At 66.4% G+C, this 101,858-nt stretch carries 93 protein-coding genes, 5 tRNA genes and 1 other RNA gene (1 of these 99 only partly in view); 53 read left to right on the top strand and 46 right to left on the bottom strand.

The features are described 5' to 3' along the window. Positions 1–224 precede the first annotated feature (224 nt). Positions 225–1,373 (bottom strand): acyl-CoA dehydrogenase family protein, encoded by a 1,149-nt coding sequence (locus tag IB227_RS16005; protein ID WP_132864274.1) that lies wholly within the window; start codon positions 1,371–1,373, stop codon positions 225–227. A gap of 127 nt (positions 1,374–1,500) precedes the next feature. Between IB227_RS16005 and IB227_RS16000 the strand changes: the two genes are divergently transcribed. The 7 genes from IB227_RS16000 to IB227_RS15970 all read left to right on the top strand — a co-directional run bounded on the left by IB227_RS16000 (position 1,501) and on the right by IB227_RS15970 (position 9,501). Continuing rightward, positions 1,501–2,430, top strand: coding sequence for an ArsR family transcriptional regulator (locus IB227_RS16000; RefSeq protein ID WP_132864275.1), 930 nt, complete (start codon positions 1,501–1,503; stop codon positions 2,428–2,430). Between the two features lie 22 nt (positions 2,431–2,452). Continuing rightward, on the top strand, positions 2,453–3,529 hold the full coding sequence (locus IB227_RS15995; protein ID WP_192288193.1) for a homocysteine S-methyltransferase family protein: 1,077 nt from the start codon (positions 2,453–2,455) through the stop codon (positions 3,527–3,529). 9 nt (positions 3,530–3,538) lie between these two features. Beyond that, positions 3,539–4,144: a short chain dehydrogenase gene (locus IB227_RS15990; RefSeq protein ID WP_192288192.1), complete on the top strand. Its 606-nt coding sequence runs from the start codon at positions 3,539–3,541 to the stop codon at positions 4,142–4,144. Then, complete coding sequence (gene metH, locus IB227_RS15985; protein ID WP_192288191.1) at positions 4,144–6,981, top strand: methionine synthase; 2,838 nt, start codon at positions 4,144–4,146, stop codon at positions 6,979–6,981. Before IB227_RS15990 ends, metH begins: the two co-directional genes overlap by 1 nt. A gap of 6 nt (positions 6,982–6,987) precedes the next feature. After that, the gene (locus tag IB227_RS15980) at positions 6,988–7,671 is read left to right on the top strand and encodes a hypothetical protein (protein WP_192288190.1); all 684 of its coding nucleotides are present in this window, start codon (positions 6,988–6,990) and stop codon (positions 7,669–7,671) included. A 4-nt stretch (positions 7,672–7,675) separates the two neighbouring features. Next, positions 7,676–8,863 carry an MFS transporter gene (locus IB227_RS15975; RefSeq protein ID WP_192288189.1) on the top strand — a complete coding sequence of 396 codons (1,188 nt, stop codon included), beginning with the start codon at positions 7,676–7,678 and terminating at the stop codon, positions 8,861–8,863. Positions 8,864–8,928: 65 nt separating this feature from the next. Next, positions 8,929–9,501: a hypothetical protein gene (locus IB227_RS15970; RefSeq protein WP_192288188.1), complete on the top strand. Its 573-nt coding sequence runs from the start codon at positions 8,929–8,931 to the stop codon at positions 9,499–9,501. 37 nt (positions 9,502–9,538) lie between these two features. On the opposite strand, the gene IB227_RS15965 is transcribed toward IB227_RS15970, so the two are convergent. The 5 genes from IB227_RS15965 to IB227_RS15945 all read right to left on the bottom strand — a co-directional run bounded on the left by IB227_RS15965 (position 9,539) and on the right by IB227_RS15945 (position 13,423). Continuing rightward, positions 9,539–10,192 carry a DUF2058 family protein gene (locus IB227_RS15965; RefSeq protein ID WP_132864282.1) on the bottom strand — a complete coding sequence of 218 codons (654 nt, stop codon included), beginning with the start codon at positions 10,190–10,192 and terminating at the stop codon, positions 9,539–9,541. An 18-nt stretch (positions 10,193–10,210) separates the two neighbouring features. Further along, the gene (locus tag IB227_RS15960) at positions 10,211–10,450 is read right to left on the bottom strand and encodes a SlyX family protein (RefSeq protein ID WP_132864283.1); all 240 of its coding nucleotides are present in this window, start codon (positions 10,448–10,450) and stop codon (positions 10,211–10,213) included. Beyond that, complete coding sequence (locus tag IB227_RS15955; RefSeq protein WP_192288187.1) at positions 10,443–11,792, bottom strand: UDP-glucose/GDP-mannose dehydrogenase family protein; 1,350 nt, start codon at positions 11,790–11,792, stop codon at positions 10,443–10,445. Before IB227_RS15955 ends, IB227_RS15960 begins: the two co-directional genes overlap by 8 nt. Positions 11,793–11,820: 28 nt before the next feature. Beyond that, on the bottom strand, positions 11,821–12,771 hold the full coding sequence (locus tag IB227_RS15950) for an FKBP-type peptidyl-prolyl cis-trans isomerase (protein ID WP_192288186.1): 951 nt from the start codon (positions 12,769–12,771) through the stop codon (positions 11,821–11,823). 85 nt (positions 12,772–12,856) lie between these two features. Next, complete coding sequence (locus IB227_RS15945) at positions 12,857–13,423, bottom strand: glutathione peroxidase (protein WP_132864286.1); 567 nt, start codon at positions 13,421–13,423, stop codon at positions 12,857–12,859. Positions 13,424–13,804: 381 nt separating this feature from the next. On the opposite strand from IB227_RS15945, the gene IB227_RS15940 reads away from it, so the two are divergent. The 6 genes from IB227_RS15940 to IB227_RS15915 all read left to right on the top strand — a co-directional run bounded on the left by IB227_RS15940 (position 13,805) and on the right by IB227_RS15915 (position 18,069). Further along, complete coding sequence (locus IB227_RS15940; RefSeq protein ID WP_132864288.1) at positions 13,805–14,167, top strand: GntR family transcriptional regulator; 363 nt, start codon at positions 13,805–13,807, stop codon at positions 14,165–14,167. After that, positions 14,164–15,036, top strand: coding sequence for an ABC transporter ATP-binding protein (locus IB227_RS15935; protein WP_132864289.1), 873 nt, complete (start codon positions 14,164–14,166; stop codon positions 15,034–15,036). The genes IB227_RS15940 and IB227_RS15935 overlap by 4 nt, the downstream gene beginning before the upstream one ends. After that, positions 15,033–16,049: a hypothetical protein gene (locus IB227_RS15930; protein WP_132864290.1), complete on the top strand. Its 1,017-nt coding sequence runs from the start codon at positions 15,033–15,035 to the stop codon at positions 16,047–16,049. The genes IB227_RS15935 and IB227_RS15930 overlap by 4 nt, the downstream gene beginning before the upstream one ends. Before the next feature lie 29 nt (positions 16,050–16,078). Continuing rightward, positions 16,079–16,909: a DUF4097 family beta strand repeat-containing protein gene (locus IB227_RS15925; RefSeq protein WP_192288185.1), complete on the top strand. Its 831-nt coding sequence runs from the start codon at positions 16,079–16,081 to the stop codon at positions 16,907–16,909. Between the two features lie 31 nt (positions 16,910–16,940). Beyond that, positions 16,941–17,525, top strand: coding sequence for a DUF2884 family protein (locus IB227_RS15920; protein WP_192288184.1), 585 nt, complete (start codon positions 16,941–16,943; stop codon positions 17,523–17,525). A 109-nt stretch (positions 17,526–17,634) separates the two neighbouring features. Then, a complete protein-coding gene (locus IB227_RS15915; RefSeq protein WP_192288183.1) occupies positions 17,635–18,069 on the top strand; it encodes a hypothetical protein in 435 nt (144 codons plus the stop codon). 150 nt (positions 18,070–18,219) lie between these two features. On the opposite strand, the gene IB227_RS15910 is transcribed toward IB227_RS15915, so the two are convergent. Further along, the gene (locus tag IB227_RS15910; RefSeq protein WP_192288182.1) at positions 18,220–19,617 is read right to left on the bottom strand and encodes a class II fumarate hydratase; all 1,398 of its coding nucleotides are present in this window, start codon (positions 19,615–19,617) and stop codon (positions 18,220–18,222) included. Between the two features lie 264 nt (positions 19,618–19,881). Between IB227_RS15910 and purB the strand changes: the two genes are divergently transcribed. The 8 genes from purB (at position 19,882) to IB227_RS15870 (ending at position 31,165) form a co-directional block, all read left to right on the top strand. Continuing rightward, a complete protein-coding gene (gene purB, locus IB227_RS15905) occupies positions 19,882–21,264 on the top strand; it encodes an adenylosuccinate lyase (RefSeq protein WP_192288181.1) in 1,383 nt (460 codons plus the stop codon). 150 nt (positions 21,265–21,414) lie between these two features. Beyond that, a complete protein-coding gene (locus tag IB227_RS15900; RefSeq protein WP_192288180.1) occupies positions 21,415–21,939 on the top strand; it encodes a DUF3060 domain-containing protein in 525 nt (174 codons plus the stop codon). A 206-nt stretch (positions 21,940–22,145) separates the two neighbouring features. After that, positions 22,146–23,621: a cupin domain-containing protein gene (locus IB227_RS15895; RefSeq protein ID WP_192288179.1), complete on the top strand. Its 1,476-nt coding sequence runs from the start codon at positions 22,146–22,148 to the stop codon at positions 23,619–23,621. Further along, positions 23,618–24,523 carry a GNAT family N-acetyltransferase gene (locus IB227_RS15890; RefSeq protein ID WP_192288178.1) on the top strand — a complete coding sequence of 302 codons (906 nt, stop codon included), beginning with the start codon at positions 23,618–23,620 and terminating at the stop codon, positions 24,521–24,523. Before IB227_RS15895 ends, IB227_RS15890 begins: the two co-directional genes overlap by 4 nt. Positions 24,524–24,702: 179 nt before the next feature. Then, positions 24,703–27,534 carry a 2-oxoglutarate dehydrogenase E1 component gene (locus IB227_RS15885; RefSeq protein WP_192288177.1) on the top strand — a complete coding sequence of 944 codons (2,832 nt, stop codon included), beginning with the start codon at positions 24,703–24,705 and terminating at the stop codon, positions 27,532–27,534. Positions 27,535–27,576: 42 nt separating this feature from the next. Further along, a complete protein-coding gene (gene sucB / locus IB227_RS15880) occupies positions 27,577–28,779 on the top strand; it encodes a dihydrolipoyllysine-residue succinyltransferase (protein WP_192288176.1) in 1,203 nt (400 codons plus the stop codon). 244 nt (positions 28,780–29,023) lie between these two features. Next, entirely contained in the window at positions 29,024–30,448 is a 1,425-nt protein-coding gene (lpdA, locus tag IB227_RS15875) for a dihydrolipoyl dehydrogenase (RefSeq protein ID WP_132864301.1), read from the top strand. Positions 30,449–30,571: 123 nt separating this feature from the next. Next, complete coding sequence (locus IB227_RS15870; RefSeq protein ID WP_192288175.1) at positions 30,572–31,165, top strand: TIGR00730 family Rossman fold protein; 594 nt, start codon at positions 30,572–30,574, stop codon at positions 31,163–31,165. Positions 31,166–31,292: 127 nt separating this feature from the next. On the opposite strand, the gene IB227_RS15865 is transcribed toward IB227_RS15870, so the two are convergent. Continuing rightward, complete coding sequence (locus IB227_RS15865; RefSeq protein WP_192288174.1) at positions 31,293–34,205, bottom strand: EAL domain-containing protein; 2,913 nt, start codon at positions 34,203–34,205, stop codon at positions 31,293–31,295. 169 nt (positions 34,206–34,374) lie between these two features. On the opposite strand from IB227_RS15865, the gene IB227_RS15860 reads away from it, so the two are divergent. The 5 genes from IB227_RS15860 to IB227_RS15840 all read left to right on the top strand — a co-directional run bounded on the left by IB227_RS15860 (position 34,375) and on the right by IB227_RS15840 (position 38,589). Further along, the gene (locus IB227_RS15860; RefSeq protein WP_192288173.1) at positions 34,375–34,932 is read left to right on the top strand and encodes an RNA polymerase sigma factor; all 558 of its coding nucleotides are present in this window, start codon (positions 34,375–34,377) and stop codon (positions 34,930–34,932) included. Then, entirely contained in the window at positions 34,929–35,894 is a 966-nt protein-coding gene (locus IB227_RS15855) for a hypothetical protein (protein ID WP_192288172.1), read from the top strand. Before IB227_RS15860 ends, IB227_RS15855 begins: the two co-directional genes overlap by 4 nt. Before the next feature lie 42 nt (positions 35,895–35,936). Next, positions 35,937–36,533, top strand: a complete 597-nt coding sequence (locus IB227_RS15850) for a YigZ family protein (protein WP_192288171.1) — start codon at positions 35,937–35,939, stop codon at positions 36,531–36,533. Then, on the top strand, positions 36,526–38,298 hold the full coding sequence (locus IB227_RS15845) for an ABC transporter transmembrane domain-containing protein (protein ID WP_132864307.1): 1,773 nt from the start codon (positions 36,526–36,528) through the stop codon (positions 38,296–38,298). The genes IB227_RS15850 and IB227_RS15845 overlap by 8 nt, the downstream gene beginning before the upstream one ends. A 90-nt stretch (positions 38,299–38,388) precedes the next feature. Beyond that, a complete protein-coding gene (locus IB227_RS15840; RefSeq protein ID WP_192288170.1) occupies positions 38,389–38,589 on the top strand; it encodes a hypothetical protein in 201 nt (66 codons plus the stop codon). 343 nt (positions 38,590–38,932) lie between these two features. Here IB227_RS15840 and IB227_RS15835 read toward each other — a convergent pair whose 3' ends face one another. The 5 genes from IB227_RS15835 to grpE form a co-directional block, all read right to left on the bottom strand. Continuing rightward, positions 38,933–40,039: a prephenate dehydrogenase gene (locus IB227_RS15835; RefSeq protein WP_192288209.1), complete on the bottom strand. Its 1,107-nt coding sequence runs from the start codon at positions 40,037–40,039 to the stop codon at positions 38,933–38,935. 17 nt (positions 40,040–40,056) lie between these two features. Continuing rightward, the gene (gene pdxY, locus IB227_RS15830) at positions 40,057–40,965 is read right to left on the bottom strand and encodes a pyridoxal kinase (RefSeq protein ID WP_192288169.1); all 909 of its coding nucleotides are present in this window, start codon (positions 40,963–40,965) and stop codon (positions 40,057–40,059) included. Positions 40,966–41,174: 209 nt separating this feature from the next. Then, the gene (dnaJ, locus tag IB227_RS15825; protein ID WP_192288168.1) at positions 41,175–42,299 is read right to left on the bottom strand and encodes a molecular chaperone DnaJ; all 1,125 of its coding nucleotides are present in this window, start codon (positions 42,297–42,299) and stop codon (positions 41,175–41,177) included. Positions 42,300–42,429: 130 nt separating this feature from the next. Beyond that, a complete protein-coding gene (gene dnaK / locus IB227_RS15820) occupies positions 42,430–44,352 on the bottom strand; it encodes a molecular chaperone DnaK (protein ID WP_192288167.1) in 1,923 nt (640 codons plus the stop codon). Positions 44,353–44,491: 139 nt separating this feature from the next. Beyond that, positions 44,492–45,001, bottom strand: a complete 510-nt coding sequence (gene grpE, locus IB227_RS15815; RefSeq protein WP_132864312.1) for a nucleotide exchange factor GrpE — start codon at positions 44,999–45,001, stop codon at positions 44,492–44,494. 182 nt (positions 45,002–45,183) lie between these two features. On the opposite strand from grpE, the gene recN reads away from it, so the two are divergent. Further along, positions 45,184–46,851, top strand: coding sequence for a DNA repair protein RecN (gene recN, locus IB227_RS15810; protein WP_192288166.1), 1,668 nt, complete (start codon positions 45,184–45,186; stop codon positions 46,849–46,851). Positions 46,852–46,995: 144 nt separating this feature from the next. Here recN and fur read toward each other — a convergent pair whose 3' ends face one another. Further along, positions 46,996–47,403, bottom strand: a complete 408-nt coding sequence (gene fur, locus IB227_RS15805; protein WP_165931239.1) for a ferric iron uptake transcriptional regulator — start codon at positions 47,401–47,403, stop codon at positions 46,996–46,998. Between the two features lie 104 nt (positions 47,404–47,507). On the opposite strand from fur, the gene bamE reads away from it, so the two are divergent. Continuing rightward, on the top strand, positions 47,508–47,897 hold the full coding sequence (gene bamE, locus IB227_RS15800) for an outer membrane protein assembly factor BamE (RefSeq protein ID WP_132864315.1): 390 nt from the start codon (positions 47,508–47,510) through the stop codon (positions 47,895–47,897). Positions 47,898–47,916: 19 nt separating this feature from the next. Here the strand turns inward: bamE and IB227_RS15795 are convergent, their stop codons facing one another. Together IB227_RS15795 and IB227_RS15790 are read right to left on the bottom strand one after the other, a co-directional pair. Continuing rightward, positions 47,917–48,174 carry an RnfH family protein gene (locus IB227_RS15795; protein WP_192288165.1) on the bottom strand — a complete coding sequence of 86 codons (258 nt, stop codon included), beginning with the start codon at positions 48,172–48,174 and terminating at the stop codon, positions 47,917–47,919. Between the two features lie 3 nt (positions 48,175–48,177). Further along, the gene (locus IB227_RS15790; RefSeq protein ID WP_192288164.1) at positions 48,178–48,606 is read right to left on the bottom strand and encodes a type II toxin-antitoxin system RatA family toxin; all 429 of its coding nucleotides are present in this window, start codon (positions 48,604–48,606) and stop codon (positions 48,178–48,180) included. Between the two features lie 51 nt (positions 48,607–48,657). Between IB227_RS15790 and smpB the strand changes: the two genes are divergently transcribed. Both smpB and IB227_RS15780 read left to right on the top strand, forming a co-directional pair. Continuing rightward, a complete protein-coding gene (gene smpB, locus IB227_RS15785) occupies positions 48,658–49,161 on the top strand; it encodes an SsrA-binding protein SmpB (protein WP_132864318.1) in 504 nt (167 codons plus the stop codon). Beyond that, on the top strand, positions 49,161–49,586 hold the full coding sequence (locus IB227_RS15780) for a GNAT family N-acetyltransferase (protein ID WP_192288163.1): 426 nt from the start codon (positions 49,161–49,163) through the stop codon (positions 49,584–49,586). The genes smpB and IB227_RS15780 overlap by 1 nt, the downstream gene beginning before the upstream one ends. Here the strand turns inward: IB227_RS15780 and IB227_RS15775 are convergent. Then, positions 49,559–50,164, bottom strand: a complete 606-nt coding sequence (locus IB227_RS15775) for a hypothetical protein (RefSeq protein WP_192288162.1) — start codon at positions 50,162–50,164, stop codon at positions 49,559–49,561. The two genes, IB227_RS15780 and IB227_RS15775, sit on opposite strands and share 28 nt — an antisense overlap. A 200-nt stretch (positions 50,165–50,364) precedes the next feature. Between IB227_RS15775 and ssrA the strand changes: the two genes are divergently transcribed. The 5 genes from ssrA (at position 50,365) to IB227_RS15750 (ending at position 53,835) form a co-directional block, all read left to right on the top strand. Beyond that, positions 50,365–50,718, top strand: a transfer-messenger RNA (tmRNA) gene (gene ssrA, locus IB227_RS15770). A 179-nt stretch (positions 50,719–50,897) separates the two neighbouring features. Further along, the gene (locus IB227_RS15765) at positions 50,898–52,166 is read left to right on the top strand and encodes an integrase arm-type DNA-binding domain-containing protein (protein ID WP_192288161.1); all 1,269 of its coding nucleotides are present in this window, start codon (positions 50,898–50,900) and stop codon (positions 52,164–52,166) included. Positions 52,167–52,257: 91 nt separating this feature from the next. Beyond that, positions 52,258–53,001: a hypothetical protein gene (locus IB227_RS15760; RefSeq protein ID WP_192288160.1), complete on the top strand. Its 744-nt coding sequence runs from the start codon at positions 52,258–52,260 to the stop codon at positions 52,999–53,001. A gap of 295 nt (positions 53,002–53,296) precedes the next feature. Then, a complete protein-coding gene (locus IB227_RS15755; protein ID WP_192288159.1) occupies positions 53,297–53,494 on the top strand; it encodes a helix-turn-helix domain-containing protein in 198 nt (65 codons plus the stop codon). Continuing rightward, a complete protein-coding gene (locus IB227_RS15750) occupies positions 53,494–53,835 on the top strand; it encodes a helix-turn-helix domain-containing protein (RefSeq protein WP_192288158.1) in 342 nt (113 codons plus the stop codon). The genes IB227_RS15755 and IB227_RS15750 overlap by 1 nt, the downstream gene beginning before the upstream one ends. 732 nt (positions 53,836–54,567) lie before the next feature. Here the strand turns inward: IB227_RS15750 and IB227_RS15745 are convergent. Beyond that, a complete protein-coding gene (locus IB227_RS15745; protein ID WP_192288157.1) occupies positions 54,568–55,404 on the bottom strand; it encodes a surface-adhesin E family protein in 837 nt (278 codons plus the stop codon). A gap of 78 nt (positions 55,405–55,482) precedes the next feature. Between IB227_RS15745 and IB227_RS15740 the strand changes: the two genes are divergently transcribed. The 7 genes from IB227_RS15740 (at position 55,483) to IB227_RS15710 (ending at position 66,514) form a co-directional block, all read left to right on the top strand. Further along, positions 55,483–55,737, top strand: coding sequence for a helix-turn-helix transcriptional regulator (locus tag IB227_RS15740; RefSeq protein ID WP_192288156.1), 255 nt, complete (start codon positions 55,483–55,485; stop codon positions 55,735–55,737). A 343-nt stretch (positions 55,738–56,080) separates the two neighbouring features. Continuing rightward, positions 56,081–58,498 (top strand): type I restriction-modification system subunit M, encoded by a 2,418-nt coding sequence (locus IB227_RS15735; protein WP_192288155.1) that lies wholly within the window; start codon positions 56,081–56,083, stop codon positions 58,496–58,498. Further along, positions 58,489–59,727, top strand: coding sequence for a restriction endonuclease subunit S (locus IB227_RS15730; protein ID WP_192288154.1), 1,239 nt, complete (start codon positions 58,489–58,491; stop codon positions 59,725–59,727). Before IB227_RS15735 ends, IB227_RS15730 begins: the two co-directional genes overlap by 10 nt. 26 nt (positions 59,728–59,753) lie before the next feature. Next, positions 59,754–61,631 (top strand): DUF262 domain-containing protein, encoded by a 1,878-nt coding sequence (locus IB227_RS15725; RefSeq protein ID WP_192288153.1) that lies wholly within the window; start codon positions 59,754–59,756, stop codon positions 61,629–61,631. Further along, on the top strand, positions 61,624–64,725 hold the full coding sequence (locus tag IB227_RS15720) for a type I restriction endonuclease subunit R (RefSeq protein WP_192288152.1): 3,102 nt from the start codon (positions 61,624–61,626) through the stop codon (positions 64,723–64,725). Before IB227_RS15725 ends, IB227_RS15720 begins: the two co-directional genes overlap by 8 nt. Continuing rightward, positions 64,725–65,423, top strand: coding sequence for a SprT family zinc-dependent metalloprotease (locus IB227_RS15715; RefSeq protein WP_225591899.1), 699 nt, complete (start codon positions 64,725–64,727; stop codon positions 65,421–65,423). Before IB227_RS15720 ends, IB227_RS15715 begins: the two co-directional genes overlap by 1 nt. 539 nt (positions 65,424–65,962) lie before the next feature. Next, positions 65,963–66,514, top strand: coding sequence for a hypothetical protein (locus IB227_RS15710; protein ID WP_192288151.1), 552 nt, complete (start codon positions 65,963–65,965; stop codon positions 66,512–66,514). Between the two features lie 446 nt (positions 66,515–66,960). On the opposite strand, the gene IB227_RS15705 is transcribed toward IB227_RS15710, so the two are convergent. The 4 genes from IB227_RS15705 to IB227_RS15690 form a co-directional block, all read right to left on the bottom strand. Then, positions 66,961–67,036 (bottom strand) — tRNA-Glu (locus IB227_RS15705). A gap of 50 nt (positions 67,037–67,086) precedes the next feature. Next, positions 67,087–67,162: transfer RNA gene (locus IB227_RS15700), tRNA-Ala, on the bottom strand. Between the two features lie 138 nt (positions 67,163–67,300). Beyond that, a tRNA-Glu gene (locus tag IB227_RS15695) sits at positions 67,301–67,376 on the bottom strand. 54 nt (positions 67,377–67,430) lie between these two features. Further along, positions 67,431–67,506 (bottom strand) — tRNA-Ala (locus IB227_RS15690). A 205-nt stretch (positions 67,507–67,711) separates the two neighbouring features. On the opposite strand from IB227_RS15690, the gene IB227_RS15685 reads away from it, so the two are divergent. After that, the gene (locus tag IB227_RS15685; RefSeq protein ID WP_192288150.1) at positions 67,712–68,107 is read left to right on the top strand and encodes a hypothetical protein; all 396 of its coding nucleotides are present in this window, start codon (positions 67,712–67,714) and stop codon (positions 68,105–68,107) included. A 63-nt stretch (positions 68,108–68,170) separates the two neighbouring features. Beyond that, positions 68,171–69,166, top strand: coding sequence for a C13 family peptidase (locus IB227_RS15680; protein ID WP_192288149.1), 996 nt, complete (start codon positions 68,171–68,173; stop codon positions 69,164–69,166). A 107-nt stretch (positions 69,167–69,273) separates the two neighbouring features. On the opposite strand, the gene IB227_RS15675 is transcribed toward IB227_RS15680, so the two are convergent. The 12 genes from IB227_RS15675 to hisS form a co-directional block, all read right to left on the bottom strand. Continuing rightward, the gene (locus IB227_RS15675; RefSeq protein ID WP_225591898.1) at positions 69,274–69,921 is read right to left on the bottom strand and encodes a hypothetical protein; all 648 of its coding nucleotides are present in this window, start codon (positions 69,919–69,921) and stop codon (positions 69,274–69,276) included. A gap of 185 nt (positions 69,922–70,106) precedes the next feature. Further along, positions 70,107–71,627, bottom strand: coding sequence for a calcineurin-like phosphoesterase C-terminal domain-containing protein (locus IB227_RS15670; RefSeq protein ID WP_192288148.1), 1,521 nt, complete (start codon positions 71,625–71,627; stop codon positions 70,107–70,109). Between the two features lie 210 nt (positions 71,628–71,837). Further along, entirely contained in the window at positions 71,838–72,476 is a 639-nt protein-coding gene (hisIE, locus tag IB227_RS15665) for a bifunctional phosphoribosyl-AMP cyclohydrolase/phosphoribosyl-ATP diphosphatase HisIE (protein ID WP_132862872.1), read from the bottom strand. Further along, positions 72,466–73,242, bottom strand: a complete 777-nt coding sequence (gene hisF / locus IB227_RS15660) for an imidazole glycerol phosphate synthase subunit HisF (RefSeq protein WP_132862871.1) — start codon at positions 73,240–73,242, stop codon at positions 72,466–72,468. Before hisF ends, hisIE begins: the two co-directional genes overlap by 11 nt. Next, positions 73,236–73,970, bottom strand: coding sequence for a 1-(5-phosphoribosyl)-5-[(5-phosphoribosylamino)methylideneamino]imidazole-4-carboxamide isomerase (gene hisA / locus IB227_RS15655; protein WP_192288147.1), 735 nt, complete (start codon positions 73,968–73,970; stop codon positions 73,236–73,238). The genes hisF and hisA overlap by 7 nt, the downstream gene beginning before the upstream one ends. Continuing rightward, entirely contained in the window at positions 73,967–74,569 is a 603-nt protein-coding gene (hisH, locus tag IB227_RS15650; protein WP_192288146.1) for an imidazole glycerol phosphate synthase subunit HisH, read from the bottom strand. Before hisH ends, hisA begins: the two co-directional genes overlap by 4 nt. After that, on the bottom strand, positions 74,566–75,639 hold the full coding sequence (gene hisB / locus IB227_RS15645; RefSeq protein WP_192288145.1) for a bifunctional histidinol-phosphatase/imidazoleglycerol-phosphate dehydratase HisB: 1,074 nt from the start codon (positions 75,637–75,639) through the stop codon (positions 74,566–74,568). Before hisB ends, hisH begins: the two co-directional genes overlap by 4 nt. After that, positions 75,636–76,718 carry a histidinol-phosphate transaminase gene (hisC, locus tag IB227_RS15640; RefSeq protein ID WP_318639556.1) on the bottom strand — a complete coding sequence of 361 codons (1,083 nt, stop codon included), beginning with the start codon at positions 76,716–76,718 and terminating at the stop codon, positions 75,636–75,638. The genes hisB and hisC overlap by 4 nt, the downstream gene beginning before the upstream one ends. Continuing rightward, a complete protein-coding gene (gene hisD / locus IB227_RS15635; RefSeq protein WP_192288143.1) occupies positions 76,715–78,010 on the bottom strand; it encodes a histidinol dehydrogenase in 1,296 nt (431 codons plus the stop codon). Before hisD ends, hisC begins: the two co-directional genes overlap by 4 nt. Then, positions 78,007–78,918 (bottom strand): ATP phosphoribosyltransferase, encoded by a 912-nt coding sequence (gene hisG / locus IB227_RS15630; RefSeq protein ID WP_192288142.1) that lies wholly within the window; start codon positions 78,916–78,918, stop codon positions 78,007–78,009. Before hisG ends, hisD begins: the two co-directional genes overlap by 4 nt. Before the next feature lie 9 nt (positions 78,919–78,927). Next, the gene (locus IB227_RS15625; protein ID WP_132862864.1) at positions 78,928–79,254 is read right to left on the bottom strand and encodes a YerC/YecD family TrpR-related protein; all 327 of its coding nucleotides are present in this window, start codon (positions 79,252–79,254) and stop codon (positions 78,928–78,930) included. Between the two features lie 138 nt (positions 79,255–79,392). Beyond that, on the bottom strand, positions 79,393–80,799 hold the full coding sequence (gene hisS, locus IB227_RS15620) for a histidine--tRNA ligase (RefSeq protein WP_192288141.1): 1,407 nt from the start codon (positions 80,797–80,799) through the stop codon (positions 79,393–79,395). 109 nt (positions 80,800–80,908) lie between these two features. Between hisS and IB227_RS15615 the strand changes: the two genes are divergently transcribed. Beyond that, positions 80,909–81,667, top strand: a complete 759-nt coding sequence (locus tag IB227_RS15615; protein WP_132862862.1) for a helix-turn-helix domain-containing protein — start codon at positions 80,909–80,911, stop codon at positions 81,665–81,667. A 55-nt stretch (positions 81,668–81,722) separates the two neighbouring features. Here IB227_RS15615 and thrC read toward each other — a convergent pair whose 3' ends face one another. The 6 genes from thrC to IB227_RS15585 form a co-directional block, all read right to left on the bottom strand. After that, positions 81,723–83,030, bottom strand: coding sequence for a threonine synthase (thrC, locus tag IB227_RS15610; protein ID WP_192288140.1), 1,308 nt, complete (start codon positions 83,028–83,030; stop codon positions 81,723–81,725). 35 nt (positions 83,031–83,065) lie between these two features. After that, entirely contained in the window at positions 83,066–84,010 is a 945-nt protein-coding gene (locus IB227_RS15605; RefSeq protein ID WP_192288139.1) for a homoserine kinase, read from the bottom strand. After that, positions 84,007–86,511, bottom strand: a complete 2,505-nt coding sequence (gene thrA / locus IB227_RS15600; protein ID WP_192288138.1) for a bifunctional aspartate kinase/homoserine dehydrogenase I — start codon at positions 86,509–86,511, stop codon at positions 84,007–84,009. The genes IB227_RS15605 and thrA overlap by 4 nt, the downstream gene beginning before the upstream one ends. Positions 86,512–87,002: 491 nt before the next feature. Next, complete coding sequence (locus IB227_RS15595; protein WP_192288137.1) at positions 87,003–87,947, bottom strand: DMT family transporter; 945 nt, start codon at positions 87,945–87,947, stop codon at positions 87,003–87,005. A gap of 44 nt (positions 87,948–87,991) precedes the next feature. Then, on the bottom strand, positions 87,992–88,717 hold the full coding sequence (locus IB227_RS15590; protein WP_192288136.1) for an AraC family transcriptional regulator: 726 nt from the start codon (positions 88,715–88,717) through the stop codon (positions 87,992–87,994). Positions 88,718–88,877: 160 nt separating this feature from the next. Further along, positions 88,878–88,954 (bottom strand) — tRNA-Arg (locus IB227_RS15585). A gap of 366 nt (positions 88,955–89,320) precedes the next feature. Between IB227_RS15585 and IB227_RS15580 the strand changes: the two genes are divergently transcribed. The 6 genes from IB227_RS15580 (at position 89,321) to IB227_RS15555 (ending at position 95,032) form a co-directional block, all read left to right on the top strand. Then, on the top strand, positions 89,321–90,853 hold the full coding sequence (locus IB227_RS15580) for an aldehyde dehydrogenase family protein (RefSeq protein WP_132862856.1): 1,533 nt from the start codon (positions 89,321–89,323) through the stop codon (positions 90,851–90,853). 87 nt (positions 90,854–90,940) lie between these two features. Next, positions 90,941–91,228, top strand: coding sequence for a DUF4190 domain-containing protein (locus IB227_RS15575; protein ID WP_132862855.1), 288 nt, complete (start codon positions 90,941–90,943; stop codon positions 91,226–91,228). Positions 91,229–91,235: 7 nt separating this feature from the next. Further along, positions 91,236–92,006 carry a class I SAM-dependent methyltransferase gene (locus IB227_RS15570; RefSeq protein ID WP_192288135.1) on the top strand — a complete coding sequence of 257 codons (771 nt, stop codon included), beginning with the start codon at positions 91,236–91,238 and terminating at the stop codon, positions 92,004–92,006. A gap of 4 nt (positions 92,007–92,010) precedes the next feature. Continuing rightward, entirely contained in the window at positions 92,011–93,066 is a 1,056-nt protein-coding gene (locus IB227_RS15565) for a quinone-dependent dihydroorotate dehydrogenase (RefSeq protein WP_132862853.1), read from the top strand. After that, a complete protein-coding gene (murB, locus tag IB227_RS15560; protein ID WP_192288134.1) occupies positions 93,063–94,109 on the top strand; it encodes a UDP-N-acetylmuramate dehydrogenase in 1,047 nt (348 codons plus the stop codon). Before IB227_RS15565 ends, murB begins: the two co-directional genes overlap by 4 nt. Before the next feature lie 53 nt (positions 94,110–94,162). Further along, the gene (locus IB227_RS15555) at positions 94,163–95,032 is read left to right on the top strand and encodes a DMT family transporter (RefSeq protein ID WP_192288206.1); all 870 of its coding nucleotides are present in this window, start codon (positions 94,163–94,165) and stop codon (positions 95,030–95,032) included. Between the two features lie 3 nt (positions 95,033–95,035). Here IB227_RS15555 and IB227_RS15550 read toward each other — a convergent pair whose 3' ends face one another. Then, positions 95,036–95,749, bottom strand: a complete 714-nt coding sequence (locus IB227_RS15550; RefSeq protein WP_192288133.1) for an LrgB family protein — start codon at positions 95,747–95,749, stop codon at positions 95,036–95,038. Further along, positions 95,739–96,158 carry a CidA/LrgA family protein gene (locus tag IB227_RS15545; protein ID WP_192288132.1) on the bottom strand — a complete coding sequence of 140 codons (420 nt, stop codon included), beginning with the start codon at positions 96,156–96,158 and terminating at the stop codon, positions 95,739–95,741. The genes IB227_RS15550 and IB227_RS15545 overlap by 11 nt, the downstream gene beginning before the upstream one ends. 70 nt (positions 96,159–96,228) lie before the next feature. On the opposite strand from IB227_RS15545, the gene IB227_RS15540 reads away from it, so the two are divergent. Further along, positions 96,229–97,122: a LysR substrate-binding domain-containing protein gene (locus IB227_RS15540; RefSeq protein WP_192288131.1), complete on the top strand. Its 894-nt coding sequence runs from the start codon at positions 96,229–96,231 to the stop codon at positions 97,120–97,122. 71 nt (positions 97,123–97,193) lie between these two features. On the opposite strand, the gene IB227_RS15535 is transcribed toward IB227_RS15540, so the two are convergent. Beyond that, a complete protein-coding gene (locus IB227_RS15535; RefSeq protein WP_192288130.1) occupies positions 97,194–98,363 on the bottom strand; it encodes an MFS transporter in 1,170 nt (389 codons plus the stop codon). After that, on the bottom strand, positions 98,360–99,487 hold the full coding sequence (locus tag IB227_RS15530; protein WP_318639555.1) for a serine hydrolase domain-containing protein: 1,128 nt from the start codon (positions 99,485–99,487) through the stop codon (positions 98,360–98,362). Before IB227_RS15530 ends, IB227_RS15535 begins: the two co-directional genes overlap by 4 nt. A 184-nt stretch (positions 99,488–99,671) precedes the next feature. On the opposite strand from IB227_RS15530, the gene IB227_RS15525 reads away from it, so the two are divergent. Then, positions 99,672–100,565 carry a LysR family transcriptional regulator gene (locus tag IB227_RS15525; protein ID WP_192288129.1) on the top strand — a complete coding sequence of 298 codons (894 nt, stop codon included), beginning with the start codon at positions 99,672–99,674 and terminating at the stop codon, positions 100,563–100,565. 81 nt (positions 100,566–100,646) lie between these two features. Here IB227_RS15525 and IB227_RS15520 read toward each other — a convergent pair whose 3' ends face one another. Both IB227_RS15520 and guaA read right to left on the bottom strand, forming a co-directional pair. Continuing rightward, the gene (locus tag IB227_RS15520) at positions 100,647–101,375 is read right to left on the bottom strand and encodes a hypothetical protein (protein ID WP_192288128.1); all 729 of its coding nucleotides are present in this window, start codon (positions 101,373–101,375) and stop codon (positions 100,647–100,649) included. A 171-nt stretch (positions 101,376–101,546) separates the two neighbouring features. Beyond that, positions 101,547–101,858: the 3' portion of a glutamine-hydrolyzing GMP synthase gene (gene guaA, locus IB227_RS15515; RefSeq protein ID WP_132862844.1), read on the bottom strand. Its footprint extends 1,254 nt past the window's final position; the window shows 312 of its 1,566 coding nt (coding positions 1,255–1,566); the start codon falls outside the window, past its right edge; its stop codon occupies positions 101,547–101,549.

Below are 101,858 nucleotides of genomic sequence, written 5' to 3'. Positions count from 1 at the left end.
AAACCCAAAAAGCTCGCAGTAACGGCATGCATGCGCAAATACCTCACCCGTCTTAATGCCATGCGCCGCGACAATGCCCCTTGGAAAGCCGCTTCAGAGCAGCATGGTAAAGACAGTTGACTCCTACAACGCGGTTGCCTCGCCTGCGCCGCACCAGACTCCGCACAAAAAAATCCGATGCCGGTTGCCCGGCATCGGATCTCTGGTTCACGCTTGGCTGCGACTCAACGCAATCCGGTCTCGTTGCGCGCAATCACCATGCGCTGGATCTCCGAAGTACCTTCATAGATCTCGGTGATCTTGGCATCGCGGAAGTAACGCTCCAGCGGCATTTCCTTCGAATAACCCATGCCACCATGGATCTGCACCGCCTGGTGGGCGATCCACATCGCTGCCTCCGACGCGGTCAGCTTGGCGACCGCCGCCTCGGTGGAGAACTTCCTGCCCTGCGACTTCAGCCAGGCTGCGCGCAAGGTCAGCAGCATCGCCGCATCCAGCTTGCACTTCATGTCAGCGACCTTGGCCTGGATCATCTGGAAGGTGCCGATCGGCGCGCCGAACGACTTGCGCTCCTTCACGTAGTCCACCGAAGCCTCGTAAGCGGCGCGGGCGATGCCCACCGCCTGCGACGCGATGCCGATGCGGCCCGAATCCAGCAGGCTCATCGCGATCTTGAAGCCCTGCCCTTCCTCACCGATCACATCCTCGGCACTGGCCACGTAGTCCTGGAACTCGATCTCGCAGGTCGCCGACGCACGCACGCCCAGCTTGGGCTCGGTCTTGCCGCGGCCAAAGCCGGGCTTGGTGGTGTCGATCATGAAGGCGGTGATGCCGCGCGCGCCCTTCTCCGGGTCGGTCATCGCGAACAGCACGATGTAGCGCGCCACCGGGCCGGAGGTGATCCAGCTCTTCTGGCCGTTGACCAGGAACGAACCATCGGCCTGCTTGACCGCGCGGCAGCGCATCGCCGTGGCATCGGAGCCGGACTGCGATTCGGTCAGCGCGAACGCACCGATCGCGCTGCCCTCGGCAATGGCGCGCACGTAGGTCTGCTTCTGTGCCTCGCTGCCGTAGCTCAGCAGCGCATTGCAGAACAGCGAATTGTTGACCGACATGATGGTCGCGTGCGCCGCGTCGGCGGCGGAGACCTCGACGATGGCCAGCACGCTGGAAACCGGGTCCATGCCCGAGCCGCCGTACTCGACCGGCACCTCGATGCCCATCAGGCCGTTCTCGCCCAGCAGGCGGATGTTGTCCAGCGGGTACTCACCGGTGGCGTCGAAGTGCTCGGCGCTCGGGGCGATCTTTTCCTTGGCGATACGACGGGCGACGTCCTGCAGCATCAGCTGCTCGTCGGAAAAACTGAAGTCCACAACACCCCTCCCAGGGCTGAATCAAGTTGCGATTGTAACCATCGCGACCGGGTTCAGCCTATGCCTCGCCTTGACCCGGCGTGGCGGCAGCGCGAAAATATCTCTATATCGCGATAGGTAGATATTTATGGATCTGGAAGACTGGTCAACCCGTCTGAAAGTGTTCGCCGATGCAACGCGGGTACGCCTGCTGACGCTGCTTGAACAGGAAGAACTCACCGTGGCCGAGTTGTCGGCCATCACCACGCTGGCCCAGCCGCGCGTGTCCACCCACCTGGCGCGCCTGAAGGAAGCCGGGCTGGTCCGCGACCGCCGTGCCGGCGTGTCCGCGTACTACCGTTTCGACGAGGCCTCGCTGGACCCGGCCCAGCGCGCATTGTGGCATGCCCTGAGCACCGGCAGCGACGATCCGCTGCTGCGCCAGGACGCCGAGCGCGTGCCGGCGGTGCTGGCGATGCGCGCCGCCGACCAGAACTGGGCCGACAGCGTGGCCGGCGACATGGAACGCCACTACTCCCCGGGCCGCACCTGGGAGGCGATGGCGCGCAGCGCGCTGCCGCTGCTGGAAACCGGCGACGTGCTCGACATCGCCTCCGGTGATGGCGTGCTGGCCGAACTGCTGGCCCCGCACGCACAGCGCTACGTCTGCATCGACACCAGCGCCCGCGTGGTGGCCGCCGCCAGCGAACGCCTGCGCAAGCTGCCCAACGTGGAGGTGCTGGAAGGCGACATGCACAAGCTGCCCTTCGCCGATGGCAGCTTCGACCTGGTGGTGCTGATGCACGCCCTGACCTACTCCAGCCACCCGGCCAAGGCCGTGGCCGAGTGCGCCCGGGTACTGCGGCCCGGCGGCCGGCTGATGCTGTGCAGCCTGGCCCGGCATGAGCACAAGGTGGCGGTCGAGGCCTACGGCCACGTCAACCTGGGCTTCACCGGCAAAGAACTGCGCAAGTTCGTCGAGAAGAGCGGGCTGGAAGTGTCCAGCCTGGAAACCGTGACCCGCGAGAAGCGCCCGCCGCATTTCGAAGTGATCGCGCTGATCGCCCATCGTCCCTGAAGCATCGAACCCGGCCCGCCCTATGCAAGCCCTCCCCTGGCTCCACCCCGAACGCGTCGCCAAGCTGCTGGCCGCGCTTGAACAACGCATCCTGATCATCGACGGCGCCATGGGCACGATGATCCAGCGCCATCGCCTGGAGGAAGGCGACTACCGGGGCGAGCGCTTCGTGGGCGGGTTCGACAGCCAGCACGTGCACGGACCCGGTTGCGAGCACGACCTCAAGGGCAACAACGACCTGCTGCTGCTGACCCGCCCGGACGTGATCGCCGGCATCCATACCGCCTACCTCGAGGCCGGTGCGGACCTGGTGGAGACCAACACCTTCAACGCGACCTCGATCAGCCAGGCCGATTACCACTTGGAACACCTGGTGTACGAGCTCAACAAGGCCGGTGCCCAGGTCGCCCGCCAGTGCTGTGACGCAGTGGAAGCCCGCACCCCGGACAAGCCGCGCTTCGTGATCGGCGTACTCGGCCCGACCAGCCGCACCGCCTCGATCAGCCCGGACGTCAACGACCCCGGCTTCCGCAACACCAGCTTCGACGCGCTGCGGCAAACCTACCGCGAGGCCATCGACGGGCTGATCGACGGCGGCGCCGACACGCTGATGGTGGAAACCATCTTCGACACGCTCAATGCCAAGGCGGCGTTGTTCGCCATCGAGGAAGTCTTCGACCAGCGCGGCGCGCGGCTGCCGGTGATGATCTCCGGCACCATCACCGATGCCTCCGGCCGTACCCTGTCCGGCCAGACCGCCGAGGCGTTCTATGCCTCGGTCGCGCATGGCAACCCGCTGTCGATAGGCTTCAACTGCGCGCTCGGCGCCACCGACATGCGCCCGCACGTGGAAACGCTGGCGCAGGTGTCCAGCGGCTACGTCAGCGCGCACCCCAACGCCGGCCTGCCCAATGCCTTCGGCGAGTACGACGAGACCCCCGAGGAAATGGCCGCCACCCTGAAGGAGTTCGCCGAATCCGGCCTGCTCAACCTGGTCGGCGGCTGCTGCGGCACCTCGCCCGACCATATCCGTGCCATCGCCGAAGCGGTCGCCGGGCTGCCACCGCGCGCCCTTGCCCCGCTCACCAAGGCTGCCTGAGGAAACGCCATGAAGAAGAAGATCCTGCTGGTGGGTGCCAGTGGCACCCTGGGCAAGGCCGTCGCCGCACACCTGCGCCAACGGCATGAGGTGATCACCGCCTCGCGTTCGGACGCCGCGCATCCGGTCGACCTCGGTGACGAGCAGAGCGTATCGGCGCTGTTGCAGGCGGTGGGTCCGTTGGATGCCATCGTCTCCACCACCGGCAACGTTCATTTCGGCCCGTTGACGCAGATGACCGCCGCCCAGTTCAACCAGGGACTGCAGGACAAGCTGCTGGGCCAGGTGCGACTGGCACTGCTCGGCCAGCATCACCTCAATGAGGGTGGCTCGATCACCCTGACCACCGGCATCCTCACCGAACAGCCGATCGCCCAGGGCGCCAATGCCACCGCGGTCAACGCAGCGGTGGAGGGCTTCGTCCGCGCCGCCGCGCTGGAGCTGCCGCGTGGCCTGCGCATCAACGTGGTCAGCCCCAGCGTGCTGGTCGAAGCGCTCGATGCCTATGGCGACTTCTTCCCGGGCTTCGAACCGGTCAGCGCCGCACGTGCCGCCCTGGCCTACCAGCGCAGCATCGACGGCATCGCCAACGGACAGGTTTTCAAGGTCTGGTAATGGGCAACGACTCCTCCCCCGCCGTGCACTACACCCGCCTGTCCGGCCTGGAACCGCTGGTCATCACCCCGGACCTGCTGTTCATCAACGTGGGCGAACGCACCAACGTCACCGGCAGCGCGCAGTTCCGCAAACTGGTCAAGGAAGAACGCTACGAGGAAGCCGTCGAGGTCGCCCGCCAACAGGTGGCCAACGGGGCGCAGATCCTTGACGTCAACATGGACGAAGGCCTGATCGATTCGGAGAAGGCGATGGTGCGCTTCCTCAACCTGATCATGTCCGAGCCGGACATCGCGCGCATCCCGGTGATGGTCGATTCCTCCAAGTGGAGCGTGATCGAGGCCGGGTTGAAGTGCCTGCAGGGCAAGAGCGTGGTCAACTCGATCTCGCTCAAGGAAGGCGAGGCCGCCTTCCTTGAACACGCGCGGCTGGTGCGCCGCTACGGCGCCGCCGCGGTGGTGATGGCCTTCGACGAAGTGGGCCAGGCCGACACCTGCGAACGCAAGGTGGAGATCTGCACGCGCGCCTACCGCATCCTCACCGAGCAGGTCGGTTTCCCGCCGGAAGACATCATCTTCGACCCGAACATCTTCGCCGTGGCCACCGGCATCGAGGAGCACGACAACTACGCGGTGGACTTCATCGAGGCCACCCGCATCATCAAGCGCACGCTGCCCGGCTGCCATGTCTCCGGCGGCGTATCGAACGTGTCGTTCTCGTTCCGCGGCAACGAGACCGTGCGCCAGGCGATCCACTCGGTGTTCCTGTACCACGCCATCCAGGCCGGCATGGACATGGGCATCGTCAACGCCGGCGCCATGCCCATCTATGACCAGCTCGACCCGGAACTGCGCGAAGCGGTCGAGGATGTGATCCTCAACCGCCGCCGCGACGGCACCGAACGCCTGCTCGACATCGCCGAGCGCTACAAGGGCAGGAAGGGCGAGAAGAAGACCGAGGACCTGGGCTGGCGCCAGCATCCGGTGCGCGCGCGCCTGGCCCATGCGCTGGTGCATGGCCTGGATGCCTGGGTCGAGGAGGACACCGAGGAGGCCCGCCAGCAGGCCAGCCGGCCGCTGGACGTGATCGAAGGCCCGTTGATGGACGGCATGAACGTGGTCGGCGACCTGTTCGGCGCCGGCAAGATGTTCCTGCCGCAGGTGGTCAAGTCCGCGCGCGTGATGAAGAAGGCCGTGGCCTACCTGCTGCCCTTCATCGAGGAGGAGAAGGCGCGCACCGGTGACGTGGGCAAGTCCAACGGCAAGATCATCATGGCCACGGTCAAGGGCGACGTGCACGACATCGGCAAGAACATCGTCGGCGTGGTCCTGGCCTGCAACAACTTCGAGGTCGTGGACCTGGGCGTGATGGTGCCGGCGCAGAAGATCCTGGACGCCGCCCGCGCCGAGAACGCCGACATCATCGGCCTGTCCGGGTTGATCACCCCGTCGCTGGAAGAGATGAGCCACGTCGCCAGGGAGATGCAGCGGCAGGGCTTCAGCATGCCGCTGATGATCGGCGGCGCCACCACCTCGCGCGCGCATACCGCGCTGAAGATCGACCCGTTCTACAGCGCGCCGACGGTGTGGGTGAAGGACGCCTCGCGTGCGGTCGGCGTGGCCCAGTCGCTGATTTCCAGCGACCTGCGCGACGCCTTCGTCGCCGCCAACGACGCCGACTACGCCGACATCCGCAACCGCCACAGGAACCGCGGTGATGCCAAGCGGCTGATATCGCTGGAGCATGCGCGCGGCCAGCGCTTCACCTGTGACTGGGCGCAGTACACCCCGCCGGCACCCGCCTCGCCCGGCCTGCACGTGTTCGACGACTATCCGCTGGAAGACCTGCTGCCGGTGATCGACTGGACGCCGTTCTTCCAGGCGTGGGAGCTGGCCGGCAAGTTCCCGGCGATCCTCACCGACGAGATCGTCGGCCCGCAGGCCAGTGACCTGTTCAAGGATGCGCAGGCGATGCTGAAGCGGATCGTTGATGAGAAATGGCTGACCGCCCGGGCCGTGTTCGGGATCTGGCCGGCGAACAGCAAGGGCGACGATGTGGTGGTGAACCTTGCAGGCGCAGCATTCACCTCCCTTCCCCCGTTCACGGGGGAAGGTGCCCGCAGGGCGGATGGGGGCGGGTCTGGCTCCATGGGCCTTAAGAGCGCCCTCACCCCAACCCCTCTCCCGCGCGCGGGAGAGGGGCTTGCTCAGCCTGATTCGCACCACACCCTGCACTTCCTGCGCCAGCAGGTCGACAAGCCGGCCGAGCGCCCGGATTTCTGCCTGGCCGACTTCATCGCCCCGGAAACCAGCGGCAAGCAGGACTGGATCGGTGCCTTCGCGGTCACCGCCGGCATCGGCATCGAGCCGCACGTGGCCCGCTTCGAAGCCGCCTACGACGACTACAACGCCATCCTGCTCAAGGCCCTGGCCGACCGCCTGGCCGAGGCCATGGCCGAGCGCCTGCACCAGCGCGTGCGCACCGAGTTCTGGGGCTACGCCGCCGACGAGCAACTCGACAACGAGGCGCTGATCGCCGAGAAGTACAGCGGCATCCGCCCGGCCCCCGGCTACCCGGCCTGCCCGGAGCACAGCGAGAAGCAGACCCTGTTCGCGATGCTGGGCGCCGGCGACATCGGTATGTCGTTGACCGAGAGCTTCGCGATGTTGCCGACCGCGGCGGTCTCGGGCTATTACTTCAGCCATCCGCAAAGCCAGTACTTCGTGGTGGGCCGGGTCTCGCGCGAACAGGTCAGCGACTACGCCCGCCGCAAGGGCGTGGAGCGCGCCCAGGTTGAACGCTGGCTGGCCTCCAACCTGGACTACGACCCCGAGTAAGCCGCCATGGAAAGCCGCAACGCCGAACTGATCCGCAAGTACGCCCGGCCGGGCTGCATCGGCCTGTGCGGCACCTCTGACTGGATCGGCAAGGCCATCCGCAAGGCCCAGGCGCCGCTCACCGAGGACGGGCACCGCAGCCTGTGGTCGCACGCCTTCCTGTTCAGCGAACAACGCCTGGACGGCCATTGGTGGGTGCTCGAATCGGACCTGGACCTGCGCAACCGCCAGTTGCGGCTCGGCGCGCAGGAGAACCGCGCTGACCGCTACTTCGACGATGCGGCCTTCCCCAACCTGGCCATCCTCGACTTCAACCTGGACGCCGCCCAGACCCGCAACGTCCAGGTCGCCGCGCTGGACCTGCTGGCCGGGCTGTCCAGCTACTCGCTGAGCGAGCTGGTGGGCACGCTGTTCGCGATGCACAGCACCCGCCTGCGGCGGCGCGGCAACCTGCTGTCCAGGGAAGGCGCGCTGTACTGCTCGGCGATGGTGCAGCATTGCTACACCGCCGCCGGCATCGACCTGATGCCGGGGGTGCACGGCAAGAACGTCGCCCCGCAGGACCTGTACGATTCGGACCTGCCCCATACCACCCACTCGCTCATCCGCGACCTCGGCATCTCCAGCCTGCGCCGGCTCAAGCACGGCACCGTGGAACTGTTGAACACCCCGGTCGAAGACCTGTTCTGACCCCATGACCGCCGCAAGCCCCCTCCCCGCAGCCGTGCCCACCGCGCGGCTGTCGAGCTTCTACTTCTTCTACTACGCCGCGCTCGGCGCGTTCACCCCGTACTGGAGCCTGTACCTGCAGTCGCGCGGCATGACCGTCACCGCGATCAGCGTGATGATGAGCCTGTGGTACGCCACCCGCGTGGTCGCACCCAGCACCTGGACGTCGCTCGCGGCGGTTTCGCCCAGGCCGATCCGCTGGCTGCGCATCGGCTGCGTGCTGACCCTGCTCAGCTTCTGCGGCTTCCTGCTGCCGGCGCCGCATTGGACGCTGTACGGGGTGATGATCGCCTTCTGCTTCTTCTACAACGCGGTGATGCCGCAGTTCGAGTCGATCACCCTCACCCACCTGGGCAGCGACAGCCACCGTTACGGGATGATCCGGGTGTGGGGCTCGTTCGGCTTCATCATCGTGGTCACCCTGTTCGGCTGGCTGATCGAGCACCACGGCGCCGGCAAGCTGCCGTGGCTGATGCTGCCGCTGTTCGTGCTGATGATCGGCTCGGCGTTCGCCAACCGCTACGCGCGCTGCATCGGCAGCCACAGCCACCACGACGGCGGCTTCTGGGCCATCGTCCGGCAGAAGCACGTCATCGCCTTCTTCATCGCCGCTTTCCTGGAGCAGTTGTCGTTCGGCCCGTACTACACGTTCTTCTCGCTCTACATGGACCAGCATGGCTACAGCACCTCGCTGCTGGGCGTGATGTGGACGGTGGGCGTGGTCTTCGAGGTCGCGGTGTTCTTCCTGATCGCCGGCTTCTTCAAGCGCTGGGATGCCAGCTGGCTGCTGATCATTTCCATGGCCAGCGCCGCACTGCGCTGGTGGGTGACCGCGCTGTACCCGGAGAACCTCCCGGTGATGCTGGTCGCGCAGACCACCCATTGCCTGGGCTTCGCGGCGTTCTTCGCGTCGGCCATGCAACTGCTGGCGCGCTACTTTCCCGGCAACCTCAACGGCCACGGCCAGGGCCTGTTCTACGGCTTCTCGTCCGGCCTGGGCGGCGTGCTCGGCGCACTGATCGCCGGCCAGCTGTGGCGGTTCGGCGACGGCAAGGTCGCCTTCCTGGTGGGCGGCGGCTTCGCCCTGCTCGGCGCGCTGATCGCCCTGTACTGGCTGCCGCCATCGCGCCAGGCCCGCCAAGCCGCAGGCTGAGCACACCCCTCCCCCGCCCGGTCCTGCTATAACGGCGCAGCGTTCACGACTCAGGGGGAGTTGTCATGAAACTGCACCATTGGCCCTGCATTGCAGTGGCTGCACTGCTGCTCGCCGCACCCGGGCTGGCCCGGGCCGAGGAAGACCAGACCTTCGGCGCCTTCGTCTCCTCCTGCTTCCAGTACCTGGGCGAACCGCAGAAGCTGACCGAGACACTGGACCGGGTGGCCCAGCGCCTGCAGGGCGAGACGGCGCACCAACACCTCAACGGAAGGGCCGGCAAGGCCTGGCTGATGACGGTCGAAGACAGTGTCTACGGCTTCGTACTGACCGACCAGGGCACCTGCACGATGACCGCCGCCAGCGGTGACCCGGAGACCATCGCCCAGGATTTCGTCCTTTTCAGCGAACTGGCCGAGAACAGCTACCGGATCGCCCAGGAGCCGGTCACCCGCGAAGACGGATGGGACTACCACGGCCTGACCGTGTTCGACCCGGGCAACCCCACCGACATCTATGTCCACATGGCCGTCAACACGGCACCAGTGGCCGATCGACGCGCCATCATCAGCGTTGCCCGGGTCCGCAGCACCGATCCCGATCGCCCTGCCCGCACAACAAAAAAGACAGGCCACTGACCTGTCTTTTCCGTGTCCATCGCGGTGAGCGGTGCACCTACCAGACCAGATCGTCCGGCACCTGGAACTTCGGGTCCGCGTAGGGGTCGTCCTCGATCGGCGCGTTCGGGTCGACCTTCAACGCCACGCTCGGCGCGAACACGGCTTCGGCCTCGGCCAGCAACGCCGCGGTGACCAGCAGGTAGCGGCCATTCTGCTGCAGCACGCCCAGCTCACCGGCGTTGAGCGCCTTGAGCTGCTCGGCGGTGACGTAGATGCGCTTGATCTTGCCGCCATAGGGGAAGTGGCGGGCGATGTCGGCATCGGGGACATTGAGCCCCTTGTCCTTGATCAGCTCGTCCAGCTTGGCGCGCGCTTCGCGGCGCAGACGGGCTTCTTCCTGCTTCAGCCGCTCGGCCTCGATGCGTTCGTCCTTCTCCCGCTGCGCACGGATCGCATAGGCCTTGGCCAGGTCGATGTCTTCCTGCGAACGCGGCTTGTGCGGGCCCTGCCGCTGCGGCTTGCCCTGCGCCGGCCTGGCCTGCCCCGGCTTGCCGGCGTGTGCCTGCGGCTTGCCACCACCGGGCTTGCCCGGCGGCTGGCCCTGGCGGTTCGGTGCACGCCCGTCACGGCGCGCTTCGGGTTTGCGCTCCGGCTTGGGCGCGGCCTTGAAACCCAGCCCGAGGAGCTGGTCGCGAAGAGTGTCACTCATGCTTGCAGTGCTTCTGTATCAGTAGTGCGGGGGCGGCGGCTCGGTGGCCGGGTCGGCGTACAGCGCCGTACGCACCTTGCCGAGGTCATCGAGCAGGTTGCGCAGCAGGTTGGTGTTGCGGGTGCCTTCCATCCGGGCTTCGGCCAGGGCCTCGCTCAGTTCGGCCAGGGCCTGTTCCTGGAAGGAAACACGCATCTCCAACTCGATCAGGCGTGATTCCAGCGCCTGTTCGCGCTCGCTGGGGATTGGGTCATGCATGCAGGGAGCGTCCCCGGCCAATGCCGTAATAGGCGAGGCCGGCGGCCTCGATCTCCTGGGGTTCATAGATGTTGCGGCCATCGAACACCACCGCATCACCCAGCGTCTGGCGCAGCCGCGCGAAATCCGGGCTGCGGAACTGCTTCCATTCGGTGATCACGGCCAGCGCATCGGCACCTTCCAGTGCTTCGTATGCGGTCTCGCAGAACACCAGGTCCGCCCGCTCGCCGAAGACCCGACGGGCTTCGTGCATGGCTTCCGGGTCGAACACCCGCACCGTGGCACCGGCCTCCCACAACTGCGCGAGCAGGCGCCGGCTCGGGGCCGCGCGCATGTCATCGGTGTTGGGCTTGAAGGCCAGGCCCCACACGGCGAAGGTCTTGCCGCGCACGCCCTCGTCCTCGCCACGGTCGTAGTGGCGCTGGATCAACTCGAACAGATGGCCCTTCTGGCCATCGTTGACCGCCTCCACCGCGTTGAGCAGCTGCGCCTGGTGGCCATGCTGGGCCGCGGTGCGTGCCAGCGCCTGCACGTCCTTGGGGAAGCAGGAGCCGCCATAGCCGGCGCCTGGATAGATGAAGTGCCAGCCGATGCGCGGGTCAGAGCCAATGCCCTGGCGCACCTGCTCGATGTCGGCCCCCACGCGCTCGGCGATGTTGGCGATCTCGTTCATGAAGCTGATCTTGGTCGCCAGCATCGCATTGGCGGCGTACTTGGTCAGCTCGGCCGAGCGCACGTCCATCTCGACGACGCGGTCGCGGTTGCGGTTGAACGGCGCATACAGGCGGCGCAGCACCGCCACCGCGTCCGGATTGTCGGCACCGATGACGATGCGGTCCGGGCGCATGCAGTCGGCCACCGCATCGCCTTCCTTGAGGAATTCGGGATTGGAGACCACGTCGAAGGCGATCTCCACGCCGCGCGCGGCCAGTTCCCCGGCAATCGCGGCACGGACCTTGTCGGCCGTGCCCACCGGCACGGTCGACTTGTTGACCACCACCGCCGGCTGCGCCAGATGGCGGCCGATGGTGCGGGCCACCGCCAGCACGTACTGCAGGTCGGCGCTGCCGTCTTCATCCGGCGGCGTGCCGACCGCGATGAAGACGACCTGGCCATGCGCGATCGCGCTGGCCGCCTCGGTGGTGAAGGCCAGCCGCCCTGCGGCGTGGTTGGCCTTCACCATCGGCTCCAGGCCGGGCTCGTAGATCGGGATGATTCCCTGCCCGAGGCCATCGACCTTTGCCTGGTCGATATCGACGCAGACCACGTCGTGGCCGACTTCGGCCAGGCAGGTCCCGGTGACGAGACCCACGTAACCGGTACCGAAAATCGCTACGCGCATGGCTGCGACGGCTCCGTTCTGATGCGGATTACTGCAGGACGCCCAGCAGCTCGACGTCGAAGGTCAGCGTGGACTCCGGGCCGATCGGGCCGCTGCCATTGCTGCCATAGGCCAGCTCGGCGGGGATCCAGAAGCGATACTTGGCGCCGACCGGCATCAGCGACACGCCCTCGGTCCAGCCCTTGATGACCTGGTTCAGGCCGAAATCGACCGGCTGGCCACGCTCGTAGCTGCTGTCGAACACGGTGCCGTCCAGCAGCTTGCCTTCGTAGTTGACGCGCACGCGGCTGGTGGCCATCGGACGCTCGCCGCTGCCGGCGCGCAGCACCTGGTACTGCAGGCCCGAGGCGGTGGTCACCACGCCCGGCTGGGTCTTGTTCTTGGCCAGGAACGCATTGCCCTGCTCACGGTTCTTGCCGGCGACGGCGGACTGCTTGGCGGTGCTGAATGCCTGCAGCGTGGCCTTGGCCTGCTCATGGGTCATCGTCGGGTTGCCCTTGGAGAACACGTCGTTGACCGCCTTGAACACCGAGTTCAGGTCGATGTCGTCCTTGATCGCGGCCAGCGACGGGCCCACGGCGTAGCTGCCGAGCATCAGGCCGACCTTCTTGCGGTCGACGGTCGGCTGGCTGCCCGGCGCCAGGCCCGGCACCTGCTGGCCGGCGCGGGCCATCATCACGGTGCGCAGCGCGGCGTCGGTCTGCTGGGCTTCTTCCTGCGAGAGCAGCGGCTGGCCGCCGGCGAACGCATTCTCGACGGCACGGCGCAGTTCGGCCACGTCCACTTCGCCAGCGATGGGCTCAAACGAGCTGGCGACATCAATACCGATGGCATAACTGATCGTTTCACGTTCCGAGGTCAAAACGGACTTCTCCTTGGTAGCCGCCGGAGCGGCAGGTTGTTGCGAAAACGCGACCCCGGGGGCCGCCATCGCCAGAATCAGAAGCGACGCAACTGCGCCACGCTTTCCCATCTTCATTCGCTGCTTTCCTGGAAGTGAACAAACGCCACCGGTGGCGCGAGGGGCGACATTGTCGCATGCGCACCGGATATGTCGAGGCAGGTCAACGCGCCGGAACCGGGGCCGCCAGCTCGCGATCGATCGCCGCGCGCAGCTCCGGGTCATCCGGGCGCACCCGACTCGGGAACTGCGCCACCACCCGCCCGTCGCGGGAGATCAGGTACTTGTGGAAGTTCCAGGCCGGTGCCACGCCGGTGGCACGCGTCAACTCGCGGTACAGCGGCGTGGTTTCCGGGCCGATCACATGCACTTTCTGGAACATCGGGAAGCGCACGCCATAGGTCAGCGTGCAGAACTCCTGGATCTGCTCCTCGCTGCCGGGTTCCTGGCCTTTGAAATCATTGGACGGAAAGCCCAATACGGCAAAACCACGCGCGGACAGTTGCTGTTGCAATGCCTCCAGCCCTTCGTACTGGGGCGTGAAGCCACATTTGGAGGCGGTGTTGACCACCAGCAACACCTTGCCGCCGTAAGTGCGGTTCAGGTTGATCTCCTCCTTGCCGGCCAACGAACGGTAGTTCTGGTCCAGCAAGGGGCCGGCCGACGCCCCGGCAATGGCGCCGAAGCCAACTCCAACCACCAATCCAATCAATGCGTTACGAAGCTTCATGAGCATTCTCCGGGTGGCCTGGGCCGCCATCGGGCGGCATAGGCCATCAGTTGGGCATGCAGGGAGTTGCATGCCGCCGTGTCGGTGTTATAGTTGCATACAACACCAGCCACCCTACACAGGGAGTCCGAGATGGCCAGCAAGCACAGCAGACACGTCCTACCGGCCCTGACCGTCAGCGGCGCACTGTTGCTGCTTGGCTGCTCGGCTGCGCTGCAGAGCGGTCAAACCGACCGCGGGAATTATGCAGCGCAGGCAGCTGGTGAACAGCAGGATGCTACCGCCCCAACCCATGCGAAACGACCGGCCCGACGGATGCGTACCAGTCTGTCACTGCCCTACTTCTCCTTCGCACAGTCGCTGAATCCGCGGAGCTGACCCATGACCGATATCCAGTGGAGCGATGGCGCTCCCATCTACCGCCAGCTGAAGGATCGCGTGATCGCGATGATGCTGGACGGTGTCCTCAAGCCGGGTGATGCCCTGCCCTCGGTGCGCCAGGTGGCGGCCGAGTACCAGCTCAATCCGATCACCGTCTCGCGGGCCTACCAGGAGTTGGCCGACGAGAACCTGGTCGAGAAGCGCCGTGGCCTTGGCATGTTCATGACCGAGGAAGCCGCGCTGAAACTGCGCGGCAACGAGCGCGACCGTTTTCTCAACGATGAATGGCCCAGCGTACTGGAGCGCATCCAGCGCCTGGGCCTGACCTTGAAAGATCTGCTGCCACCGGGGACCACTCTATGAACGCCGCCGTCGAAGCCGTCGTTTCCGCCAAGGGCCTGCGCAAGGCCTACAAGCAGAAGCCGGCGCTGGACAACACCAGCTTCACCATTGAACCGGGTCGCATCGTCGGCCTGATCGGCCCCAACGGCGCCGGCAAGACCACCGCGCTGAAGGCCCTGCTCGGCCTGACCGCGGTCGAGGGCGAGCTGCGGGTGCTGGGCATGGACCCGCGTACCCGTCGCAACGCGCTGATGAACGACGTGTGCTTCATCGCCGACGTGGCGGTGCTGCCGCGCTGGATCCGGGTCAAGGAGGCCATCGACTTCGTCGCCGGCGTCCACCCGCGCTTCGACCGCGCCCGCTGCGAGCGCTTCCTGGCCAATACCAAGCTCAACCCGAAGCAGCGCGTGCGCGAGCTGTCCAAGGGCATGGTGGTGCAGCTGCACCTGGCCCTGGTGATGGCCATCGACGCCAAGGTACTGGTGCTCGACGAGCCAACCCTGGGCCTGGACATCCTGTACCGCAAGGAGTTCTACCAGCGCCTGCTGGAAGACTACTTCGACGAGCAGAAGACCATCATCGTCACCACCCACCAGGTGGAGGAGATCGAGCACATCCTCACCGACGTGCTGTTCATCCGCGACGGCAGGATCGTCCTGTCCACCGACATGGAAACCCTGGCCGACCGCTACACCGAGTTGCTGGCCTCGGCGGACACGCTGGAAGCAGCACGCGCGCTGGGCCCGATCGACGAGCGCAGCCTGCCGTTCGGCAAGACCGTCCTGCTCTACGACGGCGTCGAGCGCAGCCGCATCGCCGCCCTCGGTGAAACCCGCAACCCCGGCCTGGCCGACCTGTTCGTGGCCACCATGAAGGGAACCTACGCATGAACGCCGCACACCACATCACCCCGCTGGGCAAGCTGAAGTGGCTGCTCAAGCGCGAATACTGGGAAAACAAGGGCGGTTTCTTCTGGGCACCGGTCGTGGCCGGCGGCGTGTCGCTGCTGCTGTCCTCGATGGCGATCATCGCCGGCCTGTGGGCAGCCAGCCGTGCGGCAAGCACCGGTGACCTCCATATCAATGGCGTGAACGTCAACGGCCTGGACCTGAGCCTGCTGACCAGCCAGATGTCGGCCGGTGATGCCCAGGACCTGGCCAACGGCATCAACTTCACCCTGCTGCTCAGCGCCGGCTGGCCGTTCATCGTGCTGATGTTCGTGGTGTTCTTCTACTTCCTGGGCGCGCTGTACGACGATCGCCGCGATCGCAGCATCCTGTTCTGGAAGTCGATGCCGCTGTCGGACACCCAGACCGTGCTGTCCAAGCTGATCGCCGGTGTCGTGCTGGCACCGCTGCTGGCCACCGTGGCCGCCATCGTCGCCATGTTCGGCTTCCTGGCCATCATCAGCCTGGTCGTGCTCGCCCATGGTGGCAGCCCGATGACGCTGATCTGGGGCCCCGCCGAGCCGCTGACGATCGCCGCATCGTTCCTGTGCCGCATCCCGGTCTACGCGCTGTGGGCGTTGCCGACCGCCGGCTGGCTGCTGATGTGCTCGGCCTGGGCCAAGAGCAAGCCGTTCCTGTGGGCGGTGATGCTGCCGGTGTTCTCCGGCGTGGTGGTGAGCTGGTTCGGCCTGATGCGCCTGTTCGGCAGCGACGGCAGCTGGTTCTGGGCGCACGTGGTTGGTCGCCTGCTGCTGGGCACCGTCCCCGGCGTGGACCTGGCCTACACCGCCGATGCCCGTGCCCCGCGTGAGTCGCTGCATTCGTTGCTGGATGGCTTCTCCCCGGCCACCCAGTTCGCCGCCCTGGCCACGCCGGAGTTGTGGATTGGCGCCGCGGTGGGCATCGTCTTCATCGCCGCCGCCATCTGGCTGCGCCAGCGCCGCGACGAAATCTGAGCCCTCATCCGCAATCGCAAGGAAAACAGATGAATATCAAGCCCTTCCTGTTCGCCCTCGCCCTGCTGCCGGCCGGCGCCTTCGCGGCCGAGGAACACTGCAAGTTCTCCGAGCCCAAGGCGCTGGAACTGGAACTCGGCGACGCCAAGGCCGTGGTGTTCGAGGTCAACAGCCACGACCTGCGCCTGGTCGCAAGCCCAGGTGCCAGGGCGGCGGTTTCCGGCCGCGCCTGCGCCTCCACCCAGGACCTGCTGCGCCAGTTGTCGGTCAGCCAGCAGAAGGTCGGCGACAAGCTGGTGGTCCGCCTGGAACGCCAGAGCCAGGGCCTGAACTTCAACTTCAGCGGCAGCACCTACGCTTACCTGGACCTGTCCGGCACCCTGCCGGACACGATCCTGGTGCAGCTGAAGGTCGGCTCGGGCGACGCCTCGCTGACCGGTGCGCATTCGATGAGCGCCGATGTCGGTTCCGGCGACGTGGTCGCCCGCGACATCAAGGGCCTGGCCACCGCCGCGGTGGGCTCCGGTGACATCGAGCTGAGCACCATCAGCGCACTCCACGTCGTCTCCATCGGCTCGGGCGACGTCAAGGTCGACGGCGTGCGTGGCGACGCCCGGGTCGGCAGCATCGGCTCCGGCGACCTGGAACTGCGCAACGTGCAGGGTGCGGTGAGCATCGACAGCGTCGGCTCCGGCGACGTCGACGTGCGCGACGTGCGCGGTGCCGTCAGCGTCGGTTCGCTCGGCTCGGGCGATGTCGAAGTCCGCAACGCCGCCAGCCTGCAGGTGCGTCGTACCGGCAGTGGCTCGGTCAACCACTCCGGCATCGCCGGCACGGTCGACCTGCCCAAGAAGCGCTGATCCCCATTCCCGTCCGCAACGGAAGCCCACCATGAAACTCGTCAATGCCCCCCTGCTCGCCCTGATGCTCGTCCTGCCGCTGGCCGCCTGTGGCGAGCGCCCGCAGGCCAATGCGCCGCAGACCGACACCACGCTCGGCCAGAAGGTCCGCGAAGCCACCAACGAGGCACGCAAGGAACTGGCCCAGGGCAACATCAGCATTGGCAGCGACGGCGCCAAGGTCGAGATCTCGCCCGCCGGCGACCTGCTGATCAACGGCACGGCCGTCGCGCTGAACGACAGCCAGCGCGCGCTGACCCTGCAGTATCGCGAACGGACCATCGCCATCGCCGAGGCTGGCATCGAGATCGGTGTGCAGGGCGCCAACCTGGGCGCGCGCGCGGCCGGCGAAGCCCTGAAGGGCATCTTCAGCGGTGACACCGACAAGATCGAGGAACGCGTCAACGCCGAAGCCGAGAAGCTCAAGGCCAATGCGGCGAAGATCTGCGACCAGATGCCGGCGTTGCTGGCCACGCAGCAGCAGCTGGCGGCAGCGGTGCCGGAGTTCCGGCCCTACGCCAAGATGGACCAGAGCGACATCGACGACTGTCGCGACGGGCACGTCGAACTGCCCTGATCCCGGTGCTGGACGTACCTGCGGGCCGCGCTCCAGGTCGCCACCGGGACAGCGCGGACGGCGGGAGCGGTAGAATGCCGCTTCCGCCGTTCACGTATCTGCTGCTGTCATGAAGAAACTGCTGCTGCTCGCCCTGGTCGCCTTCGCCGTGCTCGCCACCGGCTGCGACCGCGAAAAGTACGCTGCCCATCGGTCCGAGCGCAGCAAACCCAAGACCGAGGTCACCACCGACCGCATCGCGATCCGTCGCGCCCCGTTCCCGAACCTGGACATCCTTCCCGATGGCCAGCTGCGCGTGGACGACATCGAGATCCCGCTCAAGCCCGAGCAGCGCGAACTGCTGCAGACCAGCTTCGTGAAGCTGCAGATCCTGCGCCAGAACACCCTGACCGACGCCGCCAGCAACGGCGCCGCGCCCACTTCGCGCACGGTCCGGATCGATGTACCCGCCAACCAGACGGTGTTCCCGGCCGATCTCGCCGAGCGCGTTCCCGAGTTCAAGGGCTATGCCGAGGCCCTGGCCAACACCCAAGCGGTTCGCTGAGCCGATGCCCGCCGGCGCGCCTCCAGGCGCGAAGCCGGCAATCCTCCCGTCAGTGCCGGCAGCCGCAGCCACCGGCACCCTCGGCTTGGCGGCCGAGGCCGCTCCTACCCGGGTCCCAACGGGTAGAAGCGCCCCCGGAGCACGCCGACCTCAATGGTCGTGGATGCCACCCTGCGTCAGCGCCGCCGGGTCCAGCAGGCGCTTGAGCTCGGCCTCGGACAGGCCGCTGTCCTCCACCGCCACCTCCAGCACCGGCCGCTGTTCCTTGTAGGCGCGCTTGGCGATCGCCGCGGCCTTCTCGTAGCCGATGATCGGGTTCAGCGCGGTCACCAGGATCGGGTTGCGGGCCAGCGCCTCGCGCACCCGCTCCTGCTTGACCACCAACCCGGCGAACACCTTGTCGGCCAGCAGGTTCATCACGCTGGACAGCAACTGGATCGAATCGAGCAGGTTGGCCGCGATCAACGGCAGGGTCACGTTCAACTGGAAGTTGCCGGTCTGCCCGGCCACGGTGATCGCGGTGTGGTGGCCGATCACCTGCGCGGCGGCCATCACCGTCGCTTCCGGGATCACCGGATTGACCTTGCCCGGCATGATCGAACTGCCCGGCTGCAGCGCCGGCAGCTCCACCTCGCCCAGCCCGGCCAGCGGACCGGAGTTCATCCAGCGCAGGTCGTTGGCGATCTTGATCAGGGCCACGGCCAGCGCGTTGAACTGGCCGGACAGCTCGACCGCATCATCCTGGGCGGCCAGGCCTTCGAACTTGTTGTCCGCGCTGTCGAACTTCACCCCGGTGCCGGTACTCAGCACCTTGGCCACCTTGCCACCGAAGCGCGGGTCGGCATTGATGCCGGTGCCGATGGCGGTGCCGCCCAGCGGCAGCCGACGCAGCCGCTTCAGGGCGTCCTCGATGCGGCCCTGCGCCGACGTCAGCTGCGCCGACCAGGCGCCGAACTCCTGGGCGAAGGTCAACGGCATGGCGTCCATCAGGTGCGTGCGACCGGTCTTGACCACCTTGCCCAGCCCACGGCCGCGCTTGTCGATGGTCTTGCGCAGGTGCCGCAACGCCGGCAGCAGGGTCTCCACCGTGGCCAGCTGTGCCGAAACACGGATCGCGGTGGGAATCACGTCATTGGAGCTCTGCCCCAGGTTGACGTGGTCATTGGGGTGTACCGCGGTCTTGCCGGCCTTCCCGCCCTGGTTGGCCAGGGTGGCGATGACCTCGTTGGCGTTCATGTTCGACGAGGTTCCCGAGCCGGTCTGGTACACATCGATCGGGAAATGCGCGTCATGCGCGCCGGCGGCCACGTCCTGCGCGGCCGCCTGGATCGCCTTGCCCACGCCCTTGGGCAGCAGCCCCAGCCCGGTGTTGACCTCGGCCGCGGCCCCCTTGATCAGCCCCAGCGCGCGGATGAATTCACGCGGCATGCGCTGCCCGGACACCGGGAAATTCTGCACCGCCCGCTGCGTCTGGGCGCCCCACAAGGCCTCGGCGGGCACCTGCAGTTCACCCATGCTGTCGTGTTCAACCCTGAAACCCTTGCTCATCGTTCAACTCCGCGTTGCGTGTTCATGGAAGGAAGTCGCAGCTTGCTGATGGCGCGGCGCGCTTGGCTGGCAATGCCTCTACACGATACGCCGACGCGCTGGATACGGCATGCCTGCCCGCCCGCCGGTCGGCAGACCCTGTCCTGCCCGATCACGGCCTTCGGCCCGCGGCCGGGCCGCGTCACCGCGAACACCGGCCCCGCCGTGGCGCCCGCCAGACGGGTAGAATGTGCGCCCCCGCCACTGCCCCAACTGCCCGCCGACATGACGGATACGTCCCGCCCCGAAGCCGCCCTGCTCGCCCTGTCCCCGCTGGACGGCCGTTACGCCAGCAAGGTCGACGCCCTGCGTCCGATCTTCTCCGAGTACGGCCTGATCAAGGCCCGCGTGAAGGTGGAGATCGAATGGCTGCTGGCACTGGCCGCCGAGCCGGGCATCGGCGAACTGGCCGACTTCAGTGCCGCCGCCAAGACGCGCCTGCGCGCCCTGGCCGACGGCTTCTCGGTCGCCAACGCCGCCCGCGTCAAGGAGATCGAGCGCACCACCAACCATGACGTCAAGGCGGTGGAGTACTTCATCAAGGAGCAGCTCAAGGACGACGCCGAGCTGGCCCCGGCGCTGGAGTTCGTGCATTTCGCCTGCACCAGCGAGGACATCAACAACCTGTCCTACGGCGTGATGCTGGAAGAAGCCCGCCGCACCGTGCTGCTGCCGACCCTGACCGGGATCGCCGCCAGCCTGCGCACGCTGGCCCACGCGCAGGCCGGACAGCCGATGCTCTCGCGCACCCACGGCCAGACCGCCTCGCCGACCACGCTGGGCAAGGAAATCGCCAACGTCGTGGCCCGCCTGGAGCGCCAGATCCGCCAGATCGACGCGGTCGAGCTGACCGGCAAGATCAACGGCGCGGTCGGCAACTACAACGCCCACGTCGTGTCCTACCCGGCGGTGGACTGGCCGGCCTTCGCCGAGCGCTTCGTCACCTCGCTGGGCCTGGTGTTCAACCCGTACACCACCCAGATCGAGCCGCACGACAACGTGGCCGAGATCGGCGACGCCGCGCGCCGCGCCAACACCATCCTGATCGACCTGGCCCGCGACATCTGGGGCTACATCTCGCTGGGCTACTTCAAGCAGAAGCTCAAGGAAGGCGAAGTCGGCTCCTCGACCATGCCGCACAAGGTCAACCCGATCGACTTCGAGAACGCCGAAGGCAACTTCGGCATCGCCAACGCGCTGTTCGAGCACTTCAGCGCCAAGCTGCCGATCAGCCGCTGGCAGCGCGACCTCACCGACTCCACCGTGCTGCGCGCGCTGGGCACCGCCTTCGGCCACAGCCAGGTGGCACTGGAGTCGCTGGCCAAGGGCCTGGGCAAGCTGACCGTGAACCCGGAGCGCCTGGATGCCGACCTGGACGCGGCCTGGGAAGTGCTGGCCGAAGCCGTGCAGACGGTGATGCGCCGCCACGGCCTGCCCAACCCGTACGAGCAGCTCAAGGCCCTGACCCGCGGCCACGGCATCACCGCCGATTCGATGCGCGAGTTCATCGAAACGCTGGAACTGCCGGCCGATGCCAAGCAGCGCCTGCGCGAACTGACCCCGGGCGGCTATGTTGGCCTGGCGGCGGACCTGGCCAAGGCGATCTGATCGGCGACCCTGCACGCCCTTCATCCGGCCTGCGGCGACGGCGGAGCGAAAGCTCCGCCGTTTCCTTATGAACGGGCCACAGGCACCGCGTAATAAAATCTTCGCACGGCCTCTGCCAGCATCGGGCAACCCGATGACAGTGGAGTCCCCATGCGGATCAGCCCCTTCCTGCTCGCACCGACCCTGGCCGCGCTCAGCGCCTGCACCCCCGCCCCCCCGGAAGCCGGCACCGCCGCGCCGGCGGCAGCGGCACCATCGCCGACCCCTGCGACGGCCGTTTCCGACACCCTCAACGACCCGGGCAGCGGCGCCGACTGCGCCGGCAAGAACCTACGCATCAGCCGCGACAACACCACGCTGGTCATCAACGGCGAATGCGGCGAGGTCACCATCACCGCCTCCGGCGGCAGCCTCAACTTCGACAAGGCCCGGACCATCGTCCTCGAAGGCAGCCATTACACGGTGCTCAACACCGACGTGGACACGGTGCGGGTGGTGGGCAGCGACAACACGCTCAACCTGACCAATGCCCGCCGCATCAAGGTCAGTGGCAACAACAACATGATCCTGTCCCGCGAAACGGCCGAAGTCCAGTTCAGCGGCAATACCAACACGCTCAACACCGACGCCCAGCCTCAGGTGGACGACCGCGGCAGCGGCAACCGGGTCATCTGACCTGCCCCCGCCCCGTAGCGCGGCGCCATGCTCCGTCGGGGCCTTGCCGGCCACGCCGCCCAGCGTGGTCCAGCACCACTGTCATCCCCGTGGCGATTGATCCAGATCAGCCACCCATCGTGCGGTTTGCCGCCAACAAGGGGACAATAGCCGCGATACGCGCCGCAGGCGCCTGATTCCCGTTTTCCGCTGCAAGGATCTCCCCCATGGCTGCACGCAAGCAAAAGACCTATCCGATCGAAGTCCAGGCCAAGCCCGGCCTGCCGCTGGGCATGGCCCCGGCCACCTTCCTGCGCGACTACTGGCAGAAGCGTCCGCTGCTGATCCGCGCCGCGTTCCCCGACTTTGAAACCCCGGTGATGCCCGAAGACCTGGCCGGCCTGGCCTGCGAGGAAGGCGCGCTGGCCCGCATGATCAGCCACGACCGCGCCACCGACGGCTGGACCGTGCGCACCGGCCCGTTCCAGGAAGAAGATTTCCCCGGCATGCCCGACCACGACTGGACCCTGCTGGTGCAGGACGTGGACAAGTGGGACCCGGATGTCCGTGCCCTGATCGGCTACTTCGATTTCCTGCCGCGCTGGCGCATGGACGACGTGATGATCAGCTTCGCCGCCACCGGCGGCTCGGTCGGCGCCCACGTCGACCAGTACGACGTGTTCCTGCTGCAGGCCTACGGCCACCGCCGCTGGCAGATCGACGCCAGCGAGTCCACCAAGGGCAAGCGTCCGCCGCTGGACTTCCGCCCCGACGTGGAGCTGAAGCTGCTCAAGAAGTTCAAGAAGACCCACGACTGGGTGCTCGGCCCGGGCGACATGCTGTACCTGCCGCCGAACGTGCCGCACAACGGCGTGGCTGAAGACCCCTGCCTGACCTTCTCCTTCGGCATGCGTGCGCCGTCCTCGGCCGAACTCATCAGCGACTACCTGGACGACCTGGTCGCCGGCGCCGATGAGTCCATCCGCCTGCAGGACCCGGACCTGAAGCTGCCCGACGACCCGAACGAGATCGACGAGGCCGCCATGCGCCGCGTCGTCACCGCCCTCAATGCCCTGCGCATGAACGACCCGGACCGCCTGGGCAACTGGTTTGGCCGCTTCATCACCACCTACCGCTCGGCCGGCGACATCCTGCCCTCCCAGGCCCCCAGCTCGGCCGGGGAAGTGGACGCCGAACTCGCCAATGGCGGCGTGCTGGAGCGCCATCCCTGGGCCCGCACCGCGTGGCGACGCGCCACCAAGGGCGCCACCCTGTACATCTCCGGCCAGGCCTGCGCCCTGCCGGTCAAGGATGCCCAGGTGCTGGCCGGCACCGAGCGCCTGGATGCCACCGTCTGGCGCAAGCTGTCGGCCAAGGGCCGCACCACCGTGCTGGAACTGATCGCCGGCGGCTTCTTCCAGCTGCTCGATGCCCAGACCCTGGCCGCCGAGGCCGCGTGGGATGAGCAGGAAGAAGGCTTCGGGGATGAGGCCCTGGCCATCGCCGGGGAAGTGGACGAGGCGCTGGAACTGGACGAGGACGACGCCGATGGCGACGCCCCGGAAGTCGAGATCGAGGTGTTCGAGTACACCGAAGCAGGCGAAGGCGAGCCGGCCTCGGCCAACATCGGCACCGTCCAGGTCAACGACGAGGGGGTGGAGGTCGTGGTGATCTACGACGACGAGGACGCCCCACAGGCATGACCCCAGGCAGCGGCTTCAGCGTCCAGCCCGCCGACTACGCCGTGCAGCGCGACCAGCTGCACGGCGTCCGCCATGCCGTGTTCGTCAACGAACAGCGGGTACCGGCGGAACTGGAAGTCGATGCGCTTGACCCGCTCAGCCACCATGTGCTGGCACTGGATGCCGACGGCCGGGCCATTGGTGCCGGCCGCCTGACCCCGGAACGCCGCATCGGCCGCATGGCGGTCCTGCCCGGCTGGCGCAGCCAGGGCGTCGGTGACGCCCTGCTGGCCGCCTTGGTCGGCCAGGCCAGGGCGCTGGGCTGGGGCGAGGTCAGCCTGCACGCCCAGCTGCCGGCCCGCGATTTCTATGCCCGCAATGGCTTCCTGCCCGAAGGCCCGACCTTCCAGGAAGCCGGCATCGAACACCAGACCATGCGCCAGCGTCTGGACGGCGCCCTACGCGTGAGCGACCGTGAGCAAGCCCTCGCCGCCACCGCCACGGTGATCCACCGCGCCCGTCGCGGCCTGTACCTGCACCTGCGCTGTGCCGACGACCTGTTCGGCGAGCCGCTCGTGCTCGGTGCCCTGCGCCGCTTCGCCGCCGCCCGGCATGACAAGCAGATGCAGGTCCTGGCCGAGGAGGCCGACCTGGTCGCCCTGCCCGCCGCGGTGCTCGGCCTGTTCCAGCGCCTGCCCAGCGTGTTCGTCGTGCGTACCCCGGTGGACCCCACCGACGTCCAGGTGGCCAGCGGCCGTCTCGGCAACGACATCGGCGACTGCTACTTTCGTCCAATGGGCGTCCTTCTGGAGGGCGAACTCACGCTGGCGGCCCATCCCCGGATCCGCGCGCCGGACGAGCAGTTCCAGCGCATCTGGCAGCGTTCACGCGACTGCAACGCACTTCGCGTACTTGGGATTTGACGATATCCGCACAACGGGACAAGCACTGACCAGGTATTAATCCCCGGGACAGTGTGCATGCCCCTTCCTGTCCTGTGAGGGGTATAATTCAGCGGTTAGAACACGCCCGCGCGGAGCGCTGCAGCCAGGCTCCGCCGGTTTCCCCAGAATTACCCCACAAGCGAATCCGACCCTCCATCGTGGACAATCTACTGAAGCAGTTTGCGCAGTCATCGCAACTCGCCGGCGGCAACGCCTCCTATGTCGAGGACCTGTACGAGCAGTACCTCGTCTCCCCGGACAGTGTGGACCCCAAGTGGAAGTCCTACTTCGACGGCTTCAAGGGCCGCGAAGCTGGTGATGTCCCGCACTCTGCCGCCATCGCCCACATCACCGAAGCCGCCAAGAACGCGTTCAACGCAGGCTTCTCCGCTGGCGAAGGCGACGAGCGCGAGCGCAACGTCGGCCGCCTGATCACCGCCTACCGTTCGCGGGGCCACCTCGGCGCCAACCTTGATCCGCTGGGCCTGACCCCGCCGACCAACCCGCCGGACCTCAGCCTGCCGTTCCACAACCTCAGCGATGCCGACCTCAACGACGAGTTCAGCACCGGTGGCGTGGGCGGCCAGCCGCGCATGAAGCTGCGTGACCTGCTGGCACGCCTGAAGGCGACCTACACCGGCTCCATCGGCGCCGAGTTCATGTACATCGCCGAAGTCGAGCAGCGCCAGTGGCTGTACAAGCGCCTGGAGCAGGCCGGCGGCAACTACAACCTCGATGCCGACACCAAGCGCCGCACGCTCGAGCGCCTGACCGCCGCCGAGGGCCTGGAACGCTACCTGCACACCAAGTACGTCGGCCAGAAGCGCTTCTCGCTGGAAGGCGGCGACTCGCTGATCCCGATGATGGACACCATCATCCGCGACGCCGGCAAGGAAGGCGTCAAGGACGTGGTGATCGGCATGGCCCACCGCGGCCGCCTCAACGTGCTGGTCAACACCCTCGGCAAGAACCCGCGCAAGCTGTTCGACGAATTCGAAGGCAAGTTCGAGCACGACGATCGTGCCGTCGCCGGCGACGTGAAGTACCACATGGGCTTCTCGGCCGACGTCGCCAGCGATGGCGGCCCGGTCCACCTGGCCCTGGCCTTCAACCCGTCGCACCTGGAGATCGCCGACCCGGTGGTCGCCGGTTCGGTGCGTTCGCGCCAGGAACGCCGCAACGACACCGCGCGCAAGCAGGTGATGCCGATCCTGATCCACGGCGACGCCGCATTCGCCGGCCAGGGCGTGGTGATGGAGCTGTTCCAGATGTCGCAAGCCCGCGGTTTCACCGTCGGCGGCACCGTGCACATCGTCATCAACAACCAGGTGGGTTTCACCACCTCCAACCGCGACGACTCGCGCTCGACCCTGTACTGCACCGACATCGCCAAGATGGTCGCTGCCCCGGTCCTGCACGTGAACGGCGACGACCCGGAAGCGGTGGTGTTCGCCGCCAAGCTGGCCTATGACTTCCGCCAGCAGTTCCACAAGGACGTCGTGATCGACCTGGTCTGCTACCGCCGCTGGGGCCACAACGAGGCCGACGAGCCGGCGATCACCCAGCCGCTGATGTACCAGGTGATCCGCAAGCACAAGACCACCCGCGAGCTCTACGCCGAGCAGCTGGAAGCCGCCGGCGTGATCGCCGCCGGCGCCGGCAAGGAAATGGTCGACGCCTACCGCAACAAGCTGGATTCGGGCGAAGTCACCACCGAGCTGGCCGTGGTCGAGAAGACCCCGACCACCAGCAAGATGTACGTGGACTGGCCGCGCTACCTGTCCGGCAAGCTGTCCGACCCGGTCAGCACCCAGGTCGAGATGGGCAAGCTGACCCAGCTGGCCACGATGATCAACACCGTCCCGGACGGCGTGGAGCTGCACTCGCGCGTGGCCAAGGTGTACGACGACCGTCGCAAGATGGCCGCCGGCGAGATCCCGGGCGACTGGGGCTTTGCCGAGAACCTCGCCTACGCCACCCTGCTGGACGAAGGCAACAGCCTGCGCCTGGTCGGCCAGGACGTGGGCCGCGGCACCTTCACCCACCGCCACGCGATCCTGCACGACCAGAAGACCGACAACTACTACCTGCCGCTGCGCCAGCTGGTCCAGTCGCCGGAGCAGGCCACCATCATCGACTCGCTGCTCAGCGAAGAAGCCGTGATGGCATTCGAGTACGGCTTCTCCACCACCGATCCCAACACCCTGTGCATCTGGGAAGGCCAGTTCGGTGACTTCGCCAACGGTGCGCAGGTCGTGATCGACCAGTTCATCGCCTCCGGCGAAGCCAAGTGGGGCCGCATCTCCGGCCTGACCCTGCTGCTGCCGCACGGTTACGAAGGCCAGGGCCCGGAACACAGCTCGGCGCGCCTGGAGCGCTTCCTGCAGCTGTGCGCGCTGGAGAACATGCTGGTCTGCGTGCCGTCCACCCCGGCCCAGGCGTTCCACATGCTGCGTCGCCAGATGCGCATGGACACCCGCAAGCCGCTGATCGTCATGTCGCCCAAGTCGCTGCTGCGCCACAAGCTGGCCGTCTCGACCCTGGACGAACTGGCCAACGGCGAGTTCCAGCACCTGATCAGCGACACCACCGCCAAGGACATCAACAAGGTCAAGCGCGTGGTGCTGTGCTCGGGCAAGGTCTACTACGACCTGCTGGAGGACGTGACCAAGCGTGGTCAGGAAGACGTCGCCCTGGTCCGCGTGGAGCAGCTCTATCCGTTCCCGCGCCCGGCGCTGGTCGCCGAGCTGAAGAAGTACGGCAAGGCCGACGTGGTGTGGTGCCAGGAAGAGCCGATGAACCAGGGTGCCTGGTACCAGATCAAGCACCACCTGCAGGCATGCCTGGCCGATGGCCAGTCGCTGCATTACGCAGGCCGTCCGCGTTCGCCGTCGCCGGCTGTGGGCCACATGTCCGACCACCTGCGCGAACTGTCGCAGTTGCTGGCCGACGCACTGGTCAACACCTTCAACGACAACTACGCCGAATAAGCCCCTTTTTCCACAAGAAAACGAAACCAGGAAAACAGCCACATGGCCACCGAAGTCAAAGTACCGGTACTGCCCGAATCCGTCTCCGACGCCACCATCGCCAGCTGGCACAAGAAGGCGGGTGAAGCGGTCAAGCGTGATGAGAACCTGCTCGACCTGGAAACCGACAAGGTCGTGCTGGAAGTGCCGGCACCGGTTGATGGCGTGCTGAAGGAAATCAAGTTCAAGGAAGGCGACACCGTCACCTCGAACCAGATCCTGGCCATCATCGAGGAAGGCGCGGTTGCCGCCGCTGCTCCGGCTGCGGCCGAAGCACCGAAGGCTGCCGCTCCGGCTGCGGCGGCCGCTGCTCCGGCCGCAGCCGCCGCCACGGCACCGGCTGCCAAGTCGGCCGCCGACGGCCTGCCCCCGGGCGCCCGCTTCTCGGCCATCACCGAAGGCGTGAACCCGGCTGACGTGTCCGGCACCGGCCGCCACGGCGCCGTGACCAAGGAAGACATCGTCAACTTCGCCCGCAACGGCGGCGTCGGCAAGGCCGGCGGCGCACGTCCGGAAGAACGCGTGCCGATGACCCGCATGCGCAAGCGCATCGCCGAGCGCCTGATGCAGTCGAAGAACTCGACCGCCATGCTGACCACCTTCAACGAGGTCAACCTGTCCAAGGTGTCGGCCGCGCGCAAGGAACTGCAGGAAGAGTTCGTCAAGGCCCACGGCATCAAGCTGGGCTTCATGAGCTTCTTCGTGAAGGCCGCCGCCAACGCGCTGCAGCGCTTCCCGCTGGTCAATGCCTCCATCGATGGTGACGACATCATCTATCACGGCTACTCGGACATCTCCATCGCCGTGTCGACCGACAAGGGCCTGGTGACCCCGGTGCTGCGCAACGTCGAGCGCATGTCCTTCGCCGACATCGAGAAGGCGATCGCCGACTACGCCAAGAAGGCCCGCGACGGCAAGCTGTCGCTGGAAGAACTGCAGGGCGGCACCTTCACCGTCACCAACGGCGGCACCTTCGGCTCGCTGATGTCGACCCCGATCGTCAACCCGCCGCAGAGCGCCATCCTGGGCATGCACGCCATCAAGGACCGTCCGATCGCCGAGAACGGCCAGGTCGTGATCGCGCCGATGATGTACCTGGCCATGTCCTATGACCACCGCATCATCGACGGCAAGGACTCGGTGCAGTTCCTGGTGGACATCAAGAACCAGCTGGAAAACCCGGGCCGCATGCTGTTCGGCCTGTAACAGGCCTGTAGCCCCTCTCCCTCCGGGAGAGGGGTTGGGGGCGCCAAGCAGCCCGTCTGCGGCTCATTGAAGATCAACGAGCCGCCGCGAGCCGCCAAGGCAAACCACCCGCTGTTCACCTGCTCTACTCGCGGCGGCCCGTTTCGAATCACGACTCTTTGATTGAACGACTGCGGCACCCTCATCCGGCGCTTCGCGCCACCTTCTCCCGGCGGGAGAAGGGATAGGAAACAAGGAATCTCTAATGGCTGAACAATTCGACGTCGTCGTCATCGGTGCCGGCCCGGCCGGCTACCACGCCGCCATCCGCGCCGCACAGCTGGGCCTGAAGACCGCCTGCATCGACGCAGCGCTGGGCAAGGACGGCAAGCCGGCACTGGGCGGCACCTGCCTGCGCGTGGGCTGCATCCCGTCCAAGGCGCTGCTGGACTCCTCGCGCCAGTACTGGAACATGGGCCACATCTTCGACCAGCACGGCATCAGCTTCAACGACGCCAAGATCGACGTGAACAAGATGGTCGGCCGCAAGGACGCCATCGTGAAGCAGTTCACCGGCGGCATCGCGCAGCTGTTCAAGGCCAACAAGGTCGCCACCTACTACGGCTTCGGCCAGCTCAAGGCCGGCAACCTGGTCACCGTCAAGCAGCATGACGGCAGCGAAGTCGAGCTCAAGGGCACCAACGTCATCATCGCCGCCGGTTCGGATTCGATCGAACTGCCGTTCGCCAAGTTCGACGGCAAGCACATCGTCGACAACGTCGGCGCACTGGACTTCACCGAAGTGCCCAAGCGCCTGGCCGTGATCGGCGCCGGCGTGATCGGCCTGGAACTGGGCAGCGTGTGGAAGCGCCTGGGTTCGGAAGTGGTGATCCTGGAAGCACTGCCGGAGTTCCTGGCCGCCGCCGATGCCGAAGTGGCCAAGGTCGCCGCCAAGGAATTCAAGAAGCAGGGCCTGGACATCCGCCTCAACGCCAAGGTCTCCAAGACCGAGATCAAGGGCGAGGAAGTCATCGTCACCTACACCGACGCCGAAGGCGAGAAGACGCTGACCGTCGACAAGCTGCTGGTGGCCGTCGGCCGTCGCGCCGCCACCAAGGGCCTGCTGGCCGATGGCACCGGCGTGCAGGTCAACGAGCGCGGCCAGATCGTGGTCGACGACCACTGCCACACCGGCGTCGATGGCGTCTGGGCGGTGGGCGACTGCGTGCGCGGCCCGATGCTGGCGCACAAGGGCTTCGAGGAAGGCATCGCGGTTGCCGAACTGATCGCCGGCCTGCCGGGCCACGTCAACTTCGACACCATCCCGTGGGTCATCTACACCGAGCCGGAACTGGCATGGGTCGGCAAGACCGAAGCCCAGCTCAAGGCCGAGGGCATCCCGTACAAGGCCGGCAGCTTCCCGTTCGCCGCCAACGGCCGTGCGGTTGCGATGGTCGAGCCGGCCGGCTTCGTCAAGGTGCTGGCACACGCCGAGACCGACCGCGTGCTGGGCATGCACCTGGTGGGCGCCAACGTCTCCGAACTGGTCCACGAAGGCGTGCTGACCATGGAGTTCAGCGGCTCGTCCGACGACCTGGCCCGCATCTGCCACGCCCACCCGTCGCTGTCCGAGGCAGTGCACGACGCGGCGATGGCGGTCACCAAGCGCGCCATCCACAAGGCCAACTAAGCATCACTGGCCTGTGACAAGAAGGCTCCGCCCCGGCGGGGCCTTCTTGCTTTTGCATCTTCCGCGTCCTGCGCCTGTTCATCGGTGCCGGACGGAACACCTCTCGTTTCCCAGGAATCTTCCATGAAGTCCATCTGCGTCTATTGCGGCTCCAACCCCGGCGCCAAACCCGTCTACGTCGAACAGGCCACCGCGCTGGGCAAGCGCATCGCCGCCGAAGGACTGCGCCTGGTGTATGGCGGTGGCCGCACCGGCCTGATGGGCGCGGTGGCCGATGGCGTGCTGGCGCCCGGCGGAGAAGTCACCGGGGTGATCCCGCAGCACCTGGTGGACATGGAAGTGGCGCACAAGGGCGTGACCACGCTGGAGATCGTCGGCTCGATGCACGAGCGCAAGTCGCGCATGTTCGACCTGTCCGACGCCTTCGTCGCCCTGCCCGGCGGCTTCGGCACCGCCGAGGAAATCTTCGAGATGCTGACCTGGCGCCAGCTCGGCATCGGCAAGAAGCCCTGCGCGTTCCTCGACATCGACGGCTTCTACAAGCCGCTGATCCACATGATCGACACCATGGTCAGCGAGCGCTTCCTGCACCCGGAGCAGCGCGAGGACCTGTGGTACGGCGACGACGCCGTGCAGATGCTGGAATGGATGCGCGCGTATTCGCCGGCGCAGGCGGACAAGTGGTTCGATGAGAAGAAGCGCAGCGCCCTGCGCTGAAGCAGCGCCTGGAGGCACTCCTACCGCGCGCCTGCCGTAGGAGCGGCCTTGGCCGCGAAGCTGACATTCCACCCGGACCGCGAAGCCCTGGCACCAACGGCTTCGCGCCCGATCCGCCCCCTCTGCCCTAGCCCGCCGCAGCGCGCGGCAACACCGCTTCGCCCGGCGACGGATAGCCCAGCAGATACCCCTGTCCGAAGCTGCAGCCCAGCTCCAGCAGGGTCTGCAGCTGCCGGTCGTTCTCCACGCCTTCGCCGATGGTCTCGATGCCCAGCGTGCGGGCCAGCGACAGCACCCCCTCGACCAGCGCCATCGTGCTCTTGCCGGTCTCCGCATGCAGGCCGGCGACGAAACTGCGGTCCACCTTCAGCGCACTGATCGGGAACCGGTGCAGGTACGACAACGCCGAATACCCCGTGCCGAAGTCGTCCAGCTGCACCACCACGCCACGCTCGCGCAGCTGGTGCAGGGTCTGCAGGGTACGCGGCGCGTCGTCGAGCAGGGCCATCTCGGTGATCTCCACCCGCAGTCGCTCCGGGTCCGCACCCGCGGCATCCAGCAGGCCCAGCAGTCGCGAGGCGAACTCGACCGAACGGAAGTGCCGCGGCGACACGTTCACCGAGATATAGCCGGCCGCGCTGTTGGCCAGGTCGCCGATCACGTGCTCGTAGATCTGCCAGTCCACCTGCTCGATCAGCCCGCTCTCCTCCCCCAGCTCCAGGAAGTCCCCGGGCGTGAGCAGGCCACGGCGCTCGTGCCGCCATCGCAGCAGCGCCTCGAAACCCACCACCTGGCCGCTCTGCAGGGAGACGATCGGCTGGTAGTACGGGATGAAATGCTGGTTCTTGATCGCCCGCCGCAGGTCGGCTTCCAGCTCCAGGCTGCGCACCGCCTCCTCGTGCATGGCACCGTCGAACATCACGCAGCGGTCCTGGCCCCGCAGCTTGGCCCGGTACATCGCGGCATCAGCGTCACGCAGCAGGTCCGCACCCGAGGTATAGCGTGGGTTCCACAAAGCGATGCCGATGCTGCCGGACGGGAACAGCTCGCGCCCATCGACCCACATCGGCGCTTCCAGCGCCTTGAGCAGCCGGCGGCCCAACTGCATCGCCGCATCGGCGCCGCGCTCGCAGCTGACCAGCAACGCGAACTCGTCGCCTCCCAGCCGCGCCACCACGTCCTCGCCCCGTACCAATCCAACCAGCCGCCGCGCCACCTCGACCAGCATCTGGTCGCCGGCGGCATGCCCGATGCTGTCGTTCACCCACTTGAAACGGTCCAGGTCCAGGAACAACAACGCGAAATGCTGGGCGATGCCCAGCTCGGCATTCTCGATGGCGCGTTCCAGGCGGTCCTGCAGATGCAGGCGATTGGGCAGCCCGGTCAGCACGTCGTGCATGGCCAGGTGGGTCAAGCGCTGCTCGGCGCGCATGCGCTCGCCGATCTGGCCAAGCAACTTCTGGTTGACCTCCCCCAGTTCACGGGTGCGTTCCATCACCCGTCGTTCCAGGTCCGCATGCGCCTGCATCAGGCGCTGCTGGTCGCGCTGCCGCGTCAGGCCGGCACCGATGGTGCGCGCCACGAACACCAGCAGGCGCTGGTCATCCAGCGTGAACACCGTCTCCGGGTCATAGCTCTGCACGGCGATGACACCCACCGCCTCGTCGTCGCTGAACAAGGGAACCCCCAGCCAGCAGTACGACTTGGCACCGAATTCGCTTACCGCACCGGCGGCGAGCAACGCATCGATATCCGCACGCATGGCCAACACCGGCGCCCTTCGGCGCAGCGTGTACTCGGTCAGGCCGGCACTGAACGGCCGTGACGGGCGTTCGCGGTTGAAACGGTCGACCGAGTAGACGAACTCGATGCCGTCACCGCTGGCACTGACCATCGCCACGTAGAAATTGCTGGCGTCCAGCAGCCCGCTGATGATCGCGTGCACCTGCGCAAGGAACGCGTCCTGGCAAAGCCCGCCCATCGCCAGTTCGGAAATATTGAACAGCGCGGCCTGCAACTGCTCCGCGCGCCGGCGCTCGACGATCTCCTCCTGCAGGTGGACGTTGATGCGCTCCAGCTCCTGGGTGCGCTGCTGCACGCGCTCCTCCAGCTGCATGTGCGTCTGGTGGCGGTCCATCGTGGTCAGGATCTGCTTGGCCACGAAGTCCAGCAGCGCGCGTTCCTCCTCGCCGTAGCTGTCCTCGCCCACGTAGCTCTGCACCACGATCGCGCCGCAGACGCGGTTGTCGCGCCACATCGGCACGCCCAGCCAGTCCAGGCTCTCCGCGCCCTCGCTGGTATCCGGCGGATACTCCAGGAAGCGGTGCAGCTCCTGCGACGGCCCGCTCATCACCCGGCCATGGCGCAGCACCGCGAAGGTCAGGCTGCCGGGCATCTCGTCATGGTGGTAGCTGCGCCCCGCCTCGGGCACGAAGTCGTCCTGCGTATCGACGTAGAACAGGAACTTCAGGCTCTCCTGGCGCTCGTCGCACTCGACGATGTAGCAGTTCTCCGCGTACATCAGCGAACACAGGATGCGGTGGAAATAGCCCAGCATCTCCGACATCGCCAGGTCCGCGCCGGCCAGGTCGGCGATCTCGAACAGCGCCCGCTGCAACTGGCGCGCCCGCTGCAACTGCTTGATCTCCACGTGCTGGCGCATCGAATCGATGGCGCAGCCGATCAACACCCGCGCCGTACCCTGCCATGCCTGGCACTGGTGCGGCGCCAGGGCACCGGCCGCATCGATCACCGCCGCCAGCCGCACTCCGCTGGCATGCTCCCAGGCGAAGCAGCGCTGCGCGGGGCCATCGTCGCCGGCCTGCGCATCGGCAAGGGCACGCCGGGCCCGCTGCAGCGCCACCGTTGCATCCACGGGCAGCACGCAGCTCCCTTCGCCGAGCACGTCGTCGCGCCAGGCCACCGCAACGGCAGTCCCGGCAGGCAGCAGTCCCTGCAGCGTCGCCACGACCTTTTCCAGCGGCGTCTGGCTGGTGGCCTGTGTCGATTCGGTACGCGTTTCCAACTCGCTGTACGTCATGTATTCCGTCTCTCTGGGCCCCGGTTCCCCCGAAGCTCCCCCCATCAACCAGCATACCGTTCCGGCCGGGTTCAAACCTGCAAATATTTCGCTTCACAATCGTGAACAGGCCGCGATCCACCGACCTTGCCGACTAGGCATGCTCCACCGCAACACTTACGCTTCCCGCGTGGATACCGCCGTTCAATCCCCTTCCGACGAAACGCTGATGCTCGCCTACGCCGACGGCGACAGCGACGCATTCGCCGAACTGTATGCGCGCCACCGGGCGCGGCTGTTCCATTACCTGCTCGGACAGTTGCGCGACCGCTCGCTGGCCGAGGAGCTGTTCCAGGACGTGTGGCAGAAGATGATCCATGCCCGCAACGGCTGGCGGCCCGACGCGGCCTTCGCCACCTGGCTGTTCCGCATCGCGCACAACCGTTTGAACGACCACTGGCGCGCTGCACGCCACCGCCCGGTGGCCCCGGACGACGCCGATGAGCGCACCGCGCGCCTGGCCGACACCTGCACCCCTGAACTGCTGGCGGACGAACAGGCCCAGCGGCTCGAACTGCGCCAGGCCTTGGCCGAACTGCCACCGGAGCAACAGGAGGTCGTGATCCTGCGCCTGGAGCAGGAATTGAGCCTGGAGGAGATCGGGCAAATCACCGGCGTGGGCCGGGAAACCGTCAAGTCGCGGCTGCGCTATGCGATGGACAAGCTGCGCGCGAGGTTGAGCCAATGAACACGTCTGACCTGCTCAGCGCTGAAGAACGCGAACTGGCCCGGCTGCTCGGTCGTCCGGGCCCGGCCGCTGGCCCCGGCCCAGGCCTGGACGCCACCGTCCTGGCGATGGCGCGTACACCGGCAGCCCCGGCCGCGGAGACCCCGCTGGCGATGGCACCGGTCGCCGCCCCGCTGCCTGTCCGTCCCCGAACCACGGGCTGGGGACGACGTCGCCGCGTCGTGTCCTCGCTGGCGGCGGTCGCCTCGCTGGTCCTGGTGGTTGGCCTTGCCTGGCAGTTGCGCCCGCTTCCGCCCCAACCCGGCATGGCCCTGCCCTCCGCCACGGAATCCCAGGCGGCGCCGGCTGATGCCCCCGCCGCCGAGGCTCCCCCGCTGCAGCAGTCGGCCGATGCCGCCGCCAACCAGGCGACGCTGCCCGCCACAGGCATGGCCGAAACCGAGCCTGTGCCGGCGCCCCCGCCTGCCCGGGCCCGGGTCCAGGCTGCGCCTGCCGCGGCCGCTCCCGTCGCTGAGCCGGCCGCCGCGGAAGTCATCGCCCCACCGGCGGCCTACAGCACCGCCATCCTCCCGCCCGCTCCGCCAGCGCCTCCGGCGTCCGCGCCGGCAGCCATCAGCGCCCCGGTCGAACAGCAGGCCGATGCGTTCCCGGCCGCCGACGCGGGCGCTGACCGCGCGTCCGTCCCGCAACGGCCGCAAACACCACGTCCCGTCATGTCCGCCCCCATCCCGCATGCCGGTGCCAAGGCCACCGCCAAGGCAGTCGAAGCCCGCAGGGAACAGGCGCAGGTGGCCGACATCGGGGCTGACGGTGGCCTGTCGCGGCACCAGTGGCTCAAGCGCATCCGCGAACGCCGCGACAACGGTGACCTCGACGGCGCCCGCGCCAGCCTGCGCCAGTTCGTCCAGGACTACCCCGAGGCGCGCGTGCCGCGTGACCTGCGCCCGTTGCTGGAACCGTGAGCACAACGCACGGCTGCTGCGACAGCCACTAGAATGGCGGCGATGCTCGACACCCTTGCCGCACCGGCCAGCCACGCGCTGGAAATCAAGCACAGCCGCTTCCTCGCCCAGGCCTGCCCGATCAACAGCGCCGCCGAGGCGCTGGTGTTCTTCGATGCTGTTTCCACGCCGGATGCCACGCACAACTGCTGGGCCTACCGCTACGGCAACGAGTACCGCTCCAGTGACGATGGCGAACCCGCCGGCACCGCCGGGCGGCCGATCCTGGCCGCCATCGACGGCCAGGGCTACGACCGCGTCGCAGTGGTCGTCACCCGCTGGTACGGCGGCATCAAGCTGGGGGCTGGCGGGCTGGTGCGTGCGTACGGGGGCACCGCCGCCGAATGCCTGCGGCTGGCCACGCGCAGCCCGTTGGTGCCGATGACCGAGCGCATCCTGCAATGTGGCTTCGAGGACATGGGCATCGTGCACACCCTGCTGGGCAGCGCCGGTGCCGAGAAGCTGGACGAACAATTCCTGGCCGAGGGGCTGCGCCTGCACGTGCGCCTGCCGGCCGACCGCATCGATGCCCTGGCCATCCGCCTGCGCGATGCCACCCGTGATCGCCTGCGCCTGAGCGAGCCTGCACACCATGACTGAAGCCCCCCCGTCGCCGCGCGAGCCGCGCCTGAAGAAACTCGGCAGCCTGAAAACCCTGTGGCCATTCGTGCGTCGGCATGGCGCGCTGTTCAGCGCGTGGCTGCTGGCGCTGGCCGTCTCCTCTGCGGCCACGCTGAGCCTGCCGATGGCGGTCAAGCAGATGATCGACACCGGTTTCTCCGGCGGCGGCAGCGAGATCAACCGCGCCTTCGGCCTGCTCTTGATCGTGGCGATCGTGCTCGCCCTGGCCACCGCAGCGCGCTTCTTCTTCGTTTCCCTGCTGGGCGAGAAGGTGGTGGCCGACCTGCGTGGACAGCTGTACGCACACCTGATCGGGCTGGACGCCGGTTTCCATGACCGCACCCGCAGCGGCGAGCTGGTCTCGCGCCTGTCCGCCGACAGCGAGCTGCTGCGCAGCGTGATCGGCTCGACCATGTCGGTGGCGCTACGCAGCACCGTCACCGTGGTCGGCAGCATGGTCATGCTGTTCGTGACCAGCCCGCATTTGGCGCTGTACTCGCTGATCGGCATTCCGCTGGCGGTGCTGCCGATCGTGCTCGGCGCGCGCCAGTTGCAGAAGATCTCACGCGCCAGCCAGGACCGCGTGGCCGACGCCAACACGCTGGCCGCCGAGACACTCGGCGCAGTGCGAACAGTACAGGCGCATGCACGTGAACCGTACGAACGTGGCCGTTTTGAAGACGCACTGAAGGTATCGGTGGCCACCGCGCGGCGTCGCATCGGCACCCAATCCTTCGTCACGGCCATCGCGATCATGCTGGTGTTCGGCGCCATCGTGGCGGTGCTGTGGTCCGGCGCGCACGATGTGGTCGATGGGCAGATGAGTGCCGGCACGCTGGGGCAGTTCGTGCTGTATGCCCTGATCGGCGGCGGCTCGGTCGGCGCGCTGGCCGAGGTCTGGAATGAGCTGCAGCGTGCCGCCGGTGGCATGGGCCGCATTGGCGAGCTGCTGGTGGAAACCCCGCGCATCACTGCGCCGGCGCAACCCGTGCCGCTGCCTGCGCCGGTCCGTGGCCAGATCCGCTTCGAGCAGGTCGCCTTCCACTACCCGCAGCGGCCTGACCAGCCCGCCCTGGACGACTTCACCCTGACCGTTGCCCCCGGCGAGACGGTGGCCCTGGTCGGCCCTTCCGGGGCCGGCAAAAGCACCGTGCTGTCGCTGCTGTTGCGTTTCCACGACCCGGACGCCGGCGCGGTGTACCTGGATGACATCGACCTGCGTCAGCTCGACCCGGCCCAACTGCGCCAGAGCATCGCACTGGTGCCGCAACAGCCGGCCCTGTTCGCCGCCAGCGCCGCCGACAACATCCGCTACGGCCGTTTGGATGCCACCGACGAGGAACTGCGCGCCGCCGCCCGTTCGGCCGAGGCCGACGACTTCCTCAGCCAGTTGCCGCAGGGCTATGACAGTGACCTGGGCGAGCGTGGCGCGCGCCTGTCCGGCGGACAGCAGCAACGCATCGCCATTGCCCGTGCCCTGCTCAAGGACGCCCCGGTGCTGCTGCTGGACGAAGCCACCAGCGCGCTGGATGCCCAAAGCGAGCGCGCGGTGCAGCAGGCGCTGGAGCGGCTGATGGCCGGCCGCACCACGCTGGTCATCGCGCACCGCCTGGCCACCGTGCTCAAGGCCGACCGCATCGTGGTGATGGACCACGGCCGCATCGTCGCCCAAGGCACGCATGCCGAGCTGCTGGCCCAAGATGGGCTGTACGCCGAGCTGGCCCGGCTGCAGTTCATCGATTGACCACGTCCGGGTAACGCCTGCATAACGCTGCAAGGGGCAAGCTGCCCCGGCAGTGCACGCGCACCGCATCGTGCGGACAGGAGGTGAGCCATGGCGTTTCGACAGTTCCCTGCCACCAATGAAGAGGGCGAAAGCTGGGTCGTGATCGAGTTCAAGGACGAAGACGGCGGCGCGGCGCATTCCATCCGCTACGAGCTGTCCGACGGGCGTCCGCTGATACGTGAGGGCAGCCGCCTTTTCACCTCCGACGGCGAGGTCCGACTGTCCTTGAACCAGTCATATCGCGCCTGAGCCTGAATGCGCTTTGCCGATATCGCCTTGAACTGGTCAATATTTAGGCAACTGTCTTGACAGCCTTGCGCCCCAAGGGCTGCCGGCGATTATCCACATGGTTGTGAACATTTCATCCACACCCCCTGTGGATTAGTACAGAACCGTCTCACCGCCTGCGACCACTGTAGGAGCCGCCTCGGCCACGAAGCAGGGAGTGCTTGACGTACGCAAACCCCTCCGTACCAGGCACGCCCTCACCCCTTGGCGCCAATCGATGGGACGGCCGGCGAGGAACAACGCTTCGACATCCCTGCAGGACCCGGCGCGGGGATGGCATCCCCGCCCAGGCATCCTCGTCCGCCTAGCGCCCCAGCACCCGGCCAATGCCGCTGCTGTCGATCTCCGCCGACGCCGCGGCCAGCACCTCGGGCGCATAGGCCTGCACGAACCCCATCCGGAAGTGCACCTCGCCTGCCGGCGTACGCGAGGAGTGGATCGAGGCCAGGCTGATCCCGTGCCGCTCGAACACGTGCAGCAGTTCGCGCAATGAACCGGCACGATCCTCCGGCAGGTGCACGCTCATTGCCCGCTGATCGGTCAGATCCGCCAGCAGGTAGCCGAGCCGTTCGAAGCTGTAGTTGCCATCACGCAACGTCTGCTCGCCGACCGCTTCGCGGTTGGCGTCCAGGAACTGCTTCCGGAACGCGGCACGCGCCTGTTCGCTGCCTTCGGCCAGCAGGCCGCGCAGCTGCTGCAGCTGCTGCAGCAGGTGATCCAGCACTTCGCCGGCATGCGGGTTGCCGAACTGGATGTCTTCATAGATCGCCGGGTTCAACGACAGGATCCGCGAGATCACCGTCGCATCCAGCTCGAACGCGGCCGAGCGGTACGGCATCAATTCCTGCAATGAGCCCAGCATCGGCGCGTACTCGCGCAGCACACCGGCCTGCGCCAGGTGAGTGGCATGCACCATCGCCTGCACCAGCGCCATTACCCGGTCATGGTGTTCGGCCGTGCCACGTACGCATTCGGCCTGCAGCGCCATGCACAGCGCATCCAGCCAGGCCTGCCAGCTTGCATCCAGCCGCGCCTCGCAGACCACCATCACCCTGCCTTTCAGCGTGGGAGCCTTGGGGGGCGCCGTCATCGGATGCAGCCCGGCCACCGAGGCCTGCGACTCCAGCATCGCCGCGACCGGCCCGGCCTTGATCGAGGTGACGTCCAGCCACAGCCGGCCACGTTCGCGTCCGGCCGATTGCTGCACGTACTGGCGGATCAGCGCCGGGGTCTGCCGGATCGGCGCGGAGAACAGCAGCACGTCGGCGCGTTCCAGCAACTGCTCCGGCGTCTGCGACGAGGCATCCACCGGATCGTGCCCAATGACTTCCAGGCCCATCCGGGTCTGGAAGAACGTGCGCAGCCAACGACCATAGGCGCCACCACTCCCGACGATGCCGATCACCGGCATCGCCGTCGCGTCCTGCGTCACGCCAGGCGCTCGGCGCGGAAGCGGTACGGCGTGCCCAGCGCGGCCGGCGCCGCGGCCAGCACGTCGAACTCCTCCACGCCCTCGGCCAAGGTGGCTTCCAGCGCGGCGTGCACGCCCGCGATCGCACGCCCGACGGCGTCCTCGAAGACATGGCCCTTGATCAGGAAGGCCACCAGCAGCGACATCAGCACGTCACCGGTGCCGGCCACGTCCACCGGCAGGTGCGGCGAGGTCCAGCGCCACACTTCATCGCGGCCGATGGCCAGCGTCACCAGCTCGCCCGGATCGCCGGACACCGAATGCGCGATCACCCATTCCGGCCCGCGCTCAAGCAGCTTGCGCGAGGCGGCGATGGCATCGTCCTGCTCCAGCGCCGGCATGCCGGTCAGGCGTCCCAGCTCGAAGGCATTGGGCGTCACCAGCCAGGCATGCGGCAACAGCCGCTCGGCGAACACGCGTTCCAATCCCGGTTCCACGTAGGGGCCGGTATGGGTGTCGCCGATCACCGGGTCCAGGCAGTAACGCAGGTTGGGCGACTGTGGCAGCACTTCGTCCAGCCAGTCGGCAAACGCCGCGCCGTTGTCGACGCTGCCGAAGTAGCCGGACACCAGCATCTTCGCCCGCTGCGGCAAGCCGCGCTCGCTCGTGCCCTGCAGCAGCTCGGCGAACCAGTCGGCCGGCAGCACCCGGCCGCGCAGGGTCGCGTAGAACGGCGCATTGCTGAGCAGCGTGGTCGGGATCTCCGACACGCGCAGGCCCAGCGCGCGCAACGGCGGCACCGCCGCACTGTTGCCGGCATGGCCGTAGACCAGTTGGGATTGAACGGAAATCACGTCCACCGGCGACGGCCCATCGGGGCGCTGCCGGCGACCATGCACGAGGTGGCTGTGGTCGGGATTGTTCATTGCAACATTCTACGTCCGCCTGCCACCGCGCGGCCCAGGACGCTTGCGTGCGCAACCAACGCAACCGCCTGGAACGCGGAAAGCCGCAGCAAGCTGCGGCTTTCGCGTCGAATCCAGCACAAAGACAAAGGCCCGGCCGTAGCGCCGGGCCCTGTCCGGCGGCGGCTCCACCGGGAATGTCCAGCGAGGCGTGGCGCCGCACTGTCGCCTCAGGACTTCATGCGTTCCCAGAAGCCCTTCACGCCATCCATGAAGGTGGCCGATTTCGGCGAGTGCTTGCGTGCTTCCTCGCCGATGAAGGTGGCCTCGAACTGCTCCAGCAGCTTGCGCTGCTCGTTGGTCAGGTTCACCGGCGTCTCGACCACGATGCGGCAGTACAGATCGCCCTCGGTGCGGCTGCGCACCGACTTGACGCCCTTGCCGCGCAAACGGAACAGCTTGCCGGTCTGGGTCTCGGACGGGATGCGGATCTCCGCCTCGCCACCCAGCGTGGCCACGCGCACGGTATCGCCCAGCGCCGCCTGCGAGATTCGGATCGGCACTTCGCAGTGCAGGTCGTCGCCGTCGCGGGTAAAGATGGCGTGGTCGCGCACGCGCACTTCCACGTACAGGTCGCCCGGCGGGGTGCCCGGCGGACCGGCCTCGCCCTCGCCCTGCAGGCGGATGCGGTCGCCGGTGTCCACGCCCGCGGGCACCTTCACCGACAACACCTTGTCTTCCTCGACACGGCCGTTGCCGTGGCAGGTCTTGCACGGCTTGGCGATGATCTGGCCGCGGCCGCCGCAGTTGTGGCAGGCCTGCTGCATGGCGAAGATGCCGCGCTGCACGCGGACCTGGCCGCGACCACCGCAGACGTTGCAGGTTTCCACCTTGCCGTCTTCCGAGCCGCTGCCATCACAGTCACCGCACTCGGCCAGGGTCGGGATCTCGATGCGGCGCTCCACGCCGGCCACCGCTTCCTCCAGGTCCAGCTCCATCACGTAGCCGATGTCGGCACCGCGACGCGGCTGGCGCGGGCCACCGCCGCCACCGAAGATGTTGCCGAAGATGTCCCCGAAGATGTCGTTCATGTCCGGGCCGCCGGCACCGCCGCCACCGCCCATGCCGTGCTCGAACGCGGCGTGGCCGTGGGCGTCGTACATGCGCCGCTTGTTGCCGTCGGACAGCACTTCGTAGGCTTCCTTGCACTCCTTGAAGGAGGCCTCGGCCGCCGCGTCACCGGGGTTGCGGTCCGGGTGGAACTTCATCGCGCAGCGACGGTAGGACTTCTTCAGTTCCTCGTCGCTGGCGTTGCGGGCCACGCCCAGTACTTCGTAGTAATCGCGCTTGCTCATGCTCTTCTCTCCCTCCCCCTCCGGGGAGGGCAAGGTGGCGGTTCATCGACAAGACAAGGGTCCGGGGCCGCCTGCGCAAACCCGGACCCTGGTCCCGGCCCTTCCCACGCGGGGAAGGGCCAGCGGTACATCAGGACTTCTTGTCGTCCTTGACTTCGGTGAACTCGGCGTCCACCACGTCGTCGTTGGACGGGCCAGCGGCGCCGGCACCCGGTGCCGGGCCGGCCTGCTCACCGGCCGAAGCGGCGGCGTACAGCGACTGGCCGGCTTCCTCCAGCGCCTTGGACCTGGCTTCGATCTGGGCCTTGTCGTCGCCCTTCATCGCCGTCTCCAGGTCGGCCAGCGCGGCCTCGACCTTGCCGATCACATCGCCACCGACCTTGCTGCCATGCTCGGTGATGGCGGTGCGGGTGGCGTGGATCAGGCCGTCGGCCTGGTTGCGGGCCTGGACCAGCTCCTGGAACTTCTTGTCTTCCTCGCGGTTGGCTTCGGCGTCGGCAACCATGCGGTTGATTTCGTCTTCCGACAGGCCCGAACCGGCCTTGATCTCGACCTTCTGTTCCTTGTTGGTCTTCTTGTCCTTGGCCGACACGTGCAGGATGCCGTTGGCGTCGATGTCGAAGGACACTTCCACCTGCGGCATGCCGCGCGGGGCCGGCTCGATGCCGGACAGGTCGAACTTGGCCAGCGACTTGTTGAAGCGGGCCTGCTCGCGCTCACCCTGCAGCACGTGCACGGTCACGGCCGACTGGTTGTCCTCGGCGGTGGAGAAGGTCTGCGAGGCCTTGGTCGGGATGGTGGTGTTCTTCTCGATGATCTTGGTGAACACGCCACCCAGGGTCTCGATGCCCAGCGACAGCGGGGTCACGTCCAGCAGCAGCACGTCCTTGACGTCGCCGCCCAGCACGCCGCCCTGGATCGCGGCACCCAGTGCCACGGCTTCGTCCGGGTTGACGTCCTTGCGCGGCTCCTTGCCGAAGAACTCGGTGACGGCCTGCTGCACCTTCGGCATGCGGGTCTGGCCACCGACCAGGATCACTTCGCTGATGTCGCTCGAACGCAGGCCGGCATCATTCAGCGCGGTGCGGCACGGCTCGATCGACTTCTTGATCAGGTCTTCCACCAGCGCTTCGAGCTTGGCACGGGTCAACTTGATGTTCAGGTGCTTCGGGCCCGACGCGTCAGCGGTGACGTACGGCAGGTTCACTTCGGTCTGCTGGGCGCTGGACAGCTCGATCTTGGCGCGCTCGGCGGCGTCCTTCAGGCGCTGCAGGGCCAGCGGATCCTTGCGCAGGTCGATGCCCTGGTCCTTCTGGAACTCTTCCACCAGGTACTCGATGACGCGGTTGTCGAAGTCTTCGCCGCCCAGGAAGGTGTCGCCGTTGGTGGCCAGCACCTCGAACTGCTTCTCGCCGTCGACGTTGGCGATCTCGATGATCGACACGTCGAAGGTGCCGCCGCCCAGGTCGTAGACGACGATCTTGCGGTCCTTGTTGTCACCCTTGTCCAGGCCGTAGGCCAGCGCGGCCGCGGTCGGCTCGTTGATGATGCGCTTGACGTCCAGGCCGGCGATGCGGCCGGCGTCCTTGGTTGCCTGGCGCTGGCTGTCGTTGAAGTACGCCGGCACGGTGATCACCGCTTCGGTGACCTTCTCGCCCAGGAAATCCTCGGCGGTCTTGCGCATCTTCTCCAGCACGCGGGCGGAGATTTCCTGCGGCGCCATCTTCTTGGCGTCGCTGGTCTGCACCCAGGCGTCGCCATTGTCATGGGCCAGGATGGTGTACGGGACGTGCGCGATGTCCTTCTGCACTTCGGCGTCGGTGAACTTGCGGCCGATCAGGCGCTTCACCGCGTAGAAGGTGTTCTTCGGGTTGGTGACGGCCTGGCGCTTGGCCGAGGCACCCACCAGCACTTCGCCGTCCTTGGTGTAGGCGACGATGGAGGGCGTGGTGCGGTCGCCTTCCGAGTTTTCGATGACGCGGGCCTTGCCGCCGTCCATGATCGCCACGCACGAGTTGGTGGTGCCGAGGTCGATACCAATGATCTTGCCCATGGGGGACTCCTGAGAATTCGTGTGCCGGCCGCTGCCGGGGATGAATGGGATGTGGGGGACGACCCGATGACATTCAAGTCATCCCCGGAACACTGTTTGCTGTTGGCCGGCCCCGTTTAACCAGGGGCCAGCCGGCCGGTCAGTCGGCCTTGGCCACCACCACCAGCGCCGGCCGCAGCAGGCGCTCGTTGAGCAGGTAGCCCTTCTGGAACACGGTCACCACGGCGCCCGGCGCCACGCCAGCCGGCGCGTCGACCTGGCTGATGGCCTGGTGGTGTTCCGGGTTGAAGGCCTCCCCGGCCGGGTTCAGCAGGGTCAGCCCGTTGTCGGCGGCCACCTTGAGCAACTGCTTGTAGGTCAGCTCCAACCCCTCGCGCAGCGGACTCGGTTCGGTGCCGGCGGCGGCCAGGCCGGCGTCCAGGCTGTCAAAGACCGGCAGCAGCTCGCCCAGCAGCTTCTCGTTGGCGAACTTGCGCGCCTGTTCGATGTCGCGGGCCACGCGCTTGCGCTGGTTCTCCAGGTCGGCACGCTCGCGCAGCGCGTCGGCCTTGACCTGCTCCAGCTCGCCAAGCAGCGCCTGGACCTGGGCTTCATGCTGGTCGGCGACGGCGTCGTTCTGATGATCGGTTTCGGGGTGGTCTTGGTTCATTTCCGGTTCCCTGGCGGAGGTTCTGCCCGCCTACCCGGCCTCGTATGTGGGCAATGCCTGCCGTTTCAAGGCTTGGACTCATCCTTTGAGACGCCGGGCGCCTACCCTGCCCCGGCGCCCCTGCATGCATTGACCTGTCCGGCGTGCGTGCTAGCTTTGCGCGGCCTACTCATCTGCCCACCATGCTCAGACATCTTTCAATCAAGGATTTCGCCGTTGCCCGCGCCACCGAGCTCGAATTCGGGCCTGGCATGACCGTGGTTTCCGGCGAAACCGGCGCCGGCAAGTCATTGATGGTGGACGCCCTGGGCTTCCTGTCCGGGCTGCGCGCCGACTCCGGCGTGGTCCGCCACGGCGCCAGCCGGGCCGAGCTTTCGGCCGAATTCAGCCTGGAGGCCGACAGCCCGGCCCGGCAGTGGCTGCTGGACAACGAACTGGACGACGAGGAGCAGTGCCAACTGCGCCGCGTGATCCGCGCCGACGGCGGCTCGCGGGCCTTCATCAATGGCCGTCCGGTCCCGGTTTCGCAGCTGACCGAGCTGGCCGGCTTCCTGGTCGAGATCCATGGCCAGCACGACCAGCAGGCATTGCTGTCGCGGCCCAGCCAGCTGGCCCTGCTCGATGCCTATGCCCGCAACGACACCGCGCGCGCCGCCGTGCGTGCCGCCACCGGCACCTGGCAGGCCCTGCTCGATGAGCGCGATGCCCTCTCCCAGCAGGGCGACGTCTCCGACCGCATCGGCTTCCTGGAGCACCAGCTCGGTGAACTGCAGCGCGAAGAGCTGGAACCGGCGGCGATCACCGCGCTGGGCGTCAGCCACCGTCGCCAGGCCCATTCCACCGCCCTGATCGAAGCCTGCCAACGTGCCGGCGGCATCCTCAACGGGGACGACGATGCCCCGTCCCTGCTTTCACTGCTGCAGCAGGTCCGCCATGAACTGGGCCGGGTCAGCCAGCACGAACCGCGCCTGGGCGAGGTCGACGGCATGCTCGACGCGGCCGGCATCCAACTGCACGAGGCGCTGGCCCAGCTCGACCGCGTCCAGGACGACCTGGACAGTGATCCGGATGCCTTCGAGGAAATCGAGCGCCGGCTCGGCCGCCTGCACGACCTGGCGCGCAAGCACCGGGTACCGATGGAGGAACTGCTGGCCACCCAGCAGCGCATCGAGGCCGAACTGGAACAGTTGCGTGGCGCCGACGAACGCCTGGCCCGCCTGGCGGGCGAGATCGACAAGGCCGCTGCCCGCTGGCAGGCCGAAGCGGCCATCCTCACCGCCAGCCGCAGCAACGCGGCCAAGGCACTGTCTGACACCACCACCACCCTGATCGGCGAGCTGGGCATGGGCGGCGGCCAGTTCCTGATCGAACTGGAACCGCAGCCAGCCGCCCGCCCGGACCCGAACGGCGCCGAGCGGGTCGAGTTCCTGGTCGCCGCCAACGCCGGCCAGCCACCGCGTGCCCTGCGCAAGGTCGCCTCCGGTGGCGAGCTCTCGCGCATCTCGCTGGCCATCGAGGTCGCCGCGCTGGGCCTGGATGCCGTCCCCACCATGGTCTTCGACGAAGTGGACTCGGGCATCGGTGGCGCGGTGGCCGACATCGTCGGCAAGAAGCTGCGTGCCCTGGGCGAACGCCGCCAGGTGCTGTGCGTGACCCACCTGCCGCAGGTCGCCTCCAAGGGCCATGCCCACTACCGCGTCAGCAAGGCCCCGGTCGACGGCATGACCCAGAGCGCGGTGGAACTGCTCGACGCCAAGGGCCGCGAGGAAGAGCTGGCGCGCATGCTTGGCGGGGCCGAGGTCAGCAAGGAAGCCCGCGCCGCCGCCCGCAGGCTGCTCACCGAGGCCTGAGCCGGTCGAGGACCAAGGTGTCCCCGGCCTGTTCCCCCATGGACGCGGACAGGCCCCAAACAACAACGCCGGCCCAAGGGCCGGCGTTGTGCGTTTCATCCTGCTGGCCGGTGACCCGTGGCGGGCCACCGCTGGCGCGGGCGTTCAGCGACGCTTCTTGCGCACGTACAGCACCAGCGAATGCTCTTCCAGCTCGTAGCCATGATCAGCCGCGATCTTGCGCTGCAGCTGCTCGATCTCGTGGCTTTCGAACTCGATGATCTTGCCGGTGTCCACGTCCACCATATGGTCGTGGTGGCCGCCGCGGTCCAGCTCATAAACCGCCTGGCCGCCCTCGAAGTTGTGCTTGAGCACCAGCCCGGCCGCTTCGAACTGGGTCAGGACACGGTAAACCGTGGCCAGGCCGATTTCGTCGCCGCAATCGAGCAACTGCCGATAGATGTCTTCGGCGGTCAGGTGGTGATGGGGGGTGTTCTGCTCGAGCAGGGCGAGGATGCGCATCCGCGGATGCGTCACCTTCAGACCGACTTTGCGCAGGTCGTTGGATTCCATGGCCATCGTGTTCATTGGCGGTTTAGCGCCAGTTGCCTCCGGTCAGATCGCGCTGGGTGCCGGGGAGTGTATCATCGCCCTGATATCCCCAATCGCCCTACCCAATGCGCAACCTTCTGTTGATTGCTGTAGTCGCCCTGTCCACCACCGGCTGCGGCATCATCTACAAGCAGCCCATCTACCAGGGCAACCTGATCCGTGAACAGGCCGTCTCGCAGCTGCAGGTCGGCCAGAGCAAGCAGCAGGTCAACGCGCTGCTGGGCACCCCGTCCATCGCCGACCCGTTCCACGCCCAGCGTTGGGATTACACCGCCAGCCAGCGCGTGAACCGCCTCGGCACCACCGAGACCAAGAACTTCACGGTGTTCTTCGAGAACGACATGGTCACCCGCTGGGAAGGCGACTACTTCCCGAACCAGGATGCCGAGCTTGCCCGCAAGAGCGTGCGCCAGTTCGGCCGCAACCTGGCCAAGGACAAGAAGAAGGGCCGCTGATCGCCAGCGCCGCTTGGGATCAATCGCCGCCGCGCGCCCGCCGGCGGCGATTTTCTTTGGGGTCGGCCAACAGCGGGCGCAGCAGCTCGATGCGGTCCCCCTCGTGCAGCAACTGCTGCGGGCGCGCCAGCACGCCATGCACGGCCAACGCCGCCGTGACGCCGGCGGTATCCAGCCCGGCCTCGTCCACCGCCTCGGCGACGGTGCAGCCCTCGGGCAGCTCCAGCGTCCGCTGCAGGTAACGTTCCGGCCAGGCCAGCACCACCTCCACTCGCATGCCTCATTCCTCCTGGTCGGCGACGCGCACGAAGTCGTTGACCATGCGGTCGGCCAGCCCCTGGAAACCCAGCGCCAGCGCCGGCCCCAGCAACCGCGAGGTCGGCTCGAAGTCCAGCTCCAGGCTGACCTTGCAGGCATCGGCGGCCAGCGGCTGGAAGTCCCAGCGCCCATGCAGGCGCTTGAACGGCCCATCGCGCAGCTGCATGTCGATGCTGCGCGGGCGCACCAGCGCGTTTTCGGTCATGAACCAGGTGCGGAACGAGCCCAGCCCAAGGTCCAGCCGCGCCACCAGCCGGTCCCCGCCCTGCTCCAGGATCTCGGCTTTGTCGCACCAGCGGAACCGGCGCGGATAGGCGGAGACGTCATTGACCAGATCAAACATGCGCTCGGCGGAGTGTTCGACCAGGGCGCTTCGGCGGATGGTAGGCATGGGGAATACGATGGATATCCGGAATGCCTCCGAATCGGAGACAATACGTAAATGAGCAAGAACACCGGCAAGGATAAAGCAAAGAACGCGACGGCCGACAAAACCATCGCGTTGAACAAGCGTGCCCGTCACGAGTACCACCTGGAAGAACGCTTCGAGGCCGGCCTGGTCCTGCAGGGCTGGGAAATCAAGGCCATCCGCGCCGGCCGCGGCAACATGACCGACGCCTACGCCTACGTGAAGGACGGCGAGATCTTCCTGATCGGCGCCCAGATCACCCCGCTGATCCAGGCCTCGACCCACACCATCCCCGAGGACCGCCGCCAGCGGAAGCTGCTGCTGCACCGCCGGGAGATCGACAAGCTGATCGGCCGCGTCGAACGCGACGGCTACACCCTGGTCCCCACCGCGATGTACTGGAGCAAGAACAAGATCAAGCTCGAGATCGCGCTGGCCAAGGGCAAGCAAAACCACGACAAGCGCGACACCGCCAAGGAACGCGACTGGGCCCGCGAGAAGCAGCGCGCCATGCGCGCCCACAACCGCAACGCCTGATGCCCCCCCCCTGCACGCCACGGCCGGCCAGCGCGCACGACAGCGAGCAGCTTTGCCAGCGCCTGCTGGCCTTCAACCAGCAGGCCTGTGGCGATCCACTGGAAGACCTTCCCGTCCGCCTGGCCTGCCACGATCACGACGGCACCCTCTACGCCGGCCTGCTCGCCGACATCTGCGCCGGCTGGCTCACGGTTCATGTCCTGTGGGTTGACCCCGCCCACCGCGGGCGCGGGGTGGCCAGTGCGTTGCTGGCCGAGGCCGAACAGACCGCACGCCAGCACGGCGCCCACGCCGCCCTGCTGGACACCTTCGACTGGCAAGCCGAGGGCTTCTATACCCGCCACGGCTACGACGTGTTTGCCCGGCTCGCTGACTACCCGCCGGGCCATCAGCGGATCTACCTGCGCAAATCCCTGCTGGCGTAAGCCCACCGGCGCAGCTCACCACGGGTACCGGCCTCCTGAAGCGCAACGCACAGCAGTGCCAGGCGCACGACCACCTTGATTTCAGTCGCAGCGGCGGCGTCTCCTGCCAGCCATGCCCGGACCCTGTCCGCCGCTTCCGGCGGCAACAGCTCCAGCACGCGCTCCTCCGGGATCGCGTCGGCCACCCGCTGCAAGCGCTGCGAGAAGCCGAACAGGCGCAACGAACTCCATGCCACCTGCAGCACCGCCACCACTGCCACCAGCGTGACCAGGCGATCCACCGCCGCCAGCTCAAGACCCGACCATGCCGGCCGCAACGCCAGCAGCAACAGGGCCGCCGCAACCTGCCAGCCCGCCCAGCGATACCGCCGCCGCGCCATGGCCCCGACCATGCCCGCGCTGACCAGCAACGTGGCCACGGCCGCGCCGAGCTGCCAGCCCGAGTCACCCCACAGCGCCGCCGTCGTCAACAACAGCAGCAACACATAGGCAGGCAGAGCCGGCAAGGCACGCCGCAGGAAATCCCGCCCCACGCCTGCCGCGAGCCCCTTCAAACTGCGCGCCTGCTGCTCTTGCACCAACGGTCTCCACCCGATTTCAACCGACACATCGTTGACGGGCGCCTGTCGCAGAAAGGTCGGCGGGGCGTTAACCCACGCCAGACGGATACCGGCACGTGACGATTCAGCTTGTTTGCCGTAGCATCCACACCGTCAGCGAGGTTTCGGTCCACTTGGTCGCTCAGGTAGCCGGAACCCTCATCGCTCAACGTCCAACCGGGGGTGCACTGGTTTCGACGGGGGTTATGAAGTCGCTTGGCGCATGCCGAGGGGGTAGCTTTCCTCGTAAATCCAGCTGCAAAACTCTAGTTGCCAACGACGACAACTACGCTCTCGCCGCTTAAGGCGTAAGCCCCGAACCCACTTGTGCCCGTGCTCGTGGATGTAGGGTCATTATCACGGAACCGGCTGTGACGGCTGCCTGTCAGTCACGGCTTAACCAAAACAGGCTGGTCCTTGGGTGCGCTTCGCTCACCGTGCTGCCACAGGACGAGACCCAACGGTGAACTAAGCATGTAGTGCCAGGGATGGAGTGCCTTCGGACGGCGGTTCAATTCCGCCCACCTCCACCATATAAAGGTCCCGCAAGGTACCGGAAACACCAAAAACCCCCGAGAAATCGGGGGTTTTTCTTTGCCTGTTGTCTGGCGACATCTTCGCATGTCACTGGCGATCACCCAAGTTTGCGGGTACAAGTGCGGGTACGCGGCTACACGCAACGAGCCGTACCCTCAAACCAGATGCCCCCCCCATGCCCAGGCTGACCTCCAAGCCACTATCACCCTCTGAAGTCGCAAACGCCAAGCCCGGCCCCAAGCCGTACAAGCTGCCTGACGGCGGCGGCATGTTCCTGTTGGTGAACCCAGACGGCTCCAAACTGTGGCGCTGGCGCTACCGCCGGCCTGTCATCGGGACGGAGAACATGCTGGGGCTCGGTACCTACCCTGAGGTGAAGCTGGCGCAAGCCCGCCAGCGGCGCGAGGAAGCCCGCACACTGGTCGCCCAAGGCACCGACCCCGGAGCGCAGCGGAAGGCAGAGAAGGCGGCCGGAGCCGAGCGGGCGGCAAACAGTCTGGAGGTAGTGACTCGCGCTTACCAGGAGATGAAGGCCCGCGAGCGAACCAAGGGCACTTCCGATCGCTGCAAGGCGTGGATGGAGACACATGTTTTCCCCTACGTCGGGGCGCGACCAACAGCCGAGATCGAAGCCCCAGAGTTGCTGGCCTGCCTGCAACGACTGGTCAAGGCCGGCAAGCTGGAGAGTGCAGACCGCATCCGCTCGGAACTGTCTGCCGTATTCCGCTACGCCATCGCTGCAGGAATCGCCAAGCGCGACCCTGCCCATGATCTGCGTGGGGCGCTACCCAAGGCCGTCAAACGGCACTTCGCCTCCATCACCGACACCGGCCAGATCGCTGACCTATTGCAGGCAATGGACGGCTACACCGGCGACCCCGTGACACTGGCCGCCCTCAGGCTATCGCCAATCTTGTTCCAGCGACCGGGCGAGATTCGGCAAATGGAATGGACCGAGCTAGACCTAGACGCTGCCGAGTGGCGCATCCCGGCCGCCAAGCAGAAGTTGAGCCGGGCCGAAAAGGAGAATCCGCGCACCCCTGCCCACGTCGTCCCCCTGCCCTCGCAGGCAGTCGCTATCCTGCGTGACCTGCACCAGCTCACCGGGCGCAGCGTGTACGTGTTCGCGGGGAAAGTTTCGAGCAAGCGCCCCATGTCGGAGAACACAGTACGACAGGCACTGCGGCGGCTCGGCTACGACAACGAGCAGATGACCCCGCACGGCTTCCGGCACATGGCATCAACCCGGCTGAACGAAATGGGCTGGAACCCAGACGCCATCGAGCGTCAGCTATCGCACCGGGACGGCAACAAGATTCGCGGCACCTACAACCAAGCGCAGTACCTGACCGAACGCCGGAGGATGATGCAGGCATGGGCGGACTACCTAGACGGCCTGCGCACGGGGGCGAATGTGGTCTCGCTGCGTGCCAAAGTGAGTTGAGCAAATGGTCTCCCTCGGCATAGGCAGGCGAAAACCCTCAGCCTCATTCCGCTGGGCGCAGTGGGCCCCCTCTTTAGGGCGAGGGTGAACGATGAATAGTGACGATGAAACGGCGGCTAGCATGAGAGCGGCCAACGAAGCTTGGCTTAGCGAACTGCTGGCGAGCCTGCGGGCATGCAATCTGAGCGACACACTTATTTACTACCCATCCTTCTTAGAGCTGAGCACCTTCGGCCCTGAGCACACGAACAGCGACCGTCCCTGGTACAGGCTGCACGAGGATGAGAAGGGTATCGAAGTCGAGATTTCAGCAGGCGCAGCTCTTCCTTTGGACTTCCACGACTGGACCAAAGAAGAAGCGGCCATTGCTGCTGAATTTCGCAAGAGTGCTTACATCAAGCTGCCAGCGTCTGCGGAGCTCGTGGCGTGTTGGATCTACAACCAAGCTGGAGACATTGAGTTCGCCGTTGGAGGTGAGCCTGGCGCGACGACTACGCATTGGGTTGACGCCATTTCCGAGATAGCCGGCGGGTTGACCTCGGTTAACACGTCCGGTTTGATCAGGACCGAACCAAGCATGACCTCTGCCGAAGTGCGCAGTGCCGGTGCCCGACACGCCGCCAAGGCAAAGGTCAAGCTGGATAAGGACGGAAAGCAGGCTGCGAAGGCCCAGGCGAAGGAGCTATGGAAGGAGTGGAAGGGCGGCCGGCATCCGAAGTTGCGCACGACTGAGCATTTCGCGACGGAGGTCATGCGCCGATGGCCTGTACTGAAGAACGCGGAAACCATTCGCAAATGGTCAGCCGCATGGAGGAAGGAGCTAGGGAAGGTCTGAACAACTCCGATCCCTTGTCTCAGCAGCAGGAACTCCGGCCTAATTGGTGAGTTGGGAAGCCAAGGATCAATGGCTTACCCGATGCCGGAGCAGCCAAATTTTCATTCCGGTGCTGGCCGGGCGAGTTATTCAGAGGTTCCCTAGAGCTGGCGCGCCTGTGACTCTGCGCGCAGCTTCCTGATTGCGCGCGCTGGGTAGCGCGCTGCCCGGTTCTTCCAGCCAACTATTCCCATCGCTGCATTCCGCAGTACCGCAAGGCATCTGGCCTACGGTCACTTACTGCTGAGGTACATCGATGGAAACTCAACCCTTACTCACACCTGGCGACCTGCTGGACGAAACAGAAGTAGCAGCCCTGCTGGCGCTGAAAGTTGCCACTCTGCGGAATTGGCGAGCCAAAGACGAAGGCCCGCGCTATGTGAAGCTGGGTAAGCGAGCCGTCCGCTACCGCCGTGCCGACTTGGAGAGATTCGTTTCCGGGAAGGTGGACTGATGAACGCCTTCGTCCAAAGCGAACGAACTCCGGCAAGCAGATCAGGGCTCAGGAGGGAACACGGCTCTGACGACTCATCGCAACTCCAGTGCAAGCGTCCGGTCGAGGGTACGGCTCGTGCGGCCGTCCTCGCGGCCCTCGAGGCCGGCCAGAGCCTGACGCAGGCAGAGGCGCTGCGCGAGTTCGGTGCGTTCCGCCTCGCCGCCGATGTGCATGCATTGAAACGCGCGGGCTGGCCCATCATCACCACAGAAGTCGAGGTCCCGACCCGGCGCGGAACTTCACGTGTTGCCAGGTATCACCTGGCGGAGGGCGCGGGCGGTGGCACAGTCGCGACTTAAGGCCAAAGGGCGTAGCGGGATCGGGCATGAGGCACATGTGCGGCTATATGCGCACGAACTGACCTGCCCCGCCTACTGCACATTGAACCCCGATGCACGCGCACTGCTGATAGAACTTCGCGCACTGTATCGACCCTCGAAAGGAAACGTGGTTTTCCTGAGCCTGCGGGAGGCGACAAAGCGAATTGGGGTGGGCCAGCGGCGCGTGCAAGCAGCGTTCGCCGCGCTAATTGAGCGCGGGTGGATCACTGTCGAAACTCCAGGCGGCTTCACGTACAAGACCCGACACGCCACGAGCTACCGACTGGAGAACGAAGCCGGGGCCGCCCTGGACGCAAAGCCATCCAAGCCATACATGCGATGGCAACCGGATGCCGGGCTGGAGGCAAAACCATGAGGACTCGCCCCCATACGCTCTCGCATGCCAAAAAAACACGGCAGCTGAAATGACTACCGACAGTAGTTGCTACAACTACAGTGGCGGCAGAAAATTCACCACTCTGGGTCTTCACGGCAGCCAGAATGACTACCGTCAGGCCAATTTTTGGGCGCTCACGGTAGCCAAAACAGCTACACAGATATAGTTACCAAGTGGGGGATTGCGGGGAAACGTTTTGAGCGCGCCGCTCATTAGTCACCGGCTATGCCGGCAGCCACCCTGAGCTGCTGGCAGCCAACATGGGCGCTGGTCTACGTGAACGATGAGTTTCTCTCAAAAGAATCCGTCGTGTTTTAGAGCCTACAGAGGGCCTCATAGGCCGGAACATACAGCGAGTCTGCCGAAAAGCTGTCCCGCTTCAAGTCGGCGCCGCTTTGCTCGTCCACAAAGAGTTGCTTGCCTTGGTAGAACGAAACTAGCTTTAACAAGGAGGTTTGGCGGGATAGACAATGGAAGGTCGTTAGTTCTTGCACTTCATCAATCATTACCCCTCCAGGTCCAGGGCCAAAGGCATGGGGGAACTGGACCTTCAGCCAGGCAGTGACGTTGGAACCGCGTTTGTTGACGGATTCCGGGCTGATGAAAATTTGTCCACCATCAATTGATGTCGAGATTTTTTCCCATGTCATTTGCTGGCTTGGGGTGTTGGATGTGGTGGCTTCGACCTGAGCCGTCGGGGGCCGTGCTACCGCCCGGGACGAGGACGCTGACTTCGACCATCCCAATTCGGACATACAGCCCTTGTGGATGACCCTCTGTTGGCGTCGGGCGGCGATTAGTGCACCAGCTGCTGCTCCTTGAGCAAAGCCACCTGCGAACGCGTCACCAACACTTCGGGCTGGGGTGGTCGTGCCTGAATAAGTACTGCGGTAGGTACTACCGTTCGGACCATAGGTGATCGAGCTGCCGGGGACATGAGCGCCCTGTCTCGGAGATTGCGGCACGTTCACGGAGGGCATAGGGGCCGCTCCAACTGCGACCCGGTTGCAGTATGCGTCGTCAATGACCAATTGATGTTCTTGCTGTGCCGGATCGGCGATTGAAGGGTTCTGCCATTTCGCCCCCGTCAAAGCGACAACACAGAGTGCTGCCAAGCCAGCGTGATATCGCCTGGAGGGGTTGTTGTCCATCGTTCCCAAGTCGTAGCCCTACGATTTGATGAATATATTCCGTGGACCAGGGGTCTCGTCAAGCGGGAGCCTATCCCCATGAGCCGTCCCTTTGAAGCAGTCAGACGAGAACTCGCGGGTAATATCCGCGAGTTACGTCTTGCTGAGGGGCTCTCCCAGGAAAAGCTAGCTCTCGAGGCGGGGATCGATCGCACCTACATCAGTCAGATCGAACGCTCAGTCGGGAATCCATCGCTATTGGTGTTGTGCAAGCTTGCTGACAGACTTGGGGCAGATGTAGCCACCCTGATGACTGCCCTCGACTCCAAAGAAGGTTCCGCCCAGGAAAGATGAAGTCGGCCGAAGATTGATCGGCGGCGGAAGTGAGGTCTTGTCAGGAGGTCGCTATCGTTATCGGATAGTCATGCGCCGCCGATGGCGCTCGGCCGTACTGATTTGGGACACCATCCTCCGGTGGCGCGGCCACGCGCCAACATTGGAAGCTGAAGCAGAACACCTGTTGGCCGCCTTGGGCCAGAGCATCAAAGCAGCGCGAAGTTTTTGCAATGGCAAAAAACAGTTCGTCATAGCATCCTTGAACCCCGCGCTTGCGCCAGTGACGGCCTGACACTGCCGCGCTGCACCCCACCGACCCACCCATACAGGGCGGGCCTTGCTATTCCAGCCCTTATCAACCATGCCCATCAAGAAGTCCGACCTCTATTCCTCCCTCTGGGCCAGCTGCGACGAACTGCGCGGCGGCATGGAGCCATCCGAGTACAAGGACTACGTCCTGTTCATGCTGTTCATCAAGTACGTCAGCGACAAGTACGCCGGCGACGATCTGGCACCGCTGGTGATCCCCGCCGGGGCCAGCTTTGCCGACATGGTGGCCTTCAAGGGCAAGCCGGACATAGGCGAGCGCATCAACACCCGGGTCATCCAGCCGCTGGTCGAAGCCAACAGCAGCAGTCTGTCACTCAGCGACTTCCCCGACTTCGACGACCCCAAGAAACTGGGCGAAGGCAAGGAACGCCAGGACAAGCTGACCAACCTGGTCGCCATCTTCGAAGACCCGGCACTGGATTTTTCCGACAACCGTGCCGAGCACGACGACATCCTTGGCGATGCCTACGAATACCTGATGCGCCACTTCGCCCAGGATTCGGGCAAGAGCAAGGGCCAGTTCTACACCCCGGCCGAAGTCAGCCGCACCATCGCCCAGTTGATCGGCATCGGCCCGCACAACACCAACCGCCAGACCACCGCCTATGACCCGACTTGCGGGTCAGGGTCGCTGCTGCTGAAGGTGGCCGCCGAAGCAGGCAAGCAGATCACCCTCTATGGGCAGGAAATCTCGGCCACCACCGCCGGCCTGGCACGCATGAACATGATCCTGCACGACTTCCCAGATGCGTCCGTGCAGTCAGGCAACACCCTGGCCGACCCCAAGTTCAAGGGAGGCGAGCGGCTCAGGACCTTCGACTACGTGGTCGCCAACCCACCGTTCTCGGACAAGGCCTGGAGCAGCGGCCTCACCCCGGATGCCGACCCTTTCCAGCGCTTCGCCTGGGGCGTGCCGCCGGCCAAACAGGGCGACTACGCCTATCTGCTGCACATCATCCGCAGCCTCAAGGCCAGCGGCAAGGGTGCCTGCATCCTGCCGCATGGCGTGCTTTTCCGCGGCAATGCGGAAGCTCAGATCCGCCGCCAGCTGGTTGATAGCGGTTACCTGACCGCCATCGTCGGCCTGCCGGCCAACCTGTTCTACGGCACCGGCATTCCCGCCTGCATCCTGCTGCTGGACAAGGAAAACGCCAGCGTCCGCCGCGGCATCTTCATGATCGATGCCAGCAAGGGTTTCCTGAAGGACGGCGCCAAGAACCGCCTGCGCGAGCAGGACATCCACCGCATCGTCGACACCTTCAACAAGGCGCAGCACGTGCCCGGCTATGCGCGCATGGTCGGCTTCGATGAGATCCGCGACTCGAAGAACGACTACAACCTGAACCTGCCGCGCTATATCGACAGCAGCGCCGCCGAAGACCTGCAGGACATCGAAAGCCACCTGCTAGGCGGCATCCCGCAGCACGACGTGGACGCACTGGCGACGTACTGGGCCAGCATGCCCGCCCTGCGCGAGACCCTCTTCGAGGACGCCGGCCGCCCCGGCTACCTGCAACTGACGCGGCCGCAAGCCGAGGTGAAATCCGCCATCCTCGGCCACGCTCAGTTCCAGGCCTTCCAGGCCACTGCGGCCGAACTGCAAACCCGTTGGCAGCAGCACATCCGCCCGACATTGGCCGGTTTTGCTGAAGGCGGCTCCCCCAAGCAGTTCATCCACGAGGTTTCCGAAAGCCTGCTGTCCGCCTATGCCAAGGCGCCGCTGCTCGATGCCTACACCATCTACCAGCACCTGATGGACTACTGGGCACAGACGATGCAGGACGATGCCTACCTGCTGTCTGCTGATGGCTGGAAGGCCGAGCCCGCACGCATCATCGAAACCAACAAGAAAGGCCAGCGCAAGGACAAGGGCTGGGCCTGCGACCTGGTGCCCAAGCCGCTGGTCGTGGCGCGTTACTTCGCTGCCGAACAGCTGGCGCTTAATGCCACCAGCGCCGCGCTGGACAGTGCCGGCAGCGCGCTGGAAGCACTGGAAGAAGAGCACGGCGGCGAGGACATGGCCTTTACCGGGTTCGACCGGATCACCGCCGCACAGGTGAAAGACCGCATCCGCGAAATCGGCAAGGACAGCGAAGCCGCCGAAGAGCTCGCCGTGCTGAAGCAGTGGCTGGCACTGACCGACGAAGTAGCCGCACTGAAAAAGCAGCTCAAGGCGCTGGATGCCGAACTCGACGCCAAGGCGCTGGCCAAGTACCCGCAGCTATCAGTGGCCGACATCCAGGCCCTGGTGGTGGATGACAAATGGCTGGTCACGCTGTCCGCTGCCGTGCAGGGCGAGGTGGAGCGCGTATCGCAGGCCCTGACCCGACGGCTGAAGGAACTGGCCGAACGCTATGACGCACCGCTGCCACAACTGGCAGCGCAGGTAAAAGAACTGGAAAGCAAGGTGGCCGGGCATCTGGCAAAGATGGGGTTTGCGTGGAACTGAAGGCCGGCTACAAGCAGACCGAGGTTGGAGTGATTCCCAAGGACTGGGAATGCTCCCATATTGGTCCTTTGATCGACCTGCTAACGGGACATCCCTTTCCAAGTGGTGGCTACACAGATTCAGGAGTTCGCTTACTCCGAGGTTCGAATGTCAAACGTGGCAAAACCGATTGGAGCGAGGATCTAACCAAGTACTGGCCTGAAGTGTCAGGTGAGCTTCGCAAGTACCAACTTGTTGTCGGCGACATTGTCGTCTCCATGGATGGATCATTGGTTGGAAGAAGCTTTGCGGAACTCGAAGCATCGGATGTGCCGGCGCTGCTGCTTCAACGTGTAGCGCGTGTGCGTTCTACATACGTTGATCAGTCCTATCTGAAGACTTGGATCTGTAGCAAAAAATTCACCGACCATTGCGACTCAGTAAAGACTACGACGGCAATTCCTCACATCAGCCCTGCGGACATCAGATCGTTCAAGATCGGGCTTCCGCCCACTAAGGATGAGCAATCCGCCATCGCCACCGCTCTCAGTGACGTGGATTCGCTGCTGGCCGCGCAGGATGCGTTGATCGCCAAGAAGCGCGCCATCAAACAAGGCGCGATGCAGGAGCTGCTCACCGGCAAGCGCCGCCTGCCGGGGTTCAGTGGGGAGTGGGAGGTGAAGTCGCTGGGGGAAGTGGCGAAACTTTCCAAAGAAGGTATCGACCCGTCGGCGACCCCAGAGGCTCTTTTCACACACTTCAGCTTGCCTGCGTTCGATGCCTTGGAAGCACCTGTTGTCGAGGCTGGAGCCTCTATCGGGAGCAACAAATTTGTTGTTCCACAAGGCGCGGTACTGCTGTCTAAACTGAATCCGCGCATTCCGAGAGTCTGGGCTCCGAACGAAGTGCCGTCGAATTCGGTTTGCTCAACAGAGTTCCTGGTTCTTGTTCCAAATGAATCGGTTGATAGAGGGTTCTTGCTGCTTGCCTGTCGGTCTGGTCATGTCAGTGCTCAAATGGAATTGCATGCAATCGGGACGACAGGTAGTCATCAGCGAATCCATCCACGCCAGGCGCTGAAGATCAAGATACCTATCCCTAAAGATCCAGGAGAGCAATCGGAGATATCTAAGGCTATGAGCGACATGGCCACTGAAATAACCGCGCTCGAAGCCCAACGCGCCAAAACCGCCCAACTCAAGCAAGGCATGATGCAGGCACTGCTTACCGGCCGGATCCGGTTGGTCTGAAGCAATACAAGGAAACAGGGGGAACCATGTCGGCTATTACACCGTACTACCGGACCATCCAGCAGTTGCTGCAGGGCCGTTCGTTTGCCATTGACGAGTACCAACGCGAGTACAAGTGGGAGAAAAAGAACATCGAGGACCTGCTCAACGACCTGCAGGCCAAGTTCTTTGCCCATTACCAGCCCGGCCACGAGACCAGTGCAGTCAACGGCTATGGCGAATATTTCCTCGGCTCGATCATCGTCAGCCAGCGTAACGGCAAGAACTATCTGGTGGATGGCCAGCAACGCACGACCTCGCTGACGCTGCTGTTTATCCACCTGTATCGGGCTGCCAGCGAGAAGCAACTGGCCGTCGCCGCCACCATGGCGCCGCTGATCTACAGCGATGACATGGGCGTGGCCAAGTTCAACCTGGATATTCCCGAGCGCTTGGACATCATCCGTGCGCTGTACGAGGGCAAGCCTTTCGTGCCGGACGACAAGGACGAATCTATCCAGACCATGCATACCCGCTACCAGGAGATCGAGGCCAGCGGGCTGGTGGAAGAGCTGGGCGAGGGGCTGTCGCACTTCATTTACTGGTTGATGCGCAAGGTCGGCCTGATCGAGATCGCCACCGACAATGACGCCTATGCCAGCGTAATCTTCGAATCGATGAATGATCGCGGCAAGCCGTTGGGCCCAATGGACATGCTCAAGGCCTACCTGCTCGCCCCGATCACCGATGCTGCCACGCGCTCGGAGGTAAACGTGGCCTGGCGTAACCAGGTGCTGGAGCTGATCACGGTGGACCAGGAGCACCAACATGACCGCGACGGGGAGTTCATGCGTGACTGGCTGCGCGCCCAGTATGCCGAGAGCATCCGCGAGCGCGTTGCCAACGCCACCGAGCGGGACTGGGAGCAGGTGGGCAGCATGTTCCATCGCTGGGTACGCGACAATCACACCCGGCTGGGGCTGGGCAAGGCCGATACCAATGCTGTCTTCGTCCAGAATAGCTTCCGCTTCTTCGCCAAGGCCTGGTTGCTGGTCCAGCAGGCCAGCGCGGTTTACACGTCCGGTCTGGAGGCCATCTACTACAACGCGCGCAACGGCCTGACGCTGCAGAACACCGTATTGCTGGCACCGCTGGTCGAATCGGATGATCCGGCCACCGTTCGCCGCAAGCTGGCAGTGACGGCAACGTTTCTGGATATCTGGATGATGCGGCGCAAGGTCAACAATATCCGCACCGGCTATTCGTCGATCTACTACGCGATGCACCAGCTGAACAAGAAGATCCGCCGCAAGGGTCTGGATAAGCTGGTGCAGCTGCTCGGCAATGAACTGGCCAATGACGAGATTACCGTGCAAGGCAGCGCCACGCAGAAGTGGCGGAAGGGACTCGCTGGCTTTGGTTTGAACCAGCACAGCAAGGCCTACATCTACCACCTGCTGGCGCGGGTCACGGCCTTCACCGAGTTGCACTCCGGGCGCGGTGACAGCTTCCCGGCTTTGATGGACCGTGTAAGCAAGAATCCGTATGACATCGAGCACATCTTTGCCGATGACTTCACTGCGTACGCAGATATGTTTGTCAGCGAACAGGAGTTCGATGAAGTTCGCAACAATGTCGCTTCGTTGCTGCTGCTGCCGCAGGATGTTAACCGCAGCCTGAAAGCCAAACCGTTCGGCGAAAAGCGCAAGATCTACGCACAGCAAAACTTCTACGCGGCCAGCCTGAGCGATGCGATCTATCAGCATCAGCCGCAGTTCCGGCAATTCAAGCAAACCCATCAGCTTCCATTCGAAGCGCATGCCAATTTCACTAAGTTGGAACAGGGCAAGCGTGCCATGCTGTTGATGGCTCTGGCCGAAGTCATTTGGTCACCTGCGAAGCTGGAGGCTGCCGCTCATGCCTAACCGTCCTCGCGCCGAACGCACTACCCAGAACCGTGTGGCCAGGCTGTTCACTGACCCCTCGCGTACGGACTGCCTGGGCTACGACAACCTGGGCGACTGGAGCAGACGCGAGGGAAATCGCAATATCGAGCCGGATTACCTCAGCGCCAACCTGAAACGACGCGGCTACTCCGATGCGCTGGTATCGGCGGCGTTGCGCCAGCTGCAAGCCACCGCAGAGATCCGCGGCAACACCCTGTACGATGCCAACTTTCGCACCTATGGCCTGCTGCGCTATGGCGCCGACGTGCAGACCGCACTGGGCGAGCAGACCCGGAAGGTCCACTTCATCGACTGGGCGAACCCGCACAACAACGATTTCGCGCTGGCCGAGGAAGTCACCCTGCGTGGAGGTCTCGAGCGCCGCCCGGACATGGTGCTGTACATCAACGGCATCGCCATCGCGGTGATCGAGCTCAAGCGCGGCAGCAAGGACAAGGCCGAGGGCATCCGCCAGCTGATCAGCAACCAGGAACCCGCCTTCAACCAGGCGTTTTTCAGCACGGTGCAGCTGCTGATGGCCGGCAATGATGCGCAAGGGCTGTATTACGGCACCGTGGGCAGCCCGGAAACGTTCTATGTGCAGTGGAAGGACGACGCCGGCCTGGCCGCTGGCGAGCCCGGCGTGCTGCTGGACCGGCCGCTGGCGCAGATGCTGGACAAGGCGCGGCTGCTGGATTTCCTCTACCACTTCGTGATCTTCGACGCCGGCATCAAGAAGGTGCCAAGGCAACACCAGTACGCCGGCATCAAGGCCGCGCAGGAACGCACCCGCAGACGCGAAGGGGGGGTGATCTGGCATACCCAGGGCAGCGGCAAGAGCATCCTGATGGTGCTGCTGGCCAAATGGCTGCTAGAGGACGACGCCAATGCCCGTATCCTGGTCATCACCGACCGCGAGGAGCTGGATGACCAGATCACCAAGGTATTGAAGAACTCCGGGCTGGATTCCACCCGGGTAGGCTCGCGCACCGACCTAGTGGACAAATTGGGCGCAACCACGCCACGGCTGTTGTGCGCGCTGATCCACAAGTTCGACACCAGCGACCTGACCGCCCTGCCGCCGCACGCGCACGGACGCTTCTACGTCTTCGTGGACGAAGCCCATCGCACCCAGGGCGGCGACATGAACAAGCAGATGAAGCGCTGGCTGGGCGATGCCATCTTCATCGGCTTCACCGGCACGCCGCTGCTGCGCAAGGACAAGAAGACCACCCACGACGTATTCGGGACCTACATCCACACCTACAAATTTCCCGAAGCGGTGGCCGACAAGGTGGTGCTGGACCTGAAGTACGAGGCGCGCGAGGTGCCGCAGGCGCTCGGCAACCGGAAGAAGATTGAAGAGTACTTCGCCAACAAGACCAAACACCTCAACAACTTCCAGAAGGCGGCACTGCGCAAACGCTGGGCCACGATGGAAGAGCTGCTCAGCTCGGGCGAGCGCAAGGACCGCATCATCCGCAGCATCCTGGAGGATTTCGACACGCGCCGCCGCCTGAACGACGGGCGTGGCACGGCGATCCTGGTGGCCGATGAGATCTACGACGCCTGCCACTATTTCCGGCTGTTCCAGAACACCAGTTTCGGCCGGCATGTCGGCATCATTACCTCCTTCGAGCCGGACAAGACGCTGTATTCGAAGGAGCCGGCCGGCAGCGATTACCGCTACAAGTACGACACCTACCGGGATTGGGTGCTCAAGGATTTCGACAGCACCGACAAGTACGAAGCGGAGATGAAGCGGCGCTTCAAGGACGAGCCGGCCAACTGCAAGCTGCTGATCGTGGTCAGCAAGCTGTTGACCGGCTTTGACGCGCCCAGTTGCTCCTACATCTACCTGGACCGCAACCTGCGTGACCACGACCTGTTCCAGGCAATCTGCCGCACCAATCGCCTGGATGGTGATGACAAAGACTACGGTTATATCGTCGATTTCAAGGAACTGTTCGGCAAGGTACAGGAGGCCATTTCGGTCTACAGCTCCGACCAGCTGGTGGTGGATGGCAAGGACGGGCAGGACGGCAATGTAACCCTGAAGAACTGGATCAGCGAAGGCGTGAAAAAGCTGGAGGAGAGCCGCGAGGCGCTGTTGCACCTGTGCGAGCCGGTGCCGCCGCCGCGTGAGCTGGAGCAGTTCATCGCCTACTTCTGCGGCCAGGCACAGGACGCCGAGGCGCTGGAACAGGCCGAGCCGCTGCGCATTTCCTTCTACAAATTGGTGACGGCGTTCGTGAGGGCCTGGGCGGACATTGGCAGCGAGTTGTCGAACGCCGGCTACGACGAGGCCACGATTGCCCGGCTGGAGCGGGAGGTGGCCTTCTACGCCGAGATGCGCGCGACCATCAAGAACCATTCCGGCGAGGAGTTCGACATCAAGCCCTTCGAGGGCGATATGCGCGACCTGCTCAACCGCTACGTGCGCGCCGATGAGGCGCGTGAACTGGGTGACATGGGCGACCTGTCGCTGGTGGACCTGATCGTCAAGAGCGGCATCCACGACGCCATCGCGCAGAAGCTCAATGCCAAGGGCAGCAGCAACAAGGCGGTGGCCGAGGGCATCATCAACAACATGCGCAAGGCCATCATCCAGGAGCGCCTGACCGATCCGCGCTTCTTCAAGGAGATGTCGAGCCTGCTGGACGAGCTGATCAAGCAGTCGCGCGCCGATGCGGAAAGCTACGCGGAGTTCCTGAGGCAAGCCGAAGCACTGGCTAGGAAGCTGGCGACGCATGCAGCCGGTGGCGAGCAAGTGCCCGAGGCGTTGCGTGACAAGCCCGAGGCCTCCCTTATCTACCGCAACCTACCGGACATCCTGGCCAGACCCGTCGATGCCACGCACATTGCCGATGATGCGCCGCTGTACGGCAACGAGCTGATCGGTATGGCGGTGAAGATCGATGCGATCATGCGCACGGATGTGCCGGCCGGCTGGAAGGGTGACGCGATCAAGGAACGTGCCGTGCAGCGTGCCCTGCTTGCGGTGGTTGAGGGCAACCGTGATGCCATGCTCAAGCTGTTTGACCTGGTCAAGAACCAGGCTGGCTACCGCTGATGGACACATTCCAGCTGGGCGAAATCGAAATCTCCGTGATGCGTAAGGACGTCAAGAACGTACACCTGACCGTGCAACCGCCAGAAGGCCGGGTCACGCTGGTCGCACCCATGCGCTCGCGCCTGGACGTGCTTAGGGCCTACGCCATCACCCGGCTCGGCTGGATCCGGAAGCAGCAGGCCGGGTTCCGCGCGCAGGCCCGCGAGGCACCGCGCCGCCATGTCACCCGCGAGAGCCACAGCGTGTGGGGGCGTCGCTATCTGCTCGATGTGCAGATCGTCGATGCCAAACCCGGTGTCCGCCTCGATCACAAGCGCATCACGCTGAGTGTTCGCCCCGGCACCGACGAGGCGAAGCGCTCCGAAGTGATGCACGCCTGGCACAAGGCGCAGCTGCATGCCGTGCTGCCCGATCTCATTCGCGCCTGGGAGTTACGACTAGGGGTGAAGGTGCAGGCCTACTACCTGCAACGCATGAAGACCCGCTGGGGCAGCTGCAACCATGCCCGCGGCCATATCCGCCTGAACACGGAGCTGGTGAAGAAGCCGCGGCACCTGCTCGAGTATGTGGTGGTCCACGAGATGGCACACCTTATCGCGCCAACCCACGACGAACGCTTTATCGCACTGCTTGATGAACACTTCCCGCGATGGCGGGAAGCACGCGCAGAGCTCAATAGTCTTCCGCTTTCTGCGTAGTGATGAGGGCAGCGGTACGGCCAGATGAAGCAAGTACCTGATCCTGATGCACCAAGGAAGCCCACTGAACGGAACGCCGTCATCGCGGGTACTTTCGCTAGCACCACCAACCTTTGCGGGTATTTTTGAGGGTACGCTAAAAATTAATCCAAGAAAAACGCATTAAATACAAGTAGATATGAACTTTGTTCAGGTGCGCCCACCCCAATGCAGTGGCCGACAAGGCCCGAAGCAGGCCGGAATCCCCGAATAATCAAGGGCTTCCGGCCTTTTTCGTTTCCGCCTCCGTGCGCCCGCTTCCGTCGCAAACCGTCAGGCCGTGGGCATATTTGGGGGCATCTGCCCCCGTCGACCATCCAGATACCCCCCACTGACCGACATGGCCCTCCGCAAGGCCAATCTCACCGCGCAAGCTTAAAGAGCCTTCCGACGGTCACCACCTGGGAATTGCCCGATGGCATCGAGGAACCTACGATCAATTCTTGCAAAAGGAAGACCCCCTGCCTTCGAGGCCTTCCAAACCTGGAGATGTGCTTCCCATGCCGGAAAAAGGACAGAAGACGAAGCTGCTTTACTTTTGGCTGTCCCGCGAGGATGTCGCCGAGTTCAGCGATGCACTGCATGAGGCGCTCCCGGATATGCGTTGGCGCTGCTCGCATACGGGCGCTGACCGTCTTCTGATTCACAACTTCGACACGCTCCAGGCTGCGCTCGATTGCGAGGCAAGTGCAATCGTCAGCCAGGCATTTGCACCCGTGTGCCGGTCGGAACTGCAATTCCTCCGCTCCTACTGCATGCATATGACGGACATGAAGGATGCGACAGGGCATGCCTACGACTCTGAGATTGATGTAGTCAACTATGGACGCATGGCGATTCGGTGGAACACGCTGGACGGGGATGATGCACCCCTCACGGCGTTGCTCAACACGATCTGGAAAACGTTCAAGCAAGTGACCCTGCCTGCAAAAGTGCATACCACCGCGGGCCATCCGATCCCAGGCTTCAGGATCGGAAAGCAGATGCATGAAACTGCAAGGAGCGAAAGGCTGTACCTGAAGGCGAATGGGCCCTTCTGCCTTCTCGACTAACTTCCACGTGCGTCGCCGCGCCCATGTATGTCGCAGCGCTCCCATACCCCCTGCCGATCAACGCGCTTCGGCTCGATCGACCAAGGAGAAGGGACTGCCGTCGATGCGCCGCCTCGTACCATGAACGACATGCGTTGATCTGAGCACATTGGTTGGAAGCGAGCCATCCGATCATCAACAGGATGCTCGGCTCGCCAGACACTTCTTTCGTAAGCCTTCGATCTTCGGAAGCCTGGCGGGAAGCGTCCTGCATGCATTGGCAATGCCATCCTTCGGCCCGAGCATTCGCCATCACCGGCAACAGTGCCCTCCCGGCATCTGCAGGCGCATCCGCGACAAGGAACTGTTGATACAAACCGCAACTGGAATCCAGCGAACCCAGCATGCCCCCGGCGCCAAATTTCAGGCAAAGAAAAAGCCCCGGTTTCCCGGAGCTTTTTTGGAAATGGCGTCCCCACGGGGATTCGAACCCCGGTCGCCACCGTGAAAGGGTGATGTCCTAGGCCTCTAGACGATGGGGACGCGTATTCTTCAAATTCGAGTTGTCTATCCGGACGGCCTAATGTCCGAATTGGTGGAGCTAAGCGGGATCGAACCGCTGACCTCCTGCATGCCATGCAGGCGCTCTCCCAGCTGAGCTATAGCCCCACGTTGTTACCGCGAGCCTGCCATTATGGCAGACTTTCTGTTGGAAAGGAAACTCTTTTTTCCTTCCGGACCATCCTGGGAGGATGATCTTTTCAACAGAATCCCGACACATGACCGGGACCGTACTACAGTGATGAATGGCGTCCCCACGGGGATTCGAACCCCGGTCGCCACCGTGAAAGGGTGATGTCCTAGGCCTCTAGACGATGGGGACGCGTTATACTCATCAAGTTGTTTTCGACGATCCGAACGGCCTAATGTCCGGATTTGGTGGAGCCAAGCGGGATCGAACCGCTGACCTCCTGCATGCCATGCAGGCGCTCTCCCAGCTGAGCTATGGCCCCGACGTCGCCGAGAAAGAAATAATAGCCCGGCTTTTTTAGGCCCGCAAGACATTTGTGAAAAAATTTCTTCACATCTCGCCAGCGAACAGGTCATCGCGCCCAGGGCCAACTGGCTAAACTCCTACGCACATGGGATGGGCTTCCCGGCTGCCCCGGCAGGAAGCACGCGGCAACGTATCGGCTCCATCCCTGCGAGGAGCATCGCATGCCGGTCGTGGTCATCGTGCTGACTTTCATCTTCATCAACCTGGGCTGCGGACCGGTCCATGCACAACAGGTGTTCAAGTGCCGCACCGACGATGGGATCGCCTATCAGTCCCTGCCCTGCGACGGCCCGCCGTTGAAGCAATGGACGGCGGCACCCGAACCGTTCGACCGGCACGCGCAGGCGCGCCTGCAGGCCATCGAGCGTGAACTCAAGCGTGCCAATGCCGTGTCGGCACGGCGGACACGGCGTTCCGGCCGACCCCCCACTCCCGCGGCGGGTGCCTGTGAGCTCGCGCGGCGCGGTCGCAGCCAGGCCTATGCCAAGGCCGGGCTGAAACGGGACTTCGCGCTCTCCAGCCATTGGGACAACCAGGTCCATGCCGCCTGCTGGTAGGGGCTGGACGCTGAAAGGCGCGGAGTCGATAGAATCCAGGCAACTCCTCCGCGACCTGTGGCCATGGCCAGATCCCCGCTCCGCTGCCTGCTGTCGCGCCTGCGTCCTCTGGCCTTGTCCGCTGTCCTGCTGTTCGGCATCTGGCCTGCGCTGGCGCGCACACCGGAAGCCCCGGACTGGCAACCCACCACGCCCGCGTTCGGGCGCGCACAGAAGGCATTGCTGGACGGCCAGATCAATGCCCTGGCCGCGCAGCGACCGGGCGTCACCGACCTGTACGTGCTGGGCGTGGCCGGGGATGTCGATGAAGACGTCTTCCGCAACGAAGTGCTGTACCTGCGCCAACTGTCGGCACAACGCTGGGACGCCGAGGGCCGCATGCTCAGCCTGGTCAATCACCCCGATACGCGCGCCGGGGCGCAGGCACAACCGCTGGCGACCTACCAGAGCATTGGCTACGCGCTTGATGCACTCGGCCAGCGACTGGACCCCAAGGAGGACGTGCTGCTGGTCTACCTGAGCAGCCATGGCCTGGACGACAGCAGCTTCTACCTGCATACCGGACCGGGCCAGGAGGACTACCTCACGCCCGGGGACCTGACCGAATCATTGAACGAAGCGGGGATCGGAAACGCGGTGATCGTGGTCTCCGCCTGCTACTCCGGCGGCTTCATCCCCGCCCTGAAAGCCCCCAACCGGATGATCATCACCGCGGCGCGCCACGACCGCCCCTCCTTCGGCTGCGGCAACACCGACAGTGCCACCTGGTTCGGGCGTGCCTTCCTGGTGGAAGCGATGAACGCCACCAGCGATTTCGCCGATGCCTTCTCACGTGCCAGCGCCACCGTGCGCGAGCGTGAAAAGGAAGAAGGCGAGTTGCCATCCGAACCCCAGTTCGATGCCGGCAAGCGCGTCAGCAGCGTGCTCGGCAAATGGCGGCTGGGCCTGCCAGAGACGGCCGCCGTGCCCTACCCGTACGTGCATGTGCCGCGGGCCCCGACGGGCGCGCTACGCACCAAGGCACCGGCTGACGGTCGCGCCAACAAGAAGGGCTTGTAGGCGGCCGGTGGGCATCCAGATGCACAGGGCCGCGGCATGCAGGGGTTTGGCACTGCCGGCGAAACACTGCAATGGGGTCCGCAATCGAGGTCGCTGCTACCGTGCCTTCAGCGACGCATGGCTTCGGTAGCCTCGCTGACGGCGGAGGCCGGCAGTACGGTGATCGGGCTGGCCCGCTCCGCAGGGGCCACCAACGTCACCGACATCGCCGCAATCGCGGTGACGCTGCCATCGGCGTCACCACGCGACACCGCATGCCCCGTACTGCGCGGCTGGTCGGCAACCTGCGCCTGGGGCAACTCGACCACCCGCCCGCGCACGGTCACCCGGTCGCCGGTCCGTACCCGTGAACCCAGTCGCATCGTGTACTCGGCGTCGGCCGGCATGTTGATCGACGTGTCGTAGCCTTGGTCGAGCACGAACACCCCGTCGGACGTGGCCGGATTGCCATCGCCTTCGTCCTGGATGAACCAGCCTATCGGCGGCCCGGCACTGCCCGCTCCCTCACCCAGGGTTTCCTTCATTTCCTGGCCGACGTCGTCGCTGTCACCCATCAGATTGCGCACGACTACGCCCTCGACGAGCACATCGCTACCCAGCAGCGGGCTGACGGCTCCCGTGCCCTGCACCGTGCCGATCAGCTTGCGTGCCGGATCGATGGGTTCGACCACCGTCTCGGTCGCAGGCAACGAACAGGCGCTGCAGGCCAGCATCCATGCCATCAGGGCGACGCCCGTCACTTCCTTGTTGCGCATGTGTTGGTCTCTTGCGGTGCCGGTGCGGGAACGGTGAAGGGTAAGGGAATTGGCCGGGCGCGCCCTCCCCGTTGGGGGCGCCGTCGAAATCCCGGGGAAGGCAGCAGCCGCTCGGAGCAGGCCGTGCGTGTGTCGCGGCCGGGGCGGTTCCTGCCCAGCGGCCCCGCCCATCGGCGTGTTCGTTGTCAGGGGCTGGCGGACTGCAGGCGGTAACCGGTGGTAGCGGTATAGGACTTGCCGTTCAAGGTAGTGCGCACTTCGACGGTGTGCTCGCCCTCGGCCAGCCCGGTCGGCAGCGCGGCGCGCCACAGGTGCGTGGAGGGCACGGCTTCGGGGGAGCGATCGTAGCCGCGCAGCGTTTCGGCCAGGTCGTCGGCGATGTTCTCCACCAGCAGCCGCGGGTCGGGCTGGCGGACCTGCTTCATCGCCTGCCACTGGCCACCGTCGACACGGAACTCCACCGGCAGCCCGTCATGGCCCATGAACACGTTGGCGTACACACCCCAGGCCGGATAAGCGCCCTGGCGCAGCACCTTGGGCGCATGCAGCGCGATCTGATGGTCCGCCGGCGCACGCGCGACCCGGTACTCGACGCTGTACTGCCCATGCGGCTGCACGTTGAGCAGGCCGTAGCCGTTGGGCGTGCCGTCGGCCATGGTCGTATCGGGGATGCCCTGCGCATCCTTCACGCCGGACCAGAACGCGCCGCAGGCGGCGCCGACGTTGTATTCGTGCAACGGCCGCGCCCCCTTCCACCCCTGCGCGGCCGACCAGAACACCTGGCTCTGGTTGTGGGTGTGTCCGCTGAGGATCAGCGGGTGCTCCACCTTCTCCAGCAGGGCAAACAGGCGGGCGCGGTCCTGCTCACGGAAGACGTGGTCGAACAGCGGGATATGGAGGCCAAGCACGACCAGCTTGTCGCGGCCAACCGTGGGCAGGTAGCCCTCCAGGAAGGCGAACTGGTCCTCGCGCAGGCCGCCGATGTAGGCCGGCTTCTGCCCGGGTTGGGCGAGGATGTCGTCCAGCCCGATGAACACCATCGATGCCTCTTCCCAGGCGTAGGTGTCCGGCCCGAGGTAACGGTGGTAACTGGCCAGCGATGTCGCATCACTGCTCGCGCCGATGTCCATGTCGTGATTGCCGGGAACATGCAGCCACGGCACGCCGAGCGACGTCACCGCACGGGTGAGCGCCGGATACAGCGAGGGATCGTCATTGGTGACATCCCCCAGCGTCATCCCGAGCCGTGCCTGATGCTTGCCACGCAGTGGCTCGATGATGTCGCGCTCGAAATAGCCCACGTCCAGCGCACTGCCGGTCTGGCTGTCGGCCATGACCAGCGCCTGGAAGCTGTCCGGCGCGTCCGGCTGCGGCACCAGTGCAAACGGCCGGCACTGCCCACCCTGCCCATCACGCGGACGCCAGATGTCCGGCAACCCATCAGCACGCGCGGCCGCGGCGTAGCCGGCAGGCTTGATGACGAAGATGTTCGGTTGCGTGGAGGCCGGGAGCTGGTAACGGCCAGCCTTGTCGGTCAAGGCGATGTGCTCGCCATCGGAAATCCTGATGCCGGCCAGCGGCGCTTCGCCCGCATCCTGCCTGCCGTTGCCGTTCGCATCGACGAAGACACTACCGCTGCTGCAGGAGGCGGCCGCCACGAACGGCACACCGGCCAGCAACAGGCCGGTCAACAGGGAATGACGCATGGAATCCTCGGCGGGCGGATGATGTACGGACCTCCATTATCGCCCCGGCGTTGCGACAGCGGCATGGCGGAAACTGGCGGCCGACGGGAGGAGGCCGTTGCCGCAGGGAGTGCGGGCCAGGCGTGCGGAGAACCTGGCCGGGCTTCATCCCCGCCCGCGTTTGCCGAGCCCTCCCCCGGCCGTACCGACGGGAGGACCTGCATCATTGCTTCAGCCGGCCGCCTTCTCCACGGCCTTGGCGTGGCGCGTCTCCAGCACGGCCACCGCATCCTCCAGCGACAGGCCGCGCGAGCGCAATAGCACGATCAGGTGGAACAGCAGGTCGGCCGACTCGCCGAGCAGGTCCTCGTCACGCTGCACGACACCGGCCAGCGCCGTTTCCACGCCCTCCTCGCCCACTTTCTGCGCGATATGGCGCGGGCCCTTCTCGAACAGCTGGGTGGTGTAGCTGTTGAGCGGGCGGTCGTGCTCGCGCTGCTTGACCAGTGCGTCCAGCGCGCCGAGGAAATTGCCGGGCGTGGCGCCGAAGCAGCTGGTGGCACCGGTATGGCAGGTCGGCCCGTGCGGGCGCACGCTGACCAGCAGTGTGTCGGCGTCGCAATCGGTGCGGATCTCGACCAGCTCCAGATGGTTCCCCGAGGTTTCCCCCTTCGTCCACAGCCGCTGCTTGCTGCGACTGAAGAACGTGACCCTGCCGCTCGCCCGGGTCTTGTCCAGGGCATCGCGGTCCATGTAGCCCAGCATCAGCACGCGCAGCGTCGCCGCATCCTGGATGATGGCCGGCATCAGCCCGTCAACCTTGGCCCAATCCAGCGTGGCCGGGTCGACCGGCGTGAAATCAGTAGACATCCCTTACCTCGATCTGTTGTTCGCGCAGGAACTGTTTCAGTTCCGGAATGGCGATGGCGCCAGAGTGGAAGACACTGGCGGCCAGGGCCCCGTCCACGTCAGCCTGTTCGAACACGTCGGCAAAGTGCTGTGGCGTCCCGGCACCGCCGGAGGCGATCAACGGCACCGTGCTCACCGCCCGGGCCTGGCGCAACTGGGCAATATCGTAGCCCCTGCGCACGCCGTCGCTGTCCATGCAGTTCAGCACGATTTCACCTGCGCCGCGTTGCTGTACTTCACGCACCCAGTCCAGCGTCAGCCGCGCCTCGGCACGGGTCTTGGCCGGGTCGCCGGTGTAGGAACGCACCCGCCATTGGCCGTCGGGCTCGCGGATGGAGTCGATGCCGACCACCACGCATTGCTCGCCGAAAGCCTCGGCCAGCGCCTCGATCAGCGCCGGGTGCTCCAGCGCCGGGGTGTTGATGGAGATCTTGTCCGCGCCGGCATGCAGCACCGCGCGGGCGGTCTCGACGTCTCGGATGCCTCCGGCCACGCAGAAGGGGATGTCGATCAGACGGGCGACGCGTTCGATCCAGGCCCGGTCCACCGAGCGCCCTTCCGGGCTGGCGGAGATGTCGTAGAACACCAGCTCGTCGGCGCCGGCGTCGCGGTAGCGCAATGCCAGCTCGGTGATGTCGCCCATGTCGACGTGGTCACGGAACCTGACGCCCTTGACCACACGGCCTTCGCGCACGTCCAGGCAGGGAATGATGCGGCGGCTCAACATGCCAGGGCCTCGTCGAGTTGCAGCCGGCCTTCCAGCAAGGCCTTGCCCAGCACGGCGCCACCGCAACCGGCTACCTTGGCCGCGTGCACGTCGGCGACGTCACGCACACCGCCGGAAGCCTGCACCGCCACCCCGGGCAGCAGTTGCACCAGGTGCGCGTACAGGTCGATGTTGGGACCGGTCAGCATGCCGTCACGGGAGATGTCGGTGCACAGCAGGTGCTTCATGCCGGCTTGCGCATAGCGCTGGGCCAGTGCATCCAGGGTGACGTCGGCGGTTTCAGTCCAACCATGGACCGGCAGGCGCCATACGCCGTCCTCGCCCTGACGGGTATCCAGGGCGATGGTCAGGTGCTCGGCACCGAACTCGGACAACCACGCCAATACATTGTCCGGCGCGCGCACCGCCAGCGAACCGATCACCACGCGGCTGGCGCCGGCATCCAGGATGCGCGCCACGTCATCGCGACCGCGCACGCCGCCGCCGGTCTGCACCTTCAGTGTGGTGGTCGAGGCGATCTGCGCGAGCAGCGGTGCCAACGTGTAGCCACCGGCCTTGGCCGCATCCAGGTCGACCAGATGCATCCAACGCGCGCCGGCGGCGGTGAAGGCCTGCGCACGCGGCAGCGCGTCGTCGCCATAGGTGGTCTGTTGGGCGTAGTCGCCCTGCAGCAGGCGCACGACGCAGCCGTTGCGGATGTCCAGCGCGGGATAGACGGTAAAGCTCATGGGAAATCGGTCTCGATGAAGTTGCGCAGGAGGCGGGCGCCGGGGCCGGCGGAGCGCTCCGGATGGAACTGCGCGCCGCACAGGCGACCGCGCTGCACCACCGCGGTGAACAGCCCGCCGTGATGGCAGGCCGCGACCGTGTCCGATGTCACCGGTGCGGCATAGCTGTGTACGAAGTAGGCACTGGCACCAACGGGGACGCCGTCCAACAAGGGCGATTCGCGCAGCGCCAGCAATTTGTTCCATCCCATGTGCGGCACGCGCACGCCCACGCCCGGATGCAGGCGACGGACCACGCCGGGCAACAACCCCAGGCAATCGACCTTGCCTTCCTCGGAAGCCTCGAACAGCAGTTGCATGCCCAGGCAGATACCCATCAGCGGCACCTGCAGGGCACGCAGCGGCTCGACCAGGCCCTGCGCATGCAGGCGCCGCATGCCTTCGGCCGCTGCACCAACGCCGGGCAGGATCACCCGCGGCACGCCCACCAGGTCGTCGGCGGTGCGCACCATGCGCACCGTCTGCCCCAGACGCTCCAGTGCATAACGCACCGAACCCAGGTTGGCACCGCCGGCATCGACCAGGCCGATCGTGCTCACAGCGCCCCCTTGGTCGTGGGCAGCTCGGTGCCTTCGCGGCGGATGGCCTGGCGCAGGGCGCGGGCCAATGCCTTGAAGCAGGCTTCGACCTTGTGGTGATCGTTGTCGCCTTCCACCTTGAGGTTGAGGTTCAGCCCGGCCGCGTCGCACAGGGAGCGGAAGAAGTGCGGTACGAGTTCGGTCGGCATATCCCCTACCCGCTCGCGCTTGAAGTCACCCTCGAACACGAAGTACGGGCGGCCGCTGAAGTCCAGCGCGGCGCTGGCCAGGGTTTCGTCCATCGGCAGGGTAAAACCGTAACGACCGATGCCGCGCTTGTCCCCCAATGCCTCACGCAGCGCCTGGCCCAATGCCAGGCCGGTGTCCTCGATGGTGTGGTGCTCGTCGATGTGCAGGTCACCCTTGGCCTCGACCTCCAGCGCGAAGCCGCCGTGACGCCCGATCTGGTCGAGCATGTGGTCGAAGAACGGCAGGCCCGTGCTGATCTTCGCCTTGGCCACGGTGTCCAGGTCCACGAACACGCGGATCTGGGTTTCCTTGGTGTCGCGCTGCACGGTGGCGCGGCGCGGTGCGTCGGCCAGCTCATGAGCGATGCCGTCCCAATCCCACTCGCCGCCGAACTGCCCGGTGCGCAGCTGGAAGCCGCGGATCTTCAGGTTGTCGGCGAACTGGATGTCGGTGGGACGGTCGCCCACCATGCCCGAGCGCGCCCAGTCGATGCCCCGGTCCTGCAGGTACGGCAGCATCATGCCGATGCCCGGCTTGCGGTTGGGGCTGTTGTCGTGCGGCCAGCTCGGGTCGATCAGCACGTCGCGGAAGACGATGCCCTGGCTGGCGAAGATCTGCAGCATCAGGTTGTTCGGGCCATCGAAGCTTTCCTGCGGGTAGCCTTCGCTGCCCAGCCCATCCTGGTTGGACACGATGACGAACTGGTAGCCGGCATCGCGCAGCTTGAGCATCGCCGGGATGACGTTCTTCACCAGACGCAGCTTTTCGTAGGCGTCGATCTGGAAATCGGCCGGCTCTTCGATCAGTGTGCCGTCACGATCGACGAACAGGATGGGGGTCATGTAACGGGCTCCAGCGTGGCGAGGGCGTCTAGGACGCGGTCATTCTGTTCGGGCGTTCCCACGGTGATGCGCAGCGCATCGTGCAGTTGCGGCGCGGCGCGCTGGTCGCGCACCACCACCCCGGCGCGCAGCAGCGCCTGGAAGGCGGCTTCGGCGTCGATGAAGCGCACCAGCAGGAAGTTCGCGTCGGAGGCATACACCTTGCGCACATGCCCCTGCAGCGACAGCGCCATGCGCAGGCGGTCGCGCTCGCTGCGTACGGTGGCAATGCGCGCGCGGGTCTGCTGCAGCGCCTGCTCACCCAACCCCGCCAACGCCAGCGCCGAGCATGGGGTCGGAACGGGATACGGCGCCTGGCAGCGGCGCAACACCGCGATCAGGCCGGGATCGGCGATGACGCAGCCAATCCGCGCCGCCGCCAGAGCGTGGGCCTTGGACAGGGTCCGCAGTACCGCGACGTTGTCATGGCCCGCCAGCAGGCGCGTCGCCGAGGGCGTGTCGGCGAACTCGGCATACGCCTCGTCAACCACCACCAGCGCCTGGCCGCGCAGGGCCTCGGCCACCCGCTCCACCTGCGCCAGCGGGATGCTCAACCCGGCCGGGTTGGACGGCGAGCACAGGAACACCAGCTTGGCGCCGGCTTGCCTGGCGGTGGTGATGATGGCGTCGATGTCCGGCACGAAGCCCGCCGCGGTGTCCTGCAACGGCACCTCCAGTGCGGGCGCGTTCTGCAGGCGGGCACTGACCGAATACATGCCGAACACCGGCGGGGTATACAGCACCGCATCGCGGCCCGGCACGCACAGCGCACGTACCAGCAGGTCGATGACCTCGTCGCTGCCACGCCCGATCAGCAGTTGCTCCGGCGCACAGTCGTACAACGTCGCCAGCCGTCCGCGCAGCGCCTGCGGTTGCGGGTCCGGATAGCGCCGGCAACTGGCCAGGGGGTCGCCCGGGTTGGCCCACGCCGATTCATTGGCGTTGAGCCAGATTTCGCCGTCGAGCTTGGCGCTGCGCGCCGAGGAATAGCCGGTGAAGCCACGCAGGTCATCGCGTACAAGGTCGAGCACGCTGCTCACGGCATCACTCCCAGCCGCAGGGCGACGGCGTTGGCGTGCGCGCCCAACCCTTCTGCCCGCGCCAGGGTCAAGGCACATGGGCCGATGTTGGCGATGCCCTCGGCACTGGCCGCCTGCACGCTGATCTGGTTCTGGAAGCTGGCGACGCTGACGCCGCTGTAGGCGCGCGCGGCGCCGGCGGTCGGCAGGACGTGGTTGGTGCCGGAGCAATAGTCACCCAACGCCTCCGGCGTGTAGTCCCCCATGAACACCGAACCGGCGGCCTCGACCTGTTCCAGCCAGCGGCGCGGTTCGCGCAGGGCCAGGATCAGGTGCTCCGGTGCGTAGCGGTTGGAGATGGCGAACGCCTGGGCGATCGAGTCGACCTTGATCAGCAGCGAAGCCGCCAGCGCCTGCCGGGCAATGCCCTCGCGCGCCAGCTGCGCCACCTGGGCCTCCACCTCATCCTGCACGGCGGCGATCAGCGCAGCGTCGTCGCTGAGCAGCAGCACCTGCGAATCCGGCCCATGTTCGGCCTGCGACAGCAGGTCGGCCGCGACGAAGGCGGGATTGGCGCCGGCATCGGCGATCACCAGCACTTCGGATGGCCCGGCCGGCATGTCGATGGCCGCCGCACCGGCCTGCGCGACCTGCTGCTTGGCCTCGGTGACGTAGCTGTTGCCCGGGCCGAACAACTTGTCGCAGGACGGGACGGTATCGGTGCCGTATGCCATCGCCGCGATCGCCTGCGCTCCGCCGATCTTGTAGACCCGGTGCACGCCGGTCAGGCGCGCGGCCACCAGCACCGCCGGGTCGGCACTGCCGTCCTTGCGCGGCGGCGTGCACAGCACCACTTCGCGGCAGCCGGCCAGACGCGCCGGCACCCCGAGCATCAACGCGGTCGATGGCAGCGGCGCGCTGCCGGCCGGCACGTACAGGCCGACGCGACCGATCGGGCGGATCATCTTCTCGCAGACCACGCCCGGTGCGGTTTCCACCGCGTAGGGGCGAGCCATGCCGGCGCGGTGATAGGTATCGATGCGATCGGCCGCCTGCTGCATGGCGATGCGCAGCTCGGCCGGCACCGCCAGCTCGGCGGCCGCAAACTCGGATTCACCAACCTCAAAGCGCTCCGGTGCCACCCCGTCGAAACGGGCACTGATCTCGCGCAGGGCCACGTCGCCGTCCTCGCGCACCTGTGTGATCAACCCGGCGACCGATGCCCGGGTCTGCTCGGCCACCGCCTGCACCGGGCGGGTCAAGGCGCGGGCCTGGCCGTCGGCGTCCAGCGCATTCCAGTCGAGGATGTTCATACCAGCGACTTCTCCACGGCCAGCACCATCAAGCCCTGTGCGCCGGCACGCTCCAGCTCCTCCAGCCGTTGCCAGCTCAGTGTCCCGTTGCACATGGTCTGCAGCCGCACCGCGCTGCCACTACCCGGCAGCCGCAGCAGCGGTTCGGCATCGGGCAGCAGGCGCGCCAGCGCGTCCACGCGCTCCTCGGCGGCGCTGAACATCAGCAGCTTCTGGTCCTGCACCTTGGTCAGGCCATCCAGGCGGCGCAACAGCATCGCCATCAGGCCGGCGCGGGCGTCATCGAGTTCATTGACCGGGCCGGCCAGCACCGCTTCGCTTTCGAGCAGGGTCTCCACCGGCTTGAGCTGGTTGGCCGCCAGGGTCGCGCCGCTGGATACCAGATCGCAGATCAGCTCGGCGGTCCCCAGCTTCGGCGCGATCTCCACCGAGCCGGACAGTTCGACCACCTGCGCATCCACGCCCTTTTCCTTCAACCACGCGCTGAGGACAGCCGGATAGCTGGTGGCGATGCGCTTGCCCTGCAGCATCTGCACGCCCTGCCAATCCCACTCTTCCGGCACCGCGATCATCAGCCGGCACTGGCCGAAGCCCAGCCCGCGCAACGGTTGGTAGGCATCGGGCAAGCCGATCTGGCGGCGCGCCTTGGCCTGTTCGTCCAGCTCGTTGAGACCCACCACGCCCAGGTCGCAGACACCGTCGGCGATCAGGCCCGGGATGTCGTCATCGCGTACCAGCAGCAGGTCCACCGGCAGCGACTCGCCGAAGCAGAACAGCTTGTCGCGGCTTTGCCGCCAGCTCAGCCCGCAGGCCGCCAGCAGGCTGCGCGCAGGGTCGGCCAGCCGGCCGCTCTTCTGGATGGCGATACGCAACCGGTCACGCGCCGGTGCGGAGGTGGAAGCACTCATGTTCGGGTCTCAGTTGGATTCGGTCTTGCGCGCAGCCAGGCGCTCGATGGCGGTGAGGTAGCCCCCGGCGCCGTGCTCGAGCGAGCGCGCCACCCGGCCGATGGTGGTCACGCTCACCCCGGTCAGGTCATAGATCTCGCGGTATGGCACGCCCTTGCGCAGCAACGGCACCACCCGCCAGCGGTCGGCCATGGCCTCCAGCTCGGCGGGGGTGCACAGGTCGCGCAGGAAGGCCTGGACGTCCTGCGGCTTGTCCAGCGCGGCCAGCACACGCGCCAGCGCCTTCAACGGGGCATCGGAGGCCTTCTCTTTCTCGGTATCGGGACGTGGCTTCATGACGTATCAATGTATTAGCGTGCTAATACATTAGTCCAAGCGGGTGCACCGGTCAAACCCGCAACGAAAAAGGCCCCGCGATGCGGGGCCTTTGTTCAGCAGGATCGAGGGTTGTCCGGGCCCGGAGGCCCTGCCCACTCAGCGCGCCATCGCGCGGGCCTGCTCCAGCTCCACCTGCAAGGTGGTGGCCAGCTCGTCACGGGCGACCTCGAACTGCTGTTCACGCAGCAGGTCCTTGACCGCGACCACGCCGCGCGCCAGCTCATCCTCACCGGCCAGCACCACGAAGCGGATACCCGCCTTGGCGGCGTACTGGAACTGCTTGCCGATCTTCTTCGGCTCCATCTGCACTTCGGTGTTGATGCCACCGGCGCGCAGGCGACGGGCGATGTCCAGCGACTGCGGCATGGCGGCCTCGTCCATCAACGCGACCATCGCCTGCACGCTGCTCTCGGCGATGCCGTCGATCAGGTTGGCCTCGCGCAGCTGCCAGAACAGGCGGGTCAGGCCGATCGAGATGCCCACGCCCGGCAGCTTGGACTTGGTGTAATGGCTGGCCAGGTCCTCGTAGCGGCCGCCCGAGCAGATCGAGCCGATCTGCGGGTGGTCGAGCAACGTGGTCTCGTACACGGTGCCGGTGTAGTAGTCCAGGCCACGGGCGATGGAGAAATTCAGGCAGTACGCCGGTTCCGGCACGCCCAGGCCCTTGACCAGCTCCAGCACCTCGCGCAGCTCGGCGGCACCGGTACGCAGCGATTCGCTGGCCGACTGGCCGGCATCGGCCAGCACCGCGTCCAGCTTGGCCAGCGCATCGGCATGCGATTCCGAACGTACCTCCACGAACGCCAGGATGCGCTCGACGGCATCCACCGGCAGGCCGAAATCCGGGCCCAGCAGGGTTTCACGCACGTAATCGGCACCGCGCTTGTCGAGCTTGTCGACCTCGCGCAGCACCAGTGCCTGCTGCTGCGGGTCAGCCACGCCCTGGGCCTCGAAGAAGCCGCGCATGAACTGGCGGTTGTTCAGCTGCACGGCGAACTTGCCGATGCGCAGCTCGGAGAACACCGCATTGATGACCGCCAGCACTTCGGCGTCATAGCGGATGCTCAGCGCGTCCTTGCCGATCACGTCCACGTCGCACTGGTAGAACTCGCGGAAACGGCCCCGCTGGGCGCGCTCGCCACGGTAGACGCGCTGCATCTGGTAGCGACGGAACGGGAACGTCAGGTCGTGCTCGTGCTCGGCCACGTAGCGGGCCAGCGGCACGGTCAGGTCGAAGCGCAGCGCCATTTCGGGCAGGCCCTTCTCGCCGGACTCGGCCGCATTGGCCAGCGCGCCGGTGGACTGCACGAAGTACACCTGTCGCTCGGTTTCACCGCCGGACTTGGTCAGCAGCACGTCGGACAGCTCGAACACCGGGGTCTCCACCGGCAGGAACCCGAAGCGCTCGTAGTTGCGGCGGATGACGTCCAGCATGCGCTGGAACGCGATCTGCTCGCGCGGCAGCAATTCCATGATGCCGGGCGGGGTACGGGGCTTGATCACGGGCGAAACTCCTGCAACTCAGTGGGGTGGACGACCGCCAATTCTAGCGCCAGCCCGCCCCGCTGGCCGCATGAAGTATCATTTACCTCATCTTCCCCTCACCCGTGCCATGTCCCGGTCTGCCCCAGGCTCCGAGCTTTCCCCCGTTTCGTCCGCTGCCCAGGAAAGCAGCGGCGCGCGTGAATGCCTGCATTGTTCGGTCCGGCACCTGTCGGTCTGCTCGGCGCTGTCCTGCGATGAAGTGCATGCGCTGGAGCGGATCACCGTGTCCCTGCCGGTGCCGATGGGGGCCACCCTGGCCCGTTCCGGGGAGCCCCGCACTTATGTCTATACAGTGACCGAGGGCGCGCTGCGCCTGGTGCGGACGCTGGCCGACGGCCGGCGCCAGGTGAATGGGTTCGTGCTGCCGGGCGACTACCTGGGCCTGAGCGGCAGCGACCTGCACCGTTACGACATCGAGGCCATCGCCGACAGCCGGGTCTGCCGGGTGCCGACCACGCAGATGCGCGACCTGCGCCAGCACCACCCGCACCTGGAGCGCAAGCTGCTGCAGCGCGCCTGCCAGGAGCTGGACGCGGCCCAGGACAACGCCCTGGCGTTGGCCCGCCTGCAGCCGCCGGAGCGGCTGGCCGATTTCCTGCTGCGTCTGGCCGCCCGCGAGGCAACCCTCGCCGGCCACAGCAGCAACCGGGTGTCGCTGCCGATGGGCCGCGGCGACATCGCCGACCACCTGGGCCTGACCATGGAAACGGTCAGCCGCACCTTCACCAAGCTGCGCCAGCAGGGCCTGATCGCCCTGCCCCACCTGAACGTGGTGGAGATCCTGGATTTCGCCGAGCTGCAGAAGCTGGCCAACGACGGCGCCTGAGCGCCCCCGCACAGCAGCGTCGCCTGGGCGCGATGCGGGGACGGCCCCGATGCGATCAGCCCGCGCCGGCCAGCAACATTTCGCGCAGGGCGGCATAGTCCGGCGGGCACGGGTCCGCATGGGCCGGGCGCTTGAGCAGTTCGGCCAAGGCTGGCGGCACCGGCACCTCGCGACCGATCAACGGCTCGACCACCGATTCGAACTTGGCCGGGTGCGCGGTCGCGGCGACTGCCCAATGCGTTTCGGCCGTGGCTTCACCGCTGGCGCGCAACTGCTCCAGCACCTGCACGGCGGTGGCGGTATGCGGGCAGAACACCTCACCGTGATCACGGAAGCGACGGGCAATGGTGGCGCGGATGGTCGCATCGTCCACCGAGCGCGACACGAAGGCCGCACGCAGCGCTGCGTCGTCGCCGGCATACAGCCAACGCAGGCGCTCGAAGTTGCTCGGCGCGCCCACGTCCATCGCATTGGCCAAGGTCGCCACGCTCGCCGTCGGTGCGTACGCGCCGCCGTTGAAATAGTCCGGCAGCACCCGGTTGGCGTTGGTAGCCAGCACGATGCGCCCCAACGGCACGCCCAGCGCGCGGGCGATCACTGCCGCCATCGCATTGCCCAGGTTGCCGGTGGGAATGACAAAGTTCAGCGGCGTTCCGTATGCGGCCTGATGGCTGAGCGCGGCATGCGCGTAGTAGCTCATCTGCGGCAGCAGGCGACCGAGACTGATGCTGTTGGCCGAACTCAGTGGCACCTGCGCCTGCAGCTCGGCATCGTTGAGTGCCTGCTTGGCCATGGCCTGGCAATCGTCGAATGAGCCGGCCACGCGCAGCGCGCGGATGTTGCCGCCCAGGCAGCCCAGCTGGTGCGCCTGGCGCGGCGATACGCGGCCGTCCGGGTACAGCACCACCACCTGCAGGTGGGGCTGGTTGTGGAAGGCGGCAGCCACCGCGGCGCCGGTATCACCGGAGGTCGCCACGATGATGGTCAGCGGGCGCTCCTGACCGGCGCGCAGCCGTGACAGGCTGGCGGCGAGAAAGCGTGCGCCGAAGTCCTTGAATGCGGCGGTCGGTCCGTGGAACAGCTCCAGCACGTGATCGTTGCCGGTAGCCAGCGGCTGCAGCGGCGCGGGGAAATCAAACGCCTGCGCGCAGATGGAGGGCAGCGCCGCTTCCAGGCCATCGCCGGCGAAGAACGGCTGCAGCAGTTCGGTGGCGGTCGCCGCCAGGCTGTCGCCTGCGCGTACCGTGCGTGCGGCCGGCATCTGCTGCGGAACGTACAACCCGCCGTCGGGGGCCAGTCCGGCGGCAATCGCCTGGCTGAGCGTGGCCGGCGGAGAGGCATTGCGGGTGGAGATGAAGTTCATTGCGGTTTCCGGAAAGTGTCTGTTCGAGTGCGCGTTCAGAGCAACGCGGCACCGGGACTGTTCAAGGGAGTGACCCAGGCCTGGCTGCCAAAGCCAGCAGCGGCGAAGGCCGCCTGCACGCCGGCGGAAGCGGCCTCGGCGGCCTCACGCGTTTCAAACCACGCGAACACGCTGGGACCGGCACCGGAGATGCTGGCGCCCATCGCTCCGGCATCCAGCGCGGCCTGCTTGGCCGCATCGAAGCCGACGATCAACGGTGCGCGGCGCGGCTCCACCAGCACGTCGGCCAGGCCTGCACGGACCAGCCCGGCATCGCCGGCGTGGCAACCGGCCAGCACCAGGGCCAGGTTGGTGCTCTGCGCGACGAACTCCTTCAGCTCGTACGCGCCCTGCAGGGCGGCGCGGGCACGACGGGTTTCCAACTGCGCGTCGGGATGGACCAGCAGGCTGTGCCAGGCGTCAGGCACCGCCACCGGCACCAGCCGCTCCAGCGTCGACATCACCAGCCCGCCCAGGAACATCGGCCCAAGGTTGTCGCCGTGGCGGCTGCCGCTGGCCACCGCCTCGCCATCCAATGCGTACAGGTACAACTGCTCGCGCGACAACGGCGCGTCGAGCAGCGCGTTGGCCGCTACCAGCGCGGCCACGCACGAGGCCGCCGACCCGCCCATGCCGGAACTGAGCGGGATGCCCTTGTCGATCTCGATCTCGAAACCGAACGGCAACGACAGTGCGTCGCGCAACGCGATCAAGGCCGCGCCCGCGGTGTTGCGGGGTGCATCGGTTGGCAACGCCACCGCCGTGCCACGGATCGCGCTGATCCGCACTTCGGGCGCATCGATGCGACGCACCGTCACGGTGTCGCCAACGCCGGGCACGGCATACCCCAACAGATCGAACCCGACCGCCACGTTGGCGACCGAGGCCGGTGCGAAGGCACGCGCCTCGCCTCGACCGGAACCCTTAAGTACCGCACTCACAGGCGTGCCCCCTCGCCCGCGGCGACCCGCAGCACGTCGGCAAACACACCGGCCGCGGTGACTTCCGGGCCCGCGCCCGGACCCTGCACCACCAACGGGTTGTTGCAGTAGCGGCCGGTGGTGAACTGCACCACGTTGTCGGTCAGGCGCAGGTTGGCGAAGGCATGGTCGGCCGGCAGTTCCACCAATCCCACGCTCGGGGCCTGGCCCGGCTTGAACTGGGCCACGTAGCGCAGCACGCAGCCGCGCGAACGTGCATCGTTCAGGCGCTGGGCGAAGGTGGCATCCACCTCCGGCAACGCCGCCATGAAATCCTCGACGCTGGCCTGCTGCAGCGATGCCGGCACCAGGCTTTCCACCGCCACGTCCTCCAGGCTCAGGTCGTGGCCAGCCTCGCGGGCAAGGATGACCAGCTTGCGCGCCACGTCGATGCCGGACAGGTCGTCACGCGGGTCCGGCTCGGTGTAGCCCATGCCACGCGCCTGGGTGACCAGCTCGGAGAACGGCACGCTGCCGTCGTACTTGTTGAACAGCCATGCCAGCGTGCCGGAGAAGATGCCGGCGATGGCGGTGACTTCATCGCCGGTATCGACCAGGTCGCGCAGCGTGGTGATGACCGGCAGGCCCGCACCGACCGTCGCCTCGTAGCGGAAGCGCGCGCCGCTGGCCTCGGCCGCCGCGCGGATGGCGTGGTAGCGCACCAGCGGGCCGGCACCGGCCTGTTTGTTCGGTGTGACCACGTGGATGCCGGCGGCCAGCCAGCCGGCGTAGCGCTCGGCCACTTCCGGGCTGCCGCTGCAGTCCACGATCAGCGTGTGCGGCAGGCGTGCGGAGAGCAGGTGCTCGGTGAACAGGTCCAGGTCGGCCGGCGACCTGGATGCCTCGAACGCCTGTTTCCACTCACCGTGCAGGCCACGCTGGTCCAGCAGCATGCGCGTACGCGAGGTGACCGCGCGCAGGCGCAGGTCGAGCTTGGCCTTGGCCAGCAACTGCGGCTGAGCGGTGTTGAGCTGGTCCAGCAAGGCCGCGCCGACGTTGCCCGGCCCGATCACGCCCACCGAGAACGTCTGCGGCGACAGCCAGAAGCCGGCATGCGCGGCGCGCAGTGCCTTGGTCGCGTCACGCGCGTCGATGGCCACCGAGATATTGCGCTCGGACGAGCCCTGCGCGATGGCCAGGATGTTGACGTGGGCCCGGCCCAGCGCTTCGAACAGGCGCGCCGCCACGCCGGGCTGGCCGGCCATGCCATCACCCACCGCCGCCAGCACGCTCACGCCGGCGGTCAACTGGACACGCTGCACCTGGCCGGCGGCCAGTTCATGCGAGAACGCCTGCACCAGCGCCTCACGCGCCTGCTCTGCCTCGCCCTGCTTGACCACGCAGCAGATCGAATGCTCGGACGAACCCTGCGAGATCATCACCACCGACACATGCGCGTTGCGCAGCGCCGAGAACACCCGCTCGGCCGTGCCCGGCACGCCGATCAGGCCGGTGCCCTCGACGTTGAGCACGGCCAGGTCCGGGCTCAGGGTCAGGCCCTTGATCGGGCCGGCGCTGGAGCTTTCACCGGTGATGCGGGTCCCCGGGTGATCGGGCTGGAAGGTATTGCGGATGATGATCGGCAGGCCGCGTTCGATCGCCGGCGACATCGTCTGCGGGTGCACCACCTTGGCCCCGAAGTACGCCAGCTCGCAGGCCTCGTCGTAGCTCAAGGCATCCAGCTGCACCGCTTCGGGCACCACCCGCGGGTCGGCCGAGAGCACCCCGTCCACGTCGGTCCAGATGTGCAGTTCGTCCGCTTCGAACAGCGCGGCGAAGATCGCACCGGAGAAGTCGCTGCCATTGCGGCCCAGCGTGGTGATGTGGCCCTTGCGGTCACGGGCCACGAAACCGGTCACCACCAGGCGGCGTGCCGGATGCGACTGCCGCCACAGCTCCAGCTTGGCCGCGCTGGACTTCCAGTCCACGTCCACGCCGAGTTCGCCGTGGTTGACCACCAGCACCTCGCGCGCATCGAGCACATCGCAGTCCTCGCCCAGCGCCTGCAGGTGATGGCCGAGCAGGTGCGCGGAGAACACTTCGCCCAGACCCTGCACCCGGTCCAGCACTTCCTGCGGCAGTTCGCCGATCACCGCCAATGCGGCCAACACGTCATGCAGGCGCGCGAAACGCGCATCCAGCCATTCGACGGTCGCGCCGGAGTGCTCACCCAGCAGCGCGGCGGCGGCGGCGCGGTGACGCGCCCGCAGCTCATGCCAACGTTCTTCCCAGTTCGCATCACCCGCGCCGGCCAGCCGCGCCAGTTCGATCAGCGCGTCGGTCACGCCCTTCATCGCCGAGACCACGGTGACCTGCACCTGCTCCTGGCGCGCCAGCAGCAGCTGGGCGACATGGCGATAGCGCTCGGCATCGGCCACGGAGGTGCCGCCGAATTTATGGACGACGGTACGGACGGCGGCGTCCGCGGCGGGATCGGCGAGTGAAGCGGCAACTGACGACATCGGATCAACCTCGTTGGGAGGCCCCGACACGCATCTGGATGGAGTTCCCCCGCATCCTGATCCGGGTGCGGGGCCGTGGTTTTCGGAAATTACGCGAAGACGACGGGCCGCACCGGGCAAGTGGTGACGGTAATAGTGGTGGTGGTAATCGAGGTCGCCGGGCCCTGCGCGCGGCACGACACACCCCGGTGGGGTGGCAGCGGCTGGGCGGTGGTCAGGGCGGCGAACATGCGTTCAAGAAAACACCGACGGTCAGGCCACTGTCAAGTGCTGCAGCGCAAAAACCGGCTTGAAGGCATCGTCGGCGAAGCTGCCGTCAAAAGTTGCAAATGTCACGAAGCATCAACTTCGCGCATCTTTCTATGAAGAACCGCGATCCCTTCACCCGCGCATTGGTTGCCATCGCAACCGGCGCTCCGGCACCGCATTCACGCCGCCGCCACTGGCGTTGCGCGTGTTCGCATCGAGCGTACCGAACTGCGCGGAATGACCTACGCCGATTCAGCCACTGGCCCGGTCGGACGATGCGCGGCGGCACTCCACACCACCCCGGCCAACAGGCAGGCGGCCGCGACCAGTTCGATCGGCAACGGCCAACGCTGTTGCCACAGGAAGCCGTACAGCAGGCCGAACAGCGTCTCGAACACGATCATCTGCCCCCCCAGGGTCAGCGGCAACGCCCGGCTGGCCCGGTTCCAGCAGGCGTTGCCCAGGATCGAGGCGAACAAGGCCACCGCCGCCGCGACCGCCCAGAAGCCGACCCATTCGTTGCCGCTGTGCGTGCGGCTGTCACCGAGGAATGCCACCGGTGCCAGCAGCAGCGCCAGCGCCCCGGTCGCCACGCCGGTCAGCAGTGACCAGTCGTGCCCGGACAGCTGCGGCACCCTGGCAAGCCAGCGGGTGTTCCAGACCGAGTACGCCGTCCATGACACCAACGCGCCGACACCGCACAACAGGCCGACCATACGCTGCAGCGTGCTGCCGTGCACATGGGTCGAGCCGACCGCCTCGTAACCCATCAGCACCACCCCGGCCACGCACAGCGCCAGTGCCGGCGCCAGCCGCGACAGTGGCACCGCGCCAGGCTCCCGCGAGCCGACGACCGCGACCAGTACCGGCACCATGCCCACGATCAGCGCCGCGGCGGCACCGCCGCTCCATTGCACCGAGATGGACAGCAGCACGAAATAGATGAGATTGCCGAGCAGGCTCAGCCAGGTCAGTGCGGTCCATTCGATCCGACCGATGCTGGCGCGCAGCGTCTGCCAACGCGGCACCAGCAGCACGATGGCGATCAATCCGTAGACCAGATAACGGGCGGCGGCCAGTTGCAGCGGCGAGAAGCCGGACAGCATCGCTGGCGCGAGGAACACCACACCCCACAACGCGCCCGAGGCCACGCCGTTGGCAATGCCCACGCCCATCGATCGATTCATCTCGCACCACGCCATCCTTCGGGCCGCGCAGTGTAGGCCCGCGGTCAGGGCGTGTCTTGACCGAAACTACTGGCCTGGGCCCGCCACTGGCGCGGGCCCAATCCGGTTTCCCGGCGCAGCGCACGGGTCAACGCGCTGTGCTCGGAGTACCCGGCCCGCAGCGCGATATCACTGATGCTGGCGTTGCTGCCCTGCAACTGCTGCTTGGCCCAGCGCAGCCGCGTTGCCCCTACCCAGGCCAGCGGCGAAAGGTCGAACTCGCGGGCGAATACCGCATGCAGGCGACTGCCACTGACCCCGACTTCGGCCGCCATCCGTGCCACCGTCCAGTCCGCCCCAGGCGTCTGGCGAACCCGCGCGCACAGGGCCTGCAGGCGTGCACCGCTGCCGGCTGGCGCGAACCAGCGCAGCAGCAGTGGCAATGGGTCATGCCCGGCGGTGTGGCGCGGGTCCTGCAGGTGCTGCAACAGATGGCGCGCATGCCCGGGCAGGGCCAGCCAAGGCACGCGGCGCAGGTGCTCGAGCGTGTCATCGTCCAATGAACCGGGCGGGCAATCGATGATCAGGCAGCAGTTCTCGCCCCGCCCTTCCAATGCATGGATTTCGCCTGCCGCGACGAAGGCGCCCTGCAGCGGATCGAGTCGACCGCCGTGGCCAGAGACCTCGAACTGCAGGTCACCCCGTACGGGCAGCACCCACTGCGAGAAGTCATGGCACTCCTGTCCGGTCGGAACCGGATAACGGCGCAAGTGGCGGGACGTGGCGGACATCGCCGCAGTCTGCATCGCGGCCTTGCCTGCGGCAATCCGCCTTCCGTCGCACTCGCGCGTAGCCCACGACGCGAGACGCCCCCCGTCCATGGCATCACGAGGCAGCCGAGGCAGTAAGGGGAGGCAATGGCTGCGCCATGCATGGCCAGCATGGGAACGCTGGCGGCCCCGACACGATTCGAACGTGCGACCTGTCCCTTAGGAGGGGACCGCTCTATCCAGCTGAGCTACGGGGCCTGAAATTGGGTGCCAAGAGTACAGGCAAGCTCGATCAACGACCAGCATTGCGGAGGGTCGACGCATATCAGCATGCTTGAAGAAGGATGCCCTCCAGGCCGAATCACCACGTTCAGCAGCGCACTGTCCCAGACAAACAAGCCCCAAAGCCCCTTGCTGAACAACAAATGGAAGGCGTGGGCGTCACTCCTCGAAGGGAGGCGCCTCCGGACATGACCCGGCCACTCTCCGCCCCCCGCTTTGACCGGCCAGCCGCCCCGGCCCGGGCCATGGCCGGACATGCACCTCTGTTACCATTCTGTATTCCGCCCGCCGTTTCCCCCACGCCGGCGGCGGGCATTCAACGCCACAGAAACAGGAGTTTGCATGTCTTCCGAGCTGCTCAAGGCCTTGGGCCTGGACGCCACCAACGCTGGCACCTACCTGGGTCAGGGGGAATGGTCCGCCGCCACCGGCGCCGGCGTCCTCAAGCCGCAGAACCCGACCACCGGCGAAGTGATCGCCGAGGTCCAGGCCACCACCGAGGCCGATTACGAGACCGTGATCGCCCGTGCTCAGGAAGCCTACAAGGTATGGCGCACCACCCCGGCCCCGCGCCGTGGCGAGGCCGTGCGCCTGTGCGGTGAGGCACTGCGCGCCAACAAGGACGCGCTGGGCTCGCTGGTCGCGCTGGAAATGGGCAAGTCCAAGCCGGAAGGCGACGGCGAAGTGCAGGAGATGATCGACATCGCCGACTTCGCGCTGGGCCAGAGCCGCATGCTGTACGGCTACACCATGCACTCCGAGCGCCCGGGCCACCGCATGTACGAGCAGTACCACCCGCTGGGCCTGGTCGGCATCATCTCGGCCTTCAACTTCCCGGTCGCGGTGTGGAGCTGGAATGCGTTCCTGGCCGCCATCTGCGGCGACGTGTGCATCTGGAAGCCGTCCAACAAGACCCCGCTGACCGCCATTGCCACGATGAAGATCTGCAATGACGCACTCAAGGCCGGCGGCTTCCCGGACATCTTCTTCCTGATCAACGACGCCGGCACCGCGCTATCGGAAAAGATGGTCGACGACCGTCGCGTGCCGCTGATCTCCTTCACCGGCTCGACCCAGGTCGGCCGCACCGTCAACCAGAAGGTCGCCCAGCGCCTGGGCCGCTGCCTGCTGGAACTGGGCGGCAACAACGCCATCATCCTGGACGAGACCGCCGACCAGAAGCTGGCCGTGCCGGGCATCGTATTTGGCGCCGTCGGCACTGCCGGCCAGCGCTGCACCACCACGCGCCGCCTGATCGTGCATGAATCCATCTACGACAACGTGCTGGCCACGCTGGTCAAGGCGTACAAGCAGGTCGAAGGCAAGATCGGCGACCCGACCGATGCGGCCAACCTGATGGGCCCGCTGAACAGCCCGGAGGCCGTGCAGCAGTTCCTGGCCTCGATCGAAAAGGCCAAGGCTGCCGGCGGCACCGTCGAAACCGGCGGCACCGCCATCGACCGCCCGGGCAACTTCGTGCTGCCGGCGATCGTCACCGGCCTGAAGAACAGCGACGAGATCGTCCAGCACGAGACCTTCGCCCCGATCCTGTACGTGATGAAGTACAGCAACCTGGACGAAGCCATCGACATGCAGAACGGCGTGCCGCAGGGCCTGTCGTCCTCGATCTTCACCCAGAACCTGAAGACCGCCGAGAAGTTCCTGTCTGCGGCCGGCAGCGACTGCGGCATCGCCAACGTCAACATCGGCACCTCCGGTGCGGAAATCGGCGGTGCGTTCGGTGGCGAGAAGGACACCGGCGGTGGCCGTGAGTCCGGTTCGGACGCCTGGAAGGTCTACATGCGCCGCCAGACCAACACCATCAACTACTCCGACTCGCTGCCGCTGGCCCAGGGCATCAAGTTCGACCTGTAAGGTGAGACGGCTCCCGCCACGGCGGGAGCCCGCAGCATGGCGGACGGGCTTCCCGTCCGCTTTCCACATCTGAAATGGAGTTCCATCATGAGCATCCCCACTCCGCGCCAGACCAGCAGCCTTGCCGTGGTCAGCCTGGTTGCCGGCATCCTCGGCTGGACCCTGCTGCCGTTCCTCGGCAGCCTGGCGGCGATCATCTTCGGCCACATGGCCCGGGGCGAGATCCGCCGCAGCAATGGCCAGCTCGATGGCGATGGCCTGGCCGTCACCGGCCTGGTGCTGGGCTGGCTGTCGGTGGCGATGTGGGTGGTGGGCATCCTGGCCTTCGTCCTGTTCTTCGGCGGACTGGCCTGGCTGGCCGCACTGAACTCCTGAGGCCGTCATGGCGCATTCCGATTCCACCCAACGCTTCAGCAACCGCGTGGCGGACTATGTCCGCTACCGGCCCGGGTATCCGGCGGCGTTGCTGGAATGGCTGCACCGGGACATCGGCATCCCCCCGAGTGCCCGCGTGGCCGACATCGGCGCCGGCACCGGCATTTCCTCGCGCCTGTTCCTGGAGGCCGGTCATCCGGTCATCGCGGTGGAACCCAATGCGCCCATGCGCGAGGCCGCCCGTGACTGGCTGGCCGCAGACTACCCGCAGCTCACCCTGGTCGATGGCACCGCCGAAGCCACCACGCTGGCCGGCGCCAGCGTCGACGTGGTCGCCGCGGCGCAGGCCTTCCATTGGTTCGACACCGACGCGGTGCGCGGCGAATGGGCGCGCATCCTGCAACCCGGCGGCATCGCGCTGGTGTTCTGGAACTCGCGCCTGCTCGATGCCTCGCCGTTCCTGGTCGGCTACGAACGCCTGCTGATCGAGTACGGCACCGACTACACCGAAGTGGCCGAGCGCTACCAGAGCGATGCCCGGATGCGCGAGTGGTTCGGCGCCGGGCTGCGCGGCATCGCCACCTTCCCCAACGTGCAGTGGCTGGACCTGGATGGCCTGCGTGGCCGCCTGCTGTCCTCCTCCTACGCGCCGCAGGCCGGCCATCCGCGCCACGCGGCGATGCTGCAGGCCCTGCAACAGTTGTTCAACGACCATGCCGTCGACGGCAAGGTCGCCTTTGAGTACCAGACCCGCGCCTTCGCCGGCACGCTGAATTGAGCTTATGTATTCGATTGCCCGTCCCCTGCTGTTCACCCTCGACGCCGAACGCGCGCATGGCCTTGGCCTGTCCGCGCTGGACCTGGCCTGGCGCACCGGCACCACGCCGCTGCTGGCCGGCCGCGTCAAGCCGCTGCCCACCAAGGTCTGGGGCCTGGACTTCCCCAACCCGGTAGGCCTGGCGGCCGGGCTGGACAAGAACGGCGAGCACATCGAGGCCCTGTTCGGGCTGGGTTTCGGCTTCGTCGAGATCGGCACCATCACCCCGCGCCCGCAGGCCGGCAGCCCCAAGCCGCGGCTGTTCCGGCTGCCCAACCACGGCGCCATCATCAACCGCATGGGGTTCAACAACCTCGGCGTGGATGCGCTCGTGGCCAACGTGGAAAAAGTCCGCCATCGCCCCGGCCCGCTGGGCATCAACATCGGCAAGAACAAGGACACGCCCAACGAGGACGCGCTGTCCGATTACCTGGCGTGCATGGAGAAGGTCTACCCGCTGGCCGACTACATCACCGTCAACATTTCCTCGCCCAACACCGCCGGCCTGCGCGAACTGCAGGAGGAACAGGCGCTCAAGCACCTGGTCGCCGGCCTGCGCGAGGCGCAGGAACGGCTGGCCGCCCAGCATGGCCGGCGCGTGCCGATGCTGGTCAAGGTCGCCCCGGACCTGAGCGACCGCGACATCGACGCCGCGGCCCGGGTGCTGGGTGAACTGGCCGTCGACGGCGTGATCGCCACCAACACCACCATTGGCCGCCCATTGGTCGACGCCGACCCGATTTCGAAGGAAATCGGCGGCCTGTCCGGCGCACCGCTGCTGGGCCAGTCCACGCTGGTGCTGCGCCGCCTGCGCGCACGCCTGCCCGAATCGGTGCCACTGATCGGCGTGGGCGGCATCAGCTCCGGTGCCGACGCGGTCGCCAAGATGGCCGCCGGCGCCGCGTTGGTGCAGTGCTACAGCGGCCTGATCTACCGTGGCCCGGCCCTGATCGGCGATTGCGTCGACGCGATCCGCCGCCGCCGTGAATCCCCGTCGCGCGGCGCCGTCGCACCGCTATGACGACTGCTGTTGCCCCTTGGTCGCTCACCGAAAACGCCTCGCTGCAGCACCTGAACACCTTCCACGTCACCGCGCATGCGCCACACCTGTTGCGCATCGCCGACCCGGCGGCCCTGCCCGAAGCCCTGGCCACCGTCGTCGGGCAGGCGCCGCTGCTGGTGCTGGGCAGCGGCAGCAACGTGCTGATCGCCGCCGACCCCGAAGGCACGGTCCTGGCGTTCGACAACCGCGACATCACCATCCTCGAACACCGCGCCGACCATGCCATCGTCCGCGCCGGGGCCGGGGTGATCTGGCACGAACTGGTGCTGTGGTCGCTGGGCGAAGGCCTGTCCGGGCTGGAAAACCTGGCATTGATCCCCGGCACCGTCGGTGCCGCGCCCATCCAGAACATCGGTGCCTACGGCGCACAGGTCGGCGAGTTCATCCAGACCGTCGAAGCCTGGGATACCCGCGAACAGGCCTGGGTGCGCCTGGACCAGGACGCCTGCCTTTTCAGCTACCGCGACAGCGTGTTCAAGCAGGACGCCGACCGTTACCTGATCACCGCCGTCGAGTTCCGCCTGCCGCTGCTCAACGAACTGCGGCTGGACTACGCCGGCATCGGCGAGCAGCTGGACGCGATGGGCATCGCCCTGCCGGTCGCCGCCGACGTGGCCAATGCGGTGATCGCGATCCGTCGCCGCAAGCTGCCCGACCCCGATGTGCTCGGCAACGCCGGCAGCTTCTTCAAGAACCCGATCCTGCCGCTGGAACAGGTCGACGTGCTGCTGCAGCACTACCCGCAGTTGCCGGTGTTTCCCGGCAATGACCCGGGCAACCGCAAGGTCTCCGCCGCGTGGATGATCGAAGCCTGCGGCTGGAAGGGCCAGCGCGACGGCGATGCCGGCATCTCGCCGAACCACGCGCTGGTGCTGGTCAACCACGGCACTGCCAGCGGCGCGCAGCTGCTGGCCTTCGCGCGGCGCGTCTCGGCCTCGGTGCTGGAGACCTTCGGCGTCCCCATTGAGCCGGAACCACGGCTCATCGGCGCACGCTGGTGAGCCGCATTGCGGCCATCGCCCCCCAGCCCGCCCCCGTCCGCGCCGCGCTGCTGATGTTCGGCAGCGCGATGGCGTTCGGCCTGATGGCCATCGCCATCCGCTACGCCACCCGCTACGTGCCCACCCAGGAAGTGGCGTTCTTCCGCAACGGCTTCGGCCTGCTGGCGCTGTTGCCGGTGCTGCTGCGGCCGGGCCATGCCCCGTTGCGCACCCGGCAGCTGCCTCGCTACTTCGTGCGCAGCGCGATCGGGCTGGCCTCGATGCTGTGCGGCTTCTGGGCGATCGGCCACCTGCCACTGGCGCAGGCCATCTCGCTGTCGTATTCCACGCCGCTGTTCGTGACCCTGGCCGCGGTGCTGTGGCTGGGCGAGAAGGTGCGCTTCCGGCGCTGGGCGGCGGTGATCGCCGGCTTCATCGGCGTGCTGGTGATCGTGCGCCCCGGCTCGAACGGCTTCGCCGCTGGCAGCCTGATCGCGGTGCTGGCAGCCCTGCTCAGCGCGCTGGTGGCCATCCAGATCAAGCAACTCACCCGCGTCGACGGCCCGGATACCGTGGTGTTCTACACCTACGTGTTCTGGGTACCGCTGTCGCTGGTGCCGGCCCTGTTCGTCTGGGTCTGGCCCAGCGCCATCGCCTGGGCATGGCTGGTCGCCACCGGCGTACTCGGCACCGCCGGCCAGCTGTTGTGGACGCGCGCCCTGAAGCTCGGCGAAGTCTCCGCACTCACCCCGATCAGCTTCACCCAGCTGCCGCTGGTCACGCTGCTGGGCTGGTTGCTGTTCGACCAGGCGCTGGACCGCTGGACCGTGATCGGCGCACTGATCATCCTCGGCTCCAACGCCTACATCGCCCACCGCGAGGCGGTGCTGGCGCGCCGTGCCGCCACCCAGTCGCCCAGCGCCGCCGCCAAGCCCATCGAATGAGCCCTACAGCAGCATTGCCAACAGCGGTGCCGCAGCGACGTTGACCAGGCCGGCCATCACCATCACCAGCCCGGCGATGGCGCCTTCGCTCTCCCCCAGCTCGCGTGCCTTGGACACGCCCATGCCGTGCGCGCCCATGCCGAACAGCGCACCACGCGCCATCGCGCTGCGCACCGGCAGCACCTTGAGCAGCAGTTGCCCGAACAGGGAACCGCAGATGCCGGTGATCATCACGAACACCGCAGTCAACTCGGGGATGCCGCCGATGCGGCCGGACACGTCCATCGCGAACGGCGTGGTGATCGAACGCGGCGCCAGGCTCAGCCGCATTTCCGGCGACAGGTGCAGGGCCGTGGCCATCCACCATGCGGCCGTGATGGCGATGCCACTGCCCACCAGCACCCCGGCACCGAGCACTTTCCAGTGCCGTGCGATCAAGGCCCGCTGCGCGTGGATGGGCACCGCGAAGGCCACCGTCGCCGGACCCAGCATCGCCATCAGCCAATGGGTACCGCGCAGGTAGTCGTGGTAACTGGCATGCAACAACGAGGCCAGCGCCAGCAGCACCAATGGCGCGACGATCAGCGGCGATGCCCATGCCCGACCGCTGCGCCGGTACAGCTGCTTGGCGCCAAGGTAGGCCACGATCGTCGCCACGGCCCAGAACACCGGCCACAGCCACTGCACCAGGTGCGCAAACCCAGGGTCAACGTTCATCACGCTGGCTCCTGCGCAACAGCAGTTCCACCGTCATCGCCGTGGCCGCCATCACCAGCAGCGTGCCGCCGACCACCACCGCCAGCAGCTTCAGGCCCAGCCAGCCGAACATCTGCCGGTTGTCGAGCAGGATCATCGCCGCCGGCACGAAGAACAGCAGCATCTCGGCCAGCAGCCAGCGCGCGCCGCCGCTGAAGGTACGCGGTGACAACCAGCCCAGTGCGAAGGCCAGCAACAGCACGCACAAGCCAACGATCCCGCCCGGCACCGGCACGCCCCACTGCCGCATCAGGGCATCGGCCAGCAGCCAGACCGCGACCAGCGCCAGGATCTGCAGCACGCGGCTGCGCCGGAAGCCACGCCGCAGGCCCGCCCGGTGGCGGCGCAGGGAAACAAGGAAGGTATCCATGCCTCCTGTGTACGCCTGCCCATTGCATAATTAAAATGAATTGATTGAATCCAATAAATTCCAATTAAGAATGGATATCCGCCAACTCCGGATGCTGGTTGAAGTGGTCCGGCGGGACGGTTTCTCCGCCGCGGCCGAGACCCTGTTCGCCACCCAGCCCACGGTCAGCAAGGCCATCCGCCAGCTGGAAGAGGAGCTGGGTGAAACCCTGCTGGAGCGCTCCCGCCACGGCGTGCGGCTGACGCCCGCCGGGCAGATCGTCTACCGGCGTGCCCTGGCCCTGCTCGGCGAGCGCGAGGACATGCTGCGCGAACTGGAAGAACTGCGCGGCCTGCAACGAGGCGCGCTTCACCTGGGCCTGGCCTCGCTGGGCAGCGACGTGTTGTTCGCGCCCGTGCTGGCACGCTTCCGCCAGCAATACCCGCAGATCGAACTGCACGTGCAGCAGCGAGGCAGCGAGGCCCTGGAAGAAAGCCTGCGCGCCGGTGAGATCGAACTGGCCGCCAGCCTGCTGCCCGTGGCCGACGACCTGGAATGGCAGGCCGTGCGCACCGAGCCGCTGGTCGCGCTGCTGCCGCAGGCGCACCCGCTGGCACGGCGGCCGTCGCTGCAGCTGCAGGACCTGGCGCAGGTGCCGTTCGTGCTGTTCGAAAAGGGCTTCATGCTCAACCGCCGCATCGTCCAGGCCTGCCTGGCGCGCGGCTTCACGCCACGCGAGGCCACCCGCAGCGGCCAACCGGATTTCATCATCGCCCTGGTCGCCGCCGGCCTGGGCGTGGCCCTGCTGCCGCGCATGATCGCCGTGGCCCGGCCACGTCCGGACGTGGCCGTCGTGCCGCTGGACGCGCCCGAACTGGACTGGAAGATGGCACTGACCTGGCGCCGCGGCGGATACCTGTCCGCCGCCGCCCAGGCCTGGTTGCAGCTGGTCGCCGAATTCGCCCCGGAAGCCGGGCCCGGCTGACGCGGCGAGGCGGTGTCGGCACTGCATGGATTGCCACGCTGTCGCGACGCATTCCACGCACCCCGCGCGGGTCAGGCGACGCGTGCGCAGGCGTCCGCCGGTTGCCGCCAGGCCAGCCAAGCCGTCACTGCCAGCAGCACCATCACGGCCGGTGGAAACGCCCCCGCCCCGGCGTGCGTGAGCAGGACGCCACCGATCAGGCCGCCGCCGGCGATGGCCAGGTTCCAGGTGGTGACCAGCATCGATTGCGCCACATCGGCCGCCGCCCCGGCGGCTGTCGCCAGCGCGGTCTGGAACAGGGTTGCCGCGCCTCCGAACGCCAACCCCCAGATCGCCACCGCGGCGTAGACCACCACAGGCATGTCGCCCAGGACTCCCAGTGCAAGCGCAGCGGTGGCAAACAACCCCGTGCTGGCGAGCGTGAGCAGGCGCAGATGGTGGTCGATCCAGAGACCCACGCCGACGATGCCAAACAACGATGCGCTGCCGAACACCAGCAACACCAGGTCCGTCCGCGCCGCCATGCCCGCACGTGCCAGGAACGGCGCGATGTAGGTGTACAGGATGTTGTGCGCCAGCACGTAAGCCAACACCACGAGCAGCACCGTCCGCACCCCCGGCAAGGTGAACACCTGCCGCAGCGATGCCCTTCGACCGTTGTCCTGGCCGGGGAAGTCCGGCAGGCGCAGGCGTACCCAGGCCATCAACAACACCGCCAGCACGCTCATGATGCCGAAGCAGGTCCGCCAGCCCAGTACCTGGCCCAGCAGGGTTCCCGCCGGGATTCCCAGTGACAGCGCCAACGGCGTGCCGACCATCGCAATCGCGATCGCCTTGCCCTTCTGCGACGCCGGCACCATGCGCGTGGCATAGCCTGCCAACAACGCCCACAGCAGCCCTGCCGACACGCCGGCGCCGAAGCGCGCAAGCATCGTCAGCACAACGTTCGAAGAGAACGTGGTGACCGCGTTGGTCAGCGCGAAGCCGGCGATCGCGGCCAGCAACAACGCCCGTCGGCGCATGCCCTGGGTGGCGGTGGTCAGCGGGATCGCGGCGATCATCGAGCCCAGTGCGTAGACGGTGATGGTCTGGCCGACCCAGGCCTCCGACACCGCCAGCCCCTGCGCCATCTGCGGCAACAGGCCGGCCGGCAGCGCCTCGGTGAGGATGGTGATGAACCCTGCCAAGGCCAGCGCCAGCAGCGACGCCAGCGGCAGGCGGTCGTGCGAACCGGCCTTCATCGGGCACCGCCAGTGCCGGCGTACACCGCATCACGCACGTCGGCGACGAAACGCCCGGACATGCCCTCGTACAGAGTGTTGGTGAAAGCGACCACGCTCAATCGCTGCTGCCTGTCCACGAACCACGAATGCCCGTAGGCGCCGCCCCAGCGCCAGGTCCCGGGGCTTTCCGGCGAGCCCGCCAGCAACGGATCGCGCAGCACCGAGAAGCCCAGCCCGAAGCCGAACCCGGGGGCACCGGCCACCTCCGCTCCCCCGGTCTGGTCGCGCCCGGCCTCGTCCAGCAGCGCGGGCGGCAGCAGCGTTTCGCTGCGCAGCGCCTCGAGCAAGCGCAGGAAGTCGCCCGCCGTACCCGCCATGCCGGCACCCGCGGATGCGAATGCCATCGGGTCCAGGACGCGTGATGGACTGAACGGGATGCCGACCGTGCTTTCAAATGGGGCGACCACCTCGCCCTCGCCCAGCCGATGCGGCACCGGCTGGTCAGTCACATAGGCCACGGCCAGCCGCGCGGCATCGTCCACCACGAAACCGGTATCGCGCATCTCCAACGGGCCGGTCAGCAACGCGCGGACCGCCTGCGCCAGCGGTTGTCCGTGCACCTGTGCAACCAGCCGCCCCAGGACATCGGTGGCCAACGAGTACCCCCATCCGGCTCCAGGTGCATAGGCCAGCGGCACGCTGGCGATCCGGCGCAGGTTCTCGTCCAGGTCGAACCCGACCGCATCCATGCCGTCGGACACGCCGGCCCGTGCATAAGGCCCCTGCGTGTCTGCTTCGAAGAAGCGGTAGCCGAGCCCGGCCATATGGCTGAGCAGGTGCCGGGGCGTGATGACGGCCGGCTGTCCGTCGGCCAACCGAGGCTGGAACCACGGCAGCCATCGACGGATGTCCACGTCCAGATCCAGTTGCCCACGTGCAACCAGCAGCAGCGCCGCCATCGACACGATGGGCTTGCTGACCGAAGCAAGCCGGAAGATCGTGTCCAACTGCATCGGCCGGGCCGCCTCGCGATCGGCCATCCCGGCCGCCTGGCGGTGCACCCAGCGCCCATCCCGGCGCACCAGCACCACCGCACCCACCAGCCGATGCTCGGCGATGGCCTGGTCAACGACAGCCTTCACGGGTGCGCTGAGCGGCGAACGGTCGGGGGCTGGCAATGGCAAGGACGACGTCATCGTCATGGAAACACCTCACTGCTTGGGGGAGGTGTGACGATAGAAACCCTTCCATTCGGGAAAAAGTGGGCTACATTTCCGCTTTGTGCGGATACAAAAGTCCGCAATCACGCCACGTCAGGGAGCAGGGATGGACAGCCTCAACGGCTTCGTCGTGTTCGTGCAGGTCGCCGAGACCCGCAGCTTCGTGGCTGCCGGGCGGCAACTGGGCGTCTCTGCCTCGGCCATCGGCAAGAGCGTCGCGCGCCTGGAGGAAAAGCTGGGGGTACGCCTGTTCCACCGCAGCACGCGCAGCGTCACCCTCACCGCCGAGGGCGCGCTGTTCCTGGAGCGCAGCCGGCGCATCCTGGCCGAGATCGAAGCCGCCGAACTGGAGCTGTCCCAGGCCAGCGGCGCGCCGCGCGGGCGACTGCGCATCAGCCTGCCCCTGGTCAGTCCGTTGATGCTGCCGGTACTGGGCGAGTTCATGCGCACCTACCCGGACATCGAACTGGACCTGGACTTCACCGACCGCATGGTGGACGTGATCGAGGAGGGCTTCGATGCGGTGATACGCACCGGTGCCCCGGCCGACTCGCGGCTGTCGGCACGCCGCCTGGGCGCCTTCCGGCTGCAGGTCGTGGCTTCACCGGCCTATCTCGCCCGCCATGGCACGCCGCGCACGCCGGCCGACCTGTTGCATCACCAGTGCCTGCACTACCGCTTCCCCAACACCGGCAAGCTGGAAACCTGGGTACTGCGCCACCCCATCGCCGAAGGCGAACTGCAACTGCCACGGACCATGGTCTGCAACAACATCGAGACGCGGCTGTGCTTCGCGCTGCGCGGGCTGGGCATCGCCTACCTGCCCGACTTCGCCATCCGCGAGCCGCTGGCCGACGGACGCCTGCTGCCGTTGCTGGAAGACGCCATCGGCGCCACCGGCGTGTTCCACATCCTCTGGCCGGCCAGTAAGCACCCCTCGCCCAAGCTGCGGGCGCTGGTCGACTTCCTGAGCGAGCGGGTGTTCCCGGACAACCCGTAGCCAGCGCGGCAATAGCGGGCAACTGCAACCGTCGCGGCTGCCGGCAACCCGGGACAGCCCGACGCACGACGCCAATGGCCGTCAGAGATAGCGGACCACCATCGCGCCAAACACGCGACACAACAACACGGTCATCGCAAAGGCGGCCGCGAAGGAAAACAGCCAGTTCGTCTCGGCCTGGAGCAACCGCTTGCCTTCTTCATCGAGCAGCCCGGCGTCGCGCCGCCGCATCTGGCGCGACAGCAGCAGCATGGAAAGCAGCGAAAGCAGGACCAGCGGCACCCAGGCGAACAGCAGGGTCGCAAGGCTCCCTGCCGACGCCCATCCGGCGCTATGCTGCGCCAGGAAACCGCTGATGGCCACCTGGTTCCCGAAGGGCAGGAACACATGAAGCAAGGTCGCCATGCCGATGACCCGCAGGACGCCATGGCGCAGGCGCAACCCCCACGGCCAGCGCACGACCGGCGGCAGGGTCCGCCCGGCCTTCGACGGGAACGCGGTATCGACGGGGTTCATGCCGTCGGCAGTGCGCTTGCGGTCCTGATGCCAGAACTGGCGATAGAGCGCGCGATGCAGCACGAGGAACATGCCGGTCGCCATGAAGATGACCAGCACGATGTTGAAGGCAACTGCCCCGGCATCACGATCGGTTGACCCCCGCAGCAACACGACACCGATCCAGCCACCGAACACCAGCGTCCATCCGCCCAGGAACATCCCTGCGATGACCAGCCAACGTCGCCATTTCGGCCCGCGCTGCCAGATGCGCAGCCGGTCTTGCTGCACGCCCGTGTCCCGTTCTTCGTCCATCGCGCCTTCCTCGTGTGTGTCCCTGTTGCCTGCACACCCCCGCCGGTCCGGACCGAGGCGCAGGACTGCCATGCCGCATCACGGCCCACAAACGGGAACGGGCATCGACTTCACGCCAATGCCCGCCCGATTCATCCCGGCAATGCCCCGATCAACGCGGCCTGGCGCGGTTCACTCCCACTCGATCGTCGCCGGCGGCTTGCCGGAGATGTCGTAGACCACGCGCGAGACGCCACGCAGTTCGTTGATGATGCGGTTGGACACGCGGCCGAGGAAGTCATACGGCAGGTGTGCCCAGTGCGCGGTCATGAAGTCGATGGTTTCCACCGCACGCAGTGCGATCACCCACTCGTAGGCACGCGCATCACCGACCACGCCCACCGACTTGACCGGCAGGAACACCGCGAACGCCTGGCTGGTCTTGTCGTACAGGTCGGCCGCACGCAGCTCCTCGATGAAGATCGCATCGGCCTTGCCGAGCAG

Source organism: Stenotrophomonas sp. STM01 (assembly GCF_014852135.1).
GTDB lineage: Bacteria > Pseudomonadota > Gammaproteobacteria > Xanthomonadales > Xanthomonadaceae > Stenotrophomonas > Stenotrophomonas capsici.
The sequence above is the reverse complement of the archived record's forward strand: the minus strand, read 5'-3'. Positions and strand labels throughout refer to the sequence as shown.

Bases quoted from the DNA above. Each gene is read 5' to 3' on its own strand.
- IB227_RS16000 (WP_132864275.1), top strand. From the start codon at position 1,501: ATGGATCTGGAAGACTGGTCAACCCGTCTGAAAGTGTTCGCCGATGCA.
- IB227_RS15995 (WP_192288193.1), top strand. From the start codon at position 2,453: ATGCAAGCCCTCCCCTGGCTCCACCCCGAACGCGTCGCCAAGCTGCTG.
- IB227_RS15990 (WP_192288192.1), top strand. From the start codon at position 3,539: ATGAAGAAGAAGATCCTGCTGGTGGGTGCCAGTGGCACCCTGGGCAAG.
- metH (WP_192288191.1), top strand. From the start codon at position 4,144: ATGGGCAACGACTCCTCCCCCGCCGTGCACTACACCCGCCTGTCCGGC.
- IB227_RS15980 (WP_192288190.1), top strand. From the start codon at position 6,988: ATGGAAAGCCGCAACGCCGAACTGATCCGCAAGTACGCCCGGCCGGGC.
- IB227_RS15975 (WP_192288189.1), top strand. From the start codon at position 7,676: ATGACCGCCGCAAGCCCCCTCCCCGCAGCCGTGCCCACCGCGCGGCTG.
- IB227_RS15970 (WP_192288188.1), top strand. From the start codon at position 8,929: ATGAAACTGCACCATTGGCCCTGCATTGCAGTGGCTGCACTGCTGCTC.
- IB227_RS15965 (WP_132864282.1), bottom strand. From the start codon at position 10,192: ATGAGTGACACTCTTCGCGACCAGCTCCTCGGGCTGGGTTTCAAGGCC.
- IB227_RS15960 (WP_132864283.1), bottom strand. From the start codon at position 10,450: ATGCATGACCCAATCCCCAGCGAGCGCGAACAGGCGCTGGAATCACGC.
- IB227_RS15955 (WP_192288187.1), bottom strand. From the start codon at position 11,792: ATGCGCGTAGCGATTTTCGGTACCGGTTACGTGGGTCTCGTCACCGGG.
- IB227_RS15950 (WP_192288186.1), bottom strand. From the start codon at position 12,771: ATGAAGATGGGAAAGCGTGGCGCAGTTGCGTCGCTTCTGATTCTGGCG.
- IB227_RS15945 (WP_132864286.1), bottom strand. From the start codon at position 13,423: ATGAAGCTTCGTAACGCATTGATTGGATTGGTGGTTGGAGTTGGCTTC.
- IB227_RS15940 (WP_132864288.1), top strand. From the start codon at position 13,805: ATGACCGATATCCAGTGGAGCGATGGCGCTCCCATCTACCGCCAGCTG.
- IB227_RS15935 (WP_132864289.1), top strand. From the start codon at position 14,164: ATGAACGCCGCCGTCGAAGCCGTCGTTTCCGCCAAGGGCCTGCGCAAG.
- IB227_RS15930 (WP_132864290.1), top strand. From the start codon at position 15,033: ATGAACGCCGCACACCACATCACCCCGCTGGGCAAGCTGAAGTGGCTG.
- IB227_RS15925 (WP_192288185.1), top strand. From the start codon at position 16,079: ATGAATATCAAGCCCTTCCTGTTCGCCCTCGCCCTGCTGCCGGCCGGC.
- IB227_RS15920 (WP_192288184.1), top strand. From the start codon at position 16,941: ATGAAACTCGTCAATGCCCCCCTGCTCGCCCTGATGCTCGTCCTGCCG.
- IB227_RS15915 (WP_192288183.1), top strand. From the start codon at position 17,635: ATGAAGAAACTGCTGCTGCTCGCCCTGGTCGCCTTCGCCGTGCTCGCC.
- IB227_RS15910 (WP_192288182.1), bottom strand. From the start codon at position 19,617: ATGAGCAAGGGTTTCAGGGTTGAACACGACAGCATGGGTGAACTGCAG.
- purB (WP_192288181.1), top strand. From the start codon at position 19,882: ATGACGGATACGTCCCGCCCCGAAGCCGCCCTGCTCGCCCTGTCCCCG.
- IB227_RS15900 (WP_192288180.1), top strand. From the start codon at position 21,415: ATGCGGATCAGCCCCTTCCTGCTCGCACCGACCCTGGCCGCGCTCAGC.
- IB227_RS15895 (WP_192288179.1), top strand. From the start codon at position 22,146: ATGGCTGCACGCAAGCAAAAGACCTATCCGATCGAAGTCCAGGCCAAG.
- IB227_RS15890 (WP_192288178.1), top strand. From the start codon at position 23,618: ATGACCCCAGGCAGCGGCTTCAGCGTCCAGCCCGCCGACTACGCCGTG.
- sucB (WP_192288176.1), top strand. From the start codon at position 27,577: ATGGCCACCGAAGTCAAAGTACCGGTACTGCCCGAATCCGTCTCCGAC.
- lpdA (WP_132864301.1), top strand. From the start codon at position 29,024: ATGGCTGAACAATTCGACGTCGTCGTCATCGGTGCCGGCCCGGCCGGC.
- IB227_RS15870 (WP_192288175.1), top strand. From the start codon at position 30,572: ATGAAGTCCATCTGCGTCTATTGCGGCTCCAACCCCGGCGCCAAACCC.
- IB227_RS15865 (WP_192288174.1), bottom strand. From the start codon at position 34,205: ATGACGTACAGCGAGTTGGAAACGCGTACCGAATCGACACAGGCCACC.
- IB227_RS15855 (WP_192288172.1), top strand. From the start codon at position 34,929: ATGAACACGTCTGACCTGCTCAGCGCTGAAGAACGCGAACTGGCCCGG.
- IB227_RS15850 (WP_192288171.1), top strand. From the start codon at position 35,937: ATGCTCGACACCCTTGCCGCACCGGCCAGCCACGCGCTGGAAATCAAG.
- IB227_RS15845 (WP_132864307.1), top strand. From the start codon at position 36,526: ATGACTGAAGCCCCCCCGTCGCCGCGCGAGCCGCGCCTGAAGAAACTC.
- IB227_RS15840 (WP_192288170.1), top strand. From the start codon at position 38,389: ATGGCGTTTCGACAGTTCCCTGCCACCAATGAAGAGGGCGAAAGCTGG.
- IB227_RS15835 (WP_192288209.1), bottom strand. From the start codon at position 40,039: ATGCCGGTGATCGGCATCGTCGGGAGTGGTGGCGCCTATGGTCGTTGG.
- pdxY (WP_192288169.1), bottom strand. From the start codon at position 40,965: ATGAACAATCCCGACCACAGCCACCTCGTGCATGGTCGCCGGCAGCGC.
- dnaJ (WP_192288168.1), bottom strand. From the start codon at position 42,299: ATGAGCAAGCGCGATTACTACGAAGTACTGGGCGTGGCCCGCAACGCC.
- dnaK (WP_192288167.1), bottom strand. From the start codon at position 44,352: ATGGGCAAGATCATTGGTATCGACCTCGGCACCACCAACTCGTGCGTG.
- grpE (WP_132864312.1), bottom strand. From the start codon at position 45,001: ATGAACCAAGACCACCCCGAAACCGATCATCAGAACGACGCCGTCGCC.
- recN (WP_192288166.1), top strand. From the start codon at position 45,184: ATGCTCAGACATCTTTCAATCAAGGATTTCGCCGTTGCCCGCGCCACC.
- fur (WP_165931239.1), bottom strand. From the start codon at position 47,403: ATGGAATCCAACGACCTGCGCAAAGTCGGTCTGAAGGTGACGCATCCG.
- bamE (WP_132864315.1), top strand. From the start codon at position 47,508: ATGCGCAACCTTCTGTTGATTGCTGTAGTCGCCCTGTCCACCACCGGC.
- IB227_RS15795 (WP_192288165.1), bottom strand. From the start codon at position 48,174: ATGCGAGTGGAGGTGGTGCTGGCCTGGCCGGAACGTTACCTGCAGCGG.
- IB227_RS15790 (WP_192288164.1), bottom strand. From the start codon at position 48,606: ATGCCTACCATCCGCCGAAGCGCCCTGGTCGAACACTCCGCCGAGCGC.
- smpB (WP_132864318.1), top strand. From the start codon at position 48,658: ATGAGCAAGAACACCGGCAAGGATAAAGCAAAGAACGCGACGGCCGAC.
- IB227_RS15780 (WP_192288163.1), top strand. From the start codon at position 49,161: ATGCCCCCCCCCTGCACGCCACGGCCGGCCAGCGCGCACGACAGCGAG.
- IB227_RS15765 (WP_192288161.1), top strand. From the start codon at position 50,898: ATGCCCAGGCTGACCTCCAAGCCACTATCACCCTCTGAAGTCGCAAAC.
- IB227_RS15760 (WP_192288160.1), top strand. From the start codon at position 52,258: ATGAATAGTGACGATGAAACGGCGGCTAGCATGAGAGCGGCCAACGAA.
- IB227_RS15755 (WP_192288159.1), top strand. From the start codon at position 53,297: ATGGAAACTCAACCCTTACTCACACCTGGCGACCTGCTGGACGAAACA.
- IB227_RS15750 (WP_192288158.1), top strand. From the start codon at position 53,494: ATGAACGCCTTCGTCCAAAGCGAACGAACTCCGGCAAGCAGATCAGGG.
- IB227_RS15745 (WP_192288157.1), bottom strand. From the start codon at position 55,404: ATGGACAACAACCCCTCCAGGCGATATCACGCTGGCTTGGCAGCACTC.
- IB227_RS15740 (WP_192288156.1), top strand. From the start codon at position 55,483: ATGAGCCGTCCCTTTGAAGCAGTCAGACGAGAACTCGCGGGTAATATC.
- IB227_RS15735 (WP_192288155.1), top strand. From the start codon at position 56,081: ATGCCCATCAAGAAGTCCGACCTCTATTCCTCCCTCTGGGCCAGCTGC.
- IB227_RS15725 (WP_192288153.1), top strand. From the start codon at position 59,754: ATGTCGGCTATTACACCGTACTACCGGACCATCCAGCAGTTGCTGCAG.
- IB227_RS15720 (WP_192288152.1), top strand. From the start codon at position 61,624: ATGCCTAACCGTCCTCGCGCCGAACGCACTACCCAGAACCGTGTGGCC.
- IB227_RS15715 (WP_225591899.1), top strand. From the start codon at position 64,725: ATGGACACATTCCAGCTGGGCGAAATCGAAATCTCCGTGATGCGTAAG.
- IB227_RS15710 (WP_192288151.1), top strand. From the start codon at position 65,963: ATGCCGGAAAAAGGACAGAAGACGAAGCTGCTTTACTTTTGGCTGTCC.
- IB227_RS15685 (WP_192288150.1), top strand. From the start codon at position 67,712: ATGCCGGTCGTGGTCATCGTGCTGACTTTCATCTTCATCAACCTGGGC.
- IB227_RS15680 (WP_192288149.1), top strand. From the start codon at position 68,171: ATGGCCAGATCCCCGCTCCGCTGCCTGCTGTCGCGCCTGCGTCCTCTG.
- IB227_RS15675 (WP_225591898.1), bottom strand. From the start codon at position 69,921: ATGCGCAACAAGGAAGTGACGGGCGTCGCCCTGATGGCATGGATGCTG.
- IB227_RS15670 (WP_192288148.1), bottom strand. From the start codon at position 71,627: ATGCGTCATTCCCTGTTGACCGGCCTGTTGCTGGCCGGTGTGCCGTTC.
- hisIE (WP_132862872.1), bottom strand. From the start codon at position 72,476: ATGTCTACTGATTTCACGCCGGTCGACCCGGCCACGCTGGATTGGGCC.
- hisF (WP_132862871.1), bottom strand. From the start codon at position 73,242: ATGTTGAGCCGCCGCATCATTCCCTGCCTGGACGTGCGCGAAGGCCGT.
- hisA (WP_192288147.1), bottom strand. From the start codon at position 73,970: ATGAGCTTTACCGTCTATCCCGCGCTGGACATCCGCAACGGCTGCGTC.
- hisB (WP_192288145.1), bottom strand. From the start codon at position 75,639: ATGACCCCCATCCTGTTCGTCGATCGTGACGGCACACTGATCGAAGAG.
- hisD (WP_192288143.1), bottom strand. From the start codon at position 78,010: ATGAACATCCTCGACTGGAATGCGCTGGACGCCGACGGCCAGGCCCGC.
- hisG (WP_192288142.1), bottom strand. From the start codon at position 78,918: ATGAGTGCTTCCACCTCCGCACCGGCGCGTGACCGGTTGCGTATCGCC.
- IB227_RS15625 (WP_132862864.1), bottom strand. From the start codon at position 79,254: ATGAAGCCACGTCCCGATACCGAGAAAGAGAAGGCCTCCGATGCCCCG.
- IB227_RS15615 (WP_132862862.1), top strand. From the start codon at position 80,909: ATGTCCCGGTCTGCCCCAGGCTCCGAGCTTTCCCCCGTTTCGTCCGCT.
- thrC (WP_192288140.1), bottom strand. From the start codon at position 83,030: ATGAACTTCATCTCCACCCGCAATGCCTCTCCGCCGGCCACGCTCAGC.
- thrA (WP_192288138.1), bottom strand. From the start codon at position 86,511: ATGTCGTCAGTTGCCGCTTCACTCGCCGATCCCGCCGCGGACGCCGCC.
- IB227_RS15595 (WP_192288137.1), bottom strand. From the start codon at position 87,947: ATGAATCGATCGATGGGCGTGGGCATTGCCAACGGCGTGGCCTCGGGC.
- IB227_RS15590 (WP_192288136.1), bottom strand. From the start codon at position 88,717: ATGTCCGCCACGTCCCGCCACTTGCGCCGTTATCCGGTTCCGACCGGA.
- IB227_RS15580 (WP_132862856.1), top strand. From the start codon at position 89,321: ATGTCTTCCGAGCTGCTCAAGGCCTTGGGCCTGGACGCCACCAACGCT.
- IB227_RS15575 (WP_132862855.1), top strand. From the start codon at position 90,941: ATGAGCATCCCCACTCCGCGCCAGACCAGCAGCCTTGCCGTGGTCAGC.
- IB227_RS15570 (WP_192288135.1), top strand. From the start codon at position 91,236: ATGGCGCATTCCGATTCCACCCAACGCTTCAGCAACCGCGTGGCGGAC.
- IB227_RS15565 (WP_132862853.1), top strand. From the start codon at position 92,011: ATGTATTCGATTGCCCGTCCCCTGCTGTTCACCCTCGACGCCGAACGC.
- murB (WP_192288134.1), top strand. From the start codon at position 93,063: ATGACGACTGCTGTTGCCCCTTGGTCGCTCACCGAAAACGCCTCGCTG.
- IB227_RS15555 (WP_192288206.1), top strand. From the start codon at position 94,163: ATGTTCGGCAGCGCGATGGCGTTCGGCCTGATGGCCATCGCCATCCGC.
- IB227_RS15550 (WP_192288133.1), bottom strand. From the start codon at position 95,749: ATGAACGTTGACCCTGGGTTTGCGCACCTGGTGCAGTGGCTGTGGCCG.
- IB227_RS15545 (WP_192288132.1), bottom strand. From the start codon at position 96,158: ATGGATACCTTCCTTGTTTCCCTGCGCCGCCACCGGGCGGGCCTGCGG.
- IB227_RS15540 (WP_192288131.1), top strand. From the start codon at position 96,229: ATGGATATCCGCCAACTCCGGATGCTGGTTGAAGTGGTCCGGCGGGAC.
- IB227_RS15535 (WP_192288130.1), bottom strand. From the start codon at position 98,363: ATGAAGGCCGGTTCGCACGACCGCCTGCCGCTGGCGTCGCTGCTGGCG.
- IB227_RS15525 (WP_192288129.1), top strand. From the start codon at position 99,672: ATGGACAGCCTCAACGGCTTCGTCGTGTTCGTGCAGGTCGCCGAGACC.
- IB227_RS15520 (WP_192288128.1), bottom strand. From the start codon at position 101,375: ATGGACGAAGAACGGGACACGGGCGTGCAGCAAGACCGGCTGCGCATC.